Source organism: Thalassolituus oleivorans MIL-1, from assembly GCF_000355675.1.
Classification (GTDB): domain Bacteria; phylum Pseudomonadota; class Gammaproteobacteria; order Pseudomonadales; family Oceanobacteraceae; genus Thalassolituus; species Thalassolituus oleivorans.
In genome coordinates this window covers 3,430,001-3,545,343 of record NC_020888.1, presented here as the reverse complement: position 1 = coordinate 3,545,343, position 115,343 = coordinate 3,430,001, and the positions used below count along the sequence as shown (strand labels likewise).

Annotated in this window: 106 protein-coding genes and 2 pseudogenes (2 of these 108 running past the window's edge); 63 read left to right on the top strand and 45 right to left on the bottom strand. The window is 46.0% G+C overall.

The window, feature by feature from the left end; all coding sequences use genetic code 11:
- Positions 1-1,194: the 5' portion of a GH3 auxin-responsive promoter family protein gene (locus tag TOL_RS16265; RefSeq protein WP_015488461.1), read on the bottom strand. 465 nt of this gene lie to the left of the window's left edge; the window shows 1,194 of its 1,659 coding nt (coding positions 1-1,194); the start codon lies at positions 1,192-1,194; its stop codon lies beyond the left edge, outside the window.
- An 806-nt stretch (positions 1,195-2,000) separates the two neighbouring features.
- Between TOL_RS16265 and glmU the strand changes: the two genes are divergently transcribed.
- From glmU to TOL_RS16240, 5 genes are all read left to right on the top strand, one after another.
- Positions 2,001-3,368 carry a bifunctional UDP-N-acetylglucosamine diphosphorylase/glucosamine-1-phosphate N-acetyltransferase GlmU gene (gene glmU / locus TOL_RS16260; RefSeq protein WP_015488460.1) on the top strand — a complete coding sequence of 456 codons (1,368 nt, stop codon included), beginning with the start codon at positions 2,001-2,003 and terminating at the stop codon, positions 3,366-3,368.
- A gap of 89 nt (positions 3,369-3,457) precedes the next feature.
- Positions 3,458-4,987 carry a DUF4331 domain-containing protein gene (locus tag TOL_RS16255; protein WP_015488459.1) on the top strand — a complete coding sequence of 510 codons (1,530 nt, stop codon included), beginning with the start codon at positions 3,458-3,460 and terminating at the stop codon, positions 4,985-4,987.
- Positions 4,988-5,003: 16 nt separating this feature from the next.
- Entirely contained in the window at positions 5,004-5,246 is a 243-nt protein-coding gene (locus tag TOL_RS16250) for a hypothetical protein (RefSeq protein ID WP_015488458.1), read from the top strand.
- A 56-nt stretch (positions 5,247-5,302) separates the two neighbouring features.
- Positions 5,303-6,391: a tetratricopeptide repeat protein gene (locus TOL_RS16245; protein WP_015488457.1), complete on the top strand. Its 1,089-nt coding sequence runs from the start codon at positions 5,303-5,305 to the stop codon at positions 6,389-6,391.
- Positions 6,391-7,494 (top strand): HupE/UreJ family protein, encoded by a 1,104-nt coding sequence (locus TOL_RS16240; RefSeq protein WP_015488456.1) that lies wholly within the window; start codon positions 6,391-6,393, stop codon positions 7,492-7,494. The genes TOL_RS16245 and TOL_RS16240 overlap by 1 nt, the downstream gene beginning before the upstream one ends.
- Positions 7,495-7,506: 12 nt before the next feature.
- On the opposite strand, the gene TOL_RS16235 is transcribed toward TOL_RS16240, so the two are convergent.
- Entirely contained in the window at positions 7,507-7,929 is a 423-nt protein-coding gene (locus tag TOL_RS16235) for a CBS domain-containing protein (protein WP_015488455.1), read from the bottom strand.
- A gap of 124 nt (positions 7,930-8,053) precedes the next feature.
- Here TOL_RS16235 and TOL_RS16230 point away from each other — a divergent pair, with 124 nt between their 5' ends.
- The 7 genes from TOL_RS16230 (at position 8,054) to TOL_RS16200 (ending at position 14,286) form a co-directional block, all read left to right on the top strand.
- Complete coding sequence (locus TOL_RS16230; protein WP_025266430.1) at positions 8,054-8,341, top strand: late competence development ComFB family protein; 288 nt, start codon at positions 8,054-8,056, stop codon at positions 8,339-8,341.
- A gap of 86 nt (positions 8,342-8,427) precedes the next feature.
- Positions 8,428-9,117 carry a response regulator transcription factor gene (locus tag TOL_RS16225; protein ID WP_015488453.1) on the top strand — a complete coding sequence of 230 codons (690 nt, stop codon included), beginning with the start codon at positions 8,428-8,430 and terminating at the stop codon, positions 9,115-9,117.
- Between the two features lie 45 nt (positions 9,118-9,162).
- Positions 9,163-10,494, top strand: coding sequence for a sensor histidine kinase (locus TOL_RS16220; RefSeq protein WP_015488452.1), 1,332 nt, complete (start codon positions 9,163-9,165; stop codon positions 10,492-10,494).
- A 91-nt stretch (positions 10,495-10,585) separates the two neighbouring features.
- The gene (locus TOL_RS16215) at positions 10,586-10,882 is read left to right on the top strand and encodes a hypothetical protein (RefSeq protein WP_015488451.1); all 297 of its coding nucleotides are present in this window, start codon (positions 10,586-10,588) and stop codon (positions 10,880-10,882) included.
- A 113-nt stretch (positions 10,883-10,995) separates the two neighbouring features.
- Positions 10,996-12,033 (top strand): NAD(P)H-dependent flavin oxidoreductase, encoded by a 1,038-nt coding sequence (locus TOL_RS16210; protein WP_015488450.1) that lies wholly within the window; start codon positions 10,996-10,998, stop codon positions 12,031-12,033.
- Between the two features lie 324 nt (positions 12,034-12,357).
- Positions 12,358-13,293, top strand: coding sequence for a lipase family alpha/beta hydrolase (locus TOL_RS16205; RefSeq protein WP_015488448.1), 936 nt, complete (start codon positions 12,358-12,360; stop codon positions 13,291-13,293).
- 3 nt (positions 13,294-13,296) lie between these two features.
- A complete protein-coding gene (locus TOL_RS16200; protein WP_081601162.1) occupies positions 13,297-14,286 on the top strand; it encodes a lipase secretion chaperone in 990 nt (329 codons plus the stop codon).
- Here TOL_RS16200 and TOL_RS16195 read toward each other — a convergent pair.
- The gene (locus TOL_RS16195; protein WP_015488446.1) at positions 14,228-15,082 is read right to left on the bottom strand and encodes an inositol monophosphatase family protein; all 855 of its coding nucleotides are present in this window, start codon (positions 15,080-15,082) and stop codon (positions 14,228-14,230) included. The genes TOL_RS16200 and TOL_RS16195 overlap by 59 nt on opposite strands.
- Before the next feature lie 153 nt (positions 15,083-15,235).
- Here TOL_RS16195 and TOL_RS16190 point away from each other — a divergent pair, with 153 nt between their 5' ends.
- From TOL_RS16190 to TOL_RS16180, 3 genes are all read left to right on the top strand, one after another.
- Positions 15,236-16,270, top strand: coding sequence for a CobW family GTP-binding protein (locus TOL_RS16190; protein ID WP_015488445.1), 1,035 nt, complete (start codon positions 15,236-15,238; stop codon positions 16,268-16,270).
- A 30-nt stretch (positions 16,271-16,300) separates the two neighbouring features.
- The gene (locus tag TOL_RS16185) at positions 16,301-16,801 is read left to right on the top strand and encodes an NUDIX domain-containing protein (protein WP_015488444.1); all 501 of its coding nucleotides are present in this window, start codon (positions 16,301-16,303) and stop codon (positions 16,799-16,801) included.
- Between the two features lie 128 nt (positions 16,802-16,929).
- The gene (locus TOL_RS16180) at positions 16,930-19,710 is read left to right on the top strand and encodes an ExeM/NucH family extracellular endonuclease (RefSeq protein WP_015488443.1); all 2,781 of its coding nucleotides are present in this window, start codon (positions 16,930-16,932) and stop codon (positions 19,708-19,710) included.
- Between the two features lie 31 nt (positions 19,711-19,741).
- Here TOL_RS16180 and TOL_RS16175 read toward each other — a convergent pair whose 3' ends face one another.
- The 4 genes from TOL_RS16175 to TOL_RS16160 all read right to left on the bottom strand — a co-directional run bounded on the left by TOL_RS16175 (position 19,742) and on the right by TOL_RS16160 (position 21,441).
- Positions 19,742-20,281 (bottom strand): flavodoxin, encoded by a 540-nt coding sequence (locus TOL_RS16175; RefSeq protein WP_015488442.1) that lies wholly within the window; start codon positions 20,279-20,281, stop codon positions 19,742-19,744.
- 10 nt (positions 20,282-20,291) lie between these two features.
- A complete protein-coding gene (locus TOL_RS16170) occupies positions 20,292-20,717 on the bottom strand; it encodes a hypothetical protein (protein WP_015488441.1) in 426 nt (141 codons plus the stop codon).
- A gap of 99 nt (positions 20,718-20,816) precedes the next feature.
- Positions 20,817-21,188, bottom strand: coding sequence for a hypothetical protein (locus TOL_RS18550; protein WP_015488440.1), 372 nt, complete (start codon positions 21,186-21,188; stop codon positions 20,817-20,819).
- Entirely contained in the window at positions 21,181-21,441 is a 261-nt protein-coding gene (locus tag TOL_RS16160; protein ID WP_015488439.1) for a hypothetical protein, read from the bottom strand. The genes TOL_RS18550 and TOL_RS16160 overlap by 8 nt, the downstream gene beginning before the upstream one ends.
- 819 nt (positions 21,442-22,260) lie before the next feature.
- Here TOL_RS16160 and rpsF point away from each other — a divergent pair.
- From rpsF to TOL_RS16125, 7 genes are all read left to right on the top strand, one after another.
- Positions 22,261-22,698, top strand: coding sequence for a 30S ribosomal protein S6 (gene rpsF, locus TOL_RS16155; RefSeq protein ID WP_015488438.1), 438 nt, complete (start codon positions 22,261-22,263; stop codon positions 22,696-22,698).
- Between the two features lie 15 nt (positions 22,699-22,713).
- Positions 22,714-22,944 (top strand): 30S ribosomal protein S18, encoded by a 231-nt coding sequence (gene rpsR / locus TOL_RS16150; RefSeq protein ID WP_015488437.1) that lies wholly within the window; start codon positions 22,714-22,716, stop codon positions 22,942-22,944.
- 44 nt (positions 22,945-22,988) lie between these two features.
- A complete protein-coding gene (locus TOL_RS16145; protein ID WP_041588538.1) occupies positions 22,989-23,825 on the top strand; it encodes a hypothetical protein in 837 nt (278 codons plus the stop codon).
- A 27-nt stretch (positions 23,826-23,852) separates the two neighbouring features.
- On the top strand, positions 23,853-24,299 hold the full coding sequence (rplI, locus tag TOL_RS16140; RefSeq protein WP_015488435.1) for a 50S ribosomal protein L9: 447 nt from the start codon (positions 23,853-23,855) through the stop codon (positions 24,297-24,299).
- Positions 24,300-24,399: 100 nt separating this feature from the next.
- Entirely contained in the window at positions 24,400-25,797 is a 1,398-nt protein-coding gene (gene dnaB / locus TOL_RS16135) for a replicative DNA helicase (RefSeq protein WP_015488434.1), read from the top strand.
- 45 nt (positions 25,798-25,842) lie between these two features.
- Positions 25,843-26,466 carry a GNAT family N-acetyltransferase gene (locus tag TOL_RS16130; protein ID WP_015488433.1) on the top strand — a complete coding sequence of 208 codons (624 nt, stop codon included), beginning with the start codon at positions 25,843-25,845 and terminating at the stop codon, positions 26,464-26,466.
- Complete coding sequence (locus TOL_RS16125) at positions 26,463-27,011, top strand: GNAT family N-acetyltransferase (RefSeq protein ID WP_015488432.1); 549 nt, start codon at positions 26,463-26,465, stop codon at positions 27,009-27,011. Before TOL_RS16130 ends, TOL_RS16125 begins: the two co-directional genes overlap by 4 nt.
- An 81-nt stretch (positions 27,012-27,092) precedes the next feature.
- Here the strand turns inward: TOL_RS16125 and TOL_RS16120 are convergent, their stop codons facing one another.
- The 3 genes from TOL_RS16120 to TOL_RS16110 form a co-directional block, all read right to left on the bottom strand.
- On the bottom strand, positions 27,093-29,126 hold the full coding sequence (locus TOL_RS16120; RefSeq protein WP_015488431.1) for a TonB-dependent copper receptor: 2,034 nt from the start codon (positions 29,124-29,126) through the stop codon (positions 27,093-27,095).
- Positions 29,127-29,456: 330 nt separating this feature from the next.
- Positions 29,457-30,833, bottom strand: a complete 1,377-nt coding sequence (locus TOL_RS16115; RefSeq protein WP_015488430.1) for a Fic family protein — start codon at positions 30,831-30,833, stop codon at positions 29,457-29,459.
- A gap of 312 nt (positions 30,834-31,145) precedes the next feature.
- The gene (locus tag TOL_RS16110) at positions 31,146-31,340 is read right to left on the bottom strand and encodes a CPXCG motif-containing cysteine-rich protein (RefSeq protein ID WP_015488429.1); all 195 of its coding nucleotides are present in this window, start codon (positions 31,338-31,340) and stop codon (positions 31,146-31,148) included.
- Between the two features lie 143 nt (positions 31,341-31,483).
- Between TOL_RS16110 and TOL_RS16105 the strand changes: the two genes are divergently transcribed.
- The 12 genes from TOL_RS16105 (at position 31,484) to tnpC (TOL_RS16050) (ending at position 44,983) form a co-directional block, all read left to right on the top strand.
- Positions 31,484-31,711, top strand: a complete 228-nt coding sequence (locus TOL_RS16105) for a hypothetical protein (protein ID WP_015488428.1) — start codon at positions 31,484-31,486, stop codon at positions 31,709-31,711.
- A 414-nt stretch (positions 31,712-32,125) separates the two neighbouring features.
- On the top strand, positions 32,126-32,773 hold the full coding sequence (locus TOL_RS16100; RefSeq protein WP_015488426.1) for a HEPN domain-containing protein: 648 nt from the start codon (positions 32,126-32,128) through the stop codon (positions 32,771-32,773).
- A gap of 170 nt (positions 32,774-32,943) precedes the next feature.
- The gene (locus TOL_RS16095) at positions 32,944-33,843 is read left to right on the top strand and encodes a helix-turn-helix transcriptional regulator (RefSeq protein ID WP_015488425.1); all 900 of its coding nucleotides are present in this window, start codon (positions 32,944-32,946) and stop codon (positions 33,841-33,843) included.
- Positions 33,840-34,751 carry a dynamin family protein gene (locus TOL_RS16090; RefSeq protein ID WP_051052431.1) on the top strand — a complete coding sequence of 304 codons (912 nt, stop codon included), beginning with the start codon at positions 33,840-33,842 and terminating at the stop codon, positions 34,749-34,751. The genes TOL_RS16095 and TOL_RS16090 overlap by 4 nt, the downstream gene beginning before the upstream one ends.
- Before the next feature lie 48 nt (positions 34,752-34,799).
- Complete coding sequence (locus tag TOL_RS16085; RefSeq protein ID WP_015488423.1) at positions 34,800-37,088, top strand: dynamin family protein; 2,289 nt, start codon at positions 34,800-34,802, stop codon at positions 37,086-37,088.
- A gap of 50 nt (positions 37,089-37,138) precedes the next feature.
- Positions 37,139-38,092 (top strand): hypothetical protein, encoded by a 954-nt coding sequence (locus TOL_RS16080; protein ID WP_015488422.1) that lies wholly within the window; start codon positions 37,139-37,141, stop codon positions 38,090-38,092.
- Positions 38,093-38,103: 11 nt separating this feature from the next.
- Positions 38,104-41,361 (top strand): ATP-binding protein, encoded by a 3,258-nt coding sequence (locus tag TOL_RS16075; RefSeq protein ID WP_015488421.1) that lies wholly within the window; start codon positions 38,104-38,106, stop codon positions 41,359-41,361.
- On the top strand, positions 41,358-42,029 hold the full coding sequence (locus tag TOL_RS16070) for an HNH endonuclease (RefSeq protein ID WP_015488420.1): 672 nt from the start codon (positions 41,358-41,360) through the stop codon (positions 42,027-42,029). Before TOL_RS16075 ends, TOL_RS16070 begins: the two co-directional genes overlap by 4 nt.
- Before the next feature lie 18 nt (positions 42,030-42,047).
- Positions 42,048-42,449, top strand: coding sequence for an SMI1/KNR4 family protein (locus TOL_RS16065; protein WP_015488419.1), 402 nt, complete (start codon positions 42,048-42,050; stop codon positions 42,447-42,449).
- 257 nt (positions 42,450-42,706) lie between these two features.
- Complete coding sequence (tnpA, locus tag TOL_RS16060) at positions 42,707-43,006, top strand: IS66 family insertion sequence element accessory protein TnpA (protein ID WP_015487751.1); 300 nt, start codon at positions 42,707-42,709, stop codon at positions 43,004-43,006.
- Positions 42,993-43,349 (top strand): IS66 family insertion sequence element accessory protein TnpB, encoded by a 357-nt coding sequence (tnpB, locus tag TOL_RS16055; protein WP_015485607.1) that lies wholly within the window; start codon positions 42,993-42,995, stop codon positions 43,347-43,349. The genes tnpA and tnpB (TOL_RS16055) overlap by 14 nt, the downstream gene beginning before the upstream one ends.
- 23 nt (positions 43,350-43,372) lie before the next feature.
- Complete coding sequence (gene tnpC, locus TOL_RS16050) at positions 43,373-44,983, top strand: IS66 family transposase (protein ID WP_015488418.1); 1,611 nt, start codon at positions 43,373-43,375, stop codon at positions 44,981-44,983.
- On the opposite strand, the gene traN is transcribed toward tnpC (TOL_RS16050), so the two are convergent.
- Positions 44,976-45,341, bottom strand: coding sequence for a conjugal transfer protein TraN (traN, locus tag TOL_RS16045; RefSeq protein WP_015488417.1), 366 nt, complete (start codon positions 45,339-45,341; stop codon positions 44,976-44,978). The genes tnpC (TOL_RS16050) and traN overlap by 8 nt on opposite strands.
- A 66-nt stretch (positions 45,342-45,407) precedes the next feature.
- Here traN and TOL_RS16035 point away from each other — a divergent pair.
- Positions 45,408-46,558, top strand: a protein-coding gene (locus TOL_RS16035) for an IS3 family transposase (protein ID WP_399347676.1) whose coding sequence is annotated in 2 segments (ribosomal slippage) — positions 45,408-45,651 and positions 45,651-46,558 — 1,152 coding nt in all. Because the reading frame shifts where the segments join, the coding sequence is not laid out codon by codon here.
- A 32-nt stretch (positions 46,559-46,590) separates the two neighbouring features.
- On the opposite strand, the pseudogene tnpC (TOL_RS19550) reads toward TOL_RS16035, so the two are convergent.
- From tnpC (TOL_RS19550) to TOL_RS15995, 6 genes and pseudogenes are all read right to left on the bottom strand, one after another.
- A pseudogene (tnpC, locus tag TOL_RS19550) lies at positions 46,591-48,073 on the bottom strand (IS66 family transposase).
- 23 nt (positions 48,074-48,096) lie between these two features.
- Positions 48,097-48,397, bottom strand: a pseudogene (gene tnpB / locus TOL_RS19545) (IS66 family insertion sequence element accessory protein TnpB).
- Between the two features lie 785 nt (positions 48,398-49,182).
- Positions 49,183-49,620, bottom strand: coding sequence for a hypothetical protein (locus TOL_RS16010; RefSeq protein ID WP_041588536.1), 438 nt, complete (start codon positions 49,618-49,620; stop codon positions 49,183-49,185).
- A 270-nt stretch (positions 49,621-49,890) separates the two neighbouring features.
- Positions 49,891-50,337 carry a helix-turn-helix domain-containing protein gene (locus tag TOL_RS16005; protein ID WP_015488413.1) on the bottom strand — a complete coding sequence of 149 codons (447 nt, stop codon included), beginning with the start codon at positions 50,335-50,337 and terminating at the stop codon, positions 49,891-49,893.
- Between the two features lie 2 nt (positions 50,338-50,339).
- A complete protein-coding gene (locus TOL_RS16000; protein WP_015488412.1) occupies positions 50,340-50,660 on the bottom strand; it encodes a DUF4258 domain-containing protein in 321 nt (106 codons plus the stop codon).
- Positions 50,661-50,761: 101 nt separating this feature from the next.
- The gene (locus tag TOL_RS15995) at positions 50,762-50,956 is read right to left on the bottom strand and encodes a CPXCG motif-containing cysteine-rich protein (protein ID WP_015488411.1); all 195 of its coding nucleotides are present in this window, start codon (positions 50,954-50,956) and stop codon (positions 50,762-50,764) included.
- A 143-nt stretch (positions 50,957-51,099) separates the two neighbouring features.
- On the opposite strand from TOL_RS15995, the gene TOL_RS15990 reads away from it, so the two are divergent.
- Entirely contained in the window at positions 51,100-51,564 is a 465-nt protein-coding gene (locus TOL_RS15990) for a FecR domain-containing protein (protein WP_015488410.1), read from the top strand.
- Here TOL_RS15990 and TOL_RS15985 read toward each other — a convergent pair.
- Together TOL_RS15985 and TOL_RS15980 are read right to left on the bottom strand one after the other, a co-directional pair.
- A complete protein-coding gene (locus TOL_RS15985; protein WP_015488409.1) occupies positions 51,554-52,219 on the bottom strand; it encodes a replication protein P in 666 nt (221 codons plus the stop codon). The two genes, TOL_RS15990 and TOL_RS15985, sit on opposite strands and share 11 nt — an antisense overlap.
- The gene (locus TOL_RS15980; protein WP_015488408.1) at positions 52,140-53,315 is read right to left on the bottom strand and encodes a DnaT-like ssDNA-binding domain-containing protein; all 1,176 of its coding nucleotides are present in this window, start codon (positions 53,313-53,315) and stop codon (positions 52,140-52,142) included. The genes TOL_RS15985 and TOL_RS15980 overlap by 80 nt, the downstream gene beginning before the upstream one ends.
- A 104-nt stretch (positions 53,316-53,419) precedes the next feature.
- On the opposite strand from TOL_RS15980, the gene alr reads away from it, so the two are divergent.
- Both alr and TOL_RS15970 read left to right on the top strand, forming a co-directional pair.
- Positions 53,420-54,490: an alanine racemase gene (alr, locus tag TOL_RS15975; protein ID WP_015488407.1), complete on the top strand. Its 1,071-nt coding sequence runs from the start codon at positions 53,420-53,422 to the stop codon at positions 54,488-54,490.
- 38 nt (positions 54,491-54,528) lie between these two features.
- Positions 54,529-54,909, top strand: a complete 381-nt coding sequence (locus TOL_RS15970) for an MmcQ/YjbR family DNA-binding protein (protein WP_015488406.1) — start codon at positions 54,529-54,531, stop codon at positions 54,907-54,909.
- Between the two features lie 12 nt (positions 54,910-54,921).
- Here TOL_RS15970 and TOL_RS15965 read toward each other — a convergent pair whose 3' ends face one another.
- Entirely contained in the window at positions 54,922-58,737 is a 3,816-nt protein-coding gene (locus TOL_RS15965) for a permease family protein (protein WP_015488405.1), read from the bottom strand.
- Positions 58,738-58,777: 40 nt separating this feature from the next.
- A complete protein-coding gene (locus tag TOL_RS15960) occupies positions 58,778-59,998 on the bottom strand; it encodes a hypothetical protein (protein WP_144055388.1) in 1,221 nt (406 codons plus the stop codon).
- Between the two features lie 328 nt (positions 59,999-60,326).
- Here TOL_RS15960 and ahr point away from each other — a divergent pair, with 328 nt between their 5' ends.
- From ahr to TOL_RS15945, 3 genes are all read left to right on the top strand, one after another.
- Positions 60,327-61,334, top strand: a complete 1,008-nt coding sequence (ahr, locus tag TOL_RS15955; RefSeq protein ID WP_015488403.1) for an NADPH-dependent aldehyde reductase Ahr — start codon at positions 60,327-60,329, stop codon at positions 61,332-61,334.
- Between the two features lie 81 nt (positions 61,335-61,415).
- A complete protein-coding gene (locus tag TOL_RS15950) occupies positions 61,416-62,264 on the top strand; it encodes a patatin-like phospholipase family protein (protein ID WP_015488402.1) in 849 nt (282 codons plus the stop codon).
- Between the two features lie 152 nt (positions 62,265-62,416).
- Complete coding sequence (locus tag TOL_RS15945; protein WP_015488401.1) at positions 62,417-62,956, top strand: PepSY-associated TM helix domain-containing protein; 540 nt, start codon at positions 62,417-62,419, stop codon at positions 62,954-62,956.
- 59 nt (positions 62,957-63,015) lie between these two features.
- On the opposite strand, the gene TOL_RS15940 is transcribed toward TOL_RS15945, so the two are convergent.
- The 16 genes from TOL_RS15940 to TOL_RS15865 all read right to left on the bottom strand — a co-directional run bounded on the left by TOL_RS15940 (position 63,016) and on the right by TOL_RS15865 (position 81,570).
- Positions 63,016-64,365 carry an 8-oxoguanine deaminase gene (locus tag TOL_RS15940; RefSeq protein ID WP_015488400.1) on the bottom strand — a complete coding sequence of 450 codons (1,350 nt, stop codon included), beginning with the start codon at positions 64,363-64,365 and terminating at the stop codon, positions 63,016-63,018.
- A gap of 133 nt (positions 64,366-64,498) precedes the next feature.
- The gene (locus TOL_RS15935; protein ID WP_015488399.1) at positions 64,499-65,503 is read right to left on the bottom strand and encodes an MBL fold metallo-hydrolase; all 1,005 of its coding nucleotides are present in this window, start codon (positions 65,501-65,503) and stop codon (positions 64,499-64,501) included.
- 25 nt (positions 65,504-65,528) lie between these two features.
- Positions 65,529-66,179 carry a TetR/AcrR family transcriptional regulator gene (locus TOL_RS15930; protein WP_015488398.1) on the bottom strand — a complete coding sequence of 217 codons (651 nt, stop codon included), beginning with the start codon at positions 66,177-66,179 and terminating at the stop codon, positions 65,529-65,531.
- A gap of 218 nt (positions 66,180-66,397) precedes the next feature.
- Positions 66,398-67,504: a purine nucleoside permease gene (locus TOL_RS15925; RefSeq protein ID WP_015488396.1), complete on the bottom strand. Its 1,107-nt coding sequence runs from the start codon at positions 67,502-67,504 to the stop codon at positions 66,398-66,400.
- 37 nt (positions 67,505-67,541) lie between these two features.
- The gene (locus TOL_RS15920; protein WP_197537897.1) at positions 67,542-68,810 is read right to left on the bottom strand and encodes a tetratricopeptide repeat protein; all 1,269 of its coding nucleotides are present in this window, start codon (positions 68,808-68,810) and stop codon (positions 67,542-67,544) included.
- Between the two features lie 48 nt (positions 68,811-68,858).
- A complete protein-coding gene (locus TOL_RS15915) occupies positions 68,859-69,500 on the bottom strand; it encodes an energy transducer TonB (RefSeq protein WP_015488394.1) in 642 nt (213 codons plus the stop codon).
- Positions 69,500-69,907 (bottom strand): ExbD/TolR family protein, encoded by a 408-nt coding sequence (locus TOL_RS15910; RefSeq protein ID WP_015488393.1) that lies wholly within the window; start codon positions 69,905-69,907, stop codon positions 69,500-69,502. The genes TOL_RS15915 and TOL_RS15910 overlap by 1 nt, the downstream gene beginning before the upstream one ends.
- A 28-nt stretch (positions 69,908-69,935) precedes the next feature.
- On the bottom strand, positions 69,936-70,448 hold the full coding sequence (locus tag TOL_RS15905) for a MotA/TolQ/ExbB proton channel family protein (protein WP_015488392.1): 513 nt from the start codon (positions 70,446-70,448) through the stop codon (positions 69,936-69,938).
- A 16-nt stretch (positions 70,449-70,464) separates the two neighbouring features.
- Positions 70,465-71,844, bottom strand: coding sequence for a MotA/TolQ/ExbB proton channel family protein (locus TOL_RS15900; RefSeq protein ID WP_015488391.1), 1,380 nt, complete (start codon positions 71,842-71,844; stop codon positions 70,465-70,467).
- A gap of 14 nt (positions 71,845-71,858) precedes the next feature.
- A complete protein-coding gene (locus TOL_RS15895) occupies positions 71,859-72,620 on the bottom strand; it encodes a DUF3450 domain-containing protein (RefSeq protein ID WP_015488390.1) in 762 nt (253 codons plus the stop codon).
- Positions 72,621-72,688: 68 nt separating this feature from the next.
- Positions 72,689-75,094, bottom strand: a complete 2,406-nt coding sequence (locus TOL_RS15890; protein WP_015488389.1) for a TonB-dependent siderophore receptor — start codon at positions 75,092-75,094, stop codon at positions 72,689-72,691.
- Between the two features lie 342 nt (positions 75,095-75,436).
- Positions 75,437-76,888 carry an adenosine deaminase family protein gene (locus TOL_RS15885; protein ID WP_015488388.1) on the bottom strand — a complete coding sequence of 484 codons (1,452 nt, stop codon included), beginning with the start codon at positions 76,886-76,888 and terminating at the stop codon, positions 75,437-75,439.
- A gap of 13 nt (positions 76,889-76,901) precedes the next feature.
- Positions 76,902-78,014 carry a nucleoside hydrolase gene (locus TOL_RS15880; RefSeq protein WP_015488387.1) on the bottom strand — a complete coding sequence of 371 codons (1,113 nt, stop codon included), beginning with the start codon at positions 78,012-78,014 and terminating at the stop codon, positions 76,902-76,904.
- 30 nt (positions 78,015-78,044) lie between these two features.
- Positions 78,045-78,971: an ABC transporter permease gene (locus TOL_RS15875; RefSeq protein WP_015488386.1), complete on the bottom strand. Its 927-nt coding sequence runs from the start codon at positions 78,969-78,971 to the stop codon at positions 78,045-78,047.
- Positions 78,971-80,050: an ABC transporter permease gene (locus tag TOL_RS15870; RefSeq protein WP_015488385.1), complete on the bottom strand. Its 1,080-nt coding sequence runs from the start codon at positions 80,048-80,050 to the stop codon at positions 78,971-78,973. The genes TOL_RS15875 and TOL_RS15870 overlap by 1 nt, the downstream gene beginning before the upstream one ends.
- A complete protein-coding gene (locus TOL_RS15865; RefSeq protein ID WP_015488384.1) occupies positions 80,047-81,570 on the bottom strand; it encodes an ABC transporter ATP-binding protein in 1,524 nt (507 codons plus the stop codon). Before TOL_RS15865 ends, TOL_RS15870 begins: the two co-directional genes overlap by 4 nt.
- A 293-nt stretch (positions 81,571-81,863) precedes the next feature.
- Between TOL_RS15865 and xdhA the strand changes: the two genes are divergently transcribed.
- Genes xdhA through TOL_RS15820 form a run of 9 tightly spaced genes read left to right on the top strand, consistent with a single transcriptional unit; the run spans position 81,864 to position 91,544 of the window.
- Positions 81,864-83,321, top strand: coding sequence for a xanthine dehydrogenase small subunit (gene xdhA, locus TOL_RS15860; protein WP_015488383.1), 1,458 nt, complete (start codon positions 81,864-81,866; stop codon positions 83,319-83,321).
- Entirely contained in the window at positions 83,318-85,696 is a 2,379-nt protein-coding gene (xdhB, locus tag TOL_RS15855) for a xanthine dehydrogenase molybdopterin binding subunit (protein WP_015488382.1), read from the top strand. Before xdhA ends, xdhB begins: the two co-directional genes overlap by 4 nt.
- On the top strand, positions 85,693-86,649 hold the full coding sequence (xdhC, locus tag TOL_RS15850; RefSeq protein ID WP_015488381.1) for a xanthine dehydrogenase accessory protein XdhC: 957 nt from the start codon (positions 85,693-85,695) through the stop codon (positions 86,647-86,649). Before xdhB ends, xdhC begins: the two co-directional genes overlap by 4 nt.
- Positions 86,639-87,637, top strand: a complete 999-nt coding sequence (gene alc, locus TOL_RS15845; RefSeq protein ID WP_015488380.1) for an allantoicase — start codon at positions 86,639-86,641, stop codon at positions 87,635-87,637. Before xdhC ends, alc begins: the two co-directional genes overlap by 11 nt.
- 4 nt (positions 87,638-87,641) lie before the next feature.
- The gene (gene uraD / locus TOL_RS15840; protein ID WP_015488379.1) at positions 87,642-88,169 is read left to right on the top strand and encodes a 2-oxo-4-hydroxy-4-carboxy-5-ureidoimidazoline decarboxylase; all 528 of its coding nucleotides are present in this window, start codon (positions 87,642-87,644) and stop codon (positions 88,167-88,169) included.
- A 15-nt stretch (positions 88,170-88,184) separates the two neighbouring features.
- Positions 88,185-88,529 carry a hydroxyisourate hydrolase gene (gene uraH / locus TOL_RS15835; protein ID WP_015488378.1) on the top strand — a complete coding sequence of 115 codons (345 nt, stop codon included), beginning with the start codon at positions 88,185-88,187 and terminating at the stop codon, positions 88,527-88,529.
- Positions 88,530-88,531: 2 nt separating this feature from the next.
- Positions 88,532-89,041: an ureidoglycolate lyase gene (locus TOL_RS15830; RefSeq protein ID WP_015488377.1), complete on the top strand. Its 510-nt coding sequence runs from the start codon at positions 88,532-88,534 to the stop codon at positions 89,039-89,041.
- Positions 89,038-90,369, top strand: coding sequence for a guanine deaminase (gene guaD / locus TOL_RS15825; RefSeq protein WP_015488376.1), 1,332 nt, complete (start codon positions 89,038-89,040; stop codon positions 90,367-90,369). The genes TOL_RS15830 and guaD overlap by 4 nt, the downstream gene beginning before the upstream one ends.
- Positions 90,369-91,544 carry a urate hydroxylase PuuD gene (locus TOL_RS15820; RefSeq protein ID WP_015488375.1) on the top strand — a complete coding sequence of 392 codons (1,176 nt, stop codon included), beginning with the start codon at positions 90,369-90,371 and terminating at the stop codon, positions 91,542-91,544. The genes guaD and TOL_RS15820 overlap by 1 nt, the downstream gene beginning before the upstream one ends.
- 24 nt (positions 91,545-91,568) lie before the next feature.
- On the opposite strand, the gene puuE is transcribed toward TOL_RS15820, so the two are convergent.
- Positions 91,569-92,468: an allantoinase PuuE gene (gene puuE / locus TOL_RS15815; RefSeq protein ID WP_015488374.1), complete on the bottom strand. Its 900-nt coding sequence runs from the start codon at positions 92,466-92,468 to the stop codon at positions 91,569-91,571.
- Between the two features lie 229 nt (positions 92,469-92,697).
- Between puuE and TOL_RS15810 the strand changes: the two genes are divergently transcribed.
- Positions 92,698-93,531 (top strand): ATP-grasp domain-containing protein, encoded by an 834-nt coding sequence (locus TOL_RS15810; RefSeq protein WP_015488373.1) that lies wholly within the window; start codon positions 92,698-92,700, stop codon positions 93,529-93,531.
- A gap of 88 nt (positions 93,532-93,619) precedes the next feature.
- Here TOL_RS15810 and exaC read toward each other — a convergent pair whose 3' ends face one another.
- Complete coding sequence (gene exaC, locus TOL_RS15805; RefSeq protein ID WP_015488372.1) at positions 93,620-95,140, bottom strand: acetaldehyde dehydrogenase ExaC; 1,521 nt, start codon at positions 95,138-95,140, stop codon at positions 93,620-93,622.
- A gap of 217 nt (positions 95,141-95,357) precedes the next feature.
- Between exaC and TOL_RS15800 the strand changes: the two genes are divergently transcribed.
- On the top strand, positions 95,358-96,281 hold the full coding sequence (locus TOL_RS15800) for a helix-turn-helix domain-containing protein (RefSeq protein ID WP_015488371.1): 924 nt from the start codon (positions 95,358-95,360) through the stop codon (positions 96,279-96,281).
- 67 nt (positions 96,282-96,348) lie between these two features.
- Here TOL_RS15800 and TOL_RS15795 read toward each other — a convergent pair whose 3' ends face one another.
- A complete protein-coding gene (locus tag TOL_RS15795; RefSeq protein WP_144055387.1) occupies positions 96,349-97,476 on the bottom strand; it encodes a hypothetical protein in 1,128 nt (375 codons plus the stop codon).
- Positions 97,477-98,000: 524 nt separating this feature from the next.
- Entirely contained in the window at positions 98,001-98,666 is a 666-nt protein-coding gene (locus TOL_RS15790) for a class I SAM-dependent methyltransferase (RefSeq protein ID WP_015488369.1), read from the bottom strand.
- Between the two features lie 111 nt (positions 98,667-98,777).
- Here TOL_RS15790 and TOL_RS15785 point away from each other — a divergent pair, with 111 nt between their 5' ends.
- From TOL_RS15785 to TOL_RS15760, 6 genes are all read left to right on the top strand, one after another.
- Entirely contained in the window at positions 98,778-99,785 is a 1,008-nt protein-coding gene (locus TOL_RS15785; RefSeq protein WP_015488368.1) for a type I glyceraldehyde-3-phosphate dehydrogenase, read from the top strand.
- 89 nt (positions 99,786-99,874) lie between these two features.
- Positions 99,875-101,038 (top strand): phosphoglycerate kinase, encoded by a 1,164-nt coding sequence (locus tag TOL_RS15780; RefSeq protein ID WP_015488367.1) that lies wholly within the window; start codon positions 99,875-99,877, stop codon positions 101,036-101,038.
- Between the two features lie 95 nt (positions 101,039-101,133).
- On the top strand, positions 101,134-102,198 hold the full coding sequence (gene fba / locus TOL_RS15775; RefSeq protein WP_015488366.1) for a class II fructose-bisphosphate aldolase: 1,065 nt from the start codon (positions 101,134-101,136) through the stop codon (positions 102,196-102,198).
- Positions 102,199-102,481: 283 nt separating this feature from the next.
- Entirely contained in the window at positions 102,482-102,988 is a 507-nt protein-coding gene (locus TOL_RS15770) for a DUF6795 domain-containing protein (RefSeq protein ID WP_144055386.1), read from the top strand.
- A 15-nt stretch (positions 102,989-103,003) separates the two neighbouring features.
- Positions 103,004-104,203, top strand: coding sequence for a lipase family protein (locus tag TOL_RS15765; RefSeq protein WP_015488364.1), 1,200 nt, complete (start codon positions 103,004-103,006; stop codon positions 104,201-104,203).
- A 134-nt stretch (positions 104,204-104,337) separates the two neighbouring features.
- Positions 104,338-105,993: a GMC oxidoreductase gene (locus tag TOL_RS15760; protein ID WP_015488363.1), complete on the top strand. Its 1,656-nt coding sequence runs from the start codon at positions 104,338-104,340 to the stop codon at positions 105,991-105,993.
- Positions 105,994-106,104: 111 nt separating this feature from the next.
- Here TOL_RS15760 and TOL_RS15755 read toward each other — a convergent pair whose 3' ends face one another.
- From TOL_RS15755 to dapC, 3 genes are all read right to left on the bottom strand, one after another.
- Complete coding sequence (locus TOL_RS15755) at positions 106,105-106,722, bottom strand: hypothetical protein (protein WP_015488362.1); 618 nt, start codon at positions 106,720-106,722, stop codon at positions 106,105-106,107.
- Positions 106,723-106,789: 67 nt separating this feature from the next.
- Positions 106,790-107,224 carry a SufE family protein gene (locus TOL_RS15750; RefSeq protein WP_015488361.1) on the bottom strand — a complete coding sequence of 145 codons (435 nt, stop codon included), beginning with the start codon at positions 107,222-107,224 and terminating at the stop codon, positions 106,790-106,792.
- A 12-nt stretch (positions 107,225-107,236) separates the two neighbouring features.
- Positions 107,237-108,430: a succinyldiaminopimelate transaminase gene (gene dapC, locus TOL_RS15745; RefSeq protein WP_015488360.1), complete on the bottom strand. Its 1,194-nt coding sequence runs from the start codon at positions 108,428-108,430 to the stop codon at positions 107,237-107,239.
- A 161-nt stretch (positions 108,431-108,591) separates the two neighbouring features.
- Here dapC and TOL_RS15740 point away from each other — a divergent pair, with 161 nt between their 5' ends.
- Positions 108,592-110,463 (top strand): GGDEF domain-containing protein, encoded by a 1,872-nt coding sequence (locus tag TOL_RS15740; RefSeq protein ID WP_041588534.1) that lies wholly within the window; start codon positions 108,592-108,594, stop codon positions 110,461-110,463.
- Between the two features lie 77 nt (positions 110,464-110,540).
- Here TOL_RS15740 and ilvC read toward each other — a convergent pair whose 3' ends face one another.
- Positions 110,541-112,031, bottom strand: coding sequence for a ketol-acid reductoisomerase (gene ilvC / locus TOL_RS15735; protein ID WP_015488358.1), 1,491 nt, complete (start codon positions 112,029-112,031; stop codon positions 110,541-110,543).
- 147 nt (positions 112,032-112,178) lie between these two features.
- On the opposite strand from ilvC, the gene ilvY reads away from it, so the two are divergent.
- From ilvY to TOL_RS15715, 4 genes are all read left to right on the top strand, one after another.
- Positions 112,179-113,054 (top strand): HTH-type transcriptional activator IlvY, encoded by an 876-nt coding sequence (gene ilvY, locus TOL_RS15730; RefSeq protein WP_015488357.1) that lies wholly within the window; start codon positions 112,179-112,181, stop codon positions 113,052-113,054.
- A gap of 105 nt (positions 113,055-113,159) precedes the next feature.
- Positions 113,160-113,963 (top strand): CDP-diacylglycerol--serine O-phosphatidyltransferase, encoded by an 804-nt coding sequence (pssA, locus tag TOL_RS15725; RefSeq protein WP_015488356.1) that lies wholly within the window; start codon positions 113,160-113,162, stop codon positions 113,961-113,963.
- A 101-nt stretch (positions 113,964-114,064) separates the two neighbouring features.
- Positions 114,065-115,066 (top strand): protein-methionine-sulfoxide reductase catalytic subunit MsrP, encoded by a 1,002-nt coding sequence (msrP, locus tag TOL_RS15720; RefSeq protein WP_015488355.1) that lies wholly within the window; start codon positions 114,065-114,067, stop codon positions 115,064-115,066.
- Positions 115,067-115,115: 49 nt separating this feature from the next.
- Positions 115,116-115,343 carry the 5' end (the start) of a protein-methionine-sulfoxide reductase heme-binding subunit MsrQ gene (locus TOL_RS15715; protein ID WP_015488354.1) on the top strand. The gene runs 426 nt beyond the window's last position, so only the first 228 of its 654 coding nucleotides appear in the window; it begins with the start codon at positions 115,116-115,118; its stop codon lies beyond the right edge, outside the window.

The following is a 115,343-nucleotide window of genomic DNA, read 5'->3' as shown; positions in this document are numbered from 1 at the left end:
ACATTGGTTAATGAAGCCAGTGACTAGTAATTGATCTTTCGTGGCGTAACGCAGTAAGCCGTTACCTGTGGTCAAAATTGGGCGAACACGTTGCCCTTCTTTTAACTGCCAAGCGGTTAAAATTTCTTGGGTTTCTAAGTCTTCGAATTCGTAGAAGTGACTATTGAGCGATAGCGGATATTTGTCGCCAATAGGGAAGGTTACGACGCCTTCAGTAGCCCATAGGCCTTTACCCTGAAAGCCACTGTGCGGGAAAATTGCATGCAGCTTTTCTGCCCAGCCTTTTGATGACGATGTGTCCCAAGAGCTGATTAATGCAAGGTTCGGCCAAAGCGCTTTGGTAATTTTCGGCGATATTTCACCATCCCAAGCGGCCATGATTTTGGCGGCTTCAAGATTTTTTGGAGCTTCTAAATACGTTAGGGTTTTAAATGGTTCAACCCATTCACCAGTACGCAGCACTTCAGCGATAGCGGCACGATGTTCTTGCATCAGTTGCAAGATACTCATGGCAAACGTTGGGCTCCATACCGAAATAAACGATAAATCAGTACACGAAGCTAAGTAGCACGAGGTCGCGAAGAAGGATTCTTCTGATGATTCTGCTAGCGATACGGCTTCCGGCACGGCCATGGTGCGGGCCATAAAAATGCGTTTCCACCACGGCAGTAATTTCAGATCGTCGTTAATGCTCTCGCTGACTTGGTTGCGTAGATCGCTTGGAACCCAAGATAGCGACCAATAATGACGACCTTTTTTGATACCCGGAAAGCTGCTGTACAGATCCGACATCCAAGGGCTAATCGCTCCATCTAATTCATTCAGGAACGCCTGAGTATAGGGAATCCATTTGATTTTAGAGGTTGAACCACTGGTTGGCTGGTAACGTTCGCAGCCTTCGCTGGTTAACATTGGGCTATTGCTTTTTTGCTGCTCAACAATCATGTCATGCCAGTGATCATAGTCGGTAACAGGGATGCGCTGTTGGAATTCTTCCAACGACATGTCAGCCGACACATTATGTTGCTTACCACTAGCGCTACCTGCAACGAGTGTTAATGTCGCTTGTAGCTTAGCGCGTTGAATACTCTCCAATTGTTTGCTTGATTCGAGCATCTTCTTGGCACCCTGACGGGTAAGTTGACTGGACGCAAAGTGTAGCAATGACGTAGTCAGAGAGTTTAAAGCAGACATTCAATTTAGCTCCTGGTGCAATGACGGCACTCGTAATAACAGTGACAACCATCAAGAATCTTAGGGTTCTTTTGGGTTGTATTCGTAGCCATCATCACCCCTATAGGAGATGCGACAGCTGGATGTTCTCTGGATTTCCAGATAAATAACGAGGCAGGCATCTACCCAAGCACAGTACAGGTCTATCCTGTTGATCAGCTTTTTGCTATCAATGGCTGTGTTGAGCGCTAATGCGCGGAGTCTGTGTTCGAGAATGCATCGTTATTTTAGTTATCATCAGCTTAGGTTTTCTCGTTAAAGGAACGATTGTTTTCTTATTATCATTAGAACCAGCGCTGATACGATCAGATTTAATCACAAAGCGCTCATTATGAAAATTCAGCGGTTAAGCAGAAAAGTCGATTGGCTCATTATATCCTTTCCCATTCCCTTGAATTTTTGGCCCTTTTGTACTGGTCTACCGCCTACCTTTAAAAACGACGTAAAATATATTGACGGGTATTGTTTTCAATAATGTGACGGTGCGATTTTTTCCTATAAAAATCATGGCGTTATGTGACATGTAGCTGATGATTGGTTAAGCCAATTTGAAATTGAGACGGACGTTTTAAAATAGCTTCTGGCAAGTGATTTTTTATTGGAATAAAACCCCATCATTGTTGCGAAAATGGTACTTTTGCGCCTTGGTTAATAATTGGGCGCTAATTGTGCTCGGTTTGCTTCCGAGTCGTGAGGGCATAGAATGGCGGCAATTTGTTGTCTCTATGTTCACTTTTCACTGATTGTTGATACGGATACCCATCGTTATGACCTTAGCAGTTGTTACTCTTGCGGCCGGTAAAGGCTCGCGCATGAAATCCGATTTGCCCAAAGTTCTGCACCCATTGGCCGGACGTTCAATGCTGGCGCACGTATTGGCAAGCGCGCGTCGGTTGGAGCAAGCGGAGCAGCATGTGGTGATAGGACACGGGGCCGAAAAAGTGCAGCAAGAATTTGCTGACCAGAAGGTGACTTGGGCGGTACAAGCCGAGCAGAAAGGCACTGGTCATGCGGTAGCACAAGCGATGCCAGCGATCGCAAATGACGCTGTGGTGCTGGTGCTGTACGGTGATGTGCCGTTAATACGCACCGAGACGTTGCAACAGTTGGTTAAAATAGCCAGCACCGGAGATACTTTAGCGCTGCTTACGGTTCATCTTGATAACCCTAGTGGATACGGTCGCATAGTACGTGACGAGGTTAGCAATATATTGGCGATAGTGGAGCAGAAAGATGCATCCGCCGAACAGCTACGTATTAACGAAGTAAACACGGGTATTTTGGCCGTGTCTGCAGCCCACTTGCACGAATGGTTACCTAAGTTATCGTCGAACAATGCGCAAGGTGAGTATTACCTAACGGATGTGATTGCCATGGCGGTGGCGAATGGTGTGGGAGTGCGTGCAATTCATCCGCTTAACGAATTTGAAGTTCAAGGCGTGAATGATCGCCTACAGTTGGCGCAACTTGAGCGCGTTTACCAACGTGAACTGGCGGATAATTTATTGCGTGACGGAGTCTCTCTTGCAGATCCCAGTCGTATTGATGTTCGTGGCACTCTTACCGTCGGATCTGATGTCAGTATTGATGTCGGTTGCATCTTTGAGGGCGACGTAACGATTGAAGACGGCGTTACTATTGGTCCTTACTGCATTGTGCGTAACAGCCACCTTGGTGCTGGCTCGCGCATAGAGAGCTATTCGCTGATTGACGAGGCTCGACTAGAACTGGATTGTAATGTTGGCCCTTATGCTCGTCTTCGTCCTGGGGCGGAGCTGGCGGAGGGCGCGCGCGTTGGTAACTTCTGCGAGATTAAGAAATCCCATATTGGTAAAGGCTCCAAAGTAAACCATCTAACCTATATTGGTGATGCAACGCTGGGCGCCGATGTAAACGTGGGGGCCGGTACTATTACGTGCAACTACGACGGCGTAAATAAATTTCAGACCAATATTGGTGATGGTGCTTTTATTGGATCCAATTCGTCTTTGGTTGCGCCTGTGACGGTTGGTGCAGGTGCGACGGTGGCCGCAGGGTCAGTGCTAACTAAAGATGTTGCGGATAGTGAATTGGCCGTTGCGCGTAGTAAACAGCGCAATATTAGCGGCTGGCAGCGGCCTACAAAAAATAAATAGAAATTAAATTTGGCCTATTTGCATCCAAAATAAAATTCACGGCGTATCTCTTGGGATTGAATTGTTAACTCATCCCAAAAGGTACGCCCATGAAGAATTCCATCACTCGTTCAGCTCTGGCTATCGCCATTGCCAGTTTGGTCAGTAGCGAAGCCGCATTAGCCTCAAGCCATCGCGAAGCGCCCAACGTCACCCGATTGCCAACGATAGATTCTACCGATTTTTATGCGTTTAATAGCTATCAAGATGGTCGTGAAGACTTCGTAACTTTCATCGCGAATTATATTCCATTGCAAGATGGTTATGGTGGTCCGAACTATTTTGCAATGGACCCTAATGCGGTTTATGAAATTCATATTGATAACGATGGCGATGCCATTGAAGATTTAACCTTTCAGTTTAAATTCCAGCAGGCATTAGGGGTTAGCGGTGGCGTAGCGCTAACCATTGGCGAAGGCGAAAATGCCAAGCAAGTTGGAATCCCATTGAAGAACTTCGGTAATGTCGACACAGATAATAGTGTTAATTTTAAAGAAACCTACACGGTTAAATTAATTAAAGGCGATCGCCGCGACGGAATGGCGACAGATTTAACAGGTGATAATGGCACGAGCTTCTCCAAACCTCTCGATAACATCGGAGAAAAATCGTTCACGGATTATGATGCATATGCGTCGTCATTTATTCATGACATGAGTATTCCAGGATGTGACACGGGCAGTAAAGTGTTTGTCGGGCAGCGAAAAGATCCATTTGTCGTCAATTTAGGTCGCACTTTTGACTTAGTGAATTATGTGCCATTAGATAATGGTACTAATCAAAGTGATAGTAACGACGATTTACTCGATAAAAATGTTACTACCATTGCTATAGAGGTACCTAAATCGTGCATCACAGGTAGTGGAAATGGTGTTATCGGTGGATGGACTACGGCGAGTTTACCGCAGGCTCGTATTTTAAATCCGCAAGCGACATTTGATAAACCATCGGTTGATGGTGGCGCTTTGGTGCAGGTTTCCCGCCTCGGAATGCCGCTCGTTAATGAAGTCGTCATCGGTTTAAATGATAAAGATTTATTCTCGTCGTCGGAGCCAAAAGATGACGCTCAATTCGCCGATTATGTAACGCATCCAACCTTGCCAGCCTTGCTCGATATTTTATTTAGAACGCCATTAGGTGCTACTGAAAATATTGCGCCATCAAATATCCCTCGTAATGATTTAGTCACCGCCTTTTTAACTGGATTTCCTGGAGTTAATCAGTTGGCTACCGTGACCGGTTCTGAAATGCTGCGATTAAATACGGGTATTGATGCAACACCGGCTGCCGATCAAAGTGCGTTTGGTGTCGTTGCTGGTGATCTTGCCGGTTTTCCAAATGGACGTCGTCCAGGTGACGATGTTGTCGATATTGCTCTGCGCGTAGTCATGGGAGCGTTATGTCATCCAGTAGATCTCGATGGCGATGGCACTGCCACCGACGATTTAGGCTTGTGCTCACCGAGTGATGCACCAGTAGGCGATCAGCCATTCAGTGATCTTGCACCAATTGATGCAACCTATGTGGATAGTACTTTTCCATATTTAAAAGCGCCATTGGCTGGCTCAGTAAATCCATAGGCGAGAGGATATGAATATGAAAATGACTACCCAGTTTATCTTACCCGGATTGACCGCTATGGCGTTGCTTTTGTCTGGTTGTTCAGATGTATTCGATAATGATAAAAAGCGGTCCGACCCCAATCGGGTAACGCTAACCGGTTTGGTGGACGACATCTTTTATGCCGAAGCCGAGAGCGAGCCAGTAGCCATTAATGATTTAATAATTAATGACAATGCTGATCAATACTCGTTCGATTACTTGTTGCAAGGCGAGTAATTAAATGACCGCCGAGTACTTTGCTCGGCGGTTCTTTGTTGGAGTTTTAGATATTTATGAAGCATAAATATAATTTGTTATGTCTTTTCTTTTTATTTTTCCCATTTCTAGTACATGCAGAATGGGTGCCGGCTAATTTTGATGATGTTATTGCTGAGTGGTCGCTTGACCGAGTTCCTGCCACTTTTAAACGCAATTTTTCAGCCGCGGATGTTGCAGAGATATTTGATGAAATTGATCAAAATTTACGAGTAGCTAATCAGCCGGGGCAGGCATATCGCCATAGTTGGGCTGAAAGTACTTTTCAAGTGTTACCAGAATCCGCGCAGATCTCTCCTCGCGGTCTATTCGTTCGTGCTCGTATTGATCAATATCAACATCAGTTTTCTGCCGCAATTAAAACTCTGAAGAAATTGGTCTTACAGCAGCCACAACACATCAGTGCACATTTGTTGTTGGCTCGCCTCTATACCTTGAAAGGCGACAGCGCTGCGGCAAAGTCGATCTGTGTCCGCATGATCGGGCTTACAGATGTATTAACGATTGCTGCTTGTTCATCAGAAGCAGACGGTAATGTGAATGCCAGACTGTTAAGTCAATTAGAAAATATGATTATTCAGCAAGGTTGGCCTGATGATGAGCGCGCCTTATGGCTTGCACAAATCTTAGCAGAAGGGGCGATGCAAACAGGGCAATGGGATCTAGCTTCGCACTGGTTAAATACAGTAATGGAAATGCGTGCGCCGGCAACACTAACGCTTAGTTTCCTTGCGCAATGGAGTGATATCGAATTTGTACTTAATGACCCTCAGCGGGTGATCGATGTGCTAAGTCCTATTGTTACCGGTAATACTGATAAAGATGACGCCTTATTGTTGCGCTTAGCTATCGCCGAATCTTCGTTGGGTCTGTCGTCGCATTGGACAGATATAATGAGAGATCGAGTTGCACTACGTGAGCTACGCAATGATCAATTGCATGCGAGTGAAATGGCGAGATTTTATTTGGAAATTGAAAAAGATATTGGTAAAGCTGAACGTTGGGCCAATATCAACTGGCAAAAAAATAAGAGCTACGAAGATGAACGTTTAATGTCATTAGTGCGAAATTCTTTAGCGCAAACTAGTGTCGAGGGTAGCCATTAATGCTTACTTTACGTCTTATTTTTTTAATGCTGCTATGGATACCTAGTGCTTATGCCCATCAAGCAAGTACCGCCTTTCTAACGGGGGGTATCGGTAATGATGCAGTGTTGCAAGCAAACTTACAGTTGCGCTTGTTCGATCTTGAACGAGTGATTGGTATTGATTCTAATCACAATGGTCAGATGACTTGGGGAGAGCTGTTGCAGCACAAAAATGAAATAGCTATCTACCTTAAACGTCATTTTTCAGTCGAACAAAATCAACAGAATTGTACTGTCAATATGCCCGCTAATTGGAGCATAGATAGTCATTACGGTGAGTCTTATCTCAGCATTCCCGTTAAAATTATATGCCAAGAAATTGAGTTGTTTACAATCTATTACTCCGCATTTATGGAGCTGGATAGCCAGCATAAACTTTTGATTAATCTTAGTTATGATGATCAGTCTATCTCTACACTGGTCGCGAGCAATCTGCGTTTTGCCGATATTAACCCAACGATTAATAGTTCTTTTTCTACTATGGCCACCTTCATCGTGGAAGGTATGGTGCACATATGGAAAGGGCTTGATCATGTATTGTTTTTATTCACACTTCTACTGACATCGGTATTGATTAGAGTTGACGGTAAATGGTTACCGCAACCAAGTACTCGATCAGCTCTGAAGCAGGCTGCGTTATTGGTCAGCATGTTCACGCTTGCTCATTCCATAACCTTAACGGCGACGGCCTTAAAATTAGTGGTATTGCCAAGTTATTGGGTTGAGTTGGGCATCGCTTTTTCGGTAGCAATTGCCGCGTTAAATAATATTTGGCCGATGGTTCGCCAAGTTTCGTTGCTTGTATTTGTTTTTGGGTTATTGCATGGAATGGGCTTTGCGAGCGTTCTGGCGGAATTATTGAGTGATGGAGGAGCGCTACCACTACTAACCGTTGTCGCATTCAATATTGGTGTCGAGCTTGGTCAGCTAGTCATCGTAATCATAGCGCTGCCCGCACTATTGATATTACGCGGTCGAAGCTGGTATCCAAAATGGATCATGAATACCAGTTCTTTAGGAATCGCAGCGACGGCAGGCTGGTGGATCATTGCCCGTTCTTAGGGCCTCATTAAATTAAGAAGATGACAGCAATTGAATGGCTAAACGCACGAAGTCCTGCGAGGTTACTATGCCTAAAAGTTTCCCTTCGGCATCCGTAACCAGCAGGCAGCCCTGTTTCTCTTGTCGCAGTGTTTCTCCGGCCTCCTTAAGGGTGAGGTCGGGAGCCACTTTGGTAGTATCGTTTGAGACGCAGCTCCCTATCTCTGTTCGGCTAAAATATTCCTGCAGGTGATGGGCACCGAACTTGTCGGTAATGCGAAAAGCTTCGCGTAAAAATTCTTTTTGGCTCAATAAGCCGACAAGATGACGGTTGTCGTCAATGATTGGTATATGGCGCACATGGTGTTCGCGCATTAATCGTTCTGCATCTAAAAGTGTGCATAGGGGTGTGAGCGTGAAAAGCTCAGTGATCATAATGTCACTAACGGTCTTCATAGGGTCACCATCGGGCCTGTTTTAATAAGATGTTAAGCTTCTTTTTAGTAAAGCAGTAATTGTTCAAACTGCTATGCTTTGGTGTTGTCAGGCGGTAAATATTGGCCAAGACGAGGAGTTTGAAATGAGCATTAGTCATCATATTCGTAACTATTACGAGCAACTGGTCGCGGAAGAAATACTGCGACAACTTAAGGATCAGCCGTTAGATGCTGAGGTTCGGCGTGATTCTGAGTATATGGCCGATGTCGCTTGTGTGGCGCTTAATCGTTTGCCCCCGCGCTACATTCGACATGAAGTTGATATGGCGTTTTATATGTCTCCAGATGAATTGGTAAGCACAAGAGATAGCATTGAGCGGACGGTCGCTGAAGCCATACTTTTTGTAGCGGAGCACTCGCGTAAAGATTAATCAGGCGTGTAGTATGTTTTTAATATATCGTTTAGTTATGATCAGCCGAGTTTAGCGTGATCGAAAATTGCAAAATGGAGTAATGCATGAACATATTGCTAGTCGACGATGATGAAGAGCTGTGCGCTTTGTTGCGTCGTTATCTGGAACGCGAATTGTTCAAAGTAACCGCGGTACACACTGCCGATGAAGGCTTGACCGAAGCCTTGAGTGGCCGTTATCAAGCGGTTGTTCTAGATATTATGCTTCCCGGTGGGAATGGTTTGGAAATTTTAGCAGGCATACGCAAGCGCAGTGAGCTTCCGGTGATAATGTTAACGGCTAAGGGCGACGAGATGGATCGTATCGAAGGCCTAGAAATTGGCGCGGATGATTACATCCCCAAACCTTGTAATCCGCGCGAGTTATCTGCGCGTTTACGCTCAATTTTGCGCCGCGGCAGATCAAACGCAGTGGCTTCGTCGTCGGTGCAGCTAGATGAACTTACTATAGATTTCGACCAGCATCAGGTAAGCCGCGATGGTGAAGTGATTGATTTAACGGTCACCGAGTTCAACATTTTAAGTGTGCTGGCGCGTGATGCTGGCAAGGTTGTAGATAAAAATCGTTTGGCTGAGCAGTCGATGCAACGCTCGTTAACCCTATTTGACCGCAGCTTAGATATGCACTTAAGTAATTTGCGTAAGAAGCTTGGGCCGAATCGAGATGGCGAAGCACGGATTAAAACCATTCGTGGTGTTGGCTACATGTATATTCTAGAAGAAGAGGTGGCGTAAGCCAACATAGTGCGAGGCGTATTTCTTAAAATTTATTTAGCCTTCATGGTGACGACTCTTATTACGACAGTCGTCACGCTTCTACTGGCGTCCTATTACCGTCAATGGTCTAACGATTCCGTTAACCTTATTGCTCCTACCGGCGGCTATATTTCCGCTGCTGAACTTATTCTGCAGCGCGGAGGCGAACCGCTATTACTGGAATGGTTGCTGACCTTTGAACGTCACCCAAGCGTTAACGCTTATGTATTTGATGATCAGGGTATTAGCTTATTGCCGGATGTGCCGTTATCAGTTCAGGACTATGCGTTTTCTTCTGATTCGTATGTGGCCAAGGTTAACCCGATAGGACGTTCTGAAATTCTAGTAAAGGCGCCGCTGCAAGGGTACGACGGGCGGGTGTATTTATTAGTCGTCGAGTTTATTCATCCTCTAGTCGTGTTTAACTTGCCGGAATATTTGGCGTGGGGCGCGTTAGCATCGCTCTTACTATTTGCGCTCTGGAGTTTTGTGCTGTCGGGGTATCTCACTCGGCCTCTCCGTTATATGCAAAAAACAGTGCGATCTTTTGCCAATGGTGATTGGTCGGCGCGGATGAATCCAAAGTTTTTGCGGCGTAAGGATGAGCTTGGCGAATTGAGCCGCGAGTTCGATCATATGGCGGCGCATCTGGAACGCTTGATTAAAGATCAACGGCAGCTGGTAAGCGATGTATCGCATGAATTACGTTCGCCGTTAGCGCGTTCAGCCATAGCACTGGAGCTGGCTCGGTTTGATGCGGTGCCAGATCAAGTAGAACACTTAGATCGAATAGAGCTTGAGAACCAACGTCTTAACGATATGATCGAAGATTTATTGGGTATGGCACGTTTGGATACTCAGCAAGATCATAGCCACTGGAAGCGAGTCGATTGTCACAAGTTACTGATACATATCGTTGATGACGCTAAATTTGAGCATCAAGGCAGTGACTTAAATTTAACCTTGCATGGCGAACTTTCGCAGGTAATCGGTGATGCCAAGCTACTGGCGTCGGCCTTCGAGAATATTATTCGTAATGCATTGCTGCATACCGCGCCACGAACCTCTGTGGATATTGATATTAGTTCTCGTCATGAGAACCTGCGCATCATTATTCGTGATCACGGCCCTGGCGTTGAAGAGAGCAAGCTGCAAGATCTATTACGGCCTTTTGTCCGTGCCGAGTCTGCTCGTGAGCGTTTAGGTTCTGGACACAGAGGTTTTGGCTTAGGTTTGGCTATCGCTCATCGTGTGGTTTTGCACCATCGTGGTAAGTTGCGATTACATAATCACAAAGATGGTGGCCTTATCGTCTTGATAGATTTGCCAATTGGGCCGACTTCCAAGTCTAATTAGTCTCTTTACGTGCTGTTTACGCCTCCTTGACTGTGCGTTTTTGTAATCTCGCTGTTACACTCAGTAAGTAATTATATTTAGGGTGTGTCGCGTGCGAGTATTGTTGTCTGTTGCGCTAATTGTATTGTCCTCCGTTGCTATGGCGAATCCGCCGGTGGCAGGCGCACGTCCGGATATGCAGTTGGAATGGAATAATACTAATCCTGAGCAACGCCAAGCCCTTGATACCTTTTATCAGTCTCTCCAAAACTTCTCCGCTCAACCTGAAGCAAATCAGCGCATTATGCGCGAACAGCATTTAGAGCAGTTACGGGATATGTCCTCGGAGCAGCGTCAACAAATGTTCCGCAGTTTTGTGCAGCAGAGCGAGAACCAACGTTTTCGTTGAGGTTCGCCCGTATTCCTTATAGGCCATTCGTCATTTCGGCCATAGACTTTCCTTTTGTTATGCCTAGAGTAACCATCTGTTAATTTCACAGACGCAACGGTTGCTAAATTCTTATGAAAACCCGTATCACTGAATTGTTTGGAATTTCTGTTCCTCTTGTTTTGCCTGGCATGAGTTGGATTTCGACACCGCAACTCGTCGCTGCGGTAAGCAATGCTGGTGGTCTTGGGATTCTGGCTAGTGGGCCTCTTAATCCAGAACAAACGCGCGCAGCTATTCACGAAATTCGTTCTCTTACGGATAAACCATTCGGCGTTGGTGTGACCTTGCTGATGCCGGGTGCGAAAGAGAACGCTGAGGTTGCATTGGATGAACAAGTGCCAGTGATCAACTTCTCATTAGGTAAAGGCGATTGGTTGATTAAGCGTGCACATGAGTACGGCGGTAAAGTGATCGCGACTGTGGTGTCGGAAAAACACGCTAAATCGGCAGAGAAAATTGGCGCCGATGCTTTATTAGTAACAGGCCATGAAGCCGCTGCGCATGGTGGAAACGTAACTTCGTTGGTTTTGATCCCTTCTATTGCTTCTAAAGTATCTATTCCAGTTATCGCTACGGGTGGTTTTGCTGATGGTCGAGGACTGTTAGCGGCTTTGTCGTTAGGAGCTGAAGGCGTTGCCATGGGTTCGCGTTTCGCTACCAGTGCCGATAGCCCATTGCATAGCAAGGTAAAAGAAGCGGTGATCGCTCGTAGTGAACAGGACACGATTTATTCGAAAAACTTCGACGGTATTCCCGCTCGCGTGATGCGCACACCGCGCTCAATTAAAGCAACGCGCAGACCGATGAATTTCTTTGTTGCTTCTTGGCAAGCTACGAAGGCTGCGAAGCTAGTTAACCAGCCAGTTTGGAAGATTATGGTTGGCATGCTGGCTATGATGGATAAGGTGAAGTTATTGGCTTACTTTGGCGCTAGTGTGCCGCGTTTACAAGCCGCGACCATTGATGGTGATCTGGAAAAAGGCGTGCAGTTTATCGGCCAGACTCAAGGTCTCATCGAAGATGTCGTATCCGTTGATGAATTGGTACAGCGCATCATGACAGAAGCCCAAGCGCTTCATACTAAGCAGGCAGCGTATTGGGCGAATTAGTGTTTTACCGTCTGTAGATTGCAGCCAATTGATATCGATCGATGCCGGTATCAATTGGCGGTTTATATTTCTTTTCTATAGCCCCCACGCCGCATCAATCCTCTTATTTAGATTCAGACCCATCTATTGCATTTTTTCTGTCGTAAAGTGCCCAAAAAATGGCAGTTATGTAGTGATTTGTTACCGCGGCTTATATAGATACCGCTGCGGCTTCAACGGTCACTGCGGCCTTGCTGAATTTTTATACACTCAGTTGGCGTTTGCCATATGGACCATTGGTCTGAGGTGTTCGCTAAAACAAAAATAACAAACTGAGTAATGATTATGAAACTGAAGTGCTTAGCATTGGCTGCAGCCATTACTGTGTCTGCTCCAACATTTTCCATGTCGTCGACCCCAGAAACTGGTTATACCGAAACCAAATATCCGATCGTGCTAGCTCATGGTTTGTTTGGCTTCGATAGTTTATTGGGTGTGGATTACTGGTACAAAATCCCAGAGACCCTGCAAAAAGACGGTGCAAGTGTGTATTTGACGCAGGTGTCTAACTCGAATAGCCCGGAAATTCGCGGTGAGCAATTAATATTGCAAATCGAAGAAATTTTAGCCCTGACCGGTGCCGAAAAAGTGAACTTGATTGGTCATAGTCATGGTGGTCCGACAACGCGTTATGTGGCTTCGGTGCGTCCAGATCTAGTTGCGTCTGTCACCTCAGTGGGTGGTGTCAACAAGGGCACTCCTGTTGCGCAGACTCTTCAAGATTGGAATGAGGGATCTACTGAGTTTGAATGGCTACTCGATAACTTAGGCAATGCGCTATCGACGACTATCGACTTTTTGTCGGGCGGCGGTTATGAGCAAGATCTGCTGGCCTCAATTGGTTCGATGACCTTTGCCGAAGCTGAGCGCTTTAACAATGAGCATCCTGCTGGGATTCCTGCGACTGCGTGCGGCGAAGGTGATTATGAAGTGAATGGTATTGGCTTCTATTCTTGGACGGGTGCTAAGCCAGTGACGAATGTTTTGGATATTTCCGATCTGATTACTGCTGGTGCGTCTTTATTCTTTACCGATGGCGAAGCCAACGACGGCTTAGTCGGCACATGCTCGACTCACTTAGGTATGGTGGTGCGTGATGACTTTAAGATGAACCACCTAGATGAAGTTAACCAACTATTGGGTATTCATCATTTAACGGAGACGGATCCATTAACTGTGTTCAGAACCCATGCTAATCGTCTGAAGCTAGCAGGTTTTTAAACTATGAAACGGTTCATGATCTTTGCGGTCGCGTCTTTTTTAAGCGTTATCGGTTGGATAGTGAGCGATATAGGATCACAGGACACTGTGATCCGTTCTTTGCCGATGGAAAATGCATCGGCTCAGAACGCAGACTATGGCTCTGCAGCGTCACTAAATAGCACAGTGAACGAAGCGGCACTTCGCACTTTTCGTGGCGCATCTGAAGATGGCAAGTTACGGGTTGATGAGACCAATCACTTGGTCATCGACTTGCAATTGCGTCATTGGTTTGATTTTCATTTATCTGCAGTCGGCGAGTTGAGTATTGCCGACATTCGTAATGTTATGACAGAGCGCATAATGCGATTGCCATTACCTGCCAGAGATGAAGCGCTGGCAGTGCTAAGTGCTTACTTGGGCTACTTGGATGCGCTTGCCGCATACGATGAAACTACGGCTCTAAAAAACCAAATGAGCGATGCGTCTAGTCGTATGCTTACTCGCTTAGAGTGGCAGCAGCGCTTGCGGCGTGAGTGGCTGCAACCGGATGTCGTAACCGCTTTTTTCACTGCTGATGAGCTAATCGATAATTACACCCTGCAAAAATTAGCACTGCTGCGTAATGGCGCTAATGCTACTGAGCTCAAACAATTGGACGAATCTCTACCTGAAGTTGTACAGGTGATGCGTGAGCAATCACAGTCCGTGTTAACGCTGAATCAAGAAATGGCGCAGATGCAGGCGCAGAATGTGAGTGCAGAGGATCAATACGCTTGGCAGGTACGCGAGTACGGTGAGGAAGCCGCACAACGCTTAGCACAGGTAAAACAGCGCCAAGAGGAATGGCAACAACGTTTAAAAGATTATCGGCACTATAAACAGTCGCCTGAGCTACAACGACTGGCACCGCAAGATCGCGATGATTTATTGCAAACCTATCGTGACGCTCACTTTACGAGCCTTGAGCAGAAGCGAATTGGGGCGGCACTGGCGTTGTTGAAGGAGGAATAACGCTTTCTTGGTCGGCGGCTTGCAGAAGCTTTTGCAAAGGCAGAAACAATGCAGGTGCCGACATTAATAAATTTTCACTATAAATTTCAGGATTTGCACCAGCAGGTAGGGGGTATATGTGCCCAACCGTCGCTCCAGACTCACGAGCAATCAGCTGCGCAGCGGCGAAATCCCACGGCTTAACGGTTTCGTAATAAGCGTCCATTCGTCCACAGGCTAACCAACAGATATCCAACGCTGCAGAGCCCAAGCGACGTACGTCAGCACAGCGGGTGAGTACGCTATTCAAACGCCTCATCAAACGCGGCAAATCATCTTTTACATAGGGAAAGCCTGTCGCCACTAGTGCTCGTCCTAATTCCGACTTAGTGCTGCAGCGAATAGGATGATCATTTAAACGTGCGCCTTTACCAGCAATGGCGTGGAAGGTTTCCTGCATAAATGGATTATGAACGACCGCTACTTTAGCTTTGCCTTTGTGGTAGTAGGCAATGGAAATAGCCACTTGAGGGTGGTGGTGCGCGTAATTCACGGTGCCATCAATGGGGTCGATAATCCAAAGATGTTCAGCATCGGTGCCGCCATCTGGATTGAGCTCTTCTGATAGGATTTGATGGTCGGGATAAACTTGGCGAATGCCTCGACATATTAATTCATCGGCAGCTACATCGGCCTGAGTAACGAGTTCCGTGCCGCCTTTAAACTCTACTGAGAGTCTTGGCCTCTGTTGACTGATAAGGTTTCCCGCATCAGTGGCAAGGCGCAATGCTAGCGTGAGTACATTAGTTATATGCATAGTAACTCCTTATTCAACGAGCCGTTGGCAGCGATTGAATATGCGTAGCGACGGTAACCATGCCGCAGAAACCAGTTCTTGATATTCGTCTGGTCATTGCGGAGTGCAACAGATGTTATATTATTACTTTTTAATCGGACTAACTAGCTTTCTATGATACGCGTTCATTTGATCACCGGCTTTCTCGGTGTGGGAAAAACCACTGCCATTCTGGACGTATTGGCGAATAAGCCGAGTCAGCAAAAGTGGGCAGTATTGGTGAATGAATTTGGTGAGGTTGGTGTTGATGGCACCATTCTCGCGGCACAAGGTGCTGTGGTGAAAGAAGTTCCTGGCGGTTGCTTATGCTGCGTGTCGGGTTTGCCCTTTCAAATGGGGCTTAATCTTCTTATTGCCCGCGAAAATCCGGATGTTATTTTAATTGAACCTACGGGGTTGGGGCATCCGCGCAATATTCTTAATATGCTGGCGGCAGAGCATTATCAAAGCATTTTAGAGCTGGGTGCCACCATTTGCTTGCTCGACCCGCGGCATTTATCCCAGCCGCGTTATACCAGCAACGACGTATTTAAAGATCAATTGCAGGTTGCTGACGTGCTGGTGGCGAATAAAACCGAGCTGACCTCGCCCGCTGATAAGTCCGCGTTTGATACTTTGCTTGAGCGATCACAACCGCCGAAAGCCGCATCTTACTGGACGACACAAGGTCATTTCGATTTATCCTGTTTGGAACTCGCCGCCAATCCGCAGCGACGTGTGCAATTTCGTCCAGCAACAAATATCAGCACCACGCCATTAGCGAACCCAAGCGCTCCCGAAGTGAATGTGCAGGAGACGTCTGGCCTTGTTGACGCCAGTAATTCTATATTGGCGTTGGAAGAAGGGCAGGATATTCGTCGACTAGAGAATCAAGGCGACGGGTATTTTTCTGTGGGTTGGTTGTTGTCTGGTAATTGGCAGTTCTCGTTAGCAGAGTTACGGCATTGGCTGAATACGTTGAACCTACAGCGGGCCAAGGGCTTACTTCGTACGGATCAAGGTTACTACGTTCTCAATTGGCGTGACGGCGCCTTAACCGAAATGCCGACGCGAGCGCTGGAAGAAAGCCGTATTGAATTGATTCATGATGCAGCGCTTAGCGCCGATGAATTAGAGCGAGCATTGTTGGCTTGCCGAATAAATTCATAACAAGATTATGTATAAAAAGGATGTTGAAGAATGAAGTACTGCCCACAATGCACATCGACGTTAACGGATACCGTCATTGATGGTGAGGCTCGAATTGCCTGTGCCGCTGAGTGTGGATTTGTTTTTTGGGATAACCCAACGCCGGTGGTCGCCGTTGTGGTAGAAACGCCAGATGGCATAGTACTAGCTCACAATAAAGCATGGCCTGAAGGTATGTTCAGTATTATTACTGGATTTTTAGAACGCGGCGAAACGCCCGAGCAGTGCGCCCTACGTGAAACCGCAGAAGAACTAGGATTGCAAGGAAATAAAGCCGAGTTTATTGGTTTTGAATTGTTTGATGGTCGTGGTGTTGGTGGGCAGATATTTAATCAATTAATTATTGGTTTTTATGTCTATGCCGAGGGGGAGATTCGTCTTGATGAAAACGAATTAGATCAGGCAAAAACAATTTCCCGGGAAAAAATAAAAGGCTGGGATTCAGCCACTGGAAAAATATTGCAACGCTGGATTGATGGCTTAGCTCATTAAAAACGATGAGACATAGTCATCTAGCATCAATAAAACTGTCAATAAAGTGTCTTAGATAAGCAACCTAGATGTGTCCCAATGGAACCGCCAATTTTTAGCTTGCGGATGTTCCGCACATTGAGGATGCAATGAAAACACAACTCCCTTCGATTGCCTCGGCGCTGACATTAGCGCTGGCATCCGTTAGCCATGCCGACATATTAATCAACGAAGTCGATGCCGATCAAACAAGTACAGATATCGCTGAATTTATCGAATTATTTGATGGCGGCTTAGGCAACCAATCTTTAGATGGTTACAGTCTCGTTTTTTATAACGGCAGCAATGATCTAAGTTATCAAGCATTCAGTTTGGATGGATACAGCACCAACAATGATGGGTACTTCGTCTTGTGTGGTGACGCGGCGCAAGTGGCAAATTGTGATCTGGATGTCTCTCCAGATTCTAATTTAATCCAGAACGGTGCGGATGCCGTTGCATTGTATGTAGCTTCTGCCAGTAATTTCCCTACGAATACTGCAGTAACGACCACCGCATTAGTGGATGCCGTGGTTTACGACACCAGTGACACCGATGATAGTGGTTTATTGGTATTGTTGAATGCCGGCCAGCCACAACTTAATGAGAATGAAAATGCTGCAAGCACAACGGATTCTATTCAGCGTTGTGGTGGTGCTGCACGTGATACTGATGGCTTTGTCGTCGCTGCTCCTACTGCAGGTGTCGCTAACCAGTGCAGTGTTGTGGTTGAGCCAAGCATTGGTTTATGCGGTGACGAAGCGACGGGAATTCATGCTATTCAAGGCGCAATCTCTGACGTAAGTAATGATACCAGCCCATTGCTCGGCCAAAGTGTGATTGTTGAAGCCATCGTTACGGCAGATAAGCAAGGCGGGGCATTGGCCAGCGGCGATTCTTCGTACCAATACAGCGGCTTTTGGCTACAACAAGCGGACGATGCAGTAGACAGTGATCCGATGACATCCGAAGGTGTATTTGTTTACGACTATAGCGATGCGGTCAATGTTGGTGATCGCGTTCGTTTGCAAGGGACGGTATCTGAATACAATCAAGTGACTCAAATTAGCCAAGTTAGTGAAGTGGTTATTTGTGCTTCAGGCCAGACTTTGCCCGCGGCAACTACGATTAACTTACCGGTTGCAGATTTGAGCGCGTTAGAAGCGCTTGAAGGCATGCGCATCGCAAACGATCAAGGCTTAGTGGTTAGTGATTTATTTGGTACTGGCTACGGTTTTGGAAATTATGGTCAGTTTGTGGTGTCTTCGCGTTTGCACTTCCAAGGGACTGAAATTGCTTTACCCGGCTCGGATGCCGCTATTAATGCAGTTAATGAACGCAATTTAGATGCGTTGTTAATTGACGACGGTGTATCAGCATCTTACCCAAGTTTTATTCCATTCCCAGATGAAACAGGTTTTTCTGCATCCAATCCAATGCGCATTGGTTATCAAGTACCAGCAGTTGCCGGTGTAATGCATGCGTATAAAAATAACTACACCATCATTCCTGATGCCATCACCATTGATCCAACTCATGCACGTACATTAGCCCCTGTGGTAGCTGAGGATGCGAACTTAGTGATCGTTGGAATGAACGTACTTAACTATTTTAATGGCGATGGCTTAGGTGGTGGTTTCCCCACATCTCGTGGTGCGCCAACGGCTGATGCTTTTGCCATGCAAAGCGCTAAAATCGTGAGCGCTTTAACCGCAATGAATGCCGACATTATTGGTTTGATGGAAATTGAAAATGACGGTTATGGATCGGAAAGTGCTATTCAAACTTTGGCTAATGAATTAAATCAAACACAAATGCCAGGCTTTGAATATAGCATTATTACTCCGAATTCTTCGTTTTTAGGTACGGATGAAATTGCGGTGGGTTTACTGTATCGAGCCGAAAAAGTTACTCCGGTTGGTTCGGCGTTGGTATTAAATACTGCTAACTCGCCGCTGGATGATAATTCTGAACCTTTATTTGATGACACAAAAAATCGCCCAGCATTAATTCAAAATTTTGCGGTTAACGGCCACGAGATCACCATTGCTGTGAATCATCTTAAGTCGAAAGGGTCGGCTTGTGGCGAAGTCGATGAAGGTAGCGACGGCCAAGGTAACTGTAATATTAAGCGGACACGCGCGGCGCAAGCTTTGGTCGAATTCTTGGCTAATGTCGAATCTGACGGCGTGATGATTCTGGGTGATCTAAATGCCTACAGCCAAGAAGATCCGATGCAGGTATTTTACGCTGCTGATTTTACCAACTTAAAATACACAGCAGCGTCAACCGAAGCACAACCATATTCGTACTCGTTTAGTGGTTTGTTAGGTAGCTTAGATCATGCCTTGGCGACAGGTGTTATTGCGGAGCAAGTCGTGAGCGTGGACGCTTGGCATATCAACTCAGTGGAAGATTCATTGGTCGATTATTTAACCGAAGCCAATGGTCAAACATTCAGCTCGATTGATAATTATGCTGAGCCGGATGCGTATCGTTCTTCGGATCACGATCCCATTGTCGTTGGTTTGAATTTACAAGCTCCGGTTACCAATAGCGCTCCGCAACAAGATAATGAAATCCCTGTTGTTTTGGTTAACCGCAGTAATGCCCGTATTGCTGTCAGTGTTAGTGACTATGTAAGTGATGCTGATGGTGATGAATTAACGTATTCAGCTAGTGACTTGCCAGAAGGTTTTAGTTTATCGAATGCTGGCCAGTTAACGGGTGTTGCTACACCGAGCGTAATCGCTATGTTGCCGCTAACACTCACTATCGATGTTACTGATGGCTATGACACTATTAGTGTTGCTGTCGAGCTTGAAAACAACACACGTTGGTATCGCTTACGTCAGCGTTGGTTGGCTTTTTTGGAATGGCTACGCGGATAATTAATTACAATTAATCGTGTTTAAAATAGCCCTAGGCGCGTCGTGTCTGGGGCTTTTTTCTATTTAATTCTTTTTGCAATTGCCTGATCCATTGATCTACTCTTTTTTCAGTTAATTCGTGTTGGCGGTCTTCATCAAGTCCTAATCCTACAAAGTGGCGACCATCGGTGGTTAATGCCCGCGATTCTTCAAAGTCGTACCCTTCAATAGAATAATAGCCAATCACGGTTGCTCCACGATCGCGCACGGCATCGTGCAGTAATCCCAAAGCATCCAAAAAGTAATAACCATAACCGAGCTGATCACCCAAACCATAAAGGGCAATCGTTTTATTGGCAAAACTCATATCTTCCAGTATTGGCCAAAAATCTTCCCAGTCGGCTTGAATACCGCCGAAATCCCAAGTAGGTATGCCCAATATTAATGTCTGATATTGCGCAATATCCTCAGGTGCACAGCTGGCTATGTTGTGAATTTCGACCACAGCCCAATCAATTTTTTCTTGTAGTAGATAAGCAATTTCTTCGGTATTTCCCGTATCAGTACCGTAAATCAATCCAATCCGTTGCATAAATAGCTCCTTAAATGACGTAACGAGAAATAAAAGAAAAATCACGAGATAAGGTTTTGATGCGACTATTGCTTCCTGGTTGCGCCCGATACAAATGCTGTAAAGCAAAGAAAGGTTGATACAAGTATTCGAGGCATTGGTGTCGCCATGCTTCATCGCAACTGACGTTAACCCCGGTATCGCGCAAGGTGTTGTAGATGCGTCTTAGCCAGCTTTCTTGTAGGCGTATGAGATCACGCTCACCGGCTTCTTGGGCAAGCTCTAAACCGGCATCTAGGTAATCATTCAGCCACTCATGATGTAATTCATCGCCGTGGTAACTACGAATAGTATTTTCCAAACGCTCTAAGCGCAGAATACAAGAATTGCGGTGTTCTCGTTGTGGTACAAGATCGGGAAAGGTCGTTACGGGGTAGATATCAGCGTATAGCGACATAGGTATTCCTCCTTATTTGAAGAATACCTTAATGAGAATGGTTTTCATTTGCAACGGGGTTTGATTGAAATATAACTATCAACTTTTAGTAATTGATAGTTAGTGCCATTCGAACGACTTTTCTTGGCCTTTATTTAACTTAATCCAGCCGTTATCACTGGCGGCATTTTCGTCGCCTTCTTTCCAACCTTCGGCGCTGCAGCGAATCTCTGTTTCTAGCGCAGAGTGGGCTGCACGAGCTAACTCTAGGTCGGTATGCCAAGTCGTATCATTTTGCTTAAACCAAAGGCTAGCGAAATTTTTCTCAGCGCCTTCATTTAAAAACACATCCATATCGTTACAACGATAGTGATGGTGTCCAGCGGCAGATTTAATGATCTCAACTTTGAACAAGGAGGCGAGCCAGCTATGCACGGCTTCTGGATTTGCCTTCATGATATAGATTTCTAAATCGGGAAGTTGGTCAGTCATTGGGGTTTGAGATCCTTAATATACGGAAGAGGCTTAGTGCTATGTAACCAATTAAGGCAGCCAAGCCACCGATGGATGCGAGTGCTAATCCAGCGAGTGCGGCCATTTCTTGCTGCCAAGAGGGTAAGAGTAAGCGATCTACGCCAATAACAATACCAAGGCCCGCAAAAAAGCCGACAGCACCCCATACAAACAAACCAAGGTAACGTCGATCATTGTGCATTTGTTGCTTAAGTATAGAGCGCCAGTCCATCGGTCCATCCGATAACGATGAGGTGAGTAGTGAGCATAGCAAATCTAAAAGTTCTGTTAACGGTTAAAAAACGGTCGTTTGAATGAATCCCATAGCTGGTGCACCTTAGAGCCCGTTGTTAATAAATTACACACAGAATTATCCACAGCAATTGTGGATGAGCTTACAAGGTTGTCCCCAGATGATCGAGGGGCTAGGTGCTCCGTCAGAGCATTGAGTCATTGTTTGGTCAGCTAACTCAAATGACGTGATTGGCTATGCTTATCCTATGAATAATAAGGAGTTTTTAATAACGATTTGAACTGATGCAAATCTGTACGACATTTTTAAAGCTAGTAATACTGGGGATTTAGACCACTTGTCTCCAAACTATCCACTAGTTTATCCACAGAATATGTGGAAAACCTTTGTGAGCTAGGCATAGGTTGTGCACAGCAGCGACAATCTTGGGTCAGTTGGTTGAAATCTTAGCGATATTGGTGAATAGGGCGCCGGTGGTGCGTTGCGCGACCATCCCGAGCCAGAGTCTACTTTCACTCCCTGCTAGCTCCGCACTGCACCGGCGTAATTCCCATATTAGGCCACCCTCATAGCCTGAAATTATAGTAATTCAGACCTAAGATTTCGTCTCTGTGGCACGATGTCGCAGGGGGTTGTCTATTTTTTGATCTTTATCGCATGCATTTGATTGAATTCACTGAGGGCTTTAGGTAAACTCCGCGCTCCTTTTTATCCATCCAAACGACAAATGTTGTGGTTTAGATGGACTCCTTGCCTTACCGGATCCCCTGGGAGGCTATAACCCACGAGGAGTTGACAATGCGTCACTACGAAATCGTTTTTCTGGTTCACCCAGATCAAAGCGAACAAGTACCAGCAATGGTAGAGCGTTACACCAACACCATCGAAGCGACTGAAGGTAAAATTCATCGCTTTGAAGATTGGGGCCGTCGTCACTTGGCTTACCCAATCAATGATGTTCATAAAGCTCACTACATTCTTATGAACGTAGAATGTACACAAGAAGCTTTAGATGAGCTGACTACTAACTTCCGTTACAACGATGCAGTTCTGCGTAACTTAGTTATCCGTCGCGACGAAGCCGTTACTGAAATCTCTCCGATCAAAGCAGCTGAAAGCCGTGAAGATCGTCGTCGTCCTGATACTCGCTCAGAATCTTCGGATGACAGCGCGGATATTGAAGAAGATGATGCAGATGATATCGAAGACGATTCATCTGAAGATAACGCAGAATAAGAGAGGATTTGAGTCATGGCACGTTTTTTCCGTCGTCGTAAGTTCTGCCGTTTCACTGCTGAAGGTGTAGCGGAGATCGATTACAAAGATATGGATACCCTAAAGGGCTATATCACTGAAACTGGTAAAATTGTACCAAGCCGCATCACTGGCACTCGCGCTAAATATCAGCGTCAGTTGTCTACAGCGATCAAGCGCGCTCGTTACATTGCTTTGCTACCGTACACTGATCAGCACGACAACTAAGTTAAGCTGATTATTAACGGATGAAATCTCTGGCCCGATGGGCCATGAGTCGCCGGTTGTATGCGTTTATCGCAGTAGCCGGCACTCTAATGGTTCCTTTGTTGTTCTGGATCGGAGGCGCACTGTCAGCATTAATTATTATGCGACAGGGCGTGAAGGACGGTGGTCGAGTGGTTCTCTGGGCATCACTTCCCGCAATTGCGTGGAGTGCGATCGGAGATTCAACGGCCCTGATTACGGTGATCGGCGCGAGCTTGATTGCCGTTGTTCTGCGTAATTATCAACGACTCGATTGGGCGTTGTTATTAGCGACAGGATTGGGAGTAATGCTGTTTGCTTTGCTACCTCTGCTATACGGCGATGTATTAACTGCCGTTATTAGCGAAATAGAGGGACAAATTATGACAGCGTTGACAGAGCAGCCAGACATGGCCGCAACTGTTCAACCTATGGTGGCTCCTGTTGTCAGTGGTGGCTTAGCCGCACTGCATGTAATTATCTGTATTTTGTGTCTGTTTTTGGGACGCTACTGGCAAAGCGAGTTGTACAATCCGAAAGGGTTTGGCCGCGAGTTTAATCAGTTGCGATTACCGCTAGCATACAGTCTACCGGCCACCGGCTTGGTAGTGTTTGCTGGGGCGTTACAGCCAAGCATGGTAGGTGTTTCTGTTGTCGCAACAGTGCCACTGTTTTTTGCCGGATTGGCGGTGTTCCATGGTGTCGTGTCAAAGACACGAACCAGCTCGAATTGGTTGGCTGTATTGTATGTAGCCGTACTGGTTTTTGAGCCTTACATGTACACATTACTAATTTTCGTAGCGTTATTGGATAGTCTTACCGACATCCGGGCGCGACTAAAAGACACGGCTGAGGACGAATAACCCTAGCCCTGTAATGAGGATTTATTGATGCAAATTATTCTTTTAGAAAAAATCGCTAACCTAGGTACTCTAGGTGACCAAGTTTCTGTTAAGCCAGGTTACGCTCGTAACTTCTTGTTCCCACAGGGCAAGGCAGTTCCAGCAACTAAAGCAAACGTTGAACAATTCGAAGCACGTCGTGCCGAATTGGAAGCGCAAGCAGATGCTAACCTAGCTGAAGCCAATGCTCGTAAAGAGAAAATCGAAGAAATCGAATTGTCTGTTGCCGTTAAAGCGGGCGACGAAGGCAAATTGTTCGGTTCTTTGGGCAACCGTGACATCGCTGACCTAGCGTCACAAGCGGGTGTTGAGTTGGCTAAATCTGAAGTTCGTCTACCAAACGGTCCTATCCGTAACGTTGGCGAATTTGACGTGACTATCCAGTTGCATGCAGAAGTTTCTGCTGTACTGAAATTGCACGTAGTAGCAGAGTAATCTGTGTTGACGGTTAGGGCTGTATAGCTCTAATCGCCAGAATGAGGCACTATTGGTTTACGCTAATAGTGCCTTTTTTATTGGAGTTTAAGGGACGTTCATGAACGACGATTATTCACCGGATCATTCTCATGGTAACGAGTCGAGCAGTGCTCGCGTGCCGCCTCATTCGGTAGAGGCAGAGCAGTCGGTATTAGGAGCCTTGATGCTGGATGAGCGTGCCTGGGAATCGGTATCTGAGACTATTCAAGATAACGACTTCTATCGCCACGAGCACCGCTTAATTTTTCGTTCTATCGCTCATTTGACTGCCAGTGAGCAACCGATTGATGTCGTGACGGTTGCCGAAGAGTTAGAGGAGCGTGGTCAGCTCGATAAGATCGGTGGCGCTTCTTATTTAAGCCGCCTTGTCGATATGACACCGTCTATCGACAACTGCGAAGCCTATGCTCAGATTGTTAACGAACGCGCACAACAGCGTCGCTTAATTGAAGCAGCCAACGATATTATTGATAAGGCCTACGAACCAGCGGGTGATGACTCCCTGACCTTGGTATCGGATGCCGAAAAGGCCATCGCTCAAATTGCTGAAGGCAGTCGTAAAGATGGCGGACCGCAATTGGTTGCGCCGATTCTAAAGCAGACGCTCGAACAGCTTGATCAGATGTTTAACCAGCCAGACGGTTTAACCGGTATTACTTCGGGTTTTACCGAGATCGATAGCCGCACGTCCGGGTTCCAGAAGGCCGACTTAGTGATTGTTGCCGCGCGTCCTTCCATGGGTAAAACCACGTATGCCATGAACTTGGTTGAAAATGCTTTGTTAGCAACCAAGCGACCAGTATTGGTATTTAGTTTAGAAATGCCGTCTGAATCCATTGTGATGCGTATGTTATCGTCGATTGGACGGATTGATCAGACGCGTATTCGTAGTGGTAAATTAATTGATGAAGATTGGCCAAAGCTTTCCGCGGCGGTGAATTTATTAAAAGATTTACCTTTGTATATAGACGACACTGCAGCGATTACACCGCAAGAAATGCGGGCTCGGGCACGTAAGGTGTATCGCGAAAATAACAACGATCTTGCCTTGATCATGGTCGATTACCTGCAATTAATGCGAGTGTCAGGGCCGTCGGAAGGACGTACTCAAGAAATTTCGGAAATTTCGCGGACGTTAAAAGTGATCGCGAAAGAATTTAACTGCCCTATGATCGCGCTATCGCAGCTTAACCGCTCGTTAGAGCAACGACCGAATAAACGTCCCGTGAGTTCCGACTTACGTGAATCAGGCGCGATTGAGCAGGATGCCGATATTATTCAGTTTATTTATCGCGATGAAGTCTATAACGAAGACACGCCTGATAAAGGCGTTGCTGAAATCATTACTGGTAAACACCGTAACGGTCCTATTGGTACTGATCGCTTGGCGTTTATCGGTAAATATACCCGTTTTGAAAATCTCGCCCGAGGCTATGACGGCGACGACGAATACTAATCGGGTTGCGCACACATTGCGCGCCCTTTAAGGCGAAATCAGTTCATGAAATTCACACCAGAATTAACGTTTGATGGCGGACTTGTTCGCCCACTCACGGCCGACGATGTCGACAACCTATTTGAGATTTATCAGCATCCTGAAATTCCAGGTCAGCGTGTTATTGAAAATCGCGAACATTTACAGCGCATGATCGATTTAAGTGTGCAAATGGCCGCGACTCAGCGCGGCATGATGTGGTTGCTAGAAGTGAATGGCGAGAGCCAAGGCTTAGTAAGCATTTATGATTGGCAGCCCTCTTTGCTGCGCGCTACATTGCGTGTGGATGGTTTACCAGCCCTAAAAGATGCTTATCGCGCTGCCGCAATGAATGCCTGCATGAAATTTATGGCCGATAAATATCATCTGCGTAATTTTGCGTATCAATGGGTCGATGGTCAGCAAGACAGTTTAAAAGCCGTTATTGAAAGTGTTGGGTTCAAACCTGCGGCAGTTCTGCGTGATGCATGGCGTACGGGTGATACGAGCTTTGCAAATGTGGTGCAATATCACTGTGTGCTTGATCGCGCTAAACCGGTGCCGCGCAAACTAGGTGACGATGATGAGCTTGGTCAAAATGTATCGGCCAATGGTGTCACGGGGCGTGGTTCTATCGGAGGTGACGCATGAGCTGGAATTTCGAAACGGCTAACTTTAGCGTGCGTTTGCCGGTTGTCGATCAAGATGGCCCACAATTATTTGAGCTATTAAAAAATCAAAATGCCGCCGCTCATATTCCACGTTTAGCGCAAACGGTTGATGCGCAAGCGCTGGATGAGCTGCGACGTATGACCATGCGGTTCGATTCGCGCGAAGCAGCATTTTGGTTGGTTGAAGGTCGTTTTGATAAAAAAATATTCGCTCGAATTGGTATCCAGCACATTAATTGGATGATGCTGAATGCGCAGTTGGTGTGGGAGTTAGACGACGAACTAACCGACGAAGGCGTATTGGAATTTGTGCCGCAATTACTCGAATATGTTTTTGCAGCGTTAAAGCTGCATCGTATCGAAATGCGACTAAGGCCTCAGCAAGAACGCCACGAACGTTTATTAACTTGGTTGGGTTTTGCCAAAGAAGGCTGCTTACCGGCGCAGTTAGAATTTGAAGGCGAATCAGTGGATTTTGAGGTTTGGTCGTTGCTAAACCCAACGCCACTACAAGATCTCGAATAAAAATCTTGGCTAGGAAATTATAGTCATGATGATTAACAAAAAAGGTGCGTATTTAACGCACCTTTTTTGTTACTTTTTCGCTTAAATTTTAGCTTGTAGCTGCAACCAGAAAGTTCGGCCCGGCTCATTAACGCGGTCGGTCGTTTCATAGCCAGTAATCGTCGCACCGCTACGTGAGATGTGCTCGGCATAGGTGACATCAAATAGGTTATCAATGCCTGCACTGACTTTGATATTGTCAATCAGCTGATAGCTGCCATTAACCGAGAACACATTAAAGCCACCTGTTTTACCGATATCCTGACCAACAATATTACCAGTATTAATCGCAACACGATTTTGCTCATCTACTAAGCGCAATAAAGCACCGGCAGACCAGTTGTTGCGTTGGTAATTTAAACCAAGGCGCATCTCGAGCGGCGAAATTTGTCCTAGTGCTGTGTTGTCTGTATCGTTTTGACCATGAACCCATGCCAAACTCGCCGTGGTATTAAAGTTGGTGGTTAGCTTGTATTTAGAATCGACTTCTGCACCGTATGTGGTGGCTTGAATATTACGCGCAGTAGAAGCGTAAGCACTTACGTCGGGTAATTGTTCAATTAAAATGTAGTCGTCATGTTGGGCATAAAATGCTGATACCGAGCCACTGACGCGGTCATGATTAAATAACACGCCGGTATCCAGCTGAGTTGTTTTTTCAGGGTTAATTAAAAACGTACTCGTCATGCCGGTCATCATTGGTGTAGTTGCTGCAGGGTTTTTAGCGCGCTCCCAATAGTCGGCACCGCGTTCGCTGTGGCCAATACCGGCATAAATTCTATGGGCAACATCCAGTTGTTTTTCATACCGAACAAAAGCACTGGTTAATGTATTAACGTCTTTTTCGCCGCTGGTTGTTTTATTCAAGCGCAGGTCTTCTGCTTGATCGCGGTTAACACGTAGGCCAGTGTAGACACTACTACCATCGCTATAATCGTGGTCTAACTCAGCAAATATACCATTGGTGCGGAAACGCATATCGTCAACGCGCGCAACGCCATCAATATCCGGCGTCATCATCATATTCATCATGTTACTGGCCGAACGAATACGATGATTATTGCGCTGATGATCAATCCCAGTACGTAAGGTTGTTGTTTGCCCTAAGGCCCATTCACTGCTCAGGTTGGCTCCTATCGTTTCACGATCTGGGTTGCTCACCATTTTCATCCCTGCGCTATCGCGCAGGGTAAAGTTATCCATGACGTGATCCACATAATTGCGATACACGCGACCTTTTAGCTCAAGTAATGAATCGCTGATATGAGTTTGCTCGACGGTTAATGCTGCGTTACTGCGGTCGAAGGCCACTCCATCCATGCCGCGATCCGCATAACGCGCTTCACCGTCGCTACGTGCGCCAGAAATTTCGATACGACTATCACGGGAAGGCGTCCAACCCAATGCCGCATTGCCACTCCAGCGGGTGTACGCCGAGTGGACTTCGTTGCCATCGCCATCTTCATAATTATTGGCATCGGTGCGTGTGCCATTTAAATCGATATAGCCATCGTTGGTACCGGCTAATACATGCGCCATTTGATCATTGCGATCTGCCGAGCCGAATAATGCGCTCGCTTCGCCTTGCACATTTTGTGTGGAGAAATCCGGTGTCGCACGTTCGAACAATACGGTTCCTGCACTATTGCCCGCGCCGTGCTGAACGCTTTGTGGGCCTTTTAACACCGTGACTTGATCGTAAGCTTGCGGAAAGACATACGCGGTTGGTGGGTCCATACGGTTGCCACAACCACCTAAAATCGTTTCGCCATCTAAAATGATGCCAAGACGAGACCCTGCCATACCGCGGAATACAGGATCACCATCCGTACCGCCTTTACGAATAACCGAAAACCCCGGAATACTTTTTAATAAATCGGCACCATCGTGCGCAGGCATTGGCTGGCGTGGCGCTTTCGGGTCGGTAACAACCGTTAGAACCGAATCGGTTGCTTGTGCTGTCACCACCTGAGTTGATAGTTGAGTGGGCTCTTGATTAGTGTCTTCTGCGCTGGCATTGGTGCTGATGGCGAGTATCGCGATAGCGAGAAGAGAAGGGGTATGCATGTAACGCATTGAATTATCACCAATAAGTCAGTTTTATTGGCGGGCAGATTAGCAGAAGGTGTTTGAGTTAGCGGTGTGACATGGTGTCGCAGGGTTGCGCCGTGCCGACAGGCGCCCTAGCCACGATACAAGTCCTATGATGCCAAAGCAGAGAAAGGAACTCATCTTTCTAGAAGCTCAACTCTATTACGACTAAGTATCTCGTGGTATAACCGCGTGCTTTCTTATGCGCAGCGCAGAAATTTTTAATCTAGACGAGGCTGTTTGTCGATGTAACGCCATTAAGGCATAGCTGTATTTTTGTGAATTACCTTGAGTAACTACTGACCGTCTCGCTTGTCACGACAAATTCCTGAGTTTATCTTCAATATCAGCCGGCACAATAAATACGTCTTTATTGCCGACTTTTAGACGTCTAAGAAGTCCAAGTTTGTTTGACAAGGTAAGCAAGTCAGTGCGTGCTGTTTGTTGCGTTACACCGTGAGATCCTTGGTGACTTTTCACTGTATATTCCATACCAGGGTTTCGTAAGGCGTGCTGTAGTAATGAAAGCTGGCGGTGGTTTAACTCGCTCTGAATCTCAGTGTTTCTTAATAATGATGCTGTTTCTCTCAACTGTTGCGACTTAAATGTAAGATAGGTATGTAGGTCGCTGATAGCTTCTCGGATGACATCTAACTGATGAATAATAAAGTAGGTTAGATCATTGTCGTCTGTTTCTGTGTGTAGATAAGCTTGCATGTATTTTTTTGGTGATTTTTTAATTACTCTAGAAATAGAAATATATTCCATTAGCCAATATTTTTCCTTGGCCATCATCCAGTAAAAAAGAGCCCTTGCAGTACGGCCATTACCGTCAACAAAAGGGTGGTCATAACCAATCATAAAATGAATAATAATCGCTCTGATCACTGAGGGAATGTAGTCTTTATCGTCATTAGAATATTCCTGGTTGGCAAACTCACATAACACATGCAGACGTTTACTCAATTCGTTTGCTTTTGGAGGAATATGTAGCGGCTCGGTTGACTCTCCTTTAGAAAATACGCAGATATCATCTTCTGCATCACGAAATGCACCAGCTTTATCGATATCTTCAGGTGTCAGCGTGCCTTCGGTGAGAATCCGATGAAGTTCGAATATCATAGAAGGACTGAGTTTTTCATCTTTGTATTCGCGGATGAACTGCATAGCTCTATGGTTGTTAAGAATCATTTTTTCGGAATGATCTTTTGGCTCTCTGCCTGTTTTTAGTAAATCTTTGGCTTGTCGACGAGATGTAGAGGCTCCTTCTAGTTGGCTTGATGTGATGGCCTCCTCAATGAGTGAGCTGATCAGGTATGTTTGCTTATTTTTCTCATCGGTTACCTTGCCGTCAGTCTCTATGGCGCCAGTAGAGTTCTTTTCGATCGAAAGAAGATCTCGTACGACTCCATCTGGCATGGAGTACTTAAATGGTTGCGAGACTTTGTCTTGAAAAGGCAATTTTTTAGCAATCGCTTTACGAGCGCCCTTGAGGGCAAACCAGTACTCCTCAATAGTGAATCCTTTTGGCGGCGTTAGATGACGAAGCTTATCCCAGCTTTGGTAACGGCCTTTGTGGTCGTATGGGCCTAAACTGGTGTTGAATATATGAGGAAGCCGCTCGTATAAATCACTCGCCGGTAGATTGGCGAGATAAGTGCTTAGATCTGGCGGAGTTTGAGGAATCTTCATAGTATGTTAACTACTAATTATTTAAAAATTAGTATATGAATCTGAAATGAAATTACTACTAATTTTTTAAAAATTAGTAGTAATTGAGTTGTGGCCGAATTTCACGACTTATTTTTGCCTTAAAGTGTTGAATTTAAAAGAGGTAGGATGAAAGTGAATACTAACTTAGACAAGTTTTTAGATTAGTAGTAAGTAACTGAAATTTCTAAGCTAAGTAGTTAGGTACTAATTTTGATTTGTAGTTAACTAGCGGAAATACGGACTTGGTTTAGTCTGACTAACCCTTCGTTGTTCAGTCAGTTCGGCCCGCTCCTAAACCTCATTCTCATCCTGCACGATAACCATGGCATCGCCGTCGTTATCGATCTGCACTAAAAATCGAATTGGGCGGCAGCACACTTGGCAGTCTTCGATGTAGTCTTGTTCGTCTTCGGAGGTATCGATCAGCACGTCTAGGTTTTCTCCGCAGTAGGGGCAGGAGACGGTGTGGGGTTGTAGTTCGTACATATTTTCCTCGGTGGGTTGAGTCTTTAACGGGGAGTTAGTTGAAGCGGTTTATTCGGTCGATTCTTATCCTACCCAAAAGTCGCATCGCTCATTGAGCATAGCAGTGGTAGTGTCGGAGCATATTTCTGTTTGCAGGTTTGATTATGTCTGCCGCTATGGCCCCTTCTCGTTCTTTGTATGCAGCGCTGACGCTGTTGATTGCGATTCCGTTATCGGTATTTCTGTTTTTTAGCCCTAAGCAAAGTCAGTCGGCTGCGGCGGTGGATACCATTTCGACGGTGGCGGGGGAGGTTCGTTCCCTTACCATGGCGGGTGGTTCGGAAATTCAGTTGAGTGAAAATACGCAGTTATCGCGGCGCATGAGCACTTAATGTACATTAGGTAAATAGGTACTGTCTTCTACCGTTTTTTCGGCGGCGCGCATAATCACTTGGCCGCTGTAGTCGGCTAATAATTTCGCCCACAAGCGTTTGGCCATAATCATGGTATCAAGATCAGGAAACGCTTTTAAAAACTGGTTGTGATAATTAAAGCGAAACAGTTCAAAAATCTGCTCAAGCTAAGGGTGAAGATGCTGAAGTTGAGCAAGCTTGCCTTCAACCAATGACGATATCACTGACGAGGAAACAAAGACTCCCTCCAACTAGCCAGTTAGGTTCCCATTAACCAGCCCCTCTCGAAGGAGTCATATATAGCATTGAACTGCTCACAATTCGCTAGCAACCACATTGCATATTCTAACGTTCAATGAGAGAGTAAATGGTAGCTTTTCTAGGAGAACAATTATGTATCAGTACCTCAAGGAACGTCATCGACTGGAGCGAGATTCCTACCCACAAGCACTTTCGTTGCGAGTCCATCGAGCCCTGAGTTGGCTCAACAAAGCTGAGCAATGTGAGGATTATGATTCTCAGTTTATTTTCTTGTGGATAGCTTTCAATGCCGCTTATGCGCAGGATTTTGATTCTACAAAAGACTTTTGTGAACGTGGTTTATATCAAGAGTTTTTGGCAAAAATAGTGAACTTAGATGCATTAAAGAAACTATCTGAAATTGTTTGGTCACAATATTCAACATCTATCAGACTGATCTTAAACAATGAGTATATTTTTCAGGCTTTTTGGAAGTTTCAAGCTGGACAACTTACTCAGGAACAATGGAAACGAGATCAGTCAAAAGCAAAAACAGCAGCAAATAGTGCATTGGCCAGTGGAGATACGACCACCGTTTTGAGTATCTTGTTTTCAAGGCTCTACACCTTGAGGAACCAACTACTTCACGGAGGTGCAACATACAATAGTAAGACGAATCGGAAACAACTGAGAGATTGCACCTCATTGCTAACAACCATTGTACCTGTTGTTGTTGAGATTATGATGGATGGCGCTGATCAGATATGGGGGGATGCTATATACCCGTTGATAGAAACCTAATCTCAGGAAGAAGCCAATAGCTTGAGTTTTCTTTGTTGGATGATTTTTAGCAAAGTCCTCGATATTAAAATTAATCATGAAAATGGAAAAATATAGTTTCAAATGGACACACCCTGTCTCAGTCATAGTGTAATGTATGCGTCATTCTTTAAAGTCGTTGATCTAAGTTTATGAAAAGCAACATTCTTGCAAACCGTTTAGCCGACATCACTGGCATGGCTTATGCTGGGCAGTCACTAAATATCGCTGAATTGGCTGAAAAGTATCAGGTAAGCACGAAAACAATACGCAGAAATTTTAACCGTTTATGCGCCATTCTCGAACGTTGCCCTGAAACAGGAAATTACCTACTTTCGGTTTCCGCTCGAAGCCAATATAACGAACAAGATCTTGTTCGCTTGATTAATGATCTTGGACTCAAAAAAGCACTTCCACTTAAAGCTGCTCAGTTTCTTCGCAGTTTTATTAGTGACTCAACCAGCGACTGTTATCACTTTCAAGAGCAACCTCTTGAGGCTGACTTTATTTCTTCGCTTTATCGTGTCTTTGAAACTGCGATTAAAAATCGAAGAAGCGTTAGCTTCTTATACAAAGATAAGTCTCGGACTGTTTCACCATACCTCATGGTTTACAGTCGTGGAAGCTGGTATTTAGCAGCAATTTCAGAAGGCACCCTAAAGACGTTCTCACTTGCTCGTATCAAGTTCGTGTGCGTCCAAAAAGATCACTTTGACTATGACTCATCGGTTGTGGAGAAAATTAAAGAGCAAGATACCATTTGGTTTGGGCAGCCCATCTTTAACGTGACTATTGAAGTGTCGCGCGACGTTGCGTTTTACTTTGAACGTAAGGCCCTACTACCGAAACAAAAAATCATCGAAAAGCGACAGGATGGCTCACTCGTGATTTCCTCCTCAGCATGGAGTTACAAGCAAATCGCACCGATTGTTCAATATTGGATTCCAAACATTCGCGTTCTCTCTCCATGCGAACTCGATACCTACATTCGAAAAAATTTCACGTCTTGGTTAGACCAAGCAGGCTGTGAAACTGAAAGCGAAGTGCTATGAAGAAAAATACAAAATGTATACTCGTTGTTGCATCTATGAGTGCAGGAAAATCCTCACTTATTAATGCGCTTATCGGTAAAGAGCTTCTGCCTGCGGGCAACGAGGCGACTACAGCCAAAGTAGCTCGTGTAACCGTATGCGCGAAAACAAAGCCGAATGCAATAGCCTATTCCTACTCGGGAAGTGTTATTGCATCAAACAACATCCTTTGCGCTGAAAAAATCCGCGAGTGGAACCGTTTGGATGACATCGCAGCTTTTGATGTTGTAATTCCGTATTCAGGAGGAAAGCTACATTCGATGTTGGCGGGTTATACCTTAATAGATACCCCAGGAGCCAATAATAGCAGGGATGAACGCCATAAAGAACGCTTCATTAATGCGTTAAAGGAATACCCTAAAAGCCCGGTTATTTACGTTCTTAATGCAACACAGCTTGGCACAACCGATGATGCTGAAATCATTCAAACCATTCGTGAAGTAAACCTCAAACAATCTGTCATTTTCGTGCTTAATAAAGTCGATGCTTTGGATGAGAAAAGGGGTGAAACCGCCAAACATTATGTAGCTTTAGCGAGCAAATATTTAGAGGGGCTTGGCTACAAAAATGCCCAAATTATACCTCTTATGGCGCAGTCTGCTTTGATAGCAAAAAAATCACTAAATCACGTTGAACTCAAGCGTAGAGAACGAAATATCCTTGGGGCTGAATTGGTTCGCTTTCGTGAAAACCCAATTCACTTCAATAGTGCTGCCGCCATCCCGCGAGTGCTAAAGAAAAATGTGCGAAGAAGGCTCACAAAAATTTCGAAAGGGAAAATCCCTGCGATGAGTAAAACGGAGCTGCATGCCTTCGTTGACTACACAGGCTTAAGCGCGCTGAGCACTCTCATTATGGACACAGCTTAAACGCCGCCCGATTAAAACAATTTATTTCATATAAAACGAGACGTTACTATGAATCACATTGCTATAACGCATAATCCGTTTTTAGTAGAAACCGAATTTCTCATTAACGGTCACTCACCATCCGAAAGTTCGAACATCACGGCATATGGCGCTAAGCGCTTGCAGCTGTGGGTAGAGCAGATTTTTGATGACCTGCAGGCATTGTTTAATGGCAGCAACGACTTCTTTATTGAGTTCACAGGCGTAGAATCGGACTTCAATGACATTAAAGAAGCTGCCAACAATGCCATCCAGAATGGCATGTGTGTTGAGCTGAAGTTCAATCCTGTTGCGCCTGCTGAAGAGCGCCTAGAAAAAATTAAAACCCTGATGGAACAGGTTAGCAACGAGTCGCCAAAGTTTGCCGACTACTTGGCGAATAGCGACTTAAAAGCCAAGCAAGATTTCGAAGACGCATTGAACAATGATTTTGACGCTTATGTGGTCGCCACGATGTCTTCGGGTAAATCCACCTTTATTAACGCTATGCTGGGGCAAGGCTTGCTGCCTGCGGCGAACGAAGCAACCACCGCAACCATTGCCCACATTTTTGATGACAAATCTATAGGCGACGTTTTTTACGGTGAACGTTTCGACAGCAATGGCAATCTCATTGAGCACGATGATGCCGTTGACTTGGCGACCATGAAAGTGTGGAACGATGATTGTGAAACCAAAACTATCAGGTTGAAAGGTAATATCCGCGCTATCAAAGAAAACAACAATGTGCGTCTCGTACTAACCGACACTCCGGGGCCGAATAACAGTCAAGACCCTGAACACCAGCGTACAACATTGGGATTTATTCAGGATTCAAAGCGCAATCCACTGATTATCTATGTATTGAATGCGACACAGTTGGGCACTAATGATGATGCTCAGTTGCTAAGACTTGTTGCCGACACAATGGGTAAAGGCGGCAAACAAAGTAAGGATCGCTTTTTGTTTGTAGTGAACAAGATGGACATGTTCGACCCTGAGCGTGGTGAAAACATTGAAGAAGCGCTAAATCGCGTGAAAAGCTATCTCGAAGAGAATGGCATTCACGCCCCTAACATCTTCCCCGTCTCCGCGCGTATGGCTTACCTGCTGCGCAAACAAGGTGAGTTAACCCGTGCAGAGCGTAACGACAAAACAAATATTGCCGACCTGTTGCTTGAAGAACCAAGTATGGCGTTCCCGCAATATATGTCGGTCAGTATCTCTGTAATGTCAACAATGCAGGAAAAAGCGCAACATGATGAAGCTTTGCAAGACAAAACCATGTGGCGTGCTTTGCTCAACAGTGGCTTACCCGGTGTTGAAGCCGTTATCGATGAATACATCAATAAATACAGCTTTCCAATGCGACTCAACCGCGCTCATTTGGCCATGACCGCCGTTATTGAACGTGGAATGCAAGAGGCCGAGTTAATCAAACAACTGGAGATTGATGAACAAGCACTTTCAATGCTGCAATCAGAAATTCGTAGCCTAAAAGCGCGTCGTGATCAGGGCTTCAATACGCGGGCCTACAAAGAGCAGCTAAAACAAGAAGGCCGTGACTTGCCGATGGACGTGCACAATGCTCTGAATGATATAGAAATAGACGTCTACGCACGTATCGGGGAGTTGGGCGACTTGTTTATCGGTGATGTCAGTAGCAGAGAGGCAGAATCGAAAATCGATGTTGCGTCGAAAGACATTAAGTTTCTGTTTAATCGCAGCATAAATGAGTACGAGAAGGCATTCATGAGCTCACAAGAAATTATTAAAAGGGAGTTGCATCAAGAGTATCAAAATCATGTAGCGCAACTGTTTCCTGAGAGTCGTACACTGGAATTGCCCGTATTTCAGTCACTAAAGAAATCTATAAGCGCTTTTTCTCTCAATCTTGAATTGAAGAGTGATGAAGTGCAAACCAAAAGAGTGGTGGTTGATTCATACGAAACAAGTACTTCGACTTGGTATAAACCCTGGACTTGGGGAGATACTGAGACAGTCAATGTGTATGACGATAAAGAATACGTTGATCTTCAAGAACTTTGGAAAGAACGGATTACCGTAATCCGCAAACAGTTTGCTTCCTTAAAGGGCGACGCAGTTCAACGTATTAGAGAAGACAAGGACAAGCTGATTGATAACTACCTTGCATTCTTAGAAAGCGAATTTAGCATTAAGTTTACTGCCGTTCTCGCTGATATAGAACAAAAAGTTGAAAACCAAACTCAGCGCGAAAACGCCATTGCTCAAGCAAAAAGTGATATCGATGAGATTTGCGCTATCAAGCAAGAGCTGGAAGTCATCTTACAGTTTTAACCCGTTACTGACCCACTGAGAACATCAGTGGGTTTTTAGAGGCCAATATCATGACAGCATTCACGGAATTTGTTGCACCAAATCTAACTGTCGCAGAATTTAAAGCGGAAATCATCGACTTTATAAAATGCAGAGATTTTAAAGCGGAGTTACTCCGCCAAGTATTGTCAGCACTGCCAGATGACAAGCTTGCGCTTTTCGAAGAATACCGAGCCGATAGCACCACAGATCCAATTAGTGAAGACAGTTATAAGTGGGAACAGAAGGGGGGAGCTTATTTCGCCTTGCAACTCCATATGGCGGAAGAAAATTTCTGTTTAAAACGATTAGAGCACCTTATTCAGTTGAAAAGTCACTTAACGGAACGAGGTATCGCAGGTTTTTCCCGCCCGGCCTCCAGTTCGATAACAAGCCACGAAGAAGCCAAAAGTACAAAGGAAAACACAATGAGCGCTGATTTTTCATCTGTCGATTTAACAGGGTTTACCCCATCCCGCTCATTAAGCAATAGCGTGAACAGTGGTGACCTATCTTCTGTTCGCATTGCTTTATTTATGGAAATGAATGATAAGCGTCTATCAACGGCGGTTATTACCCAAGCCATAGCTTGGACGCTCTCTAAATACCCAATCCTTTTTGTTGTTTACGAAGAAAACGCATATTCCCAGCAGATGGAGCAAGACAAGGTGAAGTGGGACAGTCACTACTACCACACGCAAGAGCTATATGCGACATCAAACTTCTCATTGGAACGCATTCGCCATATGGTCGCAGTGCGTGAACATGTGTTTAAAATTGCGCAAGATGACGCTCGCTCTGCAACATTGCCAAAAACACAACCACAAAGTACGGCGAAAAAAACCACACCAGGGCAACAGCATCAAGCAATAGGAAGTATTCAAGGAACTAAGCCTAAACCTGAGAACAACGTTCTGAAATCCTTGCTGCTGATTGGTGGGGTTGTAGCAGCTATCGCCCTAGTCATTCTGGCTGTCATTGTTTAATGGGGCTTACGATGAATCTATCTACTACCGAAAGGGGACATCTTGCTTCCGAAACCGAGTTGCTTCCTGCACAACAAGAGGCGCTGACAACGCTCTCGACTGCGCATGCATTGGTTAACAAAAGCTACCTTGCTGAACTCAAACACTACGATGTGTTGCAGGTGGAAAACCAACAAAGAGTGTCACTTAACCGAGGTGGCGATGTACGCATTTTCCGTGTGGAACGTCTGGTACAGGAAAACAAGCAATCCGTACTAGAAAGCACCACCGCGGCTTACACTGCATTGGGTGCTGCCGGATACACTGTGTTCCTTTTCCTGAAGTCTGACGGAAATGAGACGCTGCTCCACATTGGCACACGTGGTGAGCCAGGAAAAATGTTGGGCCAAAACTCGGGAGATTTGTTGCAAGAAACTTTCAAAGGACATTTTCCCGGCAGTAAGCTGGCTCCACTCAACGGAACCGATATTGACGCCTTGTTGGACGAACTCAGTGCAGGTAACTCATGCAAAACAGTCACTGCAGTTAGCAGCGTGCCGGGCCTTTCTACGGAAGATCAGACCCACTTTATGCAAGGGCTAGAGCGTTTTATCGATGCTGCAGAAAGCCGCACTTACGAGGGACTGATCCTCGCCGAGCCGGTTTCTATGCAAGCATTGAATACCGTTCGTACAGGTTATGAGCAGGTGGCGACTCAACTTTCCGCTCTGTCAAATCGCCAATACAGCTATGGCACTCAGGACAGCGATGCTATTAACTTAAGCATCAGTGAAGGACTGAGCTACTCTTTGGGCGAAAGCCTCGGGCTGACCGAAACAACAGGAACCAGTGAAAGTACAACGACATCGACTTCCCATTCCCACACCGCCAGTGAAAGTAAATCCTCGCCAAACAAAAAGGATAAAATAATTGGAATGGGAGCCATGGCACTCGGCTCTGCCGTAGGGGCTTGTGTAGGGGGGCTTGGAGCCATGATCGGCAGCCAAGTTGGTGGTCAAATTGCGAGTATGTTTCAAACCACCGATACAAAGGGGACTTCAGATTCAACCTCTACCAGTGAAAGCACTAGCCATTCTACTAACCAGTCGACAGCCACAAGTACCACAACAACAAAAACCGCCACTCAAAGCACGACCGATACCAAGGGGCTAACGCAGACATACGGCTCAACACAGCAAGTAAGTTTTGAGACAGCTGACAAAGGCATTTTAAATATGCTTGATAAGGTGGATCACCACTTAAACCGAATCAACGAAGCTAAAAGCCACGGTGGCTGGCTCAGTACCGCTTACTTTGTCAGTGATAGCGTCGCCTCTAGTGAAGCATTATCCAGCATCTTCTTGGGTCTGACCCGCGGAACCCAGTCGTCGATGGAAGACTTTGCTCTGACCACATGGGCTGGAAAAAAAGCCAATTTGATAACGCAATGGTTGGGGCAGCTCATGCACCCTCGGCTAGAGCCGAGTTTTTTAGGGAATGCTCATATCCCCTACCTTACTCCTGCGACCTTGGTATCGAGCAAGGAAATGGCCCTACAGCTGAGCCTTCCTCGCCGTTCTACTTCTACCGTCGTGGTGCAGGAAACCGCAGCATTTGGCCGGAAAGTACAAACGCTGAACACTGATGTCGCTGGTACCAACTCGCGAACGATATCGTTGGGCCAAGTACGCCACTTGTGGACTGACTTGCCCCAAAACGTGGAATTAGATCTCGACCAACTAACAAGCCACACGCTGATCACTGGCTCAACAGGCTCAGGAAAAAGCAATACGGTTTACGCCCTGTTGAATCAGGCGATACAACAAGACATTCCATTCTTGGTCATTGAACCGGCAAAGGGTGAGTACAAGCATGTTTTTGGAAATCGTGAAGGTGTGCGTGTTTTGGGCACTAACGAACGATTTACAGAGCTTTTAAAAATCAATCCGTTTTCTTTCCCTGAACAAACCCATGTCCTTGAACATGTGGATCGCTTGATTGAAGTGTTTAACGTTTGCTGGCCGATGTATGCAGCAATGCCTGCCATTCTCAAAGATGCGGTACTGAGAAGTTATGAAGCCTGTGGATGGGATTTGCGTGATTCAACGTCAACACTCGGTTCTTCGTTGTTCCCGACATTTGCTGATTTACTTATGCAACTCGAATCAGTGATTACGCAATCGGCATACTCAGATGAAACGAAGAGCAACTATACAGGTGCATTAGTCACGCGTGTAAGGTCAATGGTTAACGGACTGAATGGCCAAATATTTGCAGCTGATGAAATCAGCAATGCAGACCTGTTCGACCTCAACGTCATCATCGATTTGAGCCGAGTCGGGTCGCAAGAAACCAAATCGCTTTTGATGGGACTATTGATCATTAGACTGGGTGAATACCGTGCTGAGCAAATGCTAATGAACCAACCTCTTAAACACATTACTGTGTTGGAAGAAGCCCATAATATCTTGCGAGCAAACCCATCAACGAGTGGCGCAGAAGGCGGCAGCGTTGCAGAAAAATCGGTAGAAATGCTGTCTAATGCCATTGCAGAAATGCGAACGTATGGCGAAGGCTTTATCATCGCAGATCAATCACCGTCAGCGGTGCATATTTCAGCCATTCGCAATACTAACACTAAAATCTTGATGCGCTTGCCCGATGAAACAGATCGCTTGTTGGCAGGTAAGTCTGCGGCACTAACGGAAGAGCAGATTGACGAAATTGCCCGTTTGCCTCGAGGGATTGCGGTGGTCTATCAGAACGAATGGCTCGAAGCTGTATTATGTAAAGTCAGCCGTTTTTCTGGGCAAGAATGCCCCTACCTATATCAAGCAGTGCCAACCAATGCAATGAGTGAAATGTCGTTTCGATTTAGTTTACTCACTCATCTTTTGAGTGGGTACAATCAAGTACCGTCAGAAGCAAATGCAGACCAATTGGCAGAAGATCTCTTTAGAAGTAATTTGCCCACTGAAATGAAAATTCGACTAAGAAAGTATTTATATTCTGGTCTAACCGATATGCAATTCAGCGATTTCGCATCTCTTGTACCAAATTTATTAGACTGTAAGACTAAGTTAGAGAGCGCTATTTGCCGAGGCAAGAGCATAGAGCAAATACATTCTAATCTTCAAAACCTAGTTTTCGAAAAGTGCGATACTGCGTCTCAAGTGCAGGTGGTTATGTTGATTCAGCCTCTACTCAGATCATTAGTTCCCAATGGAGAGTTGTACACCAAGCTCTACTCTGAATGGACAAAGTTTGCTAAAAGGAGCCTTGCAGGATGATGGATTTAATAACCTCAAAAGAGATTGCAAATAAGCTGCAACCCGAACTGTCAAAAATGTTAGAGAGTATTGATGAAAAAAGCATCTACTTACATAAGCTTGACCGCCCTATTTTAGAGCAAGTGGATGCGAAGCCTGAATGCGAAGAAGGTGAATCCAGATCTTTGACACAAGAAGAGAAGGATTACTATAAAGAAAAGATCGGTTGTTCAGGGAGTTTACTTGAAAATGCGACTATCGATGAAAATGGAAAGATTTACCTAAAAACAATAAATGAAAGCAAAGAAGGTCAAACAGGTGAAGATGGCGTTATATATGAACGCAAAACAGTTGAAATAAATGGGGTCGAAATTGAAGGTGTGTTCCCGCAGTTCAATAGTGCCATTGATGTACAATTGCCAGAACAGTTGATCCAGGCAAGAGACTCTGCGCAAGCGGAATATGCGAATCAAGCGCTAAAAGAAAAAGTTGACAACGATCCTGAGTTTGAAAAGCAATTCAGCGATGAACAGTTAGAACAAATTGAAAATGGTGAAACCCCCGATGGTTATACTTGGCATCACAGTGAAGAGTATGGCGAAATGCAGCTTATTAGCACGGAAGATCATCAAAATAACCGACATACTGGTGGAAAAGCCATTTGGGGTGGCGGAAAAGAAAACCGTTGATAATAGAGGATATTGAAAATGAAAGAATGGCGTTACATTAAACCTTTGGTGACGGAAAGCCTCATTTCAGATGTTGAGAAAAAGCTTGACTACAAATTCACAGATTCTTTTGTGAGTTTTGTTAAGAAATACAATGGCAGTCGACCTCCTGTAAGTGTATTTACTACGAGTTCATTGCAAGAGAAAACGATTAAATCCTTTTTATCCTTCAATCCTGGTGATGTAGAAAATATCGTCAGATTGAATAAAGGTGTTGCTGAAATCTCAGAACTACTTGTTGCTTTTGCAATTGATAACTTTGGCAACTACTTATGCTTCGATAGAAAAAATCATATGGTCTTTTTTTTGGATTTTGAGATAGGAAAAACAGAACTTATTGACAAGACGTTTTCTGATTTCTTACTCAAAATCGATAGTTAATATGAAATAAAATTGAAGCTAGAATATTAGTAGATACAAAGGGCCAAATTGGTCACTTTATAGGCTGAATTAGCTTGTTAAAGTTAAAGTGACCATTTGGCAATATTTTTCGCCTTCTTATAGCGCATTCAGTTATTCCCCGAAATCTCTTCCGTTGCCTCCTGACGCAGTTTCTGGGTAAGCGCTCAAACAACCCCACCTAAAACCCACGCCAACATCCCTTTAAGCTGTCTTCAAATTATTTAACGAGACAGCTCATGACCAAATCGGAACAATGGCAACAACACCTTAATCTCTGGCACGCCAGTGGATTATCGCAAGTTGCCTTTTGCCAGCAGCACAACATAGCCGTTCATAATTTTCAGTATTGGCGAAAACGTTTGTCGCCCAAGACCGAGTTAACGAAAACCAAGGCTCTGATCCCTATCACACTGACGTCCTCGGCTCCGGCACGACTACGATTGGGCTCGCAGGTGTTGATTGAACTGCCAACCGAGGCTTTACCCGATCTCTTGGTGGCTCTTAATGATCGAGGACTTTTGTATGCTTCGGCCTAGCGCATCGGTTCAGGTGTATTTATACGCAGGCGCGGTGGATATGCGCAAGTCGATTAATGGCTTGTCCGCTCTGATTGAGCAGGAGTTAGAACTCAACCCCATGATCAATGCGCTGTTCGTCTTTTGTAATCGTAACCGCGATAAAGTTAAGCTACTGTACTGGGAGCGCAATGGCTTTGTGCTGTGGTATAAGCGGTTGGAAAAGCAACGCTTTAAATGGCTAAAGCCGACCGACACTGCATCCCTCTGTATTGACGGTTACCAACTGAATTTATTGTTGGATGGACTGGATATTTTTAATAATAAACCGCATGAAACGCTATTTTACTCTGCTATAAATTAACGGGTTTGGTATAATCCAACCCCATGAAAACACCACCGACTGATCACTTACCTGACGATATTGTTGCGCTAAAACAACAGCTTTTAGCGCAGAGTCAATTATTGCAATCGCAACAAAATCAGTTGGAGAAAAAAGAACAATTAATTAGCCAAAAGCAATCACGTATCCAGTTTTTGGAAGAGCAGATCATTCTGTTTAAACAGCGTCAGTTTGGTAAAAGCAGCGAGAAGAGTGATCGGCAAGCCGAATTGTTTGATGAAGTCGAACGTGAGGATGATGCCTCCGCTCCTGAAATCGCAGAGTCCATTGATGCAGAAGTGAGCACCGCAGAATCAGCCTCTGATGCTGTATCGTCTGCGCCTAAAAAAGCCTCCGGCCGTAAACCTCTGCCTGCGGTATTACCGCGAGTACGTATCGAACACGATCTTGCTGAAGTCGATAAACGTTGTGAATGTGGCTGTGTAAAAACCTGCATCGGTGAAGACACCAGCGAACAACTGGATATTATTCCTGCTGTGGTTCAGGTGCTCGTTCATGCCCGCAAAAAATACGCGTGTAAGGCCTGCGAAAACGGCGTGCACATTGCTGAACTTCCGAAACAACCGCTTCCTAAGAGCAATGCCAGCCCAGGCTTACTCGCCCACATTGCGGTTGCCAAATATCAAGACGGTTTACCTCTCTACCGGATGGAAACCATTTTCAAACGAATGGGCATTCATTTACCGCGTAACACGTTAGCCAACTGGATGATCAAAAGCAGTGAATGTCTGCAACCGCTCTATAACCTGCTGAATGATCAACTTCTGGATAGCGACTACATCCACATGGATGAAACTCGGGTGCAGGTGTTAAAAGAACCGGATAAAACGGCCGAAAGTCTCAGCTACATGTGGGTCCGAAAAACCGGTGATCGAGAACATCCCATCATCTTATTTGATTACGCGAGTAGTCGACGTACAGACGTTGCAGCCTCGCTATTAGGCGACTATCAAGGCTACCTGCAAACTGATGATTACGCGGGTTATCACCGAATTGGGCAGCAAGAAGGCGTCACAGCATTAGGCTGCATGGCTCATGCTCGTCGTAAATTTATCGAGGCGCAAAAAGTCAGCCCTAGCCCGAAAGGGAAAGTCAGCAAAGCCGATATGGCGATCACCATGATCAAAGGGCTTTACGCTATCGAAGCTAGCATCAAAGACCAATCAGCCGAACAAAAATATCAAATTCGACAAGAAAAAAGCCTTCCCCAGCTCAATAAACTCAGAGCTTGGCTGGATAAAGCGTTGCAACAGACCCTGCCTAAAGGAAAAACGGGCGAAGCGTTAGCCTACCTTGATAAAAACTGGGATAAGCTCACGGTATACATCAGCGATGGCCGACTGAACATAGACAACAATCCAGTCGAAAATGCCATCAGACCGTTTGCGATTGGACGCAAGAACTGGTTATTCAGTGATAGTCAGCGGGGCGCAAAGGCCAGTGCCATGCTGTACAGCATAATAGAAACCGCCAAAGCGAACGGGCTCGAACCTTACGCGTATTTACGTACGGTACTGACGCGATTACCGCACTGTGAAACAGTGGACGATATTGGAAAACTGCTGCCAGAAAATATAGAACTGGCGGTTATTTAAATTGGTAGGTGGGGTTGCTTGAGCGCTTACGTTTCTGGAGATCCATTCCGTTAAGCTGTTCAATGGCTCTATCTGCGGCACTCTGACGATTTCCATCCACGTTTAGTGTACTTCCTGAGCCTGTTGGTCCTTCCAGATCCCGTGACGGTATTTCGTGTAGGTTGCCCGTGATCGACAAAATACCTATCCATTCATCCAGATTGATTTGGCTACAATCTACTTGGTTTAACTGACTCGCGGTCAAACCTGCAGAGTTTGGTGATATCGCACTTCCCCAGCCAAGGCCCAATTGCGGACGCACTTGTTCTTGAATGATCCGTGAAAGCGGAGAAGTAAAGCAGCGTAAGCGCTCAAACAACCCTGAATCGCCCCTAGTTTCCTAGACACTCTTTAAAGTTACAATGTATTTAAAGAGGAGGCCGAGATGGCTGGTGAACGATATAACGAAGAATTCAAGATCGCAGCAGTAAAGCAAGTGACCGAACATGGTTACTCCATTGCTGATGTTGCTCAGCGTTTAGGCATTACAACTAAGAGCTTGTACAACTGGCGTGATCGTTACGGCGAGAATGCGCAAGCCTACCACGAGAAGCAATCCAGTCATGAAGAGCTGCGTAAGCTTAAAGCGGAGCTAAAACGTGTCACAGAGGAGCGTGACATATTAAAGGAGGCCGCCGTGTTCTTTGCTGCCGAGTCAAAGAAAAATACACGTTCATAAAATCTCGAACAGATCGCTACTCCGTTCGTACCCTGTGTCGAACACTTGAAGTTCATCCCAGTGGGTTTTATGCCTGGTTAGCGAACCCCGAAAGTACACGGCAGAAAGTTGATGAGTATCTACTCGGGTTTATTAAGCAATTCTGGCTTGAGAGTGGTTGCGTTTATGGCTATCGAAAAATCCATAAAGATCTAAAGCATGCAGGAGAACACTGTGGAAAAAATCGTGTTCATCGACTGATGCAGCAGGCACAAATACAGGCAGAGCGGGGCTACAACCGAAAAACACGCTATGACAGCGGCGAGTTATCCACCGTTGCCCCTAACCTACTGAATCGTGAATTTGATGTATCCAAACCGAATACCGTATGGGTCACCGATATTACCTACATTCGTACCTATGAGGGCTGGCTGTTTCTAGCGGTAATCATTGATTTATTCTCACGGCAGGTCGTTGGCTGGTCGATGAGTGAACGTATTAATACCGATTTGGTACTGAATGCAATCACGATGGCGTGCTGGCGAAGGAAGCCAAAAGGTGAGGTGATCGTGCATTCCGATCAAGGTTGCCAATACACAAGTTACGACTGGCAAAGCATGTTAAAAGCCAATAACTTAACCGTCAGTATGAGCCGTAGAGGGAACTGTCATGATAATGCCTGTGCGGAAAGCTTCTTTGCCTTGCTAAAGCGAGAACGTATTCGCCGTAAAATTTATCGCACAAGAGAAGAAGGAAAAGCGGATATATTTAATTATATTGAGCTGTTTTATAATTCCACACGTCGTCATGGTAATAATAATGACTTGTCGCCAAGGGACTATGAAAAGAATTATTTTTTGAAGCAAATGGGTGTCTAGGAAACTAGGGGCGATTCACCCCACGTATCAATTTAAATAACTTCCAGTTCTATATTTTCCGGTAGCAGTTTTTCAATCACCTCCACCGTTTCACAGTGCGATAATCGCGTCAGTACCGTACGTAAATACGCGTAGGATTCGAGCTCATTCGCTTTGGCGGTTTCTATTATGCTGTAAAGCATGGCGCTGGCCTTTGCGTCCAGCTGACTATCACTGAATAACCAATTCCGCAAATGGTCTGATGGCATTTTCGACTGGATTTTTGTCTATATTCAGTCGGCCATCGCTGATATATATCGTGAGATTATCCCTGTTTTTATCGAGGTATGCTAAGGCTTCGCCTGTTTTCCCTTTCGGCAGGGTTTGTTGCAACGCTTTATCTAGCCGAGCTCTGAGTTTGTTGAGTTGAGGTAGGCTTTTTTCTTGTCGAATGTCGTATTTCTGTTCGGCTGATTGATCTTTGATGCTGGCTTCGATGGCGTATAGCCCTTTGATCATGGTGATCGCGATGTCGGCTTTGCTGACTTTTTGCGCATCGATAAATTTACGACGAGCATGAGCCATGTAGCCTAATACTGTGACGCCTTCTTGCCGTCCAATGCGGTGATAACCCGAGCAATCATCGGCTTGCAGGTAGCATTGATAGTACCTAATAGCGAGGCTGCAACGTCGGTACTTCGACCACTCTCGTAATAAAATAAGATGATGGGATGTTTTCGATCCCCGGTTTTCCTGACCCTGATGTAGCTGAGACTTTCGGCTGTTTTATCCGGTTCTTTTAATACCTGTACCCGCGTCTCATCCATGTCGATGTAACCGCTATCCAGAAGTTGATCATTTGGCAGGTTGTAGAGAGGTTGCAGACATTCACTGCTTTTGATCATCCAGTTGGCTAAGGTGTTACGCGGTAAATGAATCCCCATTCGTTTAAAAATGATTTCCATCCGGTAGAGCGGTAAGCCGTCTTGATGTTTGCCAACCGCAATGTGGGCGAGTAAGCCCGGCTAACATTGCTCTTTGGTCTCGGTTGTTTCGGAAGTTCAGCGATATTTACGCCGGATTCACAGGCTTTACACGCGTATTTTTTGCGAGCATGAATGAGAACCTGAACCACGGCAGGAATAATATCCAGCTGTTCGCTGGTGTCTTCACCGATACAGGTTTTTACACAGCCACATGCACAATGTTTATCGGCTTCAGCAAGGTCGTGTTCGATGCGTACTCGCGGCAATACTGCAGGCAAAGGTTTACGGCCGGAGGCTTCGCCCTCACGGCCGACTTCATCAAACAATTCGGCTTGCTGATCACTTTTCTCGCTGCTTTTACCAAATTGACGCTGTTTAAACAGAATGATCTGCTCTTCCAAAAACTGGATAAGTGATTGCTTTTGGCTAATTAATTGTTCTTTTTCTCTAACTAATTTTTTTGCGATTGCAATAATTTTCTCTGTGCTAAAAGTTGTTGTTTTATCGCAACAATATCGTCAGGTAAGCGATCAGTCGGTGGTATTTTTATGAGGTTAGATTGTACCAACCCCGTTAGTTTATAGCAGAATAAAATAGCGTTTCATGCGGTTTATTATTAAAAACATCCAGCTCATCCAATAATAAATTCAGCTGGTAACCGTCGGTGCAGAGGGAGGCGGTGGTATCCGGCTTTAGCCATTTAAAATCTTGCTTTTCCAACCGTTTGTACCACAGCACAAAGCCATTGCGCTCCCAGTACAGTATTAACCTTATCGCGGTTACGATTGCAAAACATGAACAGCGTATTGATCATGGGATTGAGTTCTAACTCCTGCTCAACCAGAGAGGACAAGCCATTAATCGACTTGTGCATATCCACCGCGCCTGCGTATAAATATACCCGAACCGATGTGCTAGGCCGAAGCATACAAAAGTCCTCGACCATCGAGAGCCACCAATAGATCGGGTAAGGCCTCCGTTGGCAGTTGAATCAACACCTGCGAGCCCAATCGTAGTCGTGCAGGAGCCGAGGATGTCAGAGTGATAGGGATCAGAGCCTTTATTTTCGTTAACTGGGTCTTGGGCGACAAACATTTACGCCAATACTGAAAATTATGAACGGCAATCTTGTGCTACTGGCAAGAGGCCACTTGAGATAGACCACTCTCGTGCCAGGGATTAAGTGTTGTTGCTACTGTTCCGATTTGGTCATGAGCCGTCTCGTTAAATAATTTGAAGACAGCTTAAAGGGATGTTGGCGTGGGTTTTAGATGGGGTTGTTTTAGCGCTTACTTTGAGAGCGCGAAGCAAGTCTGGAGGCTAAAGCCGAGAAAGGAACTCATCGCACTAGATGCATAACCATAACTTGCTGTATTTCGCGCGGTGCAAGGAGCGCATGATTATGCGGAGTAGATAACGAAGGAGTAATTTGAACAGAGTCACTGCTGGATCGAATACCTATTGCGGGAGTGTATTAGCTAAGCTCTCGTCATAAGAATAATTGACGCTAGTCAAAGGACAAAGGAACGAACCCTGTGACAACTTATCGCTTATTGAATAACGTTAATAAGTTTCATGAAGCCTTGGTCGACTTTCGGGAGATGCGTAGGCAGAAGGTTACGGGGCCAAGGATTCGAGACCCTCAGCCACCGATGAGTACTAGTTTGGGTACTCACTCGGACATTTAGCATTATTAGAAAAATCACTTTCATTTTCGACAAAAACAACATGAATATTGTCAATAAGCCAATGACCATTAAGTAAAATATACTTCAGGCTAAAAATTAAAGGGAAACGTTCTTCGTCATATCCGTTTATAGTCAGGCAGCTCCCAATCTCATCCACTTTTTCATGGTGGCTACTGATATTAGCCATATAATTCTTGAATAGTAACTGGTTTACTGCATCAGGATTGGTCTGGTAATTTGTGCCGAGTAGATTAGGACTAAAGAAGTTCTCAGCCATTTCAACGATATTATTCTTATTTGCGACTTCCTGATATTGTGAATACTCTCGATACAGTACCGAAGAATTATGAACAGTTGCACAGCTCGTTATAAGCAGAGAAAAAAGGATACTTGCAATGATGATTTTCATACTCAATGCCCCATAATTTTCTCATCCAAGTTGAGGTAGATGCTAACGACCAGCTATAGCATCATAATTTTTTTGGCCTCTATCATCGGTATAGTTTATGGCCAATTCGGGGGAGAGCTAATGAGGTGAAAGTCCTCTATAGGAAGGTCACCATCCTTAGCGATTTATGTCGTTACTAAATGTTAACTACTAGCGAATAACAAGGGCTTGGCAGTGAGCTGCCTAGGACTGACGGTCCACGCAATTCAACCAACACAAATGAGCCTCCGCCTACGCGGCGCTACTTTCGCTTAGCCAGCCGGTAGCGGTTTCCTCTAGTTGCAAAGTGAGTTCGCGATTTTTTCTATCTAGCTGGGCTAAGCGTTGCAGCAGGTTGGAGATCGGTCCTTCGCCGATGCTTTCCATGTATAAATCACGAATGGCTTTATCGGCCAGCACTAGAATTTTAGTCTCGCCTTTTTCCCACTTGGCGACCATTTGATCCGTTCGATCGAGCAACATGCCAAGTGCTTTTTGTGAAAGATCTAACTCTCCACGTAAAAAGCGAAATTCTTGTGGTGTTAAAGCTGCTTCTTTATTGGCTATACCTTTGCCGATGGCTTTGTGTAGGCCGTCAATATCATGGATGGCAATGGATTTGCCCGATGGCGTATTTTTCTCTTCATAGCCATTTTTTAAGTACACATTGTCTAGACCACATGCTTTATAGTGATACATGGCTAGCCCTCCCAAGTGGTTACAACGAGACAAGTTGAATTCTTACGTTCAACGAGTTTTGCGATGACTGTGATTTTTTCACCGGCGGTGATTCTGCTTAATCTGCAGCGCCAGCCGCGTTCCTTATCGGTACACCATTCTGCATTGCCCTCTTGATCTCCGTCTCTCAATACTCGGAGCACTTGTCGCGTAGTAACGCCGCGCTGCTCCATTCTGTCGAGCGCGTGATCTAAAAACTCCACGAAATGTGTGCTGGAATCGGCAATGCGTTTGATTTCAGCCCTGACTTCGTGAGCTTTGAATTTGGGTAGTTCGATGGCCATGGGTCAGTCCTTTGCTCCAAGCCTGTGGATAGTATAGCTATAATTATTATAGGTAAATGGCTTTTGATAATCTTTACAGATGAGGGGACGTGAGCGTTCTCCTAAACGTCATTTTCATCCTGCACGATAACCATGGCATCGCCGTCGTTATCGATCTGCACTAAAAATCGAATTGGGCGGCAGCACACTTGGCAGTCTTCGATGTAGTCTTGTTCGTCTTCAGAGTTATCGATCAGTACGTCTAGGTTTTCGCCGCAGTAGGGGCAGTAGACGCTATGGGGTTGTAGTTCGTACATATTTTCCTCGGTGGGTTGAGTCTTTAACGGGGAGTTTGTTGAAACGGTTTATTCGGTCGATTCTTATCCTACCCAAAAGTCGCATCGCTCATTGAGCATAGCAGTGGTAGTGTCGAAGCATATTTCTGTTTGCAGGTTTGATTATGTCTGCCGCTATGGCCCCTTCTCGTTCTTTGTATGCAGCGCTGACGCTGTTGATTGCGATTCCGTTATCGGTATTTCTGTTTTTTAGCCCTAAGCAAAGTCAGTCGGCTGCGACGGTGGACACCATTTCGACGGTGGCGGGGGAGGTTCGTTCCCTTGCGATGGCGGGTGGTTCGGAAATTCAGTTGAGTGAAAATACGCAGTTATCGCGGCGCATCAGTGATGAGCAGCAACGTTTGCGCTTGGTTGGCGGTGAAGCGACCTTTGTGGTGATGGAAGATCCGCTTCGACCTTTTTGGGTGCAAGCTGGGGATTTTCGTTTACGTGCGGGTACGAGTGCATTTCGTATGACGTTGCTGGAGAAACAATTAACGGTACAGGTGTTAGAAGGATCTGTGCGGGCGCAGTGGGCGGGAGATGCGCAAACGCTCACCGCCGGTGAGCGTATTCAAATTAATCTTTAAGTAAGTCTTGTAGGGCGTGCAGACGCTGTTGTTGTTCTTTGCGTGGCAAGGGCACGCTGCTGTGTTCCGGTAGCGCCTTCGGCAATTCGAGTTCTATCTCTTCACCTTGTTGTATACGTTGCAGCAATAATTCGTAATTACGCTTAAATACAGGGAAGGCGACGGCTTCAGGTTCATTCGCGAGAAAGAACCAATCGCTGGCGCGACCGGCGTAATAAATTGCGGGGTGCGTCCATGAGTATTCGCGCTTAGGTGAGGGTGCTCGGCAGGCTTCCATGTAGGCCGCGTGTGTCGACGGCAAGCCGTGGACGTCGGCAATATCACAGCGCATGAGTACTTCATGTACATTCGGTAAATAGGTACTGTCTTTTACCGTTTTTTCGGCGGCGCGCATAATCACTTGGCCGCTGTAGTCGGCTAATAATTTAGCCCACAAGCGTTTGGCCATGATCATGGTATCAAGATCAGGAAACGCTTTTAAAAACTGGTTGTGATAATTAAATCGAAACAGTTCAAAAATCTGGTTTATCGCTTCTTTTTGCTCAACCGTCGGCTCATGGGCGATGGCGCCGTTATCACCAGCTTGTATCGTTGAGTCTTTGGATGCTTGCTTCAGCTGTTGTGTAACCCGGTTTAGCAGTTGTTTGCTGTCCATTTGCATCTCCTACAGGCTGAGCCAAACGCTTGCCCCATTGTTGTTTTACGTACTGTAAAAAGCGGCTATTCCAACTGTTATGAACTTGGTTGGAATCACGCCAGTACAGCACAAATTCGGGTACTAAATTTTGGGCAAATTCTTGTGGAATATGACCCATGGCTAAAATATCAAAGCAATCGGCCGCCGGTTGCCAATTATCGACAATACGGCTGGGCAGAGGCGAATGTTCTACCGCCGATGTGTAGCGCGCCCATTGCTGACGAACGTGCTGGATAAATTTGCTGTTCCACGTTTTAAAGGCATCACCGCGCTCGCTCCAATACAAAATAAACTCGGCCACCGCGTCTTCAATAAATTGTGGATCAATGCCTGCACGGCCTAAAATCTGGCAGGCATCAGCACTCGGCTGCCAATTTAATGCGATGGGTTTGGCTTCGTCTTGTGCCGGATTAAACGCGGTACGTTCCGGTATACGCGCATTTTTTTGCGCGTCATTTTGGCTAAATACCCACTGATTTTTCACATGACGGAAAAATCGGGTATTCCAGTCGTTACGGTTCGCACCTTGTTCTTGGCCTTGCAATATAAAAGCATCCATTTGCGCCCAGCTAAACGCTCGCGGAACACCGTGCTGCTCTAACCGCGCGAGTGTGTCTTCGTTGGGTTGCCACTGGCCATTGAGCGGTTTATGCGGTGTGGTCTGGCCCGGCATGGGCTGTACAACGTTGGCCGGTTGCACTGATGGCTGTGCGGGTTGCTGTATCGCTCTGGTGCTGGTATCCGCTGGAACTTCGGTAACACCTTGGCTGCCAAAGCCAAAAATCAGGGACTCGGCATCTGGGAACATAGGCCCCTGCAAGCTGAGTAATCCTTTGTCGATGAGGCTACGCAGTACGCGTCGAATGGATACATCGTCCCAAAATGGCAGTTGCAGGCGTAAGGTTTGGCAATGCAACCGTGCCCATTGATTGCTTTGCAAACTGGCGGCGTCGTTCAGTATCGTCAGTAATACCGCTTCTTCCAGCCCGATCGTGGCCGCGAGCGTCGCAGACAGGGCAATGGTTTTGTCGGTAAATAACGGATGGCTCGGCATGAATAACTTCCGGGTACTGAATAGGACTGACATAATGACTAGGGTCATTACAGGATTGCTGTGATGGGTCTATTGTACTGATTTTCTGGATTGTTCCCACGCTTATGACACGTCCTGTTCGCGCATTACTCAAATGGTCTAACTTGCGTCACAATTACCGTGTGGCTAAACGCCGTGCTGCCGCCTTAGCTTATGCCGTGATCAAGGCCAATGGCTATGGTCATGGCTTGGAGGCTTGCGCCAATGCTCTGGCATCCGAAGCGGATGGCTTTGCTGTGGCATGTGTCGATGAAGGTGTACGTATTCGTTCCGCTGGCTTCGATCATCCTATTCTTGTTCTGCAAGGTGCCTATAACGCGGAAGAATGGCAAGTCGCGGCGGATTTAGGCTTACAGTTAGTGGTTCATCACGAACAACAGCTACAAGACTGCCAAGGATTAGAGTTTCGATATCCTGTGCCGGTTTGGTTAAAAATAAACAGTGGCATGAATCGTTTAGGGATTCGTGTGGATGACGCGAACTCCATCATTATTCAAATTGAAGCGAACGACAATTTACAGCTGGTTCATGTGATGAGTCACTTTGCCACCGCGGACGAGGCCGACGATGCGTTTTTCACTGAGCAGCGTCAAATTATGCTCAAACACGATTGGCCTGTGCCGTTAAGTTTAAGTAATAGCGCGGCGTTGATGCGCGACGAGAGCATTGCTGAAGCGGTGAGTCGTCCGGGGATTATGCTCTATGGTAGTTCACCGTTGGCGGAAAAAACCGCGTCTGAATTGGATTTGCGTCCTGTAATGAGTTTGCAGTCGGCGCTTATTAGCACGCACGAGGTTGCCGCTGGTGAAGGTGTTGGTTATGGCCATAGTTGGGTTGCCGAGCGTGATACGCGAGTTGGCGTTGTAGCGATTGGTTATGGCGATGGCTATCCGCGTCATGCCCCAGTGGGCACGCCAGTGAATGTTGCCGGTGTTGAATGCCCACTGATTGGTCGCGTCTCTATGGATATGATTACCGTTGATATAACCGATGTGCCTACTGCACAAATTGGTTCATCGGTTCAATTATGGGGTGAGTTGGTGGACATTGATCGTGTTGCAGCGTTGTGCGGCACCATAGGTTATGAATTGTATTGCCAAGTCACTCCGCGGGTGCCACGGGTAACTTTACAGTAAGGCGGAAAATAGGTTTGAGCTGCCAATAGGAAAATAATATGACACTGGATGACCTTCACGCCTATTTGCGGACTAAGCCTGACAGTATTGAGGATTTTCCGTTCGGCCCTGAGCCGAGCGTCTATAAAATCGAGGGTAAAATGTTTGCTCTCGTGATTCCTAGTCAAGACGGTTGGCGTATCAATTTAAAATGCCCACCAGATGAAGCGATTCAATTACGCGATGTATTTACCAGCGTTATTCCCGGTTATCACATGAATAAACGTCACTGGAATACGATTAATTTTCCCGGCGATGTGCCTGAGGCTGAATTGCAGCGCCAAATCGATGTGTCTTTTGCGTTGGTGGTTAAAGGCTTGCCTAAGGCTGCGCGTTTACGTTTGGAAACGCGCTACGGTCGGGAAGCCCTTTATTGTTAGCCGGGTAGCCCGTTAACTGATTGCCAAGGATTGATAGACACGACCGGATTCTACAATCGTTGAGCCTTTCGATAGGATCGCCCCAGTCGCTTGCAAGCCTACTGCCACTGCCGTCATGACGGCTCCAGAAATCCCTTCGCCTTTAATTAAATAACTGGCAATGATGACAGAAATAGAGCCGCCGATTCCAATTAAGGATGCCAGTCCTGATGCCGATTCAATACCAATCCCCCATATTTGATCTTCTTCGTTATCACTGGATTTGATCGTCATTGCATAATCGACAATTTTATAAATGGAGTAGCTCAGTAAAACGATGCCGATGCATATTGAGAAAATATTGGCTATGAGGTTAGAAATAAGGCTAGGAATTTTCAATATCACGGCAACAATCGCGGCCATGATCGCCAGCGATAATCCAGAAAGGCAGAATATGAGTTTTATCTGTGCGGCATTTTTTTCTTCATCGGTCATGGGCTTGCCCGATGGGATATGGGTTCCATCAATTGCTTGAAAAAACATACTCGTCAACTCGGAGATGAGTACGATGAATAGTGGAATCACTGTCATAAAAGCGGCAACTTTACCTGCGAAGCCGGTCTCCGTTGTGGTTATTTCCGCTACGGTCGCAACGGGTTGCACGGTTAATGCAACCAATATACCGGCGATGGCAACAATAATCGTTAGTGCGCTTAGCACTTGTAAAAATGCACGAATATCTGCGGCACTGACTTTTTCTCCGCCGGATGAATCGGTCACTGCAGCGGCTCCTAGTGAACGATGCTTAGGCTGATTTTTTTCATTTAATAGCGACGATAAATTCATGTTTTTAGGAAGGTCTTCTATCCACGGAAGAAAGCGTTTGGTCGTTTCTTCCGTAACGATGGCCTTGCCGGAGACGATTTTCCAAATGGCAGTACCAATAAAAGCAAACGGTAAGGTTAGAATATCGAAGTACGATAGTTTACGAGTGCGATCTCCCGACCAGAGTTGGACTAAGGTGCTTATAAAAGGGATGTCGATGGTACTTTCAAGCGCTTCAAATAATCGACCGACTAGAAGATTAATTAACTCCAGCGCCGCCTCCAGTGCGTCGCCTGCTAACTTAGCAATGGTTTTAATAACCCCTTTAAGTAAACGTAGTAGTTCAAGAGGCATCGCACTCAGTTTTTCAAGCAGAGTATCATCGGAATCGAGTTGGCGGCCAATATCCTTAATGACACTGGCGACATCGTTTTCATAATTGGATTGAAGTCGATTAATAAAGGTTGTAAAAACATCAGCTTCGGTTTTAGGTATTGCTGTCGTTGTTTCAATACTATCGAGTTTGGTTTGATTTCCACCCATAATATCGCTACCTGCGCGATTGGTTTTCACTAGCGCAGATGGTGCCGGAATATGCACTCCACCAAAAGAGAGGCTTTGCTCGGCGCTCGCTGAGCGAATGTTGGATGCTTGCTGGGCTTGGCTGATCAATGAGTCTAATTGTTCATCCAAACGATCAATTTGTTTTTGATATTCAGCATTCATTGTGCGCCCAAGTTTAGCGGCGCTGCTGGATGTGGTGAGGAAGCCCGCTTTAATGGTGCTTTGTAAGGCATCGTTAGCGGCAAATACATCAGCTCCAGCAAAGACAAAGCTCACGGCGTCTAGAATTTTTTCACCGATATCCGTTAGTGTATTGCCGATTTTTTCGAAAACACCTGACAGAAAATTCGCGAGTGCTTCGAAGCCGTCAATAATGTTATCGAAGAGCGTACTGGTGAATTTAAATACGTCGTTGCCTATGTGTATTAAAAACTCAACGCTAGCGTCGAAAACCCGCACAATCATTTGTTTAATATCTTCAAATCCCTGACGAATGTGATTGAGAATGTCGCCTGAAAATCCAGCAATGGGTATCGCATTTAGCGTTTGACCAATGGCTGTTTCATTAACGAATGTGCCTTTTCCTTGAGCGCTCATTCGATATTGTGTGCGCAGCGTTCCATCGCATGAAATACCCCGTTTCGATTTGCTTGCGGCATCCCCATAACTTTTTATTAATTGGTTAATCTCACTGCGATGCTCCGGCGGTGCTAGCTCTGCAATGCGACGACTGACATTAAAGCCCTTTGCATTACCGGCTAAGCGTTCGCTAATTCGGCCATTGGGCATGACATTAATGGTAGGCGCATTAGGTGCGTCGACGGTGAATTTCGGTGCTTTGAGGCCATTGGTCGGAATGACTCCGCGAATACGGCCGTAGCTATTGCTTGTGAGCGTTAATGGCAGTCGAGGGCCAACACGATGAGTCATTCCGTCGATATAAAGTAAGCATGGAATATCGCAGGTTAGTGTTATGTCATGACCAGAGCAGGGAATGAAATTGGCATCACTGACTTCAATATCAATGACGTGCGTATTGATCGGAGTAACGTTGGATAAGTCAGACGTTGCTACCGCCAGTTCATTCGTTGTCCAAGTGTGAGTGACCGCATTTTGGCGTTTGTATTCGATTTTGCCTGCCATTGGTGATACTTGAAATAATTCGGCACCGTCAGGCATAACCCTAGGGCATGCCATATCACTGACCTGATCACCTAAGCAGACCCATGAATGCGTATTTCTCTGACCATCTAAACGCATTAACCAAAGAGTTTGCTGTGTGGCTGGTGTTGCAAATATCGCTAGGCTAGCATTTTTGTCACCAATATTGCCGACTACGCCGACACTTAAACGATCGATGTTCGCTGGGCTGCTATTTTTAATGCCATTAGTTTGTAGTAGTGAACGATAATTAGGTTTTGTCGAATGAATATTTTCCAGTAATCCAAGATCACCATTCGGCTGATGCACTAATAGCGCATCTTTTATACCTGCTGGCACTGCTAAAATTCGTGCATCGGATAAATCAATACCTTGGCTATCAACCTGAATCGAGCCGCTCTCGAAGCTTAATCTAGGTTGTGCGTAAAAGCGGCTGGTAGGTAATACTCGCGTTGTATGGAATTCAATTTTTCCTTTGCGCAGCCGGAGTAGCGTGTAGCGATTAGCGTCAGAATCCGCTTCGCCGTCAAGTGGCGTGGCCAATTGATAAATGCTGGCATTTTCAATGCCATCCCAATTCGGGATTTCATGATCACCGTCGTGCAAGGTATCAAAGACAATGTCTTGTTGCGTGATTCGTGATGTGTTGGCCGGAGGGCGAGGAAGCATCATGAAAAATTCTTCGTCGCCTCGGCCTAATTCTGGGTCACCAAAGCCGCGTGTTACGCCGTATAAAACATGTTGCCCATCATTACGACGATGAATCGATAGTTGGCGTACCGACGCTAAAACAGAGCGGGCATCATCGCCTTTATGATCCCATTTTTTTTCGTGCCAGACAGGGCGGCCATTTTGCATAACTGACCAGAGAATTTTTACGCTGTAACTGTGCTGCACTACCGGTGATTGATATTGCACAAATAAATACGTGATTCCATTCTGGTGAAACCCCGATAATTCTCGTACACCGCTAAGAAGCTTTTCTTTACTGCTAGGATCGAACACGTCGCCTAACGGGGTCTCTATATGTGACCACCCAGAAGCGCTTTTCGGATCTTCGAAGTAATGCATTAACAAGGTTTGTGTCGCATCTTTTAATTCTGGATGTGCTTGCTGGCGAATACCGATTAAATCGGTTTTGTGCTGGGCATCGGTATCGCTGGAGCGATGAATAGCGATGAGTTTATTGCGTGAATCTGCCGCTACGGGTGTTTGTTTGATGGCTAGATGCTCCATCATAGTGTCGACACTGGCATTGATGGTTAGCGGTAGCGTATAAAGTGAGTTAGTTGATTTCATCGTATGCTATTCCTTGCTAAGTATGATTGGCGGTATGGGATTATTCTGGAACCTTGCAGAATTTCAGCTGGACATAGGGAAAAGTCATCGAGGTCGTGTCGGTTTCACCTTCCAGCTTCGACGCGCCAGGGGATAGGCCTTTAAAGCGATTGGTTGGTAGAAAAGTGGTGGTATCTATCCCCCACGCGCTGAGTGCTACTGGAATATCGACGGTATGTAAATGCGTTGGTCTTTGCTCGGATTTAAGCGCTGCAGCCCCAAAAGCTGTGCCACTTAATGGATCTGGATCTCCTGCATTTCGCGGTGGTAAACCGACAGGGAAGCGGCCCGCAGCAGAGGCCACATTATACAATCCTGACGGGCAAGCGAAGCTTTTGGTGAAGGTTCCCATGCCCGCAGGAAGCTCTGAAATATTAATGGTGTCGCTGGTTTTTTGGCAGGGGCGCAAATAGGTATAAGGAATTAATACATCGGGGGAACCCGCTTTTATATCGCTACGTATCCCTTTCGCGCTTAACCGCTCTATTTGTGGAATGGCTGCTTGGGCGAAATCTGTTTTTTTAAAAATATTAATAAAATAGGAGTCGTCGGTGCTGTTGACCATCAATTTAATATTGTGTTCTTTATCGGGCATGTTGAAGAACAGATTATGCTCATGGTTTTGACTATTACCGCCATCGACTATCGCAGCCGCCGCCGTGGCGACCGCATCGCGTGGTAGGGGTAACGCAGTCCGTCCTGACCCTCCAATAAGTGGTTCGTACAGCGCCCATCCAGTAGGGCATGCCCCGCCGGTAAACCACTGAACGGTATTCTTAGGCAAAAAGATGCTGAGTGACGGTTCATGAACCGCAGGCTTGTCTTCTTGGCATGTTAGATATTGCACATAAGGCATTGCACCGTCGGAATGACTGGTTGAGCCATTGACGGACACTTCAATGGTTGTAATCCGCTGATGTGGACCGCCAAAGATGTTATTTCCAATTCGACGAAGAGGGAGCGTATCGTCCAACTTATGCTGATGCAGCGGTGCCTGGGCATCGTGTATTGCATCGCCCTTTTGAGCACCTATGAGGGAAGTATTATCGGTCCCTCGAATTAGGTAGCCTTTGGCCGGCTTGTATTCACTCCAGCCAGTTGGGCAGACTTCAGACTCAATCGGAAAAAAAGCCACCATTTGAGCATCGTTGGTAGTCGCTAACACGGGAATTGGATTCATCAGGCTCGATGCGATTATTATTCCTACCGGTAGGTACTTCATTGCTAGCTCCATGAGTGATCTCTTCTAGATGGCGTTATCAAGAGTTAATAATTAGGTAGTAGAAATACACAATACCTAGGAGCAATTCATCGTTCAAAAGTATGAAGGGTTATGTCATTTAGCGACATAATTTGTAGTGATGACGGCTTTGTCGTATATGCGATGGCGACTGTTCCAATCATGGCAATCTCTGTTGGCTTGCTAAATAGTCAGTTGCTGGTCTTAATAGAGCCATTCCAACTAGGCTAATCTGTTGGCCTACCTCACTATTTATCAATTGTATGGCGTTCTTTTCGGCATAGGCCGATGCGGCGCATAGGAGATTCCAATGATTAAAGCTTATGCTGCTCTAGAAGCTGGTGGTGAACTGCGTTCGTACGAATATGATCCAGGTCCACTGGGTGCTCATGATGTCGAGATTGCGGTTGAGTACTGTGGTATCTGCCATAGCGATTTATCCATGCTGAACAACGAATGGGGTATTACCCAGTATCCTTTCGTGCCGGGTCATGAAGTGGCTGGGCGCATCAGTGCCGTGGGCGAGCATGTGAAGAAATTCAATGTCGGTGATCGCGTGGGTTTGGGCTGGCATTCTAGTTATTGTTTAGATTGCGGTACCTGCATGGAAGGTGATCACAATCTTTGCCGCAGTGCGCAAGGCACGATTGTGGGTCGTCATGGTGGCTTCGCTGATAAAGTGCGTGCGCAAGCTGCCAGTGTTGTTGCTCTTCCTGATGATCTTTCCAGCGAAAGTGCTGGGCCACTGTTCTGTGGTGGTATTACGGTTTATAACCCTATGGTGCAGTTTGAACTGAAGCCAACGGCTAAAGTCGCTGTGATTGGCATCGGTGGCTTGGGCCATATGGCGGTGCAGTTTTTAAATGCTTGGGGCTGTGAAGTTACGGCATTTACCTCGTCTGAAGCGAAGCGCACAGAAGCGCTTGATCTCGGTGCTCATCACACACTCGATTCGCGTGATAAAAGCGCGTTAAAAGAAGCCGCCGGTCGCTTCGACTTAATCCTTTCTACGGTTAACGTGACGCTCGATTGGAACGGTTACATCAGTACCTTGAAGCCGAAAGGTCGATTGCACTTGTTGGGTGCTGTATTAGAACCAATGTCGATTAGCGTGATGGCGCTCATGGGCGGTCAGCGTTCTGTGTCTTCATCACCGGTTGGTAGTCCTGCGACGATTGCGCAGATGCTTGAGTTTGCGGCTCGTCATAGCATTGCTCCGCAAGTTGAGGTGTTTGATATTGCCGATGTGAATAAGGCTATTGAGCGCTTAGAAAACGGCAGTCCACGCTATCGTGTGGTGCTGAAAGTCGGAAGTTAATTCGATTGTTGTTATTACTCTAGTGAAAATATAGGTGGGGCTAGGAAACCAGCCCCACCTATTGTCGTGGTGTACTCATAGATGAATTCTCCCAGTGCCCTCATTATTGAAGGTGGAGCCATGCGCGGTATTTTTAGTGCGGGCTTGCTTGATGTATTTATTGAAAAGGATTTTTATCCTTTTGATTTTTGCTACGGTGTTTCCGCCGGTGCATCTAATGCTGCTGCTTATTTGGGCGGTAAAGTTGGTCGTAATTATAAAGTGATTACGGACTACTGCCGTCGGCCCGAATTCAAAAGCGTAAGACGCTTTTTAATGGGTGGACACTTAATTGATATCGATTGGCTTTGGGACGTTACGGAGCGTGATTTAGATATTGGCCTTGATGCCATTGCTGCAAAAAAAACTCGGTTTTTTGTGGTTATGACAGAAGCCGATACTGCGGAAGCGCACTACATTGAGCCAACCTCAGAAGAACTATTTCAAGCGATAAAGTGCTCTGCGAATATGCCAATTGCCTTTAAAAATCGCGTGAGCTTTCGCGGCCATGATTGGCTAGATGGCGGTGTTGCAGACTCCTTGCCGGTCGCCGAAGCTTATCGTCAAGGTGCACGAAAAATTGTGGTGGTGCGCTCGAACCCGTCTTCTTATCGTAAGCAAGCATATCGTTTGCGAGCTTTGTTTCCCTACTTGTTAAAGCAGTATCCGGCGGTTGCTCGACGATTGCAGCAGCGCCATGCCGAGTACAATCAAGCCCTCGATTTTATTCGTAACCCTCCAGATGATTGTGAAGTGGTTGAAGTCTGTCCACCTGAAAGCTTCGTTGCTGGTCAGTTTACGACCGATCTTGATATCTTAAATGATGCTTATGCGATGGGGAGAGAAGAGGGTGACAAATTAATTACATGTTGGGCTGAGGCATTAGTCTAGCGGTAATCTGAGCGTGTGAGACTAATGACTGATAGCAGTCGTGATTAAATAGATGTAAATCAACAGTTGATTTGCATAATCATGATCTCGTGCATGCAAGTAATACTTAATTAAGTGATAATCAATAATAAATTCATATCGGAGCTAGAATTATGTCACGCAAGTTGCTGGTAACTATACACTTATACTTAGCCGCCTTTTTCGCCCCTATTATCGTCATAATGGCAGCGTCTGGTGGTTTGTATCTATTTGGTGTTAAAGGTGAGATGACGCGAGGAGACTCCATTGTTGTTGCTAATGTGCAGCTAACTAAGGATAGCGCTGCACTTGATGATCAGGTTCGCACTTTACTCAAGCAGGCCGGTATTGACGCAGACTTCGAATACGTAAAGGGTCGTGGCAATGAAGCACAAACTCGTCCAACTAGCCGTGACTACTACCAAATTAAAAATCTAGCCGATGGTGTCGAAATTACCGCCATGTCGCCAGATTTGCAGGCCAGCTTAATGGAACTGCACAAAGGCCATGGCCCTAGCCTCTACAAATGGTTAGAGAAGGCGTTTGCCGCGGCCTTAATCTTGATCATGTTATCGGGTTTGTATCTTGGATTGCAGTCACCCATGCTAAAGCAAAAGACAATGGTTCTGAGTGGTGCTGGTCTTCTGGTTTTTGTAGTGCTTGCTTTACTGTAAATTATTGACTGTATGTTTGATTAAAAGCCGGATTTATTCCGGCTTTTTGTGGCTGATATCTAAACAGAAAAAAGCGTTTTTGATGCCCGACTGTGGCGTAGCATCAGTTCGGTAATATTCCCCCCTAGCCATTGCTTGTTTTTTACTTTCCAATGTCCTCCTATCATCACTGCATCCGCTTGGCTGGCACCGCATAATACCAAGGCCGCCAGAGGGTCGTGAGCGCCGCTAAAACGGGGTTCATCTAATTTAAAGAGCGCTAGATCGGCTCGTTTGCCAACAGCTATTTCGCCGATATCATTGCGTCCTAATACTTGCGCAGAGCCTTTGGTTGCCAGTGTTAATGCATCGGTATGGGTAAACTCATCGGCTTCATAACGCAGACGCTGAATGAGGAGTGCCTGACGAACTTCTTGCATTAAATTGCTGTGGTCGTTGGAAGCGCTGCCATCAACACCTAAGCCCACTGGTGCGCCAGCAGCTTTTAGTTCGTTAATTCGACAAATTCCGGATGCCAAAACCATATTTGATGACGGACAGTGACAAATTCCAGTTTGGGCGGCTCCTAAGCGTTGAATTTCTTCTTCGTTGAAATGTATACCGTGGGCAAGCCAAGTACGATCATGGAGCCAACCAACGGCGTCGAGATAATCTAACGGGCGTTGCCCAAAGCGTTGCAAGCAAAACGCATTTTCGTCTTCGGTTTCGGCCAAATGGGTATGCAACCTAACTTGGTATGTTTCCGCTAATTCGGCACTAGCAATCATAATGTCGGGTGTGACCGAGAATGGCGAGCAGGGAGCTAAAGCCACTTCCAGTAAGCCGTCTTTATCTTGTTGATGATACTGACGAATTAAACGCTCGCTATCGGCGAGTATGGTTTTTTCTGTTTGTACGACCGACTCAGGGGGCAGGCCACCATCTTTTTGGCTTAGGCTCATAGAACCGCGCGTTAAGGTTGCACGCATGCCCAGCGCCAATGCCGTATTGGCTTGAATATCAATGGCATTTTCTAAGCACGCGGGAAATAAATAATGATGATCTGCAACGGTTGTGCAGCCGGATAGCAATAGCTCCACCATGGCTAGTTCGGTCGCTACCTGATGCGCATCTGGGGTTAATTTAGCCCAAATCGGATATAAGGTTTGTAGCCAAGGAAATAGCTTTTTATTGAGTGCTGGTGGGCAAGCGCGGGTTAGAGTTTGGTAAAAGTGGTGATGGGTGTTAATTAATCCCGGCAGAACGACATGCTCAGCGGCATCCCATTCTTGATCAATAATATGCGTAGGCTTTTGCCCTAATCCGACCAGTTCTTGGATTATGCCGTCGATGATGACGATGCCATTACTGGCGTCTGAGTGGTTAGCGGTGAATATTGCGCGCGGATTACGAATCCAAAGTGTTGTCATACAAGTTCCCATATCCAGAGAATGGGCCATAGATACAACTGTAGCCATGCCCCAACCGTTATCGTGCTGGTACATGGCAGTGACTTGCGTGTTAATCTGCCAAGAATAAGCCGCTAATATAGCACCTCATTTTTTAAAATTCGAGGATATTACCTTGCTCAGGAATGACAAACTTAACACCCAGATCATTTAATGCATTTATCTGAGATTTCATCTCTTTCACTATCTTCATGCCATCAAGGCTCGCATCGGGTTTAATGTGCGTTACCACGATTGTTAGATCTTTTAGCGACTGTTTGGGATCTTTCGGATTAGTAATAGTGGCTAGCTCGTGCAATGAATGCAGCAGCCAGCTCGGCGTCATATGGCCAAAAAGTAGTTTGTCGGGGCGGCCATTTAGGTAAGACGACTCGATAAAAATTCCATCTAATTTTTTGCTTTTAATGAGCGGCGCAACCTCGATCCAAAGCTGCTTTAGTAGCTCAGAATTTTCGGGTTTATCATCGCCGGTGTCGCCTAAGTAAAGAGCGTAGTGATTATCAGAGTGGATTAAAAATGCCGTTGATGCACCATGCTCAACATGGCTAAGAGGAAAAATTCGAACCGACATTTTGGTATCTGGAATGGGTAGTTCACGACCATGACTCATATCCCAGTATTCATATTTATTCAGTAGCGGCGCAGTACCTTGGTCAGCGAAGTTAGCGAAAATTCGCCAATTAAAAATATAGTCTTTTAAATCGTTGATGACATTCGTCTGCGCTAAAATTGGTTTTTTGGTATCTTCGGGCGAATTAATGATCATCCCTGCGATATGATCAAGGTGAGCATGAGATATTAAATAAGCGTGAATTAAACTGAGTGGATTTTCTAGCGCTGCTTTCTTATCGGTTAAAGCCAATTTATTAAATGCGCCAGATTTTTTAGCGGCGTAAAAGCCTTCTCGAACAGTACCGCCATCAAGGGCAATAAACTTATCGCTGCCTTTTGGCGCGATGAGGTAACACGACATGTTGCCTTCGGCTAGGCCGCCTGAAGTGCCTAATGGCAGCACGGTCCAAAACTTTTCTGCCGCTAAGGCTTGTGTGCTTAATCCTAAAGCGCAAAAAAGTACCAAGATTTTTACCAAATTCAGCATAGGAAGCATCCGTGTAGGGCATTCGCTAAGGTAAATTGACCTTTGGTGGTGGCTTTAAGCCGCAACCGGCCAAAATGATATCTTCTAAGAAGTCGCCGATGTGTTCAATATCATCTTCTTCATATTGGCGCTTGTTAGTCACTTCTAATACTTGAGTGTCGAAGTCGGCATAGTGCTGAGTTGCTGACCAAATCAAAAATATCAAGTGAGTTGGGTCTATCGCACGTATTTTTCCCTGATCAATCCAACTTTGAATGATAGTCGATTTATCTTTAACCCATTGGCGCATGGCCTGACTTATATGACTTTTTAAGTAAGGTGCACCTTGTATAATTTCCATCGCAAAAATTTTAGAGGCGTTTGGATGGGTATAAGATAGGCGAATTTTGGTACGAATAAAGCGACTTAGCACATCGGCAGGGTCACTTTCTTCAGACATATCCGCTAATACTTCGTTCCAATTAGCAATAATGTTTTCGAGTAAAGCGAGGTAAAGATTATCTTTATTTTTAAAATAATAGTGAATATTTGCCTTCGCTACACCTGCTCGATCGGCGACGGCTTGCATGCTTGTGCCTTTAAATCCATGTAATACAAACTCTTGTTCAGCTGCAGCAAGAATATTTTCACTATTTCGTTCACGTATTTTACCGGGTTTATATTTTCTGTTGGTCATGTCCTATATACCTTATAGCCATGCTAAGAGTATAAACTTTTGATAGGTAGAATAGTAAGGGTTGTTCTTACTATTCTGCTCTAGTAGGAATTCGCCAATCTTTGATGGTCAATACTAGAAGCCCTTTGTTCTATTGAGGTAAGACGACATGAATGATTCCAATTGGGTCACATTGATGGGTGTTTCAGCCCCTAGCTTAGCGCTAGAGGCTGCAGGTATTACTTTATATCCGCAGATGTTGGGATTTTATCTTTGTATACATCCCAATTGGTGAGAATAGTATCCATTACTTTTGTGCCAACGACATAGGCAGATTCAAGTGACGCTTCTAAACCGGCGTAGCCCTCGTTCTCTGCCAGTAGATTTTCTGCCGCGGTAACGCCTGGAGGTGGCATGGTGTAGTTACTGCCCGTGCGCAATACCATGACACGGTCTTTATCGACCTTGCCGATATTATCGAGGAAAGATAAAGACATAAATGTGCCTGTATCTTCCATAGCTGAGGTAACAAATTCACCTTTGCCTTCGGTCCAGTAGTCGGTCCATTTATTGGCCCATTCATTCATTATTTCGCCATGCCAGAATGTCATCGCTGCAAGTTGGTCGCCTTTTAATACAAACGGTTTGCGCTGAGCGTTAGGGTGATTAACATAAAGTTTACGAGTTTCATCTAAGCTCTCGAAATCAGGAAGTACCATATCTTTGGTTAGATCAAACGCCCAATTTGTTAGCTCTGGATTCAACTGTAACATTTCGCCTGTTGGCGCTGGTTTATTCGGATCGTATGGCTTCTTAGTATAACGAGCAAAATATCCCGTTTCCCAATCCTCTGGCATTTCACGCGGATCAATTTCGTGCGCTAAATCGCCATCCACTAAGTATTCAGCCCAAGCGGCAGAACCAATAGATGCATCTTCTGGATCAATACCAGCAATACCGGCGATTAACCAATAGGCATGCGATAGGTCGAAGCGAGGGTCCATACCTAAAGCCATGGCGGCGCCTGCCGAATGCGAGGTGCCTATGCCAGTTACCATGCCTAGCACGCCGGTTTCTTCATTCATGTAGAGGTCGTGATAAGAATTAGCAAACTCAAATTTGGTATCGAGATGCTGGCGCTCCTTCCATAGCTGGAACTCACCCGCGGTATCGCCGGTGTCTTCACCAATTTCGAACATAGTAACAACCACAAACTTAACGGGAATGGGTTTTACTTCGGGGGTTACTGAACCATTTAATGCGGTATTGGTGCTGTTGTTGCAGCCCGTTAATATAGCGGCGCTTAGCGCACTGAGTGTGAGTACTTTCATTAAAGGTTTAATCATGGTTCTTTCCTAATTATGAATATAAAAACAGGTGCAATTAACTATTCTGGTTTACCCAGTTATGCTGGCGCTTCAAATCTTCGGCATACTTCAACCAACTTTTAGCGCGGCGTTCGGCATAGTCGTAGGCAATGGCATTGCGAAAGGCTTTCATGCCATCAGAAAATTTAGTTTGTTCGGTAAGGGCAATACCAAGCGACACCCATACATTGCCGGGTTTATCGACATCTTTTGATAGCGCTGATCTAACGGCTTCTTCGGCTTTTTCCCATTGAGCTTTTTCAAGGTATAGGTTCGCAATACGAACATAGGGATTACCGCTACCAGTAACCGTTGCAAGCTGTTCAAAGGCTGTAATCGCTTGCGACGATTCTTTTGCTGCAACCCATGCATTCGCTAATAGATCTAAATACTTTTCGTTTTTTGGCAGGGCTTCTTTATCGATAGCTGCGGCTAAGAGACGAGCGCCGTGCTCGGGGATTCCCTCTGTAATTGCTAGTTGGATCATGGAACGAATAGAGCTTTCTTTATCTAAAACGCCACTTTTCCACGCCAATTGCAGTGTTGCTAGGCCTTTTAGCTCATCTCCGCGGGTAATATAAACGCTGGCTAGCTGCTCCCAATAAGAAGGTTTTTCCGGCCAAAGCGATATTGCTCGTTTTAATGTTGATTCAGCACCTTTGTAGTTCTTAACCTCAAAATAACAAGCAATCAGTAATTGAAACCAACTCTCTTTAGGACTTTCACTCTTATTGATGGCAGCGCTGGCGTAAGGGACTGCATCTAGATAGTTCTTCGTTTGAGCAAAAATATTCGCCATAAATATGGATTGATCCGGAGTTGGATTCTCCAGTGTGCTAAACCATTCTTTAGCAAATGTCAGTGCCTCATTGAATTGGCCTTGAGCGGCATATAATTGTGCAACCATATAGCCAACACTGTACTTTATGCTTTCTGGTAGTCGATTAAGATCCAAGCTCTTACGCAAATACGCGATGGCTTTGGGATAATCATTTTTACCCATTTCGGTGTAGCCCTGCATTTGCAGGACTAACGCTGCATCAATTGAATCGGCTTCAACCTCTGCATAGAGTTCTGCGAGTGCCTTTGTTGCCTCATTAAGTTGGTTGGCCGCAATTTGTTCTTGAATCGCGGTTAATTTCTTATAGGTTCCAGAGCTTACTGAATCGGCGGCAGCATGAACTTGCCCGACGGAAAATATAAGATACACCGTGATTAGACAGGCACTCCAAAATCGACCATGTCGAACGGTTCTGCTGTTCATTTGATCTTGTATATCCATCATACAATCCTAATCAATGATGACGACGGCACCGAGACCATCGCCCTCTAATTATTGGTTTAAAGTAAATTCAATCGTTTGTTGAGCGCGTTGCGATTGCGGCTGACCATTGACAATTTTCGGTCGGAATTTCCATCGTTGCATGGCTTGCACAGCCGCGCTGTCAAATAAGCGTGGAGGTTTAGATTCCGTTACTTCCACATCAGCAACCGTGCCATCGGGACGAATGGTTACGGCCATAGTGACATAACCTTCTAGCTTGGCTTGCTTAGCACGTTGCGGGTAAGCGGGCGGTACGCGCACCATAGGTATAACGTCGGTATCAAACCCGGCCATGCCGTTACCTACCTGCATCGTGCCCAATGCTGGACCTTCACCCTGATTAATTCCCATGCCGATATTGGGCATATTCATACTCAGACTCGCTGCAGCGCTGTCGAACGAGTTCGATAGCGCATTATCCGGTGTCGCTGGCGGCGGTGTTTCTGGTGGCGGTGGCGGATCGGGTAGACGCCTATCCTTAGTAGCAACGTCTTGCGACGAAGTATCGACACGAACAAAGTTAAGGTAGGTTTGGTTGCGGTCGGGCTTCTCAAACATACCATCGGTTGCCACCATCAATTGCATGGCTGCAAAAATCAGTAAACCAAACACGATGGCGGCGCCGATACTAACGACGTGTTTTAACACCATTACTTATTCTCCGACGCCACTGACACCGAGGTTGCTCCAGCTAATCGCGCTTGGTCCATCACTTCGATAAGAGCACTGGTGTTTGAATCGCGATCGGCAACGATAATAACGGCGGCACCTGGGTTTTCAGCCAGAGACTTTTCAACGTTCGCCCGTACTGCACGCTTATCCACTTCACGTTTGTCGATAAATACTTGGTTGGCTGCAGTAATTCCTATCTGAATACTATTGGATTCTGATACGACGGATGTCTCTGCATTCGGTCGTGTAACATCTACCCCGGATTCTTTTACAAAAGTTGAGGTGACGATAAAGAAGATCAGCATAATGAAAACCACATCTAGCATCGGCGTTAAGTCGATTTGGTTTTCTTCGTCTTCGTTCATTAAAAACAAATTGTTATTCATACAATTTCCTCACTGATGCGGCGCATCATTAATGTGTCGGCATGCTTTGCTGGGTATTGCGCAGCTCTCTGCTGTAACGACGATTAAGCTCAGTAGCAAACGGAATGGCTAATAACGAAATCACCATCCCAGCCATGGTTGGGATGGTCGCTGCACTGACACCATTGGCCATGGCGCGTGGATTTCCTGATCCCATATACGCCATGACTTCAAATACCTGAATCATCCCAGTGACCGTGCCGAGCAACCCCAACATAGGGAGTAGGGCAATTAAGCCTGTAATGAGTTTTAAATTGCGTAGCATTAAGCAGTCGATCTCGGACACAAGTTGATTGCGAATTTGCAAAGAAAACCAAGAGGTTTTATCGCTATTTGCTTCCCATGCTTGAGCACTTAATCGACGCTGTATTGGATACTCGCGTAGAAAGAACCAGTAACGTTCGAATATTAAATACCAGAGTAAAAATGTCGTGGCTAAAATTGCCCACAGTACTTCTCCTCCAGTATTTAAAAAATCCAAAAGATAGGTTTGCATATCCATTTTGATGTGCCTCTACTTACGACTTATGGCTAGCAATTTCAGCGGCTTTTTGTGCCACCATGCCAGACGCTTGCTCGCCAATGACCTTGCTAAGCTGTTGGTTCTTACTGGTGAGTAAGTTGCTAGCCAGCAATAACGGGATTGCCGCGCATAGCCCTTCGACCGTTGTAATTAAGGCCTGAGAAATACCGCCAGCCATTAACTTAGGATCACCAGTACCAAATAAGGTAATTGCTTGGAAAGTACCAATCATGCCGGTTACTGTGCCTAATAAGCCCATCAACGGTGCAATTGCCGCCATCACTTTGATCGTTGATAAGCCTTTACGCATATCGGTAATGTCTTTAAACACAACTTCATCAAGTTTCTTCGAAATAACATCTAGGTCGTTAAGATGTTTATTTTCGTAGAAGGCAATCATCATGCGGCCCAGCGGATTGTCATCGGATGGATGATCCATATCTTTTAATTGGCGTTTCATGCGTCGAGATACAGCCGATAAACTCAAGAAGCGCATCAGCACGATCAACATACCGACGATACCGACGGCAATAATGGCGTAACCCACTTCTTTACCTTGTTGCACTCGTTCGAAAAGACTTGGCGACTGCACAAGTAATCCGAGTAAAGCGCCACGCGAAGGATCAATAGCGAAGTTAACCTCGCCAGCGGTGCTGCTGATATCGGCAGCAGTATCTTGAATATAACCTGCTGGTTGACGTGACAACTCCACCAGTTGCTGGCTATCGGAAGCGTAACTTAGGTATTTATCGCCTGTGACTATATTAAACGTGCCGACACGAGTGACGGCTGCATCATAGGTTTCACCGCTTGGCTTAACGACTTTTGCATCGAAGCGACTGACGGCAGCAGACTCCGAAATTTCTTGCAGCATTAGTCCCCATAATTGTTGCATTTCAGCAATGGTAGGTACTTCTTTGGCTTTAGCTAAAGTACCGATCTGTGCTGTACGATCAGGAAATTCAACGGTAATTACCGAGTCAAACATCACTTGCTGAGTATCTCCGGCGATTTGGCGAAATACTCCAAATAACTCCCCGAGATTTCCGGTGCGACGATCAAGTTGTGTACTTAATTCGGCTAACGATACTTCGTTATTATCGAATTCAGTTTTCAATTGTGCGCGCAGCTTTTCTTGTTCTGCTAACTGAGCATTGACATCCGATAGCATTTTCTTTTGCTCGCCCGCAGCGGCACGGAAGCGCTGCTCACGTTCGCTGTTGTGTGATGCTTCAGAACTAATGTCTTTAGAGATTTGTTGATATAGCTCTTGCAAAGTATCAGCCTGACTAACGGCGCTAAACGACACTGCTAGCGATAGTGTTAAACCAGTTATTGCTGAAGATAAGCGGGACGATTTTGGTAATAAATTCATGGTAACAACACTCCTTAAAGTGCAGGCGCGTTGACCGGAAGGGTCAGCAGTTCTGGTGGCATTTGTTTGCGGGCTATACGCAGTCCGTCGCGGATGCTATTGCGATGGCTGGAATTTAACATTTCCCAAGCATTACGTTCCGAATCCCAGCGGCCGCTCTCGGAGCCATCCAGTGTTTGGTAATACAAGCCGACACGACCGATGCGTAAGAAATCGACGGTTCTTGGTTCGCTGTTATCGTTTGTTACGAGTACGTCACGATAGGCCTCTATGGTGCGACCAAATTCCATTTCAATCTGATAGGCTTCCATAATGCGGCGATATTTTTCTCCAGCACTGACATTAGCTTGATCAATCAGTATGGTTAGGTTTTCAAAACGTTCTTTTCGATCATTCAATAAGAATGGAACATCCGCTGCGATAATATCTCCTAGCGTTGTGGTCATCTTTAGCATCAAGGGTAAAGCACCCGTTTCAATGCTATCAATGTCATTAATCTGTTGATTAATACTTACAATTTCGCTTTTTTGAGATTCAACTAACTTAGCCATTTGTTTATTAAAAATGGTTAAGCTTTCTAAGCGCTGCGCTGCGACTCTATACTTTTCGAAATCAGACGTGGTTTGATCAACTAAGTTGTTGATTTTTTTTTGGCTGGCAGCAGCACTTTTATCAATTTTTTCTTGCCCAGCTAGGCTGTTTTCTACCGCACTGACCGGCGCTGCAATTAATGCAGATGCGAGCAGTGTTAATGTCAGAGATTGACGCAATACCATAGTAAGCCCCGGTATTTATCGGGAGGTCAGAGACCTCCCCCGTTAGTGAAAAGTGTGACTAGCCAGGTTCAGAATTTAACTGAAGCACTTGCAATAAAGTGACGTGGCAATTCGGGTAGTACGATGGTTGCACCGAATAAGTCTGGGAAGTTAGCGCGGAAGTAGCGTTCGTCGGTTAAGTTTTTACCTTGTAAACCGAAGTTCCAATCTGCCACGCTGTACTTAACTCCGGCGTTGAATACCGTGTAAGAAGGCAATTCAACAGACTTTGAGAAACCAGAGTAAGTTGAGTCGGCATGTACTGCGCTACCAGTAATGTTGAACTTATCTGTAATGGCATACATTGCAGTTAAGCTATACATATTTTCTGGAATACCGGCTTTTTTCGATTCTTCTTCGTTAGCAACAAGATTCAAACCTTTCAGAACATAGCCGTAGTAGAGTGACGGATCACTCACACCGGTTGTATCTTCAGCACCTAGGAATCCAAACTGAGTACCATTTTCTTCAGCGGTTAAGTTAAATACTTCTAGGTGAGTAAATGCACCGGTTAAGGTTAGTTTCTCTGTCGCTAGGAAGCGGAATTCACCTTCAAAACCTTCGCTTTTAGTGGTGTTGTTACTCACTTGGTCTTGCGCTGAATAGTTAGTGCGTTCTTGGGTAAAGTAGGCACTAGAAAGGTATAAACGATCATCGAATAAACTCGCTTTAATACCCACTTCTTTCAGTGTTGAGTCAGCAATGGCATCACCAGATTCGATTAAATCGGGGGATATTTCTGAACCCTGACCAATCACCATAGTGGCTTGCTTAGATGCAGTGATGTACGGCGTTACACCGATAGGCAGCGTATAGGATAAGCTTGCTGTCCATGATGTTGCGCTATCGGAGTCATCTGCGCTTGTGGCGCCACTACCGTCGTGCAGTTTTTCAGCGATATCTTTGCTCTTCATATCGAAGTAATCATAACGAGCACCTAACAACAGGTTTAATCGTTCAGCAAAGGTGTAGTCTGCCAAGAAAGCTAAGCCAATATCCGTGTATTCACCTTCTTTATAACCGGCATAGTCGCTGTCTGTTCTCGTTGCTAATTGCTTGGCGTCTAATGCAGTGGATGGTCCTGTTAGATCGCGGCGGTCGAAGTATTCATAGTCGAAGTCGTCGCCTTGAATAAAGCTGGTATAGCGCACTGATGGCGATATTTGATAGTTCGCTTTGATCGAATCGCCGTGGTCCATTGAGAATGCAAAGATGACCTGATCTTCTATTGCATACGAATCAACGAATTGAGAGAAGCCATAAGCGTTTTCGTTGATGTTTTCGAGCTTCTCGTAAAACAGTTTATTAGTAACACTCGACGTGTCGCTGAAGTCATGAATGGTATCAAAGTACAAGGTACTCACTTTGGTGCGTAAGACGTCGTCTGGTGCTACCAGTGTTTGATTACCTTTGAGCTTAGCCGTTCCGACATTTTCTAATGCCCACGCTGGGTCCATATCGGCATCGGTAGCCGCAGAACCCGGAACAAAGAAGTTGTTGGCTGCAGTGCCTGACCAAGCATCAAATTCATCCGGTGAGTTAAGTCCGTCGCCATTGGTATCAACGCTTTGTGCGGTTCCCGTTATGTATGTGCCGTTATCAATTAAGTCTTGTGTTAGACGGTTCCAACCAGCCACTTGATTGCCGTCGAAATCCTGATACATACCACCAAATTCAACCCGTGTTTTATCGGTTAAATCCATGTTAAAAGAGGCTTGATAAATACTTTGATCGGTTGCTGAGTTGTCATAGTAGCTACCTGAGTTTTCGCTTTCCGCGTAAACGTAATAGCCCAGTTTCTTGCCTGCAATTTCTCCTGGGCCGCCCACTTCTGCCGTCAGTACATTTTTGTCCCAGGTACCTTTAGTAATGCCAATCTCACCCATCGGCTCTTCTAGGTATTGTCCGGTTTCTGCGCGTGCTGATTTAGGTTCGAAGTTTAGATAGCCACCAATTTTTGATGGACCATAAATAGGCGATGCTGGTCCGCGGACGATATCAATGCGATCAGATGCACCAATTGGGGTAGGGTAGTTACCCGGGTTGTTCACACGGCGGACGCCACGAAAATATACTTCGCCCGGTGTGCCGCGCACATCAAGAGAACCGGCAACACCAAAGAATGACTGGGTGAAAGCACCTGGAGAGATTAATACCAAGTCGTCGATATCGGTGATCGCGTAACTGTCCAGCATGCTGGCGCTAACGGAAGTAACACCGCGCGGTGTTTCTAAAATAGTTTTGTTAAAACCAAAAACAGACTTTACCGGCTCAGTTGGCATTATCCCCATTGTGTCTTCGACGGTGCTTTCAGCAGTGTAAGTTTCTAGCTCTACAACATCTTCTTCAGCTGCCGACACCAAGGCTGGTGCAGCGAACGCGAGTCCGATGACAAGGGCTAATTTATTGAGGCGAAAGGATTTTTCATCAGTCATTCTTGCTCCCTCCAGAAAGGATATATTGCAAAAAGTTATTCAAAAATTTGAAGGTTAAAATTGAACTTAATCTGACTTGAGCAATGCATATGCCAAAACCCTGTCCAATTGGTCATATTTTTGAATCCGGATGAAAATAGCTAGAGTCTCAGCTAAAAGTCCGATTTTTTTTATACAAATCGGCTATTTGGTCAGGTTTTTATCAGAAAATGACGAGACCAGATAAAAACGGTTAAGAAGTGTTATGCAGAGTGAAAATAAGGGCGCTAAGTTTGACTTAACTTTGCACTATTTTTGAGCCTTGAAAAAAATAAGGCTCAAAAATAGGCATGCTTTGAGTGACTATTCTTGGACTAAACAAACGCTGTAGTAATTGCATAGGAATTGGTATGACACAGGAGTGACATTCGCTTTCTTTAGCTTTCCTGAGGCCGCTGTATCTTCGAAATGCTTGATGCGTTCTTCGTAAGTTTTGATGAGTGACGCCTTTGTTTTGTCATCGACAAAGCTGTATTTTAGTGAGTTGAGCGAGAGTGTTTTGATCTCCTCCCAGCTCAAATTAAATTCTTTCACAGCAACAAAGAATTCGTCGGTCATATTCGAATCCCACATACCACGGTCATCGGTTGATAGTGCTACAGGAATACCAATGCGCAAGTATTCTGGGAATGGGTGTTGAGAATATTCATCGACGTACTCTAATAGTAGGTTAGAGATAAGATTGATCTCTACCATATAGGGTCCATGACGCATTTCCCTCATCAATTCGTCGTCGGTAATGAGATTAATGCCGTGACCAATGCGATCTGCACCTAAAAGAAGCGTATCGCGAATATGTGAATTTGGTTCGTCGACTTCACCGGCATGAATAGATAACTTCACATTGGTGTATGTGCGGCGCAGCTCTCGCAGTGTTTGCAAAAAGCGCATTGGGTGACCTTTGTCGTTATCTTCACGGCCAACCATATTAACCGCTAGATACAAATCAGAGTGCGCAGAAACAAACTTGTAGTCACGGATTAGTTGCTGTTCGGCGCTGGGTACAAAGCGCAAAATGGATTCTTGCAAGCGCACGGTAACCCCAGTAGCTTTTGCATCCGGTTGTTTTAGCCGCGCTTTAATCATAGCGACAAAGTCTTCGTCGCTGACTTCGGTACCGTCAGCGAGTTGGTAGCCTAAGCTACCCATCATCGGCTCCATATAAATTAAGCCTTCAGCACCAAAGGCTTGCATATTTTTTACTAAAATCTCTAACATCAGGTACGGGTTGTCGGTCAACTCATATAGGCGCTGCCAATGAGTTTGGAAGAATTCGTCACGACCTTCACCTTTGCCGTTTAAACGGATGGCGTTTAAAAATGCCGCTTTTTCTTCGCTATTTAGATCTTCAAGACGTTTGTATTCGCTTTGTTCACATTCTGACATTGTCGTGTAGGTGCGCTCTGTCACGGTTTTAAATAGCAACAAATAAGGGCTACCAGCAAATTCATTGCTGCCATAGGGCACACAGTTGTTGATGGTGGTCTTGGTAAAATAGTGATAACCATTTTTGCTTTGATCTAGGGCTAGGTCGTACCACCACTCGGAACGAGCAGCACCAGAAATATGATTGTGCAAGTCGCCGCCTTTCGGCATGGCATAGAGAAAGGTGTAGAGATCTTTATCGGATGCCGTATTTTTGAATTTTTCAAACCAATCCATATCGGCGTAAGACGATGAGGCGTGCATAGCGGTAGAGCAGATAAGCACTGCGCTTGCTGTAATCTTTTTGAGTGATGAAGCGATACGTTTCATAGCAAGTCCTGAATTAAGGTTGGCTAATGATGGTTTGGAATTCGGTAAACACATCGGCAGGGCGAGTATTCATACATACTTTTGTGGTTTGGCCTGAGCTTGCGGCTACGACCTGTCCGGCGTTGGCAGCATTTAAATGCTGGCGTGCTTTTCCACTGGCTGCGCTCGCTGGCATGGTTAGATCTGAGGTGCCTAAATACGGAGTGTCGCTAGCCTTTTCGACGACGGCGGTTAACGCGATATCTGGTCCTTCGCATAGGGTTGGATTAGCGCTAACAATGGCGGCCATAACATCCCAGAAGTAATACTCTCCGGTATCAATAAACCAGCGATTATTGTCCATAACGCGATCAACAAATTGCCCCGCCGGATCACTGACCATTAGTTTTAAGGCATCGGCAAAACCATGGGTGACGCGTACTTTATTGGTGACATCTAAGCCCACCATGGTTTTATGCAAAGCGCTGGAGAGCACGATTTGAGTCGCCAGAGGATCAATAAAGTAATTCCACTCTGAAACTGTATTTGGATGTCCCGCGGTAAATTTAGGCACAATAATATTGCCCCCTTGCTGATAGCTACCGCCCATCATGATCAGTTCGGCCACTTTACTTTGATCGTCGGGATAACGTTGCAGCCATTGCGCAATGTTCGTTAATGGCCCTACGGCGACGATGGTTAACGGCTGATCGCTATTAATAATGGTTTGATGAATTAATTCGGCAGCATGCAGGCTTGCCTGAACATTAGCGCTGGGATGCTGCAGCCAATGACTCATGTCGATACCCGATAAGGTATCGGAATCAAGGCGCCACGGCTGTGGGAATACAAAATAGCCATCGAGTGGATAATCATCACCACAAGTAATAGGAACAGAGCGGTCGCTCACCAGCTTGAGTAAATTCGTTGCATTATCTAGCCCTGCTTGGCAGTGACTTTCGCCACTGTTTGATACAGTAATCGCGCGAATATCAATGCTAGAATTTTTTTCTAGATATAACAGCGATAACCAATCATCAATGGCCATATCGGTATCGAAAATAATGGCCTTCTTAGCATTATCGGCATGGCTATTTGAGGCTAAGCTTGCAGCGACTAGCAGCAAGTAAAATACGTGTTTAAACATAGGCACTCGGTTATTTAATACTGGTGATGACTAAACCATAGGTTTAAAGGGTTGGCCGATGGAGCGCGGCGCACTCATCTTGGTTTTAGCAGCATCCGAGGATAACCAAACCAAGACTAAAATAGTGGCGACATACGGCAGCATGGCCATGACATTGGGATGTACTTCGAAGCGAGTGCCTTGCAGTACCAAGTGCAAAATACTGGCAAAGCCAAATAACCATGCACCGAGCATGATGCGTTCGGCTTTCCAGCTGGCAAATACTACTAGGGCTAACGCAATCCAGCCGCGTCCTGCGGACATACCTTCGGTCCACATTGGCGTGTATACCAAGGATAAATAAGCACCCGCCATACCGGTCATCGCGCCACCGAACAACACGGCACCATAGCGAATGGTTTGAACTGGAATGCCGATGGCATTGGCGGCTTCCGGATTTTCACCAACCGCGCGAATACTCAAACCCAAACGAGTTGAGCGAAATACCCAATAAATCGCTAAAAATAAGACAAACGATAAATACACGAGAGGGTCATGTTGAAATAGTAGGCGGCCGATTACCGGGATATCGCTTAGTACGGGAATATAAATCGACTGAATGCCTTCTAAGCCAATTCCGACGTAGGAAGCACCAATAAAGGCACTTAAACCACCACCGAAAATCGTGAGTGCCAAACCTGTGGCAATTTGGTTGGTCGCAAGGGTTATCGATAACCAGCCGAATAGCAGCGCCATGGCACTACCGCCGATCATTGCGAGTGCGACTCCTAAGCCATAGGAGCCAGTCACGTAAGCGGCGATAAAACCAACCACAGCACCAACCAATAACATGCCTTCTTGGCCTAGGTTTAATACGCCGGATTTTTCGCACACCATTTCACCTAGGGCAATAAGGATGAGGGGCGTTCCTGTTCGCAGTGTGGCGTATAAAATATTAGTGATTAAATCAATGTCCATTAAAGATCTCCCGTCGCACGAGTACGCGGCGTAAATACAATGCGATAACGAATTAGTAGGTCGGCGGCTAGCATGAAAAAGAGCAGCATGCCTTGGAATAAACCGGTTAACGACTTAGGTAAGCTCATTTCTATTTGAATCATTTCGCCCCCCATAAAGGTAAGCGCGAGTAAAATACTGGCGAGGAAAATACCAACGGGTTGCATGCGTCCAAGAAAGACAACAATGATCGCGGCATAACCATAGCCCGGTGATACTTGTGGAATGAGCTGGCCGATGGGGCCGGTAACTTCTGAAACGCCAGCAAGGCCGGCTAATGCACCGCATGCTAATAAGACAAACCACGTTAATTTTTTCTCGCCAAAACCTGCGTAGCGTGCCGCCTTGGCATCTTCGCCCAGCACCGTAATTTGATAGCCAATCCAACTACGCGCTAACACAAAACCAAGAGTAATAATGGCGATAAAGCTAAAGATTAATGAGATATTTAACCGGTAATCGTCGGCAAATAACGGCAAGATAACCGCATCAGAAAAAGTTGCCGACTCGGGGAAGTTAAAGCCTTCAGGATCTTTTAATGGCCCATGCACGGCATACAACAAGGCATTGAGAGCAATGTAGTTGAGCATGATGGTGGTTAAAATTTCGTTGGCGTTAAACCGAGTTTTTAACCAAGCCGCTAAACCAGCCCACAATAGTCCTGATGCGCTGCCACACAGGAGCACCCAAACTAAGGCCCAGCGTGAGCTGTCTTCGCCAAATTGCAGTGCAGCAGCACTACCGCCCAGCGCGCCCATAATAAATTGCCCTTCGGCACCGATATTCCAAATTTTTGCGCGATAACACAGAGTTAAGCCGGTGGCGCAGAGTAAAAGTGGGGCGACTTTAATTCCCAGTTCCGTAAGGCCATAGATGTCGCTTATCGGTGCTAAAAAGAAGGTATATAGGGCAGTGAGTGGGTTGTGTCCGAGCAGGCCGAACAATAATCCACCGGCGAGCAAGGTCAGGGCGATGGCAATCAGTGGCGATACATAGCCCATGAGTGCGGAGTCATTTTGACGCGCCTGCAACTGAATCATGCGCATTGCTCCTGTTGGTCGCTAAATTCGCCCGCCATCCATTGCCCTAACTGACCAATGCTTACATCATGAGTGGGTTGTATTGGGCTTAGCCGTCCGTCGCAGAGTGCGCCAAGGCGATCGCAAATTTCATACAGTTCGTCGATATCTTCCGAAATAACTAAAATTGCTGCGCCTTGATCCCGCAGTTCAATTAGGGCTTTGCGAATTAAAATAGCGGCACCAATATCCACGCCCCAAGTCGGGTGAGAGCACACGAGTAAATTCGGCTGTTGACGAATTTCTCGGCCAATAATAAATTTTTGTAAGTTACCACCCGATAAGCTTTTTGCTTGAGCGTGAGTGCCAGCGCATTTAACGTTGAAATCGCTAATGACCGCTTCGGCGAAATCGTTCACCTCGTGCTGACGTATCCAGCCGTTGTTAAGCAAGCCGCAGTGACTGCTGCTGAGCAGTGTATTGTCGGTCAGGCTCATATTGGGTACGGCACCACGTCCTAAACGTTCTTCTGGCACAAAGGCAAAACCTAATTCGCGGCGTTGGCTGGCAGACAACTTGCCAATCACATCGCCGTTGAGGATAACCTCGCCGGCTTCGCGCATATCTTCACCGCTGAGCACCGCCATTAATTCTTCTTGGCCATTACCCGCAACCCCAGCAATGCCTAATATCTCGCCCTTTTTTACATCGAACGACACGTCTTTTAACGACATGCCGAACGGATCGACCGGGGTTAGTGATAACGGCTTCACGATTAGCACCGCTTCGCCACCCACCTGTTTGCTAAAACCTTGCTCTAGTGGGGTTTCATCACCCACCATTAAACGGGCTAAGGTCATGCTGTCGCAGGACTTAGGTTCGCAATGACCGGTAACCTTGCCATTGCGTAGCACTGTCGCTTGGTCACATAACGCACGCACTTCATCTAACTTGTGTGAGATGAACAAAATGGCGCAGCCTTCTGCTTTTAGGCGATTGAGGGTGATGAATAGCTGTTCCACCTCTTGCGGCGTAAGGACGGATGTCGGCTCGTCTAAAATCAATAAGCGAATGTCTTGTAGTAAGCACCGTACGATTTCGACACGTTGACGTGCTCCTACTGATAGCGAATGCACGTAACGATCAGGATCAAGTGCCATGCCGTAGTGTTCCGATACTTGGCGAATACGATCACTGAGTGCGCGGCGATTACGGGTTTGGTCTTTCGGGAGGCTGAGAGCGATATTTTCTGCCACCGTTAAGGTTTCGAATAAAGAGAAGTGCTGAAACACCATGCCTATGCCCAATTCGCGTGCATGTGCAGGGCTGCGTATCTGAGTTGGCGTACCTTCCCACAGTAGAGTACCGGCGTCGGCCGCTACGATGCCGTAGATGATTTTCATTAGGGTACTTTTACCGGCCCCGTTTTCACCGAGCAGGGCATGGCATTCGCCCGCCGCTACGGCAAGATGAATATCATCATTGGCAATGCAGCCGGGATATTGTTTGCGGATGCCCCGCAGTTCGAGTCTTGATGTCACGTTAGCTAAACCTGATGGTGCAAGAACAACAGCTTTTAAAAAGCTGACTAGATGGACAAGATGTTAGCAATTAACTTGCCAGTATCTATTCTTGAATAGAATGAGGTTTCAAAATATAAGCTTGACCAGTTGGTCAGGAAATTGCAGGCTGGAAAATAAGGTAAACAAGACGGCTACTCGGGAAACTTCAATCAGCCCAGTCGCTATAGGTGATATCGCACGTTTAACGATCACGCTATGCGCGTTTTAAGCCCGAGTTTCTTGGTATTTTTAACAAGAGTGTAGGATAGACAGTGATACGTTTTAATTTAAATGGTGAATGGATCGAAGATGGGAATATTGACCCCATGTGTACCATTCTCAATTATTTGCGCACTCAAATGGCGCAGACAGACGTCAAGGAAGGTTGCGCAGCCGGTGACTGTGGCGCATGCACTGTTATGCTCGCCAGCCTCGATAACGGTCAACTTTCTTTCTATACGGTCAATGCCTGCATTGCCTTAATGGCGCACCTGCACAATCGCTATATTTTTACTGCGCAGGGTATTGCTCAACAGTCGTTACACCCAGCGCAACAAGCCATGATTGATTTCCATGGATCGCAATGTGGATTTTGTACCCCTGGTATTGTGATGTCGCTAGCGACTCTGTATCAGCAGCGACTGCAACAGGGTATTGATTTAAATATTGTGCCTAGCGATCACGATATTCATGCCGCGTTATCGGGTAATTTATGTCGGTGCACCGGTTATCAGCCTATTGTCTCTGCGGCTCGTCATATGGGTGATTATCCCAAGAGGGATTGTGCTGAGCAGGTACAAGCAGCCGCTGTTGTAGAGTTTGATCCTAATGCAGGCGTTAGCCGTGAGCCGTTGCAGCAGAGTGCCTCCTCACAATTATTTATGCCGCAGACCGAAGCCGAATTAATTGCACTCTTGCAGCAATATCCAACGGCGCAATTATGGGCCGGAGGCACCGACTTAGGGCTCGCGATTACCCAACAATTTAAAACAATGGCGTGCGTTATTGTGCTTGGTCGAGTGCAGGGTTTGTCCTCGATTGAAATACAGAATAAGCAAATGTCGCTGGGTGCTTTGTGCAGCTACAGCGACGTTGAACAAGAATTAACCCCCCGTGTTCCTTCACTCGCCGAGTTAGTGCAACGAATAGGCTCACGCCAAATTCGTAACCTCGGCACTTTGGGGGGCAATATTGCCAACGCATCACCTATCGGCGATATGCCCCCCGCTTTTTTAGCATTAGGAGCGGAAGTAGAAATTAATGGTATTTATGGTCTGCATACCATAGCGCTAGAGCAGTTCTTTACTGGTTATAAGCAAACTCAATTGCGTGCTGGCGAATACATTCGTCGAATTATTTTTAACTTACCGCAAGAAAATGACCATGTATTTCTGTGGAAAATCAGTAAACGTCATGACGATGATATCTCAGCGGTCATGTTTGCCCTCAAACTCAGCATTGAAAATGAGACCATTATTGCGGCTAAGTTAGCATTAGGCGGCATGGCGGCGACACCGATCAGAGCGTATCACGTTGAGTCGGGGTTAATAGGTCAGCCCGTTAATCTAGCAACATTTAAACAGGCAGGCAGCTTGCTTGAGCAAGATTGCAGTCCGATGTCGGATGTCCGCGCGAGTGCGAGCTACCGTCTGCAAGTCGGCAAGAATTTATTGCTACGCGCAGCGCTCGAATTAACCCGTGGGACAGTACAAGCAGAGGTTGCATCATGAGCCACTTCTCTGCATTTCCACCGTCATCCGAAAGTTTTCGTCGTCGCCCAGCGAAAGGCGGGCGTGGTGCCAGCGTTACTCACGATAGCGCTGAGCAGCATGTCACTGGTGCGGCACAATACGTTGATGATATTCCCGAGCTAGCGCGAACATTACACGCGGCGATTGGTAAAAGCCCAGTGGCTAAGGGCACACTAATCCAGTTAGATTTATCTCAGGTGCGCACAGCGGCTGGTGTTGTCGATGTGGTCACCATTGCTGATATGCCAGCGGTAACCGATATTGGCCCTGTGTATCAGGGCGACCCTATTTTAGCAGGGCCGGAATTACAATTTCACGGACAAGCGTTATTTGCAGTTGCTGCTGCTACCTTTATTGAGGCGCGTAAAGCTGTTGCTCTGGCCGCCATTCAAATGGATGAACAAATACCGACACTGACTTTAGAGCAAGCGTTAGCCAGCGGTGAACGGGTGCGACCTGATCATATGATGGTTAAAGGCGATGCGAAAAAAGCGCTCGCCAGTGCGCCAAATACGCTCACCAATACGCTGTATAACAAAGGCCAAGAGCATTTTTATTTAGAGAGCCAAGTCAGTTATGCCGTACCAACGGATGATGGTGGCATGACGATTTATACGTCGTCGCAGCATCCATCAGAAGTACAAAAGCTGGTGGCTGAAGTGCTTGGCATAGCCATGCACAAAGTAACTGTCTTAGTGCGTCGTATGGGAGGTGGTTTTGGCGGTAAAGAAACTCAGGCAGCGCCTTGGGCGTGTTTAGCAGCGGTATTGGCGGTGCGCAATAAACGCCCGGTTAAGCTGCGCTTGGATCGTCAAGACGATATGGTCTTAACGGGCAAGCGCCATGATTTTTTTAGCCGTTGGACCGTGGGTTTTGATGACGAAGGTCAGTTAATTGGGGCCGATATTCATCTTGCGGGATTATGTGGTTTTTCACCGGATTTATCCGATGCCATTGTTGATCGGGCCATGTTTCATGTCGACAACGCCTATAATTTCCCTGCTATGGCTGTGCTTGGCCAGCGGTGCAAAACCAATACCGTATCGAATACCGCATTTCGAGGGTTCGGTGGGCCGCAGGGCATGATTGTTGGCGAAGCCATGATGGATGATATTGCCCGAGCAACAGGACTAGATCCTTTGGATGTTCGTCTAAAAAATCTCTATCAAAATGGCGATAAAACGCACTATGGGCAGCCGATTGAAGATTTTCATATCGAAAGGCTTATGACACAACTTGAGCGAGAGTGTGAATATCGTCAGCGCCGTCACGATATTACGGAATTTAATCAGCAGCATCCGTATTTAAAACGCGGATTGGCGTTAACGCCGGTACGTTTTGGTATTTCATTTACGGTGCAGCATTTAAATCAAGCGGGCGCACTCATTAATATTTATACCGATGGCAGCATTCAAATAAATCATGGTGGCACCGAAATGGGCCAAGGTTTATTTACAAAGGTTGCGCAGGTAGTTGCCAATGAATTTAGCGTTGATCTTGATTACGTGCAGGTAACTGCTACGGCCACTGATAAAGTCCCTAATACCTCGCCAACGGCGGCGTCATCAGGCTCAGATTTAAATGGCAAAGCGGCACAGGCGGCCTGTCAGACTATTAAACAACGGTTAGTTGATTTAGCGGTCGAGCACTTTGGCGTTGCGCCTGATGATGTGCACTTTATTAATAATCATGTTGTGGTCGGCGTTGGTGAGAGTGCGCAATGGTTAACCTTTGCCGAATTCGTACAGCTAGCCTATGAGCAGCGCGTGTCTTTATCTGCAACCGGTTATTATCGTACGCCTAAGATTTTTTATGACCGTGATACTGCGAGTGGCAGACCATTTTATTATTACGCTTTGGGCGCCTCTTGCAGTGAGGTAGAAATTGATACCCTTACTGGCGAATATCGAATATTGCGTACCGATATTTTGCACGATGTTGGCGCGTCGTTAAGCCCTGCGATTGATATCGGTCAAATTGAAGGCGGTTTCGTGCAAGGGATGGGTTGGTTAACGACTGAGGAATTAACGTGGGATGCAAAAGGTAAATTGGCCTCGGCCAGTGCCGCGACGTATAAAATTCCAACGTCGATGGATGTACCTAGCATTTTAAACGTACGCCTGTTTGATCAACCTAACGCAGAAGAAACCATTTATAACTCTAAGGCCGTTGGTGAGCCTCCACTCATGCACGGTATTTCGGTTTGGTGCGCATTACGGGATGCCGCTGCCAGTGTGGCGAATTATGCAATTAATCCACCGTTGGATACGCCAGCAACGCCAGAACGTGTACTTGCTGCGGTGATGGCCTGCCAAGCGCACAATGAAGGCCTTGTGGCGGAGCAGATATCATGAAACCAAGAACTTGGCAGCAAGCGCTTGCCTATTGCGAGCAACAAGGCTGCGCTTATGTGATTGCGACTATTATTGGTCGAGCAGGATCGGCACCGCGAGATCCAGGCAGTAAAATGATCATTACCGCCGATGAGCAATTCGATACGTTAGGCGGCGGTGAACTGGAGTTTTTACTCAGCCAGAAAGCACGGCAGTTATTGTTGCAAAACACATCAACTCAAAGTCTAGAAATGATTCCTCTGGCGGCGCAAGCAGGGCAATGTTGTGGCGGTAGTGTCAGTGTTTTATTGGAATCCTTTTGTGCGCAACGTCCTGTGCTAGCGGTATTTGGTGCAGGTCATGTCGCGCGTGCGTTAATGACGATTGTTCAACACTTACCGATTCAAGTGCACTGGATTGATAGCCGTGAAGAGCAGTTTAAACTCGCGCATTCGTTAGAGTTTCCACCGCAATCTACTCTTAATAGCAACATTAAAATCTTAGTCAGTGACGACCCCGTGGCGTCACTCAATGCTCTACCGAGCGGCGCGCAGCTAGTCATTCTTACTCATAATCATCAGCTCGATTTCGACCTGCTGGTCGCGGCGTTAACGCGTGGAGATTGCAGCTTTGTTGGTTGTATTGGCTCGGATACTAAGCAAGCTCGATTTACTCAACGTTTGCGCCATCAAGGCTTTAGCCCAGAGCAAATCGCAACCGTGACTATGCCCATAGGTCATGCCGATATTCTTGGTAAATTGCCAATGGAGGTCGCAGTATCCATTAGTGCCCAGTTGATAGCCTTGCATCATGGGCAGCAGGATCGCAGCTTGCATCAAGGTATTTCGGCAAAAGAGCTACGCGCAAACGAACATTGGATGGCGTTACGAAAATCGACGACGAGTACAAATCCAACAACTGAAATTTCAACTTTACCGCTCGCGGTGACGGCAGGTCCTTTTTATGAAGAATGAAGTACATCCCTATACACAATGGGTGGATTTAGCGAGTCGTCAATTAGGCGGACAAGTACTGCAATCGAGCGATGATTTTTTTGCCGAAATGGAGAATTTAATCAAACCCGAAGCACCGGTATTTATCGACGGTAAATATACCGACCGTGGTAAATGGATGGATGGTTGGGAAAGTCGACGTAAGCGCGAAGAAGGCCACGATTGGGCCATATTACGCTTAGGTGCCGCTGGGAATATTGTTGGCTTTAATGTTTGTACACGTTTTTTTGCCGGTAACGCGCCGAAACAGATTTCCATTGAAGCTTGTTACTCCGCTGAGACACCAAACGCAGATACCGAATGGACCATGTTGATCGAGCAGCTTGATGTTCAGCCCGACAGCGACAACTTTATTGATGTTGGTCACGGCGCAGATTCGGTTTGGAGCCATCTGCGATTAAATATCTTTCCTGACGGTGGCGTTGCTCGTTTACGCGTTTATGGCAAAGCTGTTCTCAATAAAGATTGGCTACTACCGAACGAACCCGTTGATCTGGCAGCAGTTAACAATGGTGCTCGGCCGTTAATGTGCAGTGATATGTTTTTTAGCTCAATGAATAATTTATTAATGCCGGGTCGAGGCGTCAATATGGGCGATGGCTGGGAAACAAAACGCCGTCGCGGTGGCCGAGAAACCGACTGGATCATTATTGCCTTAGCGGCTCCTGGTACTTTGCATAAAGTATGTGTTGATACCGCGTACTTTAAGGGCAATTTCCCTCATTCATTCACTTTAGATGCGCTCTATATGCCGAGTGGCGAAGTTCATCCTGATAGCGCCTGGCAACCTGTAATCGAACGACAATTACTCAGCGCTGACTCTGAGCATTTTTACCGAAACGAAGTTATTAACACTGAGCAAGTATTCACCCATATTCGCCTGAGTATTTATCCTGATGGTGGCGTTAGTCGATTACGAGTGATTGGCTATCCAGTGTCAGAGGAGTGAAGCAATGGCGACCAAGTTAACGCTCGATGAATTAAATAGCTTGCCTGATCGCGAAGCCGCGATTGCGTTGCGTCGTTGCTGCGCAGCAGAAGCTTGGGTGTTGGCATTGGTGAATGCACGACCATTTACCTCCATCGAGCAGTTATTAAAGAAAGCCGAAGATGTGTGGTGGAACCTGCATGAAGGCGATTTTATGGAAGCCTTCAGTGCGCACCCGAAAATCGGTGATGTCAGCTCGTTACGGGCTAAGTATGCAGACACCCACGCATTAGCGGCAAACGAGCAGCAGGGCGCTCATCAAGCAGACGACAGTGTACTTGAGGCATTGGCTGCGGGAAATAAAGCCTATGAAGATAAATTTGGTTTTATTTTTATCGTTTGTGCTACCGGTAAAAGTGCAGAAGAAATGCTGACGTTATTACAGCAGCGTTTGCCAAATAGTCATGTGCAAGAAGTACGTAATGCTGCAGAAAATCAGGCGTTAATTACCGCCATTAGATTAAATAAATTGCTAGGCAGTAGCGTGAATTAAGGTTGGAGTAAAACGATGCAGCGAAGCCCTATTACCACTCATATTCTTGATACCAACTTAGGTAAACCCGCCGCCGATGTGACGGTGCGTTTGTGGATGGAGCGCAATGGCACTTGGGAAGCCGTCGCAGAAGCCACCACTGATCAAGACGGCCGCATTAATTATTGGCTAGGCAATCAAGAGCGTTTATGCGGTGATTACCGTATTGAGTTTGAAGTTAAAGAATATTTTCAACGACAAAAAGTCGCGACGTTATATCCGCGAGTTGATATTTATTTCACCGTGACAGATGCAAATCAGCATTACCACATTCCTTTGCTGATTACGGCGAATGGTTATTCGACGTACAGAGGCTCTTGAGGATGCGGAAGATTGATTTATTGCCCGAGCCATTAACGGCTAGTCGTTTTGCTCAATTCGGCGAGGTCATTAGTGCGAATGGTGCCTCCTATCCTATTAATGGTGGCACTACACAAAGATTTCATCGCCAAGCCACGGTAGAGCGTAATGACGGCGAGGCCATTATCAGTGTATTTCAGGCGCAACCGCGCAGCCTGCCTATGAAGATTACTATGATGGAACGTCATCCGCTCGGTAGTCAGGCATTTTTCCCCTGTGACGATCAACCTTATTTGGTTTTGGTGTGCTTAGGTGACAATGCGCCGGATCCAGATACTTTGCGCCTATTTAGTGTTCAGGGGCAGGGTGTTAATTACCATGCAGGTACTTGGCATTTTCCGCTGTTGTCGTTAGAGGCGGTGCGTAATTTTTGGGTGGTTGATCGAGTGGGGCACGGTAATAATTTAGACGAACACTCTTTCAGCGATGATGTTGAAATTACTATTAGCGAATACAGGAGTCATTCTGAATGACCTTGCAGGCACACTGCGCCGCGGTTTTGCATTATACCGCCTCTTCATCAGCAGACTTATCATCTACACATGCTTTTCAGCCACATTATTTTCCCGATGGCGCTTTAGCTATTGATACCGATAGCGGACGCGTTGTTGCTTGTGGTGATGCAGAATCGGTATTAGCAAATTATCCGGGTATTGAGATTAAGACCTACGACAATGCCTTAATTATGCCGGGCATGATCGATACTCATATTCATTATCCGCAAGTGGATGTCATCGCTTCGTATGGTGAACAATTACTTGATTGGTTAAATAATTACACCTTTCCGGCTGAGCAGGCGTTTGCTGATGAGCAATATGCCGCGGCTACCGCTGACTTTTTTTTGGATGAACTTGCCCGCAATGGCACAACCACGGCGCTCGTTTTTGGCACCGTACATCCACAATCGGTGGACGCTTTCTTTAGCGCCAGTCACCAACGCAATATGCGTATGATCTGCGGTAAAGTGATGATGGATCGCAATGCGCCACATGCATTGTGTGATACGGCTGATAGCAGTCTTACGCAGTCGCGAGAACTTATAGAGCGCTGGCATGGTAAAGGTCGCCAACAGTATGCCGTAACCCCGCGCTTTGCGATTACGTCGACGCGCGAGCAATTGGAGGTTGCTGGGCAACTTTTAAAAGAATATCCGACCGTCACCTTGCAAACTCACTTAGCTGAAAATCTCGACGAAATTGCTTTTGTTGAAGAGCTATTCCCCGAACGCGCCAGCTATCTCGATGTGTATGATTATTATGGTTTATTAGGGCCGCGCAGTGTTTTTGCGCATGGGGTACATCTTACCGATACCGATTATCAACGATTGAGTGAAAGCGGTAGCCACCTTGCCTTTTGTCCAACGTCGAATTTGTTTTTAGGCAGCGGTTTATTTCGCTTACATAAACAGCCGCATCCGGTCAGTGTTGGCTTAGCCTCTGATGTGGGTGGTGGCACGAGTATGTCGATGCTGCAGACATTGAGCGAAGCGTACAAAATTTGCCAGTTAAACGGCACCAGCCTGAGCGCCCATGAAGCTTTTTATCGGGTAACTCAAGGCAATGCCCAAGTTCTCGGGTTAGATCACTGTATTGGTAGTTTTAATTCAGGTAACGAAGCGGATTTTATCGTCCTTGATCTAAATGCCACGCCATTAATGCAGCGCCGACAAAGTACCTGCCACACCATAGAAGAACGCTTATTTGCTTTAATGGTACTAGGCGATGACCGAGCCATTGCCGCTACGTTCGTTGCTGGCCAATGCCTGTACCGAAAAGTTAGCAATAAGGAGTTGTCGAACTAATGGAAGCATACATCTTCGAATGGCTGAGTTTGTTTTTTCGTTGGTTTCACGTCATTGCCGGTATCGCTTGGATTGGTGCTTCTTTTTACTTTATTTGGCTCGATTTAAGTTTGCGCGAACCGCCGGAGTGGAAAAAAGAAAAGGGGATTAAAGGTGATTTGTGGGCAATTCACGGTGGCGGCTTTTATGAAGTCGCTAAGTACCAGCTTGGTCCACAAACCATGCCGAAGAAACTCCATTGGTTTAAATGGGAAGCCTACACGACTTGGTTAACGGGTTTTTCTTTATTAGCCATTATTTATTACTGGGGTGCTAATCAATACTTATTAGATCCGCAAAAGATGGTACTAACACAGGTTCATGGTATCGGCATAAGCCTTGGATTTCTACTCGCTGGCGTCGGTATTTACGAAGTGATGGTACGCAGTGCCTTGCGACATTGGCCACGAGTGTTTGGCGCGATTCTATTCTCGCTGTTGGTATTTTCGGCTTGGGCGCTTGATCAGATATTCAGCGATCGTGCCGCCTATCTGCATATCGGTGCTTTAATCGGCACGATTATGGTCGGTAATGTGAAACTCGGCATTATGCCTGCCCAGTGCGAACTTGTGCGCGCAGTGGAAGCGGGGGAAGTTCCGAATGCCGAATATGCGGCGTTCGCTAAGCTGCGTTCTACGCACAATAACTATTTCACATTGCCTTTGATCTTTTTAATGATCAGCAATCACTATCCTATGACCTACGGACATGAATACCCTTGGTTAGTGCTGGCAGCAATTGGTGGTTTAGCTGCATTTGTTCGTCATTACTTTAATTTAAAACATCAAGATCAACATAAGCCATGGATTTTAGTCGTTGGCATAATTGGTTTGCTGTTAGTTGCTGCTTGGATGACACCTATGCATTTGCGCCAAGCGTCGACCGCTGCTGTTATCAACGATACGCAAGCGCTAGCGTTAGTTCAGGTGCATTGTGCCGGCTGCCACGCGGATGTGCCGACACAAGCGGGATTTGCTACGGCTCCCGCTGGTATCGTATTAGCCCACGTCGAGCAGTTGCAGCAATTTAGCCCGCGAATTGTTACGGCCTTACAAACGGGTTATATGCCGTTGGGTAATATGAAGGGTATGACTGAGCAAGAGCGTTCAGAATTAATTCAGTGGCTAACACGTTAGCCCTGAATTAATTATTTTTTGAAATTATTTTGCTGGAAAGTGTGTGTGCCAGTGACGAGCAATATCAGCGCGGGTACACACCCAAACGTCGTTATGCTGCTGCACATAATCTAGAAAGCGTGCTAGTGCTGCAGCGCGTCCGGGGCGACCAACTAAACGACAATGTAAACCAATGCTTAACATGGCTGGAGCAGTTTCGCCTTCGGCATACAGCACATCGAAACTATCTTTTAAATAGCTAAAAAACTGGTCGCCACTGTTAAATCCTTGGGCACTCGCAAAACGCATATCGTTGGCGTCTAGCGTGTAGGGTACAACTAAGTGCGGCTTGCCATTTTCTTCTACCCAGTAAGGCAGTTCATCGGCATAGCTATCGGCGTCGTATAAAAAATTATGCTCGCATACTAAGCGGCGAGTATTTGGACTCATGCGTCCGGTGTACCAGCCTTCGGGAGCTTTGCCGGTAACACGGGTATGAATGTCAATCGCCTGGCGTATATGCTCGCGCTCGACGTCTTCGCTAATGTACTGGTAATCAATCCAACGGAGGCCATGACTAGCAATTTCCCAGTTGGCATCCAGCATGGCTTGCACGGCATCTGGATTTCGCTCTAGCGCCATGGCAACACCAAATACAGTCGTTGGCATGTTGCGTTCAGTGAACATTTTATGCAAACGCCAAAATCCTTTACGACTGCCGTATTCGTAAATAGATTCCATATTCATGTGGCGCACGCCATTAAGCGCTTGGGCACCGACGATTTCGGATAAAAAGGCTTCGGAGGCAAGATCTCCATGCAAAATACAGTTCTCACCGCCTTCTTCATAATTAATAACAAATTGCACGGCAATGCGTGCTTTATTCGGCCATTGCGGATGGGGCGGTTGGCTGCCATAGCCAATCATGTCGCGGGGATAATTCATAAATTCACTCAACTATTCGGTGAAACATTACCTAAGAATTCTTTATATATTTCTTTAGAATCATAGTGTTAGTCTAGTATCAGCAGAAGAACATGCCCATAGGTAAAGACCGGATTGGCAGCTTTAAAACATGCGTGAAAAGTTTTCATCGTCGGCAGTGAAAAAATTCACTTTCTTACTGTAAAAGTCGGCATATGATGGCCGCCTTTTTATCACTGCCATTCCAATCATGCGTTTTTTATCATTTGATGCTTTACGTACCTTGCACCTTAATGGCGTATCTTATATTAAACCTGAGCGCATGCTGGCTGAGGCCGAAACCATTAAAGCAGCAGATGGCGTTTTATTTCCACAGTTTTGGCAAATAAATCCATTAATTTATGGATTAAAAACTCGAATTTTTCCTAGCCCTGCCAGTTATTATATCGGTCATGACAAAGTCGAGATGACTCGGTGTTTTCAGCTATTAGCGCCTGAGCACGTTCCTTATACATTAATAGAGCCTAATACCCCTGAAGCTGCCGCCAGTGTTTGGGCGAAAATGCCACTTCCTTTCGTTGCTAAAATTCCTAAAAGCAGCATGGGTGATGGTGTATTTCTTATTGAAACACAAAAAGATTGGCAGGCTTATTTAGCTATTTCTCCCGTTATTTATGCACAAGAATATTTACCCATTGATCGTGATCTGCGCATCGTGTGGGTGGGCGATAAGATTGTCGGTGGTTATTGGCGCATGCAAGCTGAGCAAGGTTTTTATAATAACATTGCAAAGGGTGGTAGCGTTGAGTCTGGGATTTTGCCGCCAGAAGCCTGTGCATTGGTTGAACGATTAGCGCTAGGGTTAGGTATAGATCACGGCGGATTTGATATTGCTATGATAGGTCATTATCCGTATGTGTTTGAATTTAATCGCATTTTTGGCAATCAAGGCTTAGCGGGTAAACAGCAAGCAATTGATGATGCGATTATGGAATACCTAGGCCGAATTTGGTCGGATGACGAGCCTGATAACCCTCTTTCACCCATGACGCCAGATTGGCCAGAGCAGCCGGAGGCTATGTAAGTTAAGTAGAAGGGAGGCCAAAAAAAGGGGCGTCGAAATCGACGCCCAAAGGAGAGTATCACTCTCAGACAAAGCTCAAAGGAAGTGTCTAGAAAAAGCCTAAAGGACTGGTGCTGTAACTCACCAACAAGTTCTTAGTCTGCTGATAATGCTCTAACGCGATCTTGTGAGTTTCACGGCCTATGCCTGACTTTTTGTAACCACCAAATGCGGCATGAGCAGGGTAAGCGTGATAGCAATTAGTCCACACTCGACCGGCCTGAATATTGCGGCCCATACGATAGGCACGGTTCATATCACGAGTCCACACACCTGCGCCCAAACCAAACTCTGTATCGTTGGCAATCGCTAGCGCTTCAGCTTCATCTTTGAAGGTGGTCACGCTAATTACCGGGCCAAAAATTTCTTCTTGGAAGACGCGCATTTTGTTGTCGCCTTTAAAAATAGTCGGCTGAATGTAGTAACCCGTTTGTAAGTCACCACCCAAAGAAGCCGCAGCACCACCAATCAAAATTTCAGCGCCTTCGTTTCTGCCGATGTCGATATAGCTCATGATACGGTCGTACTGTTCTTTTGACGCTTGAGCGCCGACTTGAGTCTCGGTATCCAGCGGGTTGCCGCGCACTATGGTTTGCGCACGCTTAATCACCATGGCAATAAATTTGTCGTAGATGCTTTCGTGCACTAATGCGCGCGATGGGCAGGTACAGACTTCACCTTGGTTGAAGAAAGCGAGCACAACACCTTCAACGCATTTGCTGAGGTAATCGTCTTCATGTGCCATAACATCTTCAAAATAAATGTTAGGTGACTTACCACCCAGTTCGACCGTGCTAGGAATGAGTGATTCTGCAGCGCACTTGAGTATGTGCTGCCCCACTGGCGTAGAACCGGTAAAGGCAATTTTGGCGATGCGTGTACTCGTCGCTAACGCCTGTCCAGCTTCTTCACCGATACCATTAACAATATTGAGTACGCCGGGCGGAAGTAAATCAGCAATCAGTTCGACTAATACCAATATTGACGCTGGGGTTTGTTCCGCAGGTTTCATAATGACGCAGTTACCAGCCGCCAATGCGGGGCCCAATTTCCATGCCGCCATTAAGATCGGAAAGTTCCAAGGAATGATCTGGCCAACCACACCCAAAGGTTCGTGAATGTGATACGACACTGTCGTTTCGTCTAGCTCAGCCATTGAGCCTTCTTGTGCGCGTAAGCAACCAGCAAAATAGCGGAAGTGGTCGATGGCTAGCGGAATATCAGCAGCGAGAGTTTCGCGTACCGCTTTACCGTTGTCCCATGTCTCGGCTACGGCGAGCATTTCAAGATTTTTTTCCATGCGATCGGCGATGCGCAATAGTACGTTCGAACGTTCTGCCGCAGGTGTTTTGCCCCATGCGCTTGCCGCGGCATGAGCAGCATCGAGTGCTACTTCGATGTCGGCGGCATCTGAGCGAGCAACCGTACAAAAGACTTCACCATTTACGGGGCTGATGTTGTCCATGTAGCGACCATTGACCGGCGCGACCCATTCGCCACCAATAAAGTTATCGTATTGCTTTCGGAAATGAACAAGAGCGTCTGGTTGACCTGGGTTTGCGTAAATCATAGTGTGTCTCCACTTGTTATTGTTCTGCAAATTCGTATTCGGACTTACGTCTACGACCTTGGTCGTAGGCGGCGTCATTATTGGGTGAATAGGGCCACTTGGCCGGTTGTCAGTCTTCACACTATGTGATCTATTGATACTTAACTTGCCCCTGAGTACGAAAGACTTTGCTCTGCGTCCTAAAGGCAGAAAAAGAGAAGCTTTCAGGTAACAGCACATGACAAAAACAACATCGCTGACCTCTCTTGCGAATCGCCATCGCCGCACGGCAGCGCCACGCCAGTTGATTGAGAACCGCACTGTTTATGCCAGTCATAATGCTGAGCTATCTATTTATGACACGTACGAAGCGGCTGAGCGTGTGCGCTTAGACGCTGGAGAAGTGTTGTATTGCGGGATGATGACAGGACGTAAAGTGATGCATGGTCGTAACGGCTATTCACGCGGATTTTTACCACATGAGTCGTTTGTAATTGCACCCGGAGAATACGTTGAAATTGATTTTCCTGATGCCAGTGAAGAAACTCCGACCAGTTGTCTTACCTTAGAAATTAGCCGCGACACGCTTCGCACAGTCTGCGATAAGCTCAATCAACGCAGTGCCCGTCCTGCTGAAATTGGCGAGTGGAAGCCCGATGAAAGTCATCTTTTACACTTGCTACATACGGATGCGACGCAGCATTTACTTGAGCGTATTGTCGGCAGTTTTGTCGATGCCGAAGAAGATCGCGATTTAGTGCTGGAATTTGGCGTTAACGAATTGGTTGCGCGTATGTTTCGCCAGCAAGGCCGAGGATTTTTGTTACAGTGTGCGCAAGAGAATCCTACTCAGTCAGCGTTAGTCAACGTGATTTCACATGTTGAACAGTGCTTGGCGGAAACCATTGATATTGATCAGCTGGCACGCATTGCTTGCATGTCGCGCAGTAAGTTATACCAGCAATTTAAACATTGTTTTGGGTGCGGCCCGATGGAGTATATTCAGCAGCGTCGTTTGGAAAAAGCCTGCAATTTAATTCGCAATGGCAAGACAATTACGCAAACTTGTTATGATGTTGGCTACAGCAATCCCAGTCATTTTTCGCGGCGTTTTCATCAGCAATATGGTATGTCACCAAGAGAATATGCGGCGCGTAGTTAGTGAAGAAATTTGAGTCAATAAAAAAGAGAACTCCCCGAAAGCATACTGCTTTCGGGGAGTTTTTCGTTTAGCGGGCGTGAAATGCAATCGACCAAACGAAATCAAGTGATGTGAATTTGTCAATCTTAGGATCCGTAATTTTACCTGTGCTTACAGTGAACGGATAGAAGGCTTTGATCGTTGGATTACCTGATGTTGTGCCGTGACATGTATGGCACGACGAATTCCAAGCAGTCCATTTATCCGGTGACGAACCATCCGGTACGCCAGCAAAATCTTCCATCTTAGTATTGCCTAAAATAATGTTCGGATTCTTAGCATCTGAATAACGAATTTGCGTACCGTTACTGCGGTAATTCACAAAAGCGGTTTTGCCTAAACCCGATTGCACCAACATTTTTGTGTATTGTGCTTGGCTTAATTGATCGGGATAAGTGATTAGCGATTGAGCATTGGCTAGGCCTGGGTTGCCTTTAAATTCGAAGGTCGTCCAAAACCAGCTTGGCGTTTCTGAATGGAAAGGATCGTCTGGTGTTGGCGCCATTTTAGCCATGATGTGCAGACCCAAGAGACTGTAAGTTGTATTGGTTGTACTATCGACCAGTTGATATGCACCATCTACTGCAGAGTTTACCCAGTCGCCTTTTATTTCTACGGTACCAATCGGGAAATCAATTTTAGGAGAGGTTGATAAGGTATTCCAAACACCAGCTTTGGAGTTTAGATTCTTCTGCATGATGTATTTATATGAAATTAAGTTACGAGTAACTTCTTCTCCTCCATCGTTTGGTGGCATGCTGAACTTGGCTGCCATCGGTTGATGTTGTGCAGCAAGAAAGATCTTAGGCTCTTGTAAATGCGGGCGTGTTCGCACTTTATTTTCGACGCTAAACGCTTTAACCGCTGGGCTAAAAGTATCTTCGTTACTCGGCCAGATTTCCCATTGAGAAAAGTCTTTACCATTAAAATTAACGCGCTGATTGACGCGTGAAAATAGCATCCAAGCGACTTCAGACTGCCCTTCGACATCATCGTTAAGTGCCATTGTAGAATATTCGGCAGCGAAATCAGCATCGGACATCGTCCACCAATCTTGCGCTTGGGTGCAGGCACTAACCAATAACATTGAACTGCAAATAATCGTTGTGGCAACGATTGTTGGTAAGGCGAAACGTTTAAATTTCCATTCCATCATGATACTCCCATTTTGCAATTTATATGGGCATAAAGGGCGTCATGGCTTTATTCGAGTGACGTCCAGTATGTCCTCGTTTTATGTAGGCCTTTTGAAAACAAAAAGGCCGTATTCACCCTAGATGCGAAGATGGAATAACTCAATGTGACGAGGGTGAACTTCCACGAGATGTCAGTTGATTTATTTATCAAAAAATAAGCTCATTACTAGCATTTTTGCGACATACTTCATTAATGTTAATGCATTGTTATGTATGGACTGGTACTAAAGTATTGTTTATCAGTTGAGTCGCAATATTAATTCCTTAGATAACTAGTTGCTGACAATTGAGTTCACTAGGCGATATTGTAATTTTGGCGTGCGATGCCTATGTATTTGCATGTTATTTTTAGTTCTAACAATTTATGCAGAAATTTGGTGTTGTTGGAGGGGGACTGACGATTTACGAAGAATTTTTTCAATATAAATAATGGCCATGTTTTTCCCGCTAGCGATGACCTATCGCTTGGTTTTTATATTGCAACTTACCTTTGAAAAATTACCACCCGACTATCGTCCTGCCAAACCGGCGTTAACCCATAGCGCTCCGCAATATAACTGATCGTTTTATCGTGCATAAACACCACATGCGTTGGATCTCGGGTGTAATGCCAGTTGGCAAATTGCTGTTCGGTTTTCCAGCGGCTGGTCATTAACGCTAAATAGCCGCTCGGCGCTAGCAATTCTGTTAATTTCGTTAGCTCTTGCGCAGGCTGGTGAAAGTGCTCGAAGCATTCTGTTGCCGTGATGACATCGTATTGTGGTTTTAGCTGAATATCTGCAAAGAAAGGATCATAGTTATCGCAAGCAATACCTTCACGCTCTAGCAAGAAACTTAATGTTGGTCCTGGGCCGCAGCCGTAGTCGAGCGCTTGTAAGTGAGTTTTTTGCTCATTCGGAATCAGCGCCAACAGCGGCGTGGTTACGTTTTGCAGAAAGCGCACATAGCCTTCATCGGCAATACTGTTCTCGTGCGTTGCGTAATAGGCCATCTCTTCGTCTGCGGTTAGATAATCTGCGGGATCTACAAACGCGAGATGACAGTTAGGACAGGCGAAATAGGTTCTCTTGTCGGATGCACTGATTGGCGTCAGGCTATTTTCTTCGTTGCAAAGAGGGCAGGCGGGGCCAATGTGGGTGGCTATATTCATAACGGGCCTTAAAAAGATGAAATACGATTGTAGCGCTTTTGCCTCTGCCGTCTAAATCCGCGACAATAGCGGGCTTATCACTTATTTAACGATCTTCAGGTTTCGGATGTTATGACCACGCGCATTGCTATTAACGGATTTGGTCGTATTGGGCGCTGTGTGTTGCGTGCCTTGTATGAAAATGGTTATCGCGAAGATCTGCAAGTGGTTGCTATTAATGAACTCGCAGATATTGAATCGCTGAGTTACATGCTGCGCTACGATAGCACCCACGGTCGTTTTTATGGCCCAGTGACGATTGCTGATCCGCAGCATCTGTTGGTGAATGGCGATAAAATTCGTGTGCGCCATCAGCACGACCCCAGCAATCTAGATTGGGCTGAACTCGGTGTGGATTTGGTGCTTGAATGCAGTGGCCAGATTCGTTCGCGCGAAGATGCCGAGCTGCACTTAGAGCGCGGTGCGGGCAAAGTACTTATCTCTAACCCAGCCGATAGCGCCGTTGATAACACCATTATTTTTGGTCTTAACCACGACTTGATTACACCGGCTGACCGCATTGTTTCCAACGGATCGTGTTCTACCAATGCGCTGATTCCGATTCTTACCTTGCTAGACGAGGCATTTGGTATTCAGGCGGGTGTTACTACCACGATTCACTCGGCCATGAACGATCAACCTGTGATTGACGCTTACCATTCTGATCTGCGCCGTACTCGCTCTGCCGTGCAAAGTATTATTCCGGTGGATACTGGTTTGTCGTTAGGTATTGAGCGCTTAATGCCACAGTTGGCGGGCAAGATTGAGTGTCTGCATTTACGCGTACCAACGGTGAATGTGTCGGCTTTGGATATCAGTCTGCAATTGAACAAAAAGACCAGCTCACAAGCGGTCAATGAACTGCTACAATCCGCCGCCGAAGGCGAGTTCGCTGCGATTATGGGTTTAACCCGTGAAGCGCATGCCTCCATTGATTTTAACCACGATCCTCGTTCAGCCATTGTCGATGCCACGCAAACACGGGTGAGCGGCGGCCACTTGCTGAAGTTGCTGGTGTGGTTTGATAACGAATGGGGTTTTGCTAATCGTATGCTTGATACCGCGATGTGCCTGCGCTAAGCGCTAAGATTTCTAAATTGTTCTCCGTATGGCTACCTCGCTTTGAGTGTGAATACGGACTGATACTGAATTGCTACAGAGGATAAATGATGGCTGTTTTAAAGATGACTGAACTGGATTTGACTGGTAAGCGCGTATTGATTCGCGAAGACCTCAACGTTCCAGTTAAAGATGGCAAAGTAACTTCCGATGCGCGTATTCGTGCGTCTTTACCAACCATTCAGCATGCTTTAGCGGCCGGTGCCAAAGTGATTGTCATGTCTCACCTTGGCCGTCCTGAGGAAGGCGTTTATGACGAAGAATCCTCCATGAAGCCAGTAGCTGCGCACCTTGGCGAATTGTTGGGTCGTGACGTTAAAGTAATTCGTGACTTTCGCGAAGGCGTCGAAGTTGCTGATGGTGAAATGGTTTTGCTAGAAAACGTGCGCTTTAATAAAGGCGAGAAGAAAGACACCGACGAGTTATCTCAAGCCTACGCGGCGTTGTGCGATATCTTTGTGATGGATGCTTTCGGTACTGCGCACCGCGCTCAAGCATCTACTCACGGTGTGGCTAAGTTTGCCCCGATTGCTTGTGCTGGCCCTTTGCTTGCAGCGGAATTGGAAGCGCTGGGCAAAGCGTTGGATAAACCAGCTCGCCCATTGGTGGCTATCGTGGGTGGTTCTAAGGTTTCAACTAAGTTAGAAGTATTAGAAAGCTTGTCTGATATTTGTGATCAAATCATTGTTGGTGGCGGTATCGCCAATACCTTCCTTGCTGCTGCGGGCAATAACGTTGGTAAATCTTTGTGTGAAGATGACTTGATTCCTGCGGCTAAAAAGCTGATGGAAAAAGTCTCTATCCCAGTACCAACCGACGTTGTCTGCGGTAAAGAATTTTCTGAAAGCGCAGTGGCGACGTTGAAGAATGCAGCCGATGTCGAAGCCGACGACATGATTTTCGATATTGGCCCAGACAGCTCTGCCGCTTTAGCTGAACAATTGAAACAAGCAAAAACCATCATTTGGAACGGCCCTGTCGGCGTGTTCGAATTCGATCAGTTTGGCGAAGGTACTAAAGCCTTGGCATTAGCCATTGCCGAATCAGATGCGTTCTCAATTGCGGGCGGTGGTGATACGCTAGCAGCTGTGGATAAATACGACATCGCTGATAAGGTTTCTTACATCTCAACCGGTGGCGGTGCTTTCCTAGAATTCGTAGAAGGCAAAGTGTTACCGGCTGTGGCGATTCTGGAAGAACGCGCGAAAAACTAAGCGCAAAGCAAGATTCAAAAGGCCGGAGATCCCGGCCAAACTTTTTTTAAAATAGCCGCTCGTACTGAACGGCGATAAAAATTTGAGGAGCTATCATGGCACTTATCAGCATGCGTCAGATGCTAGACCACGCCGCCGAATTTGGTTACGGCGTACCAGCATTTAACGTAAACAACCTAGAGCAAATGCGAGCCATCATGGAAGCGGCGGACAAGACCGATTCACCGGTGATTGTTCAGGCCTCTGCTGGTGCTCGCAAATACGCGGGTGCTCCGTTCTTGCGTCACTTAATTCTGGCTGCAATTGAAGAGTTTCCGCATATTCCAGTGTGTATGCATCAAGACCACGGCACGTCACCTACCGTATGTCAGCGTTCTATCCAATTGGGCTTCAGCTCAGTGATGATGGATGGTTCATTAGGTACCGATGGTAAAACACCAACGACCTATGAATACAACGTTGACGTGACAAAGCGTACCGTTGAAATGGCGCACGCTTGCGGTGTATCGGTTGAAGGTGAGCTGGGCTGCTTAGGTTCTTTAGAAACTGGCCAAGCCGGTGAAGAAGATGGCATTGGTGCTGATTGCGTACTAAGCCATGATCAAATGCTGACAGACCCTGAAGAAGCCGCTGACTTTGTTAAGCAAACCGGTGTTGATGCGTTAGCAATTGCTTGTGGTACTTCTCATGGCGCTTATAAGTTTTCTCGTCCACCGACAGATGACATCCTAGCGATTGACCGTATTAAAGCGATTCACCAGCGTATCCCTGGTACTCACTTGGTAATGCATGGTTCATCTTCTGTTCCACAAGAATGGTTGGCGATCATCAACGAGTTTGGCGGTGAAATCCCTGAAACTTACGGTGTGCCAGTTGAGCAAATCGTAGAAGGCATCAAGTACGGCGTGCGTAAAGTAAACATCGATACCGATTTGCGTTTGGCATCTACTGGTGCGATTCGTCGCTTCTTGGCAGAAAACCCAAGCGAATTCGACCCACGTAAGTATTTCTCTGCATCGGTTAAAGCCATGACTGAAATCTGTGTTGCGCGTTACGAAGCGTTCGGTACTGCGGGTAACGCATCTAAGATAAAAGCCTTGTCTTTAGATGATATGTTCGCACGCTATGAGCGCGGTGAGCTGGCTGCAAAAATCGTTTAATAAAAACGACGTTTGTTAGTTGAATAAAAGAACCGCCGCAAGGCGGTTTTTTTATGGGTGGCGATTTTAAAGTTTCACAATGTGGTTTTAATATGCAATGGATCTAATAAAATAGAATGAGTCAGAATTTTAATTTATCTCGGTTTTTTAATTGTTCGACGAATTTGGTCTAATTGAGTGTCAATAGTGGCACTTTTTTTGGGGCGATAATGTCTGTTGATGTATTGCTTCGGCTCTGACAAACTCGTTGAATTCCACATAACAATCATAAGGCGGATTATGGATGATCAATAAGCGCTATACATCCTTGCTTGTGTTTCTAACACTCTCGCTTTCTGCGTCAGGAGCTTTGTCGATGTCTTTGTTCGAGCCTAAAAAAGTCTGTCTATTTTCTGCCATGTCCGGCGTTATTACTTTGAATGGTGAGCCCGCTAAAGGTGCTCACGTAAAACGTATTGTCGAAAAATTTTATTCATCAGGTCATAACACCGATGAAACAATGACGGATGATAATGGCTACTTTGAATTACCTGCGGTGTTTGATCAAAGCTTTTTAGGCAAGTTTTTACCGGGTGAATTCGCGATTCCTCAACAGGTTTTTGTAACGTATGGGGGGGAGGAGTACAAAGTCTGGGCAGGAGTAAAACGGACAAAAGACGAAAATTCTGAAGCGCGAGGTAATGAGCTTGTCGTGCAATGTAAGTTAGATTCAGAGCCCCAAGCAATTGCTGTTGATCGAGGTTTTTACTATACGCAATGTAGTTGGGGGGTTGAAACGGATGAGGATTAATAAGGAGGGAACGAAATGGATTCGATATTAGAGCCAAGAGATGCCGCGAAATTCGCCGATAATGTATATATCTTAGTTGAAACACAGTTGCCCGAAGAGTTACTTGCGGCCTTAAACTTATTTTATGGCACAAAAATGGATATTTCTGCAGAAAATATCACATCCGCCAAAACCGGTGGCCCCGGCTTTATTAAATCAACAACCGCATTTGGTTTGATGGCTTTTGGTAAGGGCGCGTACGAAGGTCATGCATTTGTTATTTTACGCGGCACCAAGAAAACCTTTCCTGCCGATTGGCTGACGAATTTCAATCTAGCCACATCTCGCTCGACTCGCGGGCAATTGGTTCACGATGGTTTCAATCAAGCGTTTTTGTCGATGCGTGCGCAGCTTAAAGCATTTATTACAGGCTTTGCTGGTCGTGGCGTTCGTACCGTTCATTGCATCGGCCATAGTTTAGGTGGTGGCCTAGCGACTTTATGCGCCGAATTTTTAGAAGCCAACACCACACTCAAACCCTATCTATATACCTTCGGTGCTCCAAGGGTGGGGATGGCACCGTTCGCGACCAGTCTTACCAACTCATTAAGTTATGAACGTATGTACCGGATTTATCATCGCACCGATATCGTTCCCTGCGTACCATTTTGGCCTTTTGTACATGCGCCTCTGCAAGAGAAAGAGGAGGTTTATGATTATTTTCAACCGAGTCCAGGATCATTCCCCGCCGTAGAAATGCACGATATGGCTGAGTATCTGAAAACGATCGGCAAACAAGGTTGGTCAGAACTTAGGGGTAAGCGTGACGAGCATTTTGGTGAGCAAGGTATAAATCGTTGGCTCAATGATAAAGCCTCGGTTAGTTTCCATGTAACCAACTTAGAATGGCTTGATAAAGCCATTAGTTATGTCGTTGGTAAATGTTTAAAAGCGATGGGTATGGCAATGTCTAATGCCTTCTCCGCTACATTTACTCTGATGGATCGTCTTGCTTATATTCTGCGCAAGGGCATTAATTTAGCGACGGCTATCTCGGACTTAGTGCTTAATTTGATTCGCAAAATGATGTCCATGTTAGGCATGAAACCCATCTTAGAAAAAGCCGATGCTACCCATGCATTTATTACACGGATATTCCAGCAGATGTCTGCTCGGGTCGGTGCATATTGTCAGCGCGCATTGGACAGCGTGTTGGTGAATGGACAAGGGATGTAACCTTATTCTATAACAGCTAACTCCAGTCCAGCTTCTAATGCTTACATACTGGCTCAATATGGCCATTCTGGTATTTGTGAGCAGCAAGCAGCCAGTGTTATCGTTCATTGATAAGAATAACAACGGATCTCACCATGACTAGCAATCCTCTCTCGCGTCGTAAATTTCTCGGCTTATCAGCGCTTACAACGGCGTCAGCTTATGGGCTAACAACCGTTAGTCTCCTTTCCGCGCAAAAAGCAGAGGCGGGATGGTTTTCCAAACCTGAATTGGCTATCCCTGACAGCCCTAATGCTATTGCATCCCACTATCCGGCTATTGTCATCGGTAGCGGATACGGCAGTGCGGTCTCGGCATTGCGGTTGGGTGAGGCCGGGATTGAGACGCTGATGATTGAGATGGGGATGTTGTGGGATAAGCCGGCATCTGATGACAAAATATTCACTAAAACGACAGCCCCTGACGGGCGTTCGATGTGGTTTAAAGATCGTACTGAAGCGCCGCTCGAAAATTTCTTTGGTTTGAATGTTATTAATCGCGATATTGAACAGTATCCCGGAGTGCTTGATCGTGTTCGTTACGACAATATGTCGGTTTATGTGGGTCGCGGTGTCGGCGGTGGTTCTCTAGTTAACGGCTGTATGGCGGTTACTCCGCGTCGTGATTACTTCGAGACTATTTTGCCGAATGTCTCAGCTGATGATATGTACGATACCTACTTCCCGCTTGCGAATAGCATGCTAGGTGTGAATAACGTGACGGAAGAGTTATTCGAATCTAAGTACTATCAGTTCTCGCGGGTTGCTCAAAAGGCGGCTATCAATGCCGGGTTCAAAACTGCAAATGTTCCGAGTAGCTATGACTTTGGATATATGCAGCAAGAGGCCGATGGTGATGCGCCTAAGTCGGCGCTTGATGGTGAGGTTATCTACGGTAATAACGGTGGCAAGCAGAGCCTCGATAAAAACTATATTCCTGCAGCTATTGGTACTGGTCACGTGACTCTGCGCACGCTGACTAAGGTGACTAAGATCGAGCAAGATGCCAATGGAGTGTATTCCTTATCGCTCGAAACGATTGATGTTACAGGTGCCGTGGTCGAAACATTACAGGTTAGCTGTAACCAACTGTTTTTAGGCGCGGGCTGTCTCGGTACGACTGAGCTTTTGGTGCGCGCGCGTGATACTGGCACATTACCGCTGCTGAATTCTGAGGTAGGAAAGGGGTGGGGCAATAACGGTAATATTATGTTTGCGTGTTCAACGCGCTTTTGGAATGGCACTGGCGTCGCGCAATCGACAATGCCGGTCATGGGGATTGATAACTGGGATGATCCTGAGCATCCGGTGTTTGCCGAAATCGCTCCTTTCCCAACTGGTATTGAAACCTGGACCAGCTTGTTTTTAGCGATTACTAAAAACCCAGAACGTGGATATTTTACCTACAATGCGGCTGCGGATAGTGTTGATTTAAATTGGGATGCGACGCAAACAGCAACTTCTTATAACGATAGTAAATGGTTGTTCGATAAGATGAACGCGGCCAATCGAACGAAATACCGTACGGGATTGTTTGCGGATAATAAATATTACGCGGATGACTTCACCTATCATCCGTTAGGTGGTTGTTTGCTGGGTAAGGCAACCGACGATTATGGCCGTGTGAAGGGCTACAACAACTTGTATGTTGTTGATGGTTCTCTAATCCCAGGCAGTGTTGGTGTAAATCCTTATGTCACCATCACTGCCCTTGCTGAAAGAAATATTGAGCACGTCATTGCTAACGACTAGGCAAAAAAGTCACGTTAGCTAAGTTTCAATGTTTTAACCCCTGCGTCAGCCAAGCGCACTAAGCCTTGGCTGATACTGCTCTTTGGAAGGGCTGTAAGCATCGCCAATGGTTTATTTTTGCAAGGCCTTTAGCGATTGCATAAGTGCATTCATGTCCACGACTTTGTGATCACTTGGAGCTTTAAACCATTGTTCATTTTGCTTCCCTAGTTCTAGCATTTTGGCCTTCATTACTAGTCGGCCACTATCCTTCTCCCAGAGCGGGATACCTTCCTTGGTAATACATGCTTCTATATAACCCGTTGGTTCTTTGCCTTGGTGTGTTATTTGGATGTCTTTACGCCAGTGGGTGCATTCAATCCCAATGAATTCTTTTTTTCCTAAATTTGTCGAATTTTCTTTAATACTGGACAAATCTATACCTAGATTGGTAGCAAATTGTTTTTCATCCATTGTCATAACTACTTTTCTTGGATCATTTTCCACCCAAAAGAAGTACGTCATGTCTTTGCTATTGCCGACCATTCGTAGGTTGCCAGGTGCTCCCGCTGGAGCTTCGCCTTTTAGACTAGATTGAGATTCGCCGTCATAGCGCAATTCAAAATCCCGAGGTGTGACACCATCTGTTACTTCAACAATGGCAAAGAACGGCGTTTTAACATCATTAAAGTCAACGGCGTGACAGTGTGCCGAAGCCGCAATGGTCATAATGGTTAGATATTTTTTCATGAGTTCATCCTTGATGGTTGCTTAGGTCTGAATTGCGAGAGTTTAGATTAGCAAGTACCGATAGTGATCAAGTTGCTGGTGTCGCTGCATCTTTAATTTTTTGCACCATTGCGCGGATACCATTACCGCGAGTGGGGCTGAGATGTTTGATTAAATCGATACTGTCGAAGTAAGTATCAATGTCAAAGGCAAGGATTTCAGCCGGCGTTTTGTTGTTGTAGGCTGCAAGCACAACGCCGAGTAACCCTCGAACGATATGGGCATCTGAGTCTGCTTCGATATTCATGGTCGAGCCGTTTAATTCATAGTCGATCCATACTTGGCTTTGGCAGCCGCGCAGTAAAAACTCTTCTGTTTTCTTTTCATCTCTCATCGCGGGTAGCTGTTTACCCAAGTCGATGATGTATTTATAGCGTTCTTCCCAGTCGTCGAAAAAACTGAGGGTATCGACGATGTCATCGGTCGTGATATCGCTACCGAAGGGATTCGCATTAATAGACATGAAGACTCCTAGTTATAGTGATTCAATAAAGCGACGAATACGAACAGCGGCTTCAATGCATTCATTGGTCTCAGCAACTAACGCCATACGAATGCGTCCCGCGCCGGGGTTAATGCCATCAACAGTGCGCGATAGATAAGATCCCGGTAGAACGGTGACATTTTGCTGGGCGAATAATTGCTGGGCGAACTCTTCTTCGTTAATCGAAGTCTTTGGCCATAAATAGAAGCTGGCATCGGTTTGTTTTACATCGAGCACGGGCTGTAAGGTTTCTAATACGCCACGGAATTTCTGTGTGTATTGCGTCCGATTGTCGATGACATGTTGTTCGTCTCCCCAAGCCGTAATGCTAGCAAGTTGCGTATGAACCGACATGGCACAACCGTGGTAGGTACGATAGAGCAAGAAGGGCTTGAGCAAATCGGCATCACCGGCAATAAAACCGGAGCGTAAGCCCGGTAAATTAGAACGTTTCGATAGTGAGTGGAACACGACGCAGCGTTTAAAGTCGTGACGGCCTAATTTTGCGCAGGCTTCTAATAAGCCCATCGGTGCTGAATGGCCTTCAACATAGATTTCTGAGTAGCACTCGTCGCTCGCTAAAATAAAATCGTGTTCGTCTGCCAGTGCGATGAGTTCTTTGAATTGCTCGAACGATAAGGTTGCTCCGGTTGGATTTCCTGGGGTGCAAACAAACAGAATTTGGCAGTCAGCCCAAACGTTGGCAGGCACAGCTGCATAATCAGGGTTAAAGCCGTTTTCTTCTAGGCAGGGCAAAAAGTGCGGTTGCGCGCCGGATAAATACGCCGCACCTTCGTAGATTTGATAAAACGGATTTGGGCACACCACTAATGGATTCGATTTAGTGCGATCAACGGCGGCTTGAGTAAAGGCAAAAATAGCTTCACGCGTTCCGTTCACCGGAATAACTTGGCCTGCGGCATCAACGGGTTGTAAATCAAACCGCTTGGTTAACCAGTTGGCGATGGCTTGGTTAAGTTCAGGTAGACCTTTTGTGGTCGGATAATTTTCTACGCGCTGCAGCTCAGTGCGCAGAGTATCCAATACAAACACTGGGGCTGGATGCTTCGGTTCGCCGATGGATAGAGCTATGTGTTCCAGATCGGAAGGCGGGGTCACCGCTCCTTTCAGCTTGGCCAGTTTTTCAAAGGGATAGGGCTGGAGTTTGCTTAGATCAGGATTCATACCGCTTCCGAGGTTCTTGTTGTAAATGCCGCATTATACCAGCTTGTTTATCGACTGCTCGGGAGAAATCGCCGTAGATAGTGTATCCAGTTATAATGGCCGGAATTGATATAAGGATGGTGGCAAGTATGTTCGGTGTTTTCGATGCGATGTTTTGAATAATGCACTCAAAATTTGCACATATGCAGGCGTTAGGCACCAAATTTATACGATTTTTATTACTAATACTCTTTTCTTGTTTAGTACTGCCAAGTGTTTCATTGGGGCAGGACGCGACACCTCCGCAACTTGCGGCTGAAAATGGGTATATGGATTTGGGTGCTATTGACTGGTCAAACCATCTTATTCGTCTTGATGGCGATTGGTCTTTGATTTGGGGCAGTCTAGTTCCTCCTGAACAATGGCATTCGGGAATCGCGCGTGTCTCACACCTACCCCATAGTTGGAGCAGCATGCTGGGCAGTTCTTCTGATATGCCGGGACAGGGAGTTGCTTCTTATCGCTTACAGTTATCAGGTCTTTCCGATCGCGAGCGCATGGGGCTCTACATTCCTGAGATCTCTACTGCATTTCGTCTCTTTGCAAATCGCCAACTTGTAGCAAGCGGCGGGGTTGTTTCAGAAAACTTAGATGAGATAAAAGCCTACAGCGGCGACCAGTGGGCGTTATTGCCAGCGTCAGTTGGTGGAAAGGTGACGCTGGTTTTACAGGTTGCTAACGCCAAGCATTTTAGTGGTGGCGCTTGGCAAAGCTTAACACTCGGTAAGGCTTCAAATATCGCTGAACGATTTAATCGTATGTTGGTTTATGAGGGCGTGGTAGCCGGTTTAATGCTGATAATGGCATTGCTGCTGTTGCTTGAGTTCGCTGTCGATACTCGGGACCGTGCAGGCTTGTGGCTGGGTCTATTTGCCTGCGTGCTTGGCTTGCGAATTAGTATTTCTTCGCACGGTGCACTGTATTGGTTATTTGATTTTAACTTCCCCTGGGAATGGCATATCCGCTTGGTGTATATCACCATGCTGTTAACCCCAGTGTTCTTTTTTGGTTGGTTGCGAAGCTGTTATCCGCGCGATATTCATCGTCGCACGTTAGTTATTTTATCCATACCTTATCTGGCTTCGGCGTTACTTTGTTTGGCGCTTGAAATCGCTTGGTTTACTGCACTTCTGCATATTTTTAGCTTACTGATTTTGGCCAGCGTTTTAATTGGTAGTGGTTGGTTGTTGCGGGCGCTGGTGCGTAAGCGCAAGGGGGCTTGGTTTTTAACATTGGGATTGCTATGCCCTGCGGTGGCCGTTGTTCATGATGTATTGCTAGTTAATCGCGAGGTGCAAGGTGAGCCCTGGATGTATGGTGGCTTAGTTGTGTTTGTACTGGCTCAGTCGATTAATTTTTTGATGTTTCGTGTGTGGCAGCGGCGCCAAATAGAATCATTGAGTCGCCAACTAACCCAAGCGAATAGAGAGCTTGAAATACGAGTGAGTGAGCGAACTCAAGACTTAAAAGACAAAGCAGAAGCTCTGCAAAACGCCAATGCGCAGTTACAGGTATTGGCGAATATTGATGCCCTTACTGGCTTATTGAATCGGCGCGCTTTTATTGAGCAAATGAAACAGCTAACGGGTCTGCATTCGCAGGTGGCAATGTTGTGGATTGATCTGGATAAGTTCAAAGAAGTGAACGATAACTTTGGACATGCGGCTGGTGATGAAGTGTTACGTCAGTTTGGTGCGTTATTGCGTAGTCTGCGTCGTGGTCAAGATCGTATGGGACGTTTAGGCGGAGAGGAATTTGCTTTATTGCTGGTGGATTGTGACCTTGATGGTGCCCAGCGTTTTGTGCACCGCTTATTTGAGTGCTTAAAGGATTTACAGTTTACCGAATGGCCAGAAATTGAAGCGGTCACCGCAAGCGTTGGTATTTCTGTTGGTTCGTTAAGGCATGACCGCTGGGAGGAATTAATGAGTGCTGCGGATCATGCAATGTATGAGGTTAAGCACAGCGGCCGTAATGGTTTTCGCGTTGCTTAATCGCAATTGATGATGCATTACCCATAAAAAAGCCCTACCGATTGCTCGGTAGGGCTTTTGCGCAGATGCAGGAGGTCTTAGTTAGACGCTTCTACAATCGCTTTCATGTCGGTCATGTAGCCACGAAGTTCTTGACCGATCCACTCAACTGGGTGGTTACGGATCAATTCGTTCACTTCAATCAAGCGCTTGTTGTCGACAGAGTTAGATTTGTTTTTCAAACCCTTACCGATAACGTCAGTGCTGATGTGCGGCATGAACTTCTCGCGCAACAGTGGCACTGCAGCGTGAGAGAATAGGTAGTTACCATATTCAGCCGTGTCTGAAATAACCACGTTCATTTCGTACAGTTTACGACGCGCGATGGTGTTAGCGATTAACGGAGTTTCGTGCAGAGACTCGTAGTACGCAGATTCTTCAACGATGCCGCTTTCAACCATAGATTCAAACGCTAGCTCAACACCTGCTTTGATCATGGCAACTAATAAAATGCCGTGGTCGAAGTATTCTTGTTCGTCGATAGCAACGTCAGATGCTGGCGCTTTTTCAAAGCCAGTTGCTAACGTTTCTTCACGCCAAGTGAGTAGGTTTTTATCATCGTTCGCCCAGTCAGCCATCATAGTGCTAGAGAACTCACCGCTGATGATGTCCGCTTGATGCTTGCGGAACAAAGGACGCATCAATTCTTTTAGTTCTTCAGCCATATCGAAGGCCAAAATTTTAGCTGGGTTAGATAGCCGATCCATCATGTTAGTGATGCCGCCGTACTTCAGCGCTTCTGTCACTGTTTCCCAACCGTATTGGATCAACTTAGCGGCGTAGCCTTCGTCGATACCGTCTTCAACCATTTTCTCGAAGCCAAGGATGGCGCCAGTTTGCAGCATGCCGCAAAGGATGGTTTGTTCGCCCATTAAGTCAGACTTAACTTCAGCAACAAAAGATGATTCCAGACAGCCAGCGCGGTGACCGCCAGTACCCGCGGCCCATGCTTTAGCGATATCCCAGCCTTCACCTTTTGGATCGTTTTCTGGGTGAACGGCGATCAATGTAGGAACACCGAAGCCGCGCTTATATTCTTCACGAACTTCTGAACCTGGGCACTTAGGAGCAACCATTACAACGGTTAGGTCAGAACGGATTTGCATGCCTTCTTCAACGATGTTGAAGCCATGGCTGTAACCTAAGCAAGCGCCTTGTTTCATCATAGGCATTACGGTCGTAACAACATCAGTGTGCTGTTTATCTGGGGTTAGGTTTACCAGCAAGTCGGCTTGTGGAACCAATTCTTCGTATGTGCCAACAGTGAAACCGTTGTCAGTTGCGTTTTTCCAAGACTGACGCTTTTCAGCGATAGCAGCAGCACGCAGAGTGTAAGAAACATCTAAGCCAGAGTCGCGCATGTTCAAACCTTGGTTTAAACCTTGAGCACCACAACCGATGATGACAATTTTTTTGCCTTTCAGGAATTCTGCTTCTGAAGCGAATTCTGAACGGTCCATAAAACGACAGCGACCAAGCTGATCCAGCTTTTCGCGTAGGTTTAGAGTGTTGAAGTAGTTATTACCCATGCTCTATCTCCTTCATAAGTGAATGTTTAGCAAGTTTGCGCGGAATGATAGGGGAAGAATCGTGTTGCGTAAAATGCTATATTTGCGTTATCACGTTGCATTTTTTGCAATACGTGAGGTGCAATTATTCGCGAGCCGAGAATTAATATGGATTACAAAGACTTGCAGGTGTTTATTAGCATTGCTGCGCAGCAAAATCTCGGGCGCGCCAGTCAGCAGTTGCATGCTAGTCCGTCAACTTTGAGTCGGCGCTTAGCGCGTATGGAGCAAGAAGCAGGTGCCATTTTGTTTAAGCGCGATGCCCAGCCGCTGGTATTAACCCCAGCAGGCGAATTGTTTCGTCAGCACGCGGAGCAAACGTTAGCTGCTTGGGATGCTCTGCGCGCCGCCGTGAATACAGAAGTCAGTGATATGACGGGTTCTATCACCTTATATTGCTCGGTAACGGCGAGCTATAGTTTCCTTGCTGACTTATTAACGCGTTTTCGGGAGCGCTATCCTAAGGTGGATTTGCGTATTCACACGGGGGATGCGGCAGAATCGATTCCTCGGGTTGAGTCCGGTGACGCTGATGTGGTTATTGCCGCTCGTCCTGAACAGCTATCCTCAGGGCTAACCTTTAAAACCATTACGCCGTCACCTCTGCTATTTATTGCGCCACGCTCGCTCGGGACTGTGCCGCAAATTACTCAGGCAGAGATTGATTGGTCTACGGTGCCTATGGTGTTATCAGAGTCGGGTTTGGCGCGGACCCGTGTGAACCATTGGTTTGATGCCCGCGGAGTAAAGCCCCATATCTATGCGCAAGTATCCGGTAATGAGGCGATTGTAAGTATGGTGGCGCTCGGTGTTGGTGTTGGTGTCGTTCCTGAATTAGTGCTTCATAATAGTCCTATGGCGAGTCGAGTTCGGATTTTGAACGTGCAGCCTGAGCTAGAGCCGTTCGCAGTAGGACTTTGTGCGCAAAGTCAGCGATTACAGGAACCATTGCTGCAAGCCTTGTGGCAAACTGCAACTCGTTAGCGAACCAAGTTATTTCTAAAAATAGGCTGGCTGATGGCTCCTTTGCGGCTAATAGCTCATAATAGTGGCTAGTCTTAATATGAGTCTCGATTTGAGAGAGTCTCCATGAATCACGAAGAGCATAAGGTTGTGTCCTTGATTAACAACGACGACAGTAATGAAAATACAACGGAAACGCCTTTGCAGCCGGTAAAACGGGATCGCAAAGGTATTTATTTATTGCCGAATTTATTTACTACCGGCGCTTTGTTTTCTGGCTTCTATGCCGTAGTCGCCGGAATGAATGGTCATTTTGAGAATGCAGCGATCGCGATTTTTGTTGCGATGATTCTTGATGGTCTCGACGGACGTGTTGCGCGTTTAACTAATACCCAAAGCGATTTTGGCGCTGAGTACGATAGCTTGGCGGATATGGTGTCATTTGGTGTAGCGCCAGCGCTTGTTGCTTTTAGTTGGGCATTACAAGATCTCGGTAAAGTCGGTTGGGTCGCGGCTTTTGTATATTGTGCAGGTGCGGCATTGCGCCTTGCTCGTTTCAATACGCAGCTAGCGGTAGCGGATAAGAATTTCTTCACCGGGTTAGCGAGTCCAGCAGCAGCGGCTATTGTTGCAGGTACCGTATGGGTGTTTAGTGAATCTGGAATGCCTGGTCGTGAGATCGCGTGGTTAATGGCGGTTGTCGTTCCTACTGCAGGGTTGCTTATGGTTAGTAACTTTCGCTATCACAGCTTTAAAGGGCTCGATCTGCGCGGTAAGGTGCCATTTGTCGCAATGCTCGCCGTAGTGTTTGTCTTTGTTATCGTATCTATTGATCCGGCTAAAGTGTTACTGGGTGTTTTTGTTGTTTATGCGTTATCCGGACCATGTTACGAGGGATGGACGAAGTTGAAAGAGCGGAGAAACAGTTAATTTAGCAATTGGGTTGTAAGAAATAGGGAACCCTACCGACTGAATAGTTATCTCTCTATATATCATAGGCCGCAGTAGCGGCCTTAAATTTAGGAATACTTATGATTATTCAGCAACGTAAAGCGAACGACATCCTTCCTTCTGAAATAACGCCGAAATCGACTTATCTTAATCGCCGTAAGTTTATGACGGGGGCTTTAACATCTGCTGCAGCGCTAGCGACATCTCCTGTGTTGGCAATCCAATCGGCTGACGGAAAACCCGCATTATCCAGCCCAAATGAATTGCAAAAACAAATTCTTGCCGCGTCCGAAACCGCTTGGGGTAAAGACGAAACGCTTTCACCATACAGTGCCGTGACTCAGTACAATAATTTCTATGAATTTGGTACAGGTAAAACAGATCCGTCACGGTATGCCGGCGATTTTAAGACCGACGGCTGGAAGGTAGAGATTGGCGGCGAATGCGAAGTGAAGGGGCAGTTTACCCTTGAAGATATTCTGAAGCCGTTGGATTTAGAAGAGCGTATCTATCGCTTACGCTGTGTCGAAGCTTGGTCAATGGTGATTCCCTGGATTGGCTTCCCTCTGGCTGAATTGTTGAAACGTTTTAAGCCTTTATCTTCGGCTAAGTATGTCGAATTCACCACCATTGAAGATCCGGAACAAATGCCGGGCCAGCGCTCAGTGTTTTCAACCATCGATTGGCCATATAAAGAAGGCTTGCGTATGGATGAAGCCATGCATCCTTTAACGCTTATGGCTGTCGGCTTATATGGTGAAATCTTGCCCAATCAAAATGGTGCACCATTGCGTTTAGTCGTGCCATGGAAGTACGGTTTTAAAAGCATTAAGTCTATCGTCGCCATTCGTTTTGTTGAAGAAATGCCTAGTACGACTTGGAATGATCTTGCCCCACAAGAATACGGCTTCTACGCCAACGTCAATCCCAAGGTCGATCATCCGCGCTGGAGTCAGGCTTCCGAGCGGCGCTTGCCAAATGGATTGTTTAGCGCCAACCGCATACCAACACAAATGTTTAATGGCTACGCCAGTGAGGTCGAAGGCCTCTATAGTGGAATGGACTTGCGCCGCTTCTATTAATACATGATAGAAAGCGGTTATTTGTCTCCATTAAGACTCGAGGAAAGGTATGTCCATTCTTAGCGCTATCTCTAATAAGATAACGTCGGTGCCTGTACTTTGGCGTCGATTTATAATTACTGGTCTCTCAGCACTGCCGGCACTCTACATTTTGCAGTTAGTTATTCGTATTCAAACAGGAGAGTGGGATTTACTTGGTCCTGAGCCTGGCAAAGCTTTGGTATGGCTAACAGGAACGTGGGCATTTAACTTTCTATTGATCGCTCTAATGGTCACG

Bases quoted from the DNA above. Each gene is read 5' to 3' on its own strand.
- TOL_RS16240 (WP_015488456.1), top strand. From the start codon at position 6,391: ATGCTTACTTTACGTCTTATTTTTTTAATGCTGCTATGGATACCTAGT.
- TOL_RS16255 (WP_015488459.1), top strand. From the start codon at position 3,458: ATGAAGAATTCCATCACTCGTTCAGCTCTGGCTATCGCCATTGCCAGT.
- TOL_RS16175 (WP_015488442.1), bottom strand. From the start codon at position 20,281: ATGCAACGGATTGGATTGATTTACGGTACTGATACGGGAAATACCGAA.
- TOL_RS15800 (WP_015488371.1), top strand. From the start codon at position 95,358: ATGACAAAAACAACATCGCTGACCTCTCTTGCGAATCGCCATCGCCGC.
- TOL_RS16110 (WP_015488429.1), bottom strand. From the start codon at position 31,340: ATGTACGAACTACAACCCCACACCGTCTCCTGCCCCTACTGCGGAGAA.
- alc (WP_015488380.1), top strand. From the start codon at position 86,639: ATGAAGAATGAAGTACATCCCTATACACAATGGGTGGATTTAGCGAGT.
- TOL_RS15875 (WP_015488386.1), bottom strand. From the start codon at position 78,971: ATGGACATTGATTTAATCACTAATATTTTATACGCCACACTGCGAACA.
- TOL_RS15790 (WP_015488369.1), bottom strand. From the start codon at position 98,666: ATGAATATAGCCACCCACATTGGCCCCGCCTGCCCTCTTTGCAACGAA.
- TOL_RS15945 (WP_015488401.1), top strand. From the start codon at position 62,417: ATGTCACGCAAGTTGCTGGTAACTATACACTTATACTTAGCCGCCTTT.
- TOL_RS16205 (WP_015488448.1), top strand. From the start codon at position 12,358: ATGAAACTGAAGTGCTTAGCATTGGCTGCAGCCATTACTGTGTCTGCT.
- rpsF (WP_015488438.1), top strand. From the start codon at position 22,261: ATGCGTCACTACGAAATCGTTTTTCTGGTTCACCCAGATCAAAGCGAA.
- TOL_RS16070 (WP_015488420.1), top strand. From the start codon at position 41,358: ATGATGGATTTAATAACCTCAAAAGAGATTGCAAATAAGCTGCAACCC.
- ilvY (WP_015488357.1), top strand. From the start codon at position 112,179: ATGGATTACAAAGACTTGCAGGTGTTTATTAGCATTGCTGCGCAGCAA.
- ilvC (WP_015488358.1), bottom strand. From the start codon at position 112,031: ATGGGTAATAACTACTTCAACACTCTAAACCTACGCGAAAAGCTGGAT.
- TOL_RS16005 (WP_015488413.1), bottom strand. From the start codon at position 50,337: ATGTATCACTATAAAGCATGTGGTCTAGACAATGTGTACTTAAAAAAT.
- rpsR (WP_015488437.1), top strand. From the start codon at position 22,714: ATGGCACGTTTTTTCCGTCGTCGTAAGTTCTGCCGTTTCACTGCTGAA.
- TOL_RS15950 (WP_015488402.1), top strand. From the start codon at position 61,416: ATGAATTCTCCCAGTGCCCTCATTATTGAAGGTGGAGCCATGCGCGGT.
- TOL_RS15905 (WP_015488392.1), bottom strand. From the start codon at position 70,448: ATGGATATGCAAACCTATCTTTTGGATTTTTTAAATACTGGAGGAGAA.
- TOL_RS16100 (WP_015488426.1), top strand. From the start codon at position 32,126: ATGTATCAGTACCTCAAGGAACGTCATCGACTGGAGCGAGATTCCTAC.
- TOL_RS15970 (WP_015488406.1), top strand. From the start codon at position 54,529: ATGACACTGGATGACCTTCACGCCTATTTGCGGACTAAGCCTGACAGT.
- TOL_RS15895 (WP_015488390.1), bottom strand. From the start codon at position 72,620: ATGGTATTGCGTCAATCTCTGACATTAACACTGCTCGCATCTGCATTA.
- TOL_RS16125 (WP_015488432.1), top strand. From the start codon at position 26,463: ATGAGCTGGAATTTCGAAACGGCTAACTTTAGCGTGCGTTTGCCGGTT.
- TOL_RS16235 (WP_015488455.1), bottom strand. From the start codon at position 7,929: ATGAAGACCGTTAGTGACATTATGATCACTGAGCTTTTCACGCTCACA.
- alr (WP_015488407.1), top strand. From the start codon at position 53,420: ATGACACGTCCTGTTCGCGCATTACTCAAATGGTCTAACTTGCGTCAC.
- TOL_RS15900 (WP_015488391.1), bottom strand. From the start codon at position 71,844: ATGAATTTATTACCAAAATCGTCCCGCTTATCTTCAGCAATAACTGGT.
- TOL_RS16075 (WP_015488421.1), top strand. From the start codon at position 38,104: ATGAATCTATCTACTACCGAAAGGGGACATCTTGCTTCCGAAACCGAG.
- dapC (WP_015488360.1), bottom strand. From the start codon at position 108,430: ATGAATCCTGATCTAAGCAAACTCCAGCCCTATCCCTTTGAAAAACTG.
- tnpB (WP_015485607.1), top strand. From the start codon at position 42,993: ATGCTTCGGCCTAGCGCATCGGTTCAGGTGTATTTATACGCAGGCGCG.
- glmU (WP_015488460.1), top strand. From the start codon at position 2,001: ATGACCTTAGCAGTTGTTACTCTTGCGGCCGGTAAAGGCTCGCGCATG.
- TOL_RS16105 (WP_015488428.1), top strand. From the start codon at position 31,484: ATGTCTGCCGCTATGGCCCCTTCTCGTTCTTTGTATGCAGCGCTGACG.
- fba (WP_015488366.1), top strand. From the start codon at position 101,134: ATGGCACTTATCAGCATGCGTCAGATGCTAGACCACGCCGCCGAATTT.
- TOL_RS15795 (WP_144055387.1), bottom strand. From the start codon at position 97,476: ATGATGGAATGGAAATTTAAACGTTTCGCCTTACCAACAATCGTTGCC.
- TOL_RS15740 (WP_041588534.1), top strand. From the start codon at position 108,592: ATGCACTCAAAATTTGCACATATGCAGGCGTTAGGCACCAAATTTATA.
- tnpA (WP_015487751.1), top strand. From the start codon at position 42,707: ATGACCAAATCGGAACAATGGCAACAACACCTTAATCTCTGGCACGCC.
- TOL_RS15925 (WP_015488396.1), bottom strand. From the start codon at position 67,504: ATGATTAAACCTTTAATGAAAGTACTCACACTCAGTGCGCTAAGCGCC.
- rplI (WP_015488435.1), top strand. From the start codon at position 23,853: ATGCAAATTATTCTTTTAGAAAAAATCGCTAACCTAGGTACTCTAGGT.
- TOL_RS16185 (WP_015488444.1), top strand. From the start codon at position 16,301: ATGAAGTACTGCCCACAATGCACATCGACGTTAACGGATACCGTCATT.
- TOL_RS16225 (WP_015488453.1), top strand. From the start codon at position 8,428: ATGAACATATTGCTAGTCGACGATGATGAAGAGCTGTGCGCTTTGTTG.
- TOL_RS16080 (WP_015488422.1), top strand. From the start codon at position 37,139: ATGACAGCATTCACGGAATTTGTTGCACCAAATCTAACTGTCGCAGAA.
- TOL_RS16190 (WP_015488445.1), top strand. From the start codon at position 15,236: ATGATACGCGTTCATTTGATCACCGGCTTTCTCGGTGTGGGAAAAACC.
- TOL_RS16115 (WP_015488430.1), bottom strand. From the start codon at position 30,833: ATGAAGATTCCTCAAACTCCGCCAGATCTAAGCACTTATCTCGCCAAT.
- uraD (WP_015488379.1), top strand. From the start codon at position 87,642: ATGGCGACCAAGTTAACGCTCGATGAATTAAATAGCTTGCCTGATCGC.
- TOL_RS15785 (WP_015488368.1), top strand. From the start codon at position 98,778: ATGACCACGCGCATTGCTATTAACGGATTTGGTCGTATTGGGCGCTGT.
- TOL_RS16090 (WP_051052431.1), top strand. From the start codon at position 33,840: ATGAAGAAAAATACAAAATGTATACTCGTTGTTGCATCTATGAGTGCA.
- TOL_RS15940 (WP_015488400.1), bottom strand. From the start codon at position 64,365: ATGACAACACTTTGGATTCGTAATCCGCGCGCAATATTCACCGCTAAC.
- TOL_RS15755 (WP_015488362.1), bottom strand. From the start codon at position 106,722: ATGAAAAAATATCTAACCATTATGACCATTGCGGCTTCGGCACACTGT.
- TOL_RS15920 (WP_197537897.1), bottom strand. From the start codon at position 68,810: ATGATGGATATACAAGATCAAATGAACAGCAGAACCGTTCGACATGGT.
- TOL_RS16220 (WP_015488452.1), top strand. From the start codon at position 9,163: ATGGTGACGACTCTTATTACGACAGTCGTCACGCTTCTACTGGCGTCC.
- TOL_RS15965 (WP_015488405.1), bottom strand. From the start codon at position 58,737: ATGAAATCAACTAACTCACTTTATACGCTACCGCTAACCATCAATGCC.
- TOL_RS15880 (WP_015488387.1), bottom strand. From the start codon at position 78,014: ATGTTTAAACACGTATTTTACTTGCTGCTAGTCGCTGCAAGCTTAGCC.
- puuE (WP_015488374.1), bottom strand. From the start codon at position 92,468: ATGAATTATCCCCGCGACATGATTGGCTATGGCAGCCAACCGCCCCAT.
- TOL_RS15770 (WP_144055386.1), top strand. From the start codon at position 102,482: ATGATCAATAAGCGCTATACATCCTTGCTTGTGTTTCTAACACTCTCG.
- pssA (WP_015488356.1), top strand. From the start codon at position 113,160: ATGAATCACGAAGAGCATAAGGTTGTGTCCTTGATTAACAACGACGAC.
- TOL_RS15810 (WP_015488373.1), top strand. From the start codon at position 92,698: ATGCGTTTTTTATCATTTGATGCTTTACGTACCTTGCACCTTAATGGC.
- TOL_RS16000 (WP_015488412.1), bottom strand. From the start codon at position 50,660: ATGGCCATCGAACTACCCAAATTCAAAGCTCACGAAGTCAGGGCTGAA.
- TOL_RS16245 (WP_015488457.1), top strand. From the start codon at position 5,303: ATGAAGCATAAATATAATTTGTTATGTCTTTTCTTTTTATTTTTCCCA.
- ahr (WP_015488403.1), top strand. From the start codon at position 60,327: ATGATTAAAGCTTATGCTGCTCTAGAAGCTGGTGGTGAACTGCGTTCG.
- TOL_RS15760 (WP_015488363.1), top strand. From the start codon at position 104,338: ATGACTAGCAATCCTCTCTCGCGTCGTAAATTTCTCGGCTTATCAGCG.
- tnpC (WP_015488418.1), top strand. From the start codon at position 43,373: ATGAAAACACCACCGACTGATCACTTACCTGACGATATTGTTGCGCTA.
- TOL_RS16210 (WP_015488450.1), top strand. From the start codon at position 10,996: ATGAAAACCCGTATCACTGAATTGTTTGGAATTTCTGTTCCTCTTGTT.
- TOL_RS16170 (WP_015488441.1), bottom strand. From the start codon at position 20,717: ATGTCGCTATACGCTGATATCTACCCCGTAACGACCTTTCCCGATCTT.
- TOL_RS15990 (WP_015488410.1), top strand. From the start codon at position 51,100: ATGTCTGCCGCTATGGCCCCTTCTCGTTCTTTGTATGCAGCGCTGACG.
- TOL_RS16095 (WP_015488425.1), top strand. From the start codon at position 32,944: ATGAAAAGCAACATTCTTGCAAACCGTTTAGCCGACATCACTGGCATG.
- TOL_RS16085 (WP_015488423.1), top strand. From the start codon at position 34,800: ATGAATCACATTGCTATAACGCATAATCCGTTTTTAGTAGAAACCGAA.
- TOL_RS15930 (WP_015488398.1), bottom strand. From the start codon at position 66,179: ATGACCAACAGAAAATATAAACCCGGTAAAATACGTGAACGAAATAGT.
- TOL_RS15780 (WP_015488367.1), top strand. From the start codon at position 99,875: ATGGCTGTTTTAAAGATGACTGAACTGGATTTGACTGGTAAGCGCGTA.
- TOL_RS16120 (WP_015488431.1), bottom strand. From the start codon at position 29,126: ATGCGTTACATGCATACCCCTTCTCTTCTCGCTATCGCGATACTCGCC.
- uraH (WP_015488378.1), top strand. From the start codon at position 88,185: ATGCAGCGAAGCCCTATTACCACTCATATTCTTGATACCAACTTAGGT.
- guaD (WP_015488376.1), top strand. From the start codon at position 89,038: ATGACCTTGCAGGCACACTGCGCCGCGGTTTTGCATTATACCGCCTCT.
- TOL_RS16180 (WP_015488443.1), top strand. From the start codon at position 16,930: ATGAAAACACAACTCCCTTCGATTGCCTCGGCGCTGACATTAGCGCTG.
- xdhB (WP_015488382.1), top strand. From the start codon at position 83,318: ATGAGCCACTTCTCTGCATTTCCACCGTCATCCGAAAGTTTTCGTCGT.
- TOL_RS15960 (WP_144055388.1), bottom strand. From the start codon at position 59,998: ATGAAGTACCTACCGGTAGGAATAATAATCGCATCGAGCCTGATGAAT.
- TOL_RS15870 (WP_015488385.1), bottom strand. From the start codon at position 80,050: ATGATTCAGTTGCAGGCGCGTCAAAATGACTCCGCACTCATGGGCTAT.
- dnaB (WP_015488434.1), top strand. From the start codon at position 24,400: ATGAACGACGATTATTCACCGGATCATTCTCATGGTAACGAGTCGAGC.
- TOL_RS15915 (WP_015488394.1), bottom strand. From the start codon at position 69,500: ATGGTGTTAAAACACGTCGTTAGTATCGGCGCCGCCATCGTGTTTGGT.
- TOL_RS15765 (WP_015488364.1), top strand. From the start codon at position 103,004: ATGGATTCGATATTAGAGCCAAGAGATGCCGCGAAATTCGCCGATAAT.
- TOL_RS16010 (WP_041588536.1), bottom strand. From the start codon at position 49,620: ATGAAAATCATCATTGCAAGTATCCTTTTTTCTCTGCTTATAACGAGC.
- TOL_RS15820 (WP_015488375.1), top strand. From the start codon at position 90,369: ATGGAAGCATACATCTTCGAATGGCTGAGTTTGTTTTTTCGTTGGTTT.
- TOL_RS15890 (WP_015488389.1), bottom strand. From the start codon at position 75,094: ATGACTGATGAAAAATCCTTTCGCCTCAATAAATTAGCCCTTGTCATC.
- exaC (WP_015488372.1), bottom strand. From the start codon at position 95,140: ATGATTTACGCAAACCCAGGTCAACCAGACGCTCTTGTTCATTTCCGA.
- TOL_RS18550 (WP_015488440.1), bottom strand. From the start codon at position 21,188: ATGACTGACCAACTTCCCGATTTAGAAATCTATATCATGAAGGCAAAT.
- TOL_RS16230 (WP_025266430.1), top strand. From the start codon at position 8,054: ATGAGCATTAGTCATCATATTCGTAACTATTACGAGCAACTGGTCGCG.
- TOL_RS15995 (WP_015488411.1), bottom strand. From the start codon at position 50,956: ATGTACGAACTACAACCCCATAGCGTCTACTGCCCCTACTGCGGCGAA.
- TOL_RS16065 (WP_015488419.1), top strand. From the start codon at position 42,048: ATGAAAGAATGGCGTTACATTAAACCTTTGGTGACGGAAAGCCTCATT.
- TOL_RS16160 (WP_015488439.1), bottom strand. From the start codon at position 21,441: ATGGACTGGCGCTCTATACTTAAGCAACAAATGCACAATGATCGACGT.
- TOL_RS15910 (WP_015488393.1), bottom strand. From the start codon at position 69,907: ATGAATAACAATTTGTTTTTAATGAACGAAGACGAAGAAAACCAAATC.
- TOL_RS15750 (WP_015488361.1), bottom strand. From the start codon at position 107,224: ATGTCTATTAATGCGAATCCCTTCGGTAGCGATATCACGACCGATGAC.
- TOL_RS16130 (WP_015488433.1), top strand. From the start codon at position 25,843: ATGAAATTCACACCAGAATTAACGTTTGATGGCGGACTTGTTCGCCCA.
- TOL_RS15980 (WP_015488408.1), bottom strand. From the start codon at position 53,315: ATGCCGAGCCATCCGTTATTTACCGACAAAACCATTGCCCTGTCTGCG.
- xdhC (WP_015488381.1), top strand. From the start codon at position 85,693: ATGAAACCAAGAACTTGGCAGCAAGCGCTTGCCTATTGCGAGCAACAA.
- TOL_RS15935 (WP_015488399.1), bottom strand. From the start codon at position 65,503: ATGCTGAATTTGGTAAAAATCTTGGTACTTTTTTGCGCTTTAGGATTA.
- TOL_RS15985 (WP_015488409.1), bottom strand. From the start codon at position 52,219: ATGGACAGCAAACAACTGCTAAACCGGGTTACACAACAGCTGAAGCAA.
- TOL_RS16195 (WP_015488446.1), bottom strand. From the start codon at position 15,082: ATGCATATAACTAATGTACTCACGCTAGCATTGCGCCTTGCCACTGAT.
- TOL_RS16200 (WP_081601162.1), top strand. From the start codon at position 13,297: ATGAAACGGTTCATGATCTTTGCGGTCGCGTCTTTTTTAAGCGTTATC.
- TOL_RS16145 (WP_041588538.1), top strand. From the start codon at position 22,989: ATGAGTCGCCGGTTGTATGCGTTTATCGCAGTAGCCGGCACTCTAATG.
- TOL_RS15830 (WP_015488377.1), top strand. From the start codon at position 88,532: ATGCGGAAGATTGATTTATTGCCCGAGCCATTAACGGCTAGTCGTTTT.
- TOL_RS16250 (WP_015488458.1), top strand. From the start codon at position 5,004: ATGAAAATGACTACCCAGTTTATCTTACCCGGATTGACCGCTATGGCG.
- TOL_RS15885 (WP_015488388.1), bottom strand. From the start codon at position 76,888: ATGAAACGTATCGCTTCATCACTCAAAAAGATTACAGCAAGCGCAGTG.
- msrP (WP_015488355.1), top strand. From the start codon at position 114,065: ATGATTATTCAGCAACGTAAAGCGAACGACATCCTTCCTTCTGAAATA.